Consider the following 115343-nt stretch of genomic DNA (forward strand, 5'->3'; position numbering starts at 1 on the left):
CCAATTTGATGTGCACCACATCACCACCTAGATGCTTCTCCACAAAGCGGTGTACCGGCCGGCGCATATTGCTGTTCAGGATGAAGCCGATCGCCACGACGAGTCCGATCACGATACCAATCAAGAGGTCGGTGAACACAATAGCCGCCACCGTGATCGCGAACGGAATGAATTGGTAACGGCCATCGTTCCACATTTGCTTGATCAAAGCAGGGCTGGCCAGTTTAATGCCGGTCATCAGCAAGATGGCCGCCAGACAAGATAACGGAATAGCATTCAACCATGTGGGTATGAGGGGAACGCTGATCAACAACAACATGCCGTGAAGAAGCGCGGACAGTTTTGTTTTTCCACCGGCGTTGACGTTGACGGATCCGCGGATGACCACGGACGTGACCGGAAGTCCGCCGACCAGTCCGCAAGCCATATTTCCGATGCCTTGAGCCACTAGTTCCTGGCTCGGCGGTGAGGTCCGTTGCTGCGAGTCCAGTCGATCGACTGCCTGCAGATTCAGCAAGGTTTCAAGAGAGGCCACGACGGCAAGGGTAATACCCGCAGTATAGATTGCAGGATTCGCCCACTGCGAGAAGTCCGGCCGCGGAAGGAGCCCGAAGAGTTCGCCCAAGTCGCTCGCCATCGGTACTTGAACCAAATGACTCGCCTTGATGAGCCAGGGATCGCCGAGTTGCTCAAACCACCACGCCACTCCGATCCCGAAGAGGACCACCGCGACGGGAGGGGGAACTAATGACTTCTTCAGCGGCTTCCACTTGTCCCAAAGCACGAGCAGCGCAATGGATCCCAGCCCTATCATGGCGGAGCCCAGCTGAAAATCACCGAACATACGAAAAATCTCAGAAAACGTCGTTTCGAGATTCGGTTGGAAAAAGGCCATTTCTCCTTCAGGGTTTGGATCATGGCCGACGAGATGCGGAATTTGCTTCAAGACAATGATCACACCGATCGCGGCTAGCAACCCTTTGATCACGCTGGACGGAACGAACGCGGCGATGAATCCTCCCTTGGCCGCACCCAGGACGACTTGAAGAAACCCAGCAAAAATCACAGCCATGAGAAAAACGGAAAATGACCCAAGTGATAGGATTTGGGCGGCGACGATTGCCGTCAGACCAGCGGCCGGTCCGCTGACGCTGGTGTGCGATCCGCTGAACATTCCCACCACGATGCCGCCGATAATCCCGGCCAATAACCCGGACACCAGCGGCGCGCCGGAAGCGAGCGCAATCCCCAGGCATAAGGGCAATGCCACAAAAAACACAACGAGGCCCGCTTTGGCGTCAGCTGCGAGAGTACTCAACGATATGCCGTTCATTGCTGACATGGGATGGTCTCTTCCCTTCACCGGATTCGACTTGCAACTCTACCGTTGCCAATATGAGAGCCGGCTCGACATGTATCTGAGTCGGCCCTTTGCGAATGATTCTCCAGCGATCATCAGAATCGGCTGGACCCTCTCGTGTGGAAATGCAACTTCACCAATCGCTTCACAGGCGATTCAAGTGGAGCAACCAGAGTCGGGCAGCCCTTTGCTTGGAGTATATTTCCAAAATGCTCCGGATCGACCTGTTGTTCATTAGACACGTGCCGTGTGATCCAGCCCGAAAAGAATCCAGTGTGCATCTCAAGCTCCCATGTCCCTAGAGAAGTACATTCTCGCGAGCTAATGGTAAAGGTCGTCGGAAGCAAGACGTGCCATATGCCGCGGAGGCTCTCGAAGCTGATGTCAGTGACACGGTAAGAACCAGTTGGAAGCTTCATCACGAATTGACCGTCGATAGGAATATGGGAAATCAGAAAGCGCTTTCCGTGCGTCTCATCTTCAACCCACCATTTCATAATTCCCGGCCACTTCAGCCCGGTTGACTGGTCTTTTCCATTCCGAGTCAGATGAATCGTGCCGAATAATAATCCCTGATTCTCTTCCGCTATCGAAATCTCCGAAGGCGGGACGGGTTTGATAACGGTGGTACAACCGAATAAAAATCCCGTAGATAGGAGAAGGACACTTGCCAGGACGCCCTGACGAAGAATTGAATAACTCATGATAACCCTCCTTTGACTTCTGGGAATGGGGGTGGATCTATGACATCCACCCCCTGGCAAATATCGTTGCGCGATAACATGCTCTGCTGTGAACATCAGTCAGAATAGTTCAGTCCTGAACCCCTATTTTGAAAGGCTAATTTGCTTCTCATAGACGCGTCAAAAAGAACGCCCAACGAAGGACAGTCTCTCGCAGCAAGAGCCTGCTGTAGTTCATCCTGCGTGAGTTCGAGATCCTCAAGGACTTGTCCCGTTATCCATCCCGTGGAAAATCTTGTCTCTCTCTGGAGCTCCCATATCCCCAGCGATGTACATCCTCGTGGCTGGATGTGAAATGTGGTGGGGAGTGCTGCGTGCCATATCCCTATTAGGCTGTCGAAGCTGATACCTTTGACGCGATATGAGCCGGCCGGCAGCTTCAGCACAAATGGGCCATCCGTAGGAAGATCGGCGACCACGACGTGTTTTCCCCTTGTTTCTTCCTCCAACGTCCATCTCATACCCTGCGGTGGCTGGATTCCTTCCGTCCGGCCGGTTCCGAACCACGTCAGTCGCGTGTGTCCGAACAACAATCCGTGGCTCCCATCCGTCGATACAGTGGCTGAATCCGATAAAGGCGCGACGACCGTCGTGCAACCGGATGCGAGCCCGCCCAGAAAAAGAAAGCTGGCCAACATGAGACCATGACGAAAACTTCGGCTGTTCATACAACTCCCTCCCTATTTGACGCACGCGTGAAGATGGCTTTGAGGCGCTTCGCGTCGCATGCAGCAATCAGACTCAGCATTGCTTGGCGGCCCCACACGGGCCTCAAGCGGCATCTCTCTTGATGCAATGACGCCAAGAAGATTGGCTAGATAGCGGGAGGACGAAACACGGAGGTCAGCAAAATCGGAAGTTGAAGTATGTGACGGAATTCGGAAAGCAGGTGCAGGAGACTGGGTCTCACCGGCCTAGGCAACGACGGAAGAATAGAAGGATCTTCAGATACAGACTCCATTAAAGTGTCTGGAGAATCGAGCAGACCCAGGAGCGTGACTGGCATTCCAAGCATCTGCGTGACCACACAGACACACAGAACTAAGACCAAACAGACCAATCCGGACCCAGCGTAAGCGGAATGAAATGTATGTAAGCCTATCTGTCTCATTGGAACAATTTGCTGTCTATTCAGAGGAGATACGGAGGAAAAGGCGCTTCTCCCCCGTATCTCCTGAAAGGTCAACGGTTCATCGGCATCATGTAATCATGTGCAGAGCATTTGTCCATTTCTTTCGGAATTCCATCTAGCCCTGCCATGTGCCAATCCGGCCTCCTCTGATCGCCTGTTACCATTGAACCCGCTAGACAGGCCGATGATGAATCTGCTTCCTCGATCTCCACAATTCTCTGATCGCCTGACACCTCCATGACCACGCCGTTTTTACCTTGGTCGGTCATGAGATCACCGTTCGCAAATGCGGTTGATGCGGCAAGCAACCCGATCGCCGCCGCGATGGACAACAATCCTTTTGTAGACATCGTAATCAGTGTCATGTTTCCCTTCCTTTCCAGAATTGAGCGCGTCGTAACACGCATCAACCGGGTCCGTTCAGAATGTTCCAGGAATCCGGCGCGCCACCTTCCGCACAGTCATCCTCAGCGATGAGGCGGCGAACAGGACGCGCGAAGTCAGTTCGAACGGGTGCTACGCTTGGGGAGGGTGAAAGACCGACGTCACAAAGACAGGTAAATAGATCGAGGCTTGTACATCAGTATGTAGACTCCGTGCGTGTGCCGCTCTGGGTCTGGGCACTGTCGGCGGAAAAGAAAAATCTTCAGATACGGACTCCAGAAATACGTCGGACGATGATGCCATCAGGCTGAATAACGTGACCGGCATCCCGAGCATCTGGGCCAACACACAGACACACAGAAAGAGGATCACGCATGCCGAACCCATCATCCGATGCGCAGCTTTCATTGGATTCCCAGTATTCATAGCTTTGAACATCACAATTTCACTATACCGCGACTTCTAGATGGACGCAAGGTGACGGCATGACTTGCTATGCTCAATGCGATATACCGCGTATACCATTCTCCCAAGTTGTCTTTATCGGCCCACCAACAAAGAGAAGAGTGTCCCTGAATCTCTGGTGAAACAATTCAGGTCATTCGTCGATCAGACCAAGCATAGGCCGCACCAAAACAGAGACCGGCCACCGCCGCCTGAATGAATGCGTCTTCCGCATGAATGGCAATAGACCACCAAAGAATGGCAGCGATGAGACCTGCCACTCCTCCTAGAAGAATCTTGCCGCCAGCAAGTCTGAGCCAATCCGTGAACACTACCCAAGTGGTCATATACACCGCCCCAGCGGCAATCGCGGCCCAAAGATGCATGAGGTCACGCTTGAAAAACCAAACTTGGATCGCTCCGGCGATCGCGCCGAGAATGATGCCTGTGATCGCTCTTTTTACCAACACAGAATAGTGAAACGTGATGTCAGCCAATCCATCCCCACTTTAAAACGTACAGGTCTGTGCGTCGGCAATCATGAAGATTCGCTTGCCGTCTTCAGTCAGGCTGTGTAGCCGGTGGGCAAGTTGTTTGCCTTGTGTCGCGCCCAGGTCCCTTGGTGATTTCAATTCGGGCCACGCCTTTGACATTGGCGCAGAGATCGCCAAGCCCCGGTGTCACGAGCCGAAATGGGCCGCCCTTGGCTTCCGGTAAAGCTGCCCCATCGAGTTCATACACCAACACCCCGTACTCCTTTGCCTGTTGTAGTGTGAGACAGGCCGAGTACTTCCCGTCCGCTGCATGAAACGCCACGTGATCTGCCCCGATGGACAAGGCCGGAATATCGAGCAGCCCGCTCAAACGGATCCCCCGACCCTTCATACCCGGCATGACCGTCGAAATATCCACGTGATGCTCAGCCGATAATGAAGCCATCGTCGCATGATCGAAGGATAGCGGCTGCACAACAGCCCCATCGATGGTCACGATGCCGCTACCGGTCCGCTCCTTGTCGGTCATTGCCTGGATCATTGCCGTGAGGGCCTCATTCACAGGAACCGGAATGCCGAGCTTGCGCCCTTGCTCCACGATAAACCCGTTCAAATACTCAATCTCCGTCGGTCGCCCCGCTTTCCAATCGTCATACATGGAGGTATGGATGTCGCGAATTTCCTGTGATGCCTTCACGACCCGTTCGGCCATATCCGAGGGCAGGGGCACTTTGAGCGTCGCCGCAACGGCCGCTACTTCTCCGACGATCTGCCGGATCACGCCCATCATCTCGGAATGGTCAAGCGCTTTGGCCACTCTGTCGTTCATCAGCACAGTCATGGGATTGAACACGCAATTCCAGCACATCTTCTCCCATTTGGCGCGCCGAATATCCTTCGACAACTGACAGGGAATGCCGGCTGAGGCAAAGAGATCGCGGATTTTGAGAAGCCGACCGCTCTCATATCCCATCAGTTCGCCGATGGCCACCGCCCCTTTCTTATAGTGATCAATGACCCCAGGCGCAGAAATCTTCGAATAGATATAGGCCACTCCCCCGACGACGCCATCACGATTGATTCGAGCAATGAGCCGGTCTTCGGTATCGACACCGTTCTGCAAGGTGAGAATCACCGTGTGTTCGGTGAGCGCAGGCTCAAGTTGCCCCATGACTTCATCAAGATCGTACGCTTTGACGCCGAGGATGATGAGATCGGGACGCGGCAGCTCCCGCACATCCGACGCCGCCGTCGGTCGGACCGTGAACGATGCGTTCGTGCTCCGAATCGTCAATCCGTTTTGGCGGACGGCTGCGAGCGTTTTTGGCCGGAGAAGGAATGCGACATCTGGATTGTTCTTGGCCAAGTGGGCTCCAAAGAACCCTCCCACGGACCCGGCTCCGACGATCAAGATCTGTTTCATTGGCGATCCTCATTCCATTGCATATCAAGCGGGCGTACTATAGCATGCCGCTCCACAGCGACACAGTAACCTTATCCCTCCGTTTACAGACATGTCTGGTGGATCGAATCTCACACTCTTGAAGGAAAAGCTTTCCTCCGCCGGATCGATTACTGTGTTGACCGGCGCGGGCATTTCCGCTGATAGCGGTGTGCCGACCTTTCGCGGCACGGACGGCTTGTGGCGCAACTTTCGAGCCGAGGACCTCGCAACACCGGAAGCTTTTGAGCGTGATCCCCGACTCGTCTGGGAGTGGTACAACTGGCGACGCGAACTGATCGCCGCAAAACTGCCGAATGCGGCTCACAACGCTGTGGTTGAACTCGAGCGGCGCTGCGCGGACTTTTGGCTGATCACTCAGAACGTGGATGGGTTGCATCGCGACGCAGGCTCACAGAAACTCACCGAGATTCATGGCAACATCTGGAAAGTTCGCTGCACTGATTGTGGCACGGTGGACAACAACCACGACGTGCCCATTGCCATCTTGCCTACGTGTCGGCGTTGCGGGTCGTTGCTCCGCCCACACATCGTCTGGTTCGGCGAATCCCTGCTTGCCGAGGACATCGAGCACTGCTCTACGGTGCTCCGAAACTGCGATGTTCTGCTCGTCATTGGGACGTCGGGGGTCGTCTATCCAGCAGCGGGATTCGCATCGATCGCGAAACAGGCCGGCGCGTTCGTCGCCGAAATCAATCTCGATTCCACGCCACAATCAGCGCTGGTCGATCTGTCGCTGCAAGGCCGCGCAAAAGAGATCGTACCGTTATTGCTCGAGCCGCTGTAAGAGTGGAAATAATTCGTCCAGGCTCGCGATGGTCTGAACACCTGATTGCTCCTGCCTTCTTTCACGATCCAATAGGACGGCATGAAGGCCTGCTTTTCGCGCACCCTCCACATCGTCTTTCAGACTGTCCCCGACATGCAGAGCTTCCTCGGGATCGACTGCGTGTTTCTCCAACGCGACATGAAAGATCCGAGGAGCCGGTTTTGCCGCATGAGTCAGGCTTGAGATCGTCACTGTGTCGAACGCCTCGGCAATCCCCAGTCCGCGCATCACGGCAAATAGACGCGAATCAAAATTCGAGATGATTCCGATCTCCAGATCCAGCGCTTTGAGCTTCGCCAGGGCGGAAGGTGTTTCCGGAAACAAGCACCAGGATCGGTGATCTTCAAACGCGCGAAAGACCTGATCGAAGAACTCGTCGAAACGTTCGAACATCCCGACACGATAAAAGACGTTATGAACGACATCGAACCACCAAAGCCGTTCACTGTGCTTGATTTGCGCCGGGTCAGTGGCGGCGAATACCGGCGGTGGGGCTTCGCGGAATGCTCGGCGAAACGCCTGTGTGATCGCTGCCGGAGACTCTGCTTTCTGACGAAACCCAAATTGGACGGCATGTCGAAGATAGATCTCCGCGACAGACCCACGCACATGAAACAGTGTGTCGGCGGCATCAAAAAATACAACTCGTATCGAACGGCTCACAGTCAGTCCACCATGATCTCAGCCAGCACCCTCTTTCGTCCTGAAATACATCGTGAATACAATTACATATCGAGCGTTTTCTTGACAAAGAATACCCCCCTTGCTAGCTTCGAAGAAACTAAAAAAGTAGGGGGAATGTGTCATGCCTTCGCCGATCTTCGTTGTCGACAGCAGCCCCGCGGTCAGACGAATGGTGGAACAGATTTCTGCCCCGGAAGGGTTTGAAGTCGTTGGGTTTCAGGACGGACCGGCTGCCCTCGAAGCGGCTCGGCGAAGCAGCCCTATACTTATCATCGCCGACTACCACCTCGACAACATGACCTTTTCGGGATTCTGCAAAGAGATCAATAAGCTCGACAATCTCACCGAAACGTTCCTTGTGTCGTTGATTAACCCGGCGGATCGTCCTGACGAAAATCATCTCCGTACCTTAGGGGTCAAGGCATTTCTCAAGAAACCTTTTCAATCCGACGACCTGCTGGAAGTCCTCAAATCTCTTCAGCAAAAACCGGTGGGTGCCTCTAACGGCAAAGGGCTCACACGGCGGGCCTGGCCGCCGACGTCAACCTCAACCGACATCGATGATGAGGTCGCGAGCGACAACTTGACGGGTGACGACGGGCAGGAAGAACCTGTTCTGAACGAGCGGGCCGCCTCACCGCTGGCATCAATGGCAGCACCGGCCTCCCATGCCGGGCCGGAAGACGCGATGAAGGGTTTCTTCGATCAGCTCGTGCAATCGATGACCAAACGGAGCGAGCAGACGCTTGCCGATCTGCTGCCCAAAATGATCGACGAGAAACTCGCAACCCATGTTCGGCCTATCGTACAGAGAGAATTGCAGGCTCAGCTCGGAAACATTATTTCTCAGGAATACCTCACGACGATTATTCAACCTCTCGTCTCTCAGGTATTGCCCTCGCTCATTAGAAAAGAACTTGCGGCCAGCGAACCGATCATTCGGCAAGCCGTCTCCGATGTGGCCAAACCTTCCATCGGAGAAAGTGTCGATCGGCTGGTTCGAGAAGGGGTCGAGTCGGGTGTCCGTCTGCACTTGCCCGCCGCTGTGCAGGAACAGATGGGAACGATCAATCAGCTCGTCAAGGATGAGCTACGACAGGCAGTGGAGAAACAGGTCCCATTGCTGGCCGACGACTTGGTGCGAGCCGCCGCCGACCAATCTGTCGAGCGGGCCGTTCAGCGAATCGTGCCTGACGTCGCCGAGCAGCACATCAAGGCGGAACTCAAGCGTCTGATCGATACCGAAGAACCCTCACACCCGTCTAAGCGCTAGCTTTCTTGCCCCGCTTTCCTCGCCGAGCTTTGGCCAGGGCTTTCATCCGCGTGACATTCTTCCGATGTTTCTTTCTTGTTTTTCGATCCTTCTCTCGACCTCGTGGCATGATCCTCCCTACGGATAGGTTAATACCAATTTGCGGGCGACTGTATAGCACATGCCTCACAAGGTCACAAGCTGAGACTCACGCCATTTTCTGTGTGAGATAGACATGCTAAGATGCCGCGCTGACGTTTGGACTCCGATGGAACGATGACAACGCGCCAACTCGACAAAATATACGACCCAAAAGCCGTTGAAGACCGCTGGTCTCAGGAGTGGCTCACACACGGATACTTCCACGCTGCGTTGGAACAACCGGGGCAGCCATATTGCATCGTGATTCCTCCACCCAACGTCACCGGATCACTCCATGTCGGTCACGCGCTCAATCATTCGCTGCAAGATATTCTGATCAGATGGCGGCGTATGCAGGGACGGAACACCCTCTGGCTTCCCGGAACCGATCACGCCGGGATTGCAACCCAAAATGTCGTGGAAAAACAGCTCGCAGCCGAAGGGCTGTCTCGAGAGGCCCTGGGACGGGACCGCTTTATCGAACGGGTTTGGCAATGGAAGGCCACTTCCGGCGACACCATTGTCAGACAACAGAAACGACTCGGCGAATCCTGCGATTGGGCTCGTCAGCGCTTCACGATGGACGAGGGGCTCTCAAAGGCGGTCCTCGAAGTCTTTGTGCGTCTTTACGAGGATGGCTTGATCTATCGCGGCGAGCGCCTCATCAACTGGTGCCCCCGCTGCCTGACCGCGCTCTCGGATATTGAGGTCGAGCATGAGGACGTCAAGGGCAGACTCTATTTGATCGAATATCCGCTCGCCGACGACCCCGGCACCCGACTGACCGTCGCCACCACACGCCCGGAAACCCTGCTTGGCGACACGGCCGTCGCCGTCCATCCTGAAGACGACCGCTACAATCACCTGATCGGTAGACAGATCCACCTGCCGCTTACCGGCAGGACGATTCCGGTCGTCGGTGATGCCATCCTCGTTGACCGCGAGTTCGGCACGGGCGCCGTGAAAATTACGCCGGCTCACGACTTCAACGACTATGAAGCCGGCGAACGCCATCACCTGCCGCGGCTTCCAATCCTCGATCATCAGGCGTTGCTCGATGCCTCCGGAATGCAAAAGGCCGGCGTCGACCGCGCCGTCATCGAGATCCTTCAGGGGCTCCCCGTCGCTAAAGCCCGTCCCAAGGTCGAAGAACTGCTCAAGGAGCGCGGGCTTCTCGCGAAAGTCGAAGACCACAAGCTATCGGTGGGAAAATGCTACCGCTGCAAGACAGTGGTGGAGCCCTATCTGTCGCCGCAGTGGTTCGTGAAGATCAAGCCGCTGGCCATCCCGGCGATCGATGCTGTCGAGACCGGTAAGATTCGGATCATCCCCGAAGGCTGGATCAACAACTATCTTGGCTGGATGCGAGACATCAAAGATTGGTGTATCTCACGGCAGATTTGGTGGGGACATCAGATTCCAGCCTGGTACTGCCTCGCCTGCAACGCACAACATATCGCCCGCACCACCCATCCGTCTCCGCTGTCAGGCCAATCCATTTCACGCACAACGATTCTGCCGAGCGCCTCACCGATCGTCGCGAAGTCTGCACCGGCACGATGTCCGGCCTGCGGAGGATCGGAGTTTCTCCGGGACCCCGATGTCCTGGATACGTGGTTCTCTTCCGGTCTTTGGCCCTTCTCCACACTCGGATGGCCCGAGCAGACACCGGAACTCAAGGCCTATTATCCGACCTCGACCCTGGTGACGAGTTTCGACATTCTGTTTTTCTGGGTCGCCCGCATGATCATGTTCGGACTCAAGTTCATGGGCGATATCCCATTCCGCGACGTCTATATTCATGCTCTGGTGCGCGACGCCGAAGGGCAGAAGATGAGCAAGTCCAAAGGCAACGTCATCGATCCGTTGCATGTCATGGAGCAGTTCGGGACCGATGCGCTCCGATTCACCCTGGCTTCCATGGCCTCACCTGGCCGGGACATCAAACTCGCCGAAGAACGCATCGAGGGGTATCGCAATTTCGCCAATAAGATCTGGAACGCCGCACGGTTCGCCCACATGTATCTCGACGGCCCAAAGGCTTCCTGTTCGCCGACCGATCGTCCGTTTCCCGACCGCTGGATCGTCAGCCGTCTCAACCAGGCGATTCAAACCGTGACGTTCGAACTGGAGGCCTATCGATTCGATCGTGCGGCCAATGCCTTGTACCAATTCATTTGGCACGAATACTGTGATTGGTATCTCGAACTCATAAAGCCGGTCCTGCAAGATCCCGCGCATCCGCTAGGTCCGGTGACCAGACAGACCCTGCAGGACACGCTCGACATTTGGCTTCGTCTGCTCCATCCCTTCATGCCGTTCATCTCGGAAGAGATCTGGCAGACTCTTCCGCACAGCGGCGAGACGATCGTCCTGCAACCCTACCCGTCCGCTCGAGCGTCCCAACATGACGCAGCAGCCGAGGCCGCCTTCGGTCTGCTCGAACAGGGCATCGGTCTCATGCGCACCGCCCGTGTGCTCCTGAATTATCCACCGGGCAAAGAGGTGCGGTTCTTTGTGACGCATGAAGAACCCGCCGCCCTCGCGACACTCGCCTCGATGGAACAAGACCTCGCGCATCTGGGCCGCGGCCAGGTCTTGCTCACACCCGTCCTGCAATGGCCGACGTCAAAGGTGCTCCGGCTCGTTTCCGGCGGCATCACCGTGGGCGTATCCGTCGAAGGCGATGTGGATCTCAAGAAAGCGCTCGACCGCCTCGTGAAACAAGTCGGTGAAGCCGACAAGGAAGCCCAGCGTCTGCAAAGTAAACTGAACAATGCCGACTTCGTCTCCAAGGCTCCTCCAGAAGTGATCGCCGATCACGAAGGTCGTCTACGCGCCCTTGCCCGAGATCGCAGCATGTTGACCAGCAGTGAACAACAATTGCGTCTCATGCTGGAGCCGTGACCCATGGTGCACCTTCCTGCGGCAGAGATTCGCCGTGCCGTGCGTCAAGGACTCGAAGAAGATCTGGCTCATGGAGATGTGACGACATCCGCCATCTTCTCATCGCGGGTTCCGGCTCAGGCCAAAATCATTGCTCAACAGTCTCTGGTTGTAGCAGGGATGGCGGCGGCGGTTCAGACGTTTCTGATGGTCGATCCTTCCCTGCGATTGTCGGTTTCCAAACGTGACGGCGACCGGGCCAAGAATGGAGAGCCACTCCTTCATATCGAGGGAGATGGGCGGTCCATCCTCCAGGCCGAGCGGGTTGCCCTGAACTTTCTTCAACATCTGTCCGGTATTGCCACGTTGACGCAACAGTTTTGCCAAGCCGTGCGCGGCTATTCCGTCAGCATTTTGGATACGAGAAAAACCCTTCCCGGCTGGCGCGCGCTGCAGAAATGGGCCGTCTCGCTCGGCGGAGGGATCAATCACCGACAATCATTGAGCGACGGCATTCTCATAAAAGATAACCACCTCGCTCTTCTGCAGCGCAATCAACGGCCGGTTGAACGAGCATGCCGATTAGCTCAGGCTCATCGGTCAAACGCCCTGCCGATTATCGTCGAAACGGAGTCGCTCTCTGATGTTCGACAAGCACTTGCGGGAAAACCCGATATCATCCTGCTGGACAATATGGCTCCAAGCATGGTGAGACGTGCCGTCGCTTTGATCAAAAAACGGGCGCTTGTGGAAGTATCGGGCGGCATCACCCTCAAGAACGTCCGAGCCATGGCGGCATCCGGTGCCGATCGCATTTCGATCGGAGCGCTCACCCATTCAGCCCCGGCAACGGCAATCAGCCTGGTTTTGACCTTGTCGAAACGATCACCAATCCGACACTCCTAATCAATGTCTTCTTCCACCCCGCTCAGCGTTGACGATATCCGAAGCACCCTCGCGACCCAGTCACTTGGTCATTCCCTGTATGTCCACCAAGACCTCCCCTCGACTAACAAGGAGGCCTATGCTCTCGCTCAGGACGGTGCGGCGCACGGCACTGTTGTGGTCGCAGAGAGTCAATCCGGCGGGTATGGACGACATGGACGGGTCTGGTTTTCTCCGCCAGGACTGAACATCTATTGTTCGGTCATCGTACGTCAAATGGGACAGAACCTCTCCCTTTCGCAATGGCTATCCTGGGTGCCGCTTGTCAGCGCGCTCGCCGTCGCCGAAGCCATTCAACAAGCAGTCGGCGTGTCCCTCGCTCTGAAATGGCCCAACGACCTGCTCTTCCATGAACGCAAAATCGGGGGCATTCTCTGCGAAGGTATCGTCCCTTTGTCCAATGAGCCAGTGGTCATCATCGGAATCGGACTCAACGTGAACTCGCCGCCGGACTCCTTTCCGGAAGCCTTGCGACCGATTGCCGCATCATTGTTCGAAGCTTCCCAGCAGCCGATCGACCGCAATCGCCTCATCGCACAACTGCTGCTGGAACTTGAACAGTGGCTTGGCGAGCTTCGATCCCATGGGCCGGTCCGGCTGCGGCAGGCCTACACCACTCGCTGCACCACACTGGGACGCCAGGTGCGCGTCCTTTTCAGGGACGATCAAGAGATCAGCGGCACCGCAGAAGCAATTTCTGCCGATGGCGCGTTGCAAGTAAGAACCCTGTCACCTCAATCTCGGTCACAACCTATGCCCCTCATCGACGTGCGTGCAGCGGATGTGTTTCATCTGAGAGAGTAGCGAAAGCGGCACCATGCCGAGTAGAATAGGCCCTATGCTATTGGCGATCGACATCGGAAATACCAACATTGTCGGGGGGATTTTTGACGGATCGACTCTGCTGACCCATTGGCGATTGGCGACCGACCCTAAGACCACAGCCGATGAGTACGGCGTCCTCTGCCTCAGCGTCATGGCGCGAAGCGGCCGTGTCCCCGAGCAAATCACCGGCGCCATCATTTCCAGCGTCGTACCTGCCCTCACGGAAACATTCGAATCGATGGTCGAAACATCCTTTCGCTGCACCCCGATCATTGTCTCATCCGAGATGGACACAGGCTTGACGCTGAAGTACTTGAACCCGAAAGAGATCGGAAGCGACCGTATCGTGAACGCGGCCGCGGCCTATCATAAGTTTCGCCGTGATCTCATCATCGTTGATTTCGGCACAGCCACGACGTTTTGTGCCGTCAGTCACCTCGGCGAATATCTCGGAGGCGTAATCGCTCCGGGCCTCTCGATTTCCGCCGATGCCCTTTTCTCCCGGGCTGCAAAACTGAGCAAGGTCGAGCTCGCTCGGCCTAAGACTGTCATCGGCGTCGATACAGCCGGGAGCATTCAAGCGGGGCTCGTATTCGGTTATGCCGGTCTCGTAGATACCCTAGTCCGGCGGATGGAAGAAGAAATGGGACGTACCTCGTATGTGATCGCCACAGGCGGATTGGCTCCGGTGATCGCTCCAGAAGCGAAGTCAATCCAACATATTGAACCCTTCCTGACCTTGAATGGGCTCGAACTTCTCTATCGCCGCGCCCGGGGCGCCAGTTTGACGCAGTGGACCTGATTTTCTTCTCATCCGCATCATTTTATTTTCCTTTTACCCGTTGACTTCCCTGACTCCTATGGATATCTCCAGCGCTGTAGAGGCATCAGAATGAACGACGATCAAGACCAAGAAAAAACAAACGCCAATACAATCGATGGTTTAGAAGATGATTCTTCCGTAAAGGACACGACGAGTTCCTCATTTCAGGACGAGTTGGCCCTTAAGACTGAAGAATGCAAGTCGGCTAATAATAAGTACCTCCGGCTGGCCGCCGAGTTTGAAAACTACAAACGCCTGACACAACGCGACCAGCGTGACCAAATTAGATTCGGGAATGAACAGCTTTTGAAAGAGCTGTTGCCGGTTGTCGACAATATGGAGCGCGCAATCAAGGCGTCTCGGACAAATGGAGGCGATACGGCATTAATCCAAGGCGTGGAACTGACACTCAAGCAGCTATCCGGCGTCCTTGCGAAGTTCGGCGTACAGGCGGTAGAAACAACCGGCCAGGAGTTCGACCCAAGCACACATCAAGCAGTCTCTTACGTGCCGTCTGACGACCTGCCGGCCAATAAAGTGTTGGACGAGTTTCAAAAGGGTTATCGGTTACACGATAGAATTCTGAGGGCTGCAATGGTCAGTGTCTCGTCAGGCCCGGCCCATGCACGCGAACATGACTCAGCGACGAACTGATCTCATTCAGTCGACCTGGTCGAGAAGGAAGGAGTCCACCAATGGGTAAAGTCATCGGTATCGATCTCGGGACCACCAACTCTTGTGTGGCGATTATGAGCGGCGGAGACCCCGTCGTGATCGCCAACGCCGAAGGGAGCCGGACCACTCCTTCCGTCGTGGCCATCACCGACAAGACTGAACGGCTGGTCGGCCAAATCGCAAAACGGCAAGCCATTACCAATCCGGAAAACACCATCTTCTCGGTGAAGCGCCTGATGGGACGTAAGTTTAAGAGCCGTGAAGTTCAAGAGGCCTTGAAACGGCTTCCTTATAAAGTGGTCGAGGCCGATAACGGCGATGCGCACGTGGAATTGCGCGGCAAACGCTATAGCCCACCGGAAATCTCAGCCATGATTCTGCAGAAAATGCGGCAGACGGCCGAAGATTATCTCGGTGAGAAAGTGACCGAAGCCGTTGTCACGGTTCCCGCCTATTTTGACGACAGCCAACGTCAAGCGACAAAAGATGCCGGCCAAATTGCCGGTCTGAACGTTCTCCGCATCATCAACGAACCGACGGCGGCCTCCCTCGCATACGGCCTAGACAAGAAGAAGGATGAACGGATCGCCGTGTACGATTTGGGCGGCGGGACCTTCGACATCTCCGTCCTCGAAATCGGCGAAGGTGTCTTCGAGGTGAAATCTACCAACGGAGATACGTATCTCGGTGGCGATGACTTCGATCAACGCGTGATGGATTGGCTGGTCGACGAGTTCAGGAAAGACCAAGGCATCGATTTGCGGAAAGACCGGATGGCACTCCAACGCCTGAAAGAATCGGCGGAACGGGCTAAAATCGAATTGTCCTCGTCTCAAGAAACGGAAATCAACCTGCCGTTCATCACCGCCGATGCCAGCGGCCCTAAGCATATGGTCACAAAGCTGACTCGGGCAAAACTCGAACAGCTCGTAGATGACTTGGTCCAGCGCACGATCGAACCCTGCCGCAAGGCCTTGTCTGACGCCGGTGTCACCGCCAAGGATATCCAAGAGATCGTGTTGGTCGGCGGCATGACCCGCATGCCCAAGGTGATTCAGGTCGTCAAGGACTTCTTTGGGAAGGAACCGCATCGTGGAGTCAATCCTGACGAGGTCGTTGCCATTGGAGCCGGAATCCAAGGCGGAGTCCTCAAAGGAGAGGTCAAGGACGTTCTGCTCCTTGATGTCACTCCCTTATCATTGGGCATCGAGACCCTAGGCGGCGTGTTCACCAAACTGATCGAGCGCAATACGACCGTTCCAACCAAGAAGAGCCAAGTGTTCTCGACCGCAGCCGATAATCAAACGGCTGTCACCATCCGGGTATTCCAAGGCGAACGGGAAATGGCCAATGACAATAAGCTTCTTGGGCAGTTCGACTTGGTCGGCATTCCACCGGCGCCTCGCGGCATGCCGCAAATTGAAGTGACGTTCGATATCGATGCCAACGGCATCGTGCACGTCTCAGCTAAGGATTTGGCCACTCAAAAGGAACAATCCATCAAGATCACGGCCTCCAGCGGTCTGAGCAAAGAAGAGGTTGAGAACCTCGTTCGGGATGCTCAGTCGCATACGGAAGACGATAAAAAGCGCCGCAAGCTCGCCGAAGCCAAGAACCAAGCGGATAATCTGGTCTATCAAACAGAAAAAAACATCACGGAATACGGCGACAAGGTTTCCGCTGAGGAAAAGACCAAGATCCAGGATGCCATTGCAGCCGTCAAGAAGGCGCTGGAGGGCACCGATGCCGAGGCAATCGAATCGGCAACTCAGTCGCTCATGACTGCCTCGCATAAATTGGCCGAAGAAATGTACAAGAAAGCCGCTGCATCTCCGGGTCCGCAACCGGGTGCGACGGCGGACGGCGGGAGTACCGAGGGGGCAAAGACCGACGAGAAAGTCGTGGATGCAGAATTTGAAGAAGTAGACAAAGACAAGAAATAGCCTAAAATAGCGCATCAGACAGCCCGAGTTCCCGGCACGTTCGGGAACTCGGCCATTCCAGACGCTCAGTACAATGGCACCTGTGTCGAAACGCGATTACTACGAAACTCTCGGTGTTGATCGGAACGTCTCTGAAGACGATCTGAAGAAAGCGTATCGAAAACTCGCCCGCCAGCACCATCCGGATCTCCACACCGACGCTCACCATAAGAAGACCGCTGAAGAAAAATTCAAAGAAATCAACGAAGCCTATGAAACGCTGAGCGATCAGGAGAAGCGAAAACGCTACGACATGTTCGGTCATGCCGGCGCGCAACAGGGTCCGGCCGGCTTCGACGGATTCGATTTCGGGCGCGGAGGATTTGGAGACGTTTTTAACGATATTTTCGAAGACTTTTTCGGCCAAACTCGAGGAGGAGGGGGAACTCGAACTGAGCGTGGCAACGATCTCCAATACAACCTCGAGATTACGTTTGAGGAAGCCGTCTATGGGAAAGAGGCCAAACTCAAAATTCCGCGTTGGGAAATTTGCATCGACTGTAAGGGGACCGGGGCGAAGTCAGCGGCAGCCATCAAGACATGCGCCAGTTGCAAAGGCGCGGGGCAACTTCGGTTTCAGCAGGGGTTCTTCAGCGTCAGCCGGCCATGCGGCCAATGTGAAGGCACCGGTCACTTCGTGACGGAGCCTTGCGTGACATGCCAGGGCCGCCAACGGGTATACAAAGAGCGCACGATCTCCGTGCAAATTCCAGCCGGTATTGAAACCGGTATGCGACTTCGGCTCTCCAATGAAGGAGAGCATGGCCCCAATGGCGGTCCACCCGGCGATCTCTATGTGGCCATAACCGTTAAGCCTCATCAGATCTTTCAACGAAAAGGCCTCGATATCGCCTGCGACGTCCCGATCAGTCTTGTGACGGCCGTCCTTGGTGGGAAAGTGGAAGTTCCGACCCTCAAGGGAGACACCGTCATCAAGGTGCCGGCCGGTACCCAGCACGACAAGGTCCTTCGGATTAAGGGGCTGGGTATTCCCAGCCTGAAGGGCGGCGGGACAGGCGACCAGATCTATACGATCAAGGTCCAGATTCCTTCTAAACTGACTCCCCGGCAGAAGGAGCTGCTGACAGAGTTCGCCAAAGAGAGCGGCATGTCCATGGAAGCCAACGGCGACGGCTTCTTCGACAAGATGAAGACGTTTTTCGAGTAGCCCGGCCTTCCTGATCTTCAGAGTCCCACATGTCTGTGTTTTTCGTTTCCCCCCAGTGCATCGCTCCACCGGCCATAACAGTCACGGATGACTTACTGACCCATCTCAGGAACAGCCTGCGCGTCAGCATCGGCGAATCCCTGTGGTTCGGCAATGGGCTAGGCACCAGATATCGTGCGGAGATCACCGACGTTTCCAAAGGAGCTCTCACCGGGCGCATTCTCGATACGATTCAGGAACCGCCTCGGCGCGTCCCGCGCCTATTCCTCGGTCAATCGCTCCTCAAAGGCGAAAAGATGGATTGGGTGATTCAGAAAGCCGCCGAGCTGGGCGTGGATACACTCATGCCGATTGAAAGCCGGCATAGCGTGGTGCAACTCAAAGCCGACCGTGTGGACCATCAGCTTGCCCGGTGGCAACGCATTGCCCTCGAAGCCGCGCAACAATCCGAACAATGGCGAGTCCCGTCCATCACTCCACCACATTCTCTCATATCACTTCTGAGAAGCCATGTGACCGATACCGTGACACTCATGCTTACCGAACGGCGAGATGGGAACAATTTGCAGACGATCGAACTCCCGCACGATGCGACTGGTTCCATACTGGTTTTAATCGGCCCTGAAGGAGGCTGGAGCAAGGAAGAAATGCTCGCGGCCGAACAGGCGGAAATCCAACCGATTACCCTGGGTCAGCACATCCTGCGGGCAGAGACTGCCGCTATTGCAGCCATCAGCATTGTTCAGTCGCGCCTCGGCAAGTTGGGATAAGCGCACATCCCTTCTGATTTTTGTTGTTGGGCTCTTGAACAGCCCTATTGTCTTCAGGACGATCGCGTACTGGAAATGGCTCTGGGCGCCTGGAGGCGGGTGATACTGTCAGGCCAAAGGGTGGCTGGGTCCTTATCAAAGATGTTGAAGGTGTCCGATGGTAAGACGCCCCACGATCCCTGAAGCATTTCATAGTCGAGCTGCCCCGGTGCCCATCCGGCCAAACCGGCAAAAGCGCGAAAGGTTTCGGACGATTTAGGTTGAGCCATGATGCGTTCGAGAACTCTCGGCGTACCGACATAGACTCCATCAACGATCAATCGCGTATCAGGATACGGGCTCTTCAATCGAAACAACAAGACAAGCTGCGTTCGCTCGACCGGACCGCCGGCAAACAATCGGTAGCGCGTTCCCTTGAGCACGGTGAGGTCCGGCAAAACTTCGGATACCAGTACGTTCGTGGAACGATTCAAAATGAGACCGACTGTGCCTCTTCCTCCGTGTTCGATAATAAGCAGGACGGTTTGATGGAAGTTGGGATCACTCAGCGACGGACTGGCAACCAGGAGGACGCCCTTTTTGATCGACGAAGGCGAAAATTCCCCCTCAGCCACAGCCGGCAGCGTAGGCAGGAGAGACAAAAGCCCCATAAATAACAAGCATCTCAAAATTCTTTTCCCGTCAAACATATACGGAACGTTCCGATGGGAAAACGAATGGCATTTGCGCAACATGACTGCGCACCAGGCTACGACTCTCGATGACTGGTGTCAAATCAGAAAGGGCGTTGTCGAAGAGGTATCGGATTGGCTGGGAACATGGTCCGGAATTCCTATGCTCCCAGCCTTAAAGTATATTAGTAGAAGTGAAACGACAGTCCCGCAACGCTATGGACTGAATTCAGAGTTAGATCAATTGGGGGGCCACCTTGAACTTCTATCGAGTTAGAGGCGTGTATAAACTTTCCTTCTGCAAACGCAGCAAAGTGCTTCGTTAAAAACACTTTCATTCCTCCAACCCCCTGAAATGCCGGCGCCGTGCCCCGACCTTCGTTCGTTATTCCAGGTACTTGAAAAGTGAGTCGAAGCCCTCCTCCACCCACCCCGATGAACGGGAACCATCGTCCGTTTGGAAGTTCCGAGGTAACTCCCATCGGGTAACGGGCCAGAACATTGACACCAAAGTAAATTGCCTGGAAATCAAGTGTTGTTACCAACTGGGCAAGTCCAAGGTTCGACGACACTACTTGTCCGCTGGAGGCATAGGGGCTGAAGTACGTCACGTCGATTTCAGCTCCGACATCTATCCCCAAGGTTTTTCGAGGAGCCGTGCTCCACATCCCAAGCTTCGCACCAAGGGAAGGAGAATTGTCAAGTTCCACATCTCTTAGCGTGAGTCCTGATAATGAGAGGTCTGTCTTGAAGGGAAACGCATAGCCACCGAAACCTGAGAATAGCCATCAACCGGCCTGACCCGAACCTCTTCCTCCGCTCGGACTAACCCCGAATGACCAAACATGCACACCAGAAGAAGAGTTGAGCAAACGAGCACCCTCATATAATCCTCCTAAGTAAATTAAATAGCATACCTAGGCAGTATAAGTGGTGCCGAGAATAGCGCAAGGATGAGATGAAATCCCGATCTCGATCAAGAGCTCTCGCCACCTAGCGTGTGACATGTGCTACAGTAGACTTTGATACTTTGCTGATTGACTGTCGGGAAGGCATCCAGCCAGACTGATCGCAACAAAGGAGATGTCATGACCACCGGCTTACGTTATCTCATCACGTTAGCCATCTTCAGCACACTACCGGGATGTATCGATCCGCCTAAATCACCCTACGTGGATGTGCACGAATCTGTGACACGTATCGATGGGTTTCAGTCTGTGGGGGAGCAAGGAAGTGCCCAGGACCAATACCACCTCGGTTTGCAATACGAGAACGCCTTGCCTCGGGACCACCGAGAAGCCGTTCGGTGGTATCGCATGGCGGCGATGCAGCGGCATCCGGACGCCTTCTACAGACTCTGCGTGCTGTCGGACAAGGGCCTTGGGATGCCGCAGGACTATCAGGAAGCCTTCCGGTGGTGCCGCCTGGCTGCAGATCATGGACATGGAGCTGCGATGTTTCTTATCGCAACCCATTATGAAAAAGCTCGAGGTGTCCCCAAAGATGTCGTACAAGCCTACCAGTGGTATAACCTGGCGGCAGCCAATGGGCATGAGGAGGGTGCGAAGTGGCGAGACCGACTGGCCCGCGATATGACGCCGACTCAAGTCGCCCAGGGACAATTCCTGGCTCGGAATTGGAAACCGAAAGCGCAGGATGCGCCTGAAGAACGATAACCCAAGGATCTCTCCAGTCCAAACACCGCGCCGAAGCGTCTGTCGGAATCCACAATGTGAGGTCTCTCACGTCATTCAACTCCTCCTAGCAGCCAAGGAGCCTGTCCCACGCATCGTGATACCCATAACTTCCCTCCAACACACTTCCTACCCGAAATTCTTTCTTGAACTCACGGCCTTTGGCTGAGTAGGATGGTTTTTTGTGGCCCGCTAGCCGACCAGCAGGTATTAATCTGGTAACAATCGTCAGAATGTTTCACCGGCCGCTGCCCTACCAGTTTGTTGCTCTTGTAGGACTCCTCTTGGTGTCATCTCTCGTCTCAAGCTGCACTGCGCCACCCCCTACTCCACCTCAACCGCTCATTGGCGGATCGGCGGTGAGCGAAATACTCAAACGCGCGCAGAGCGGAAATCCTGATGCCCAAAATCAATTAGGCCTGCTCTATAGCGAAGGACGCGGTCTTCCGCAAAACCATTTCGAAGCCAAGGATTGGTTTAAGAAAGCCGCGGACCAAGGGCATGCCGACGCGCAAGTCAACCTCGGAACACTCTACTCTCTTGGGCAAGGCGCCCCCTTCAGTGATCCCATGGCGCTGTATTGGTTTCAGAAAGCCGCCGAACAACGAAATGCGTTGGCATTTGCAAAGCTGGGGATGATGTATGAGCGAGGACGCGGCGTCCCTCAGAATTTCATCGACGCACACATGTGGTACAACCTCTCGGCCGCATACGGTGAGAAACGAGCGGCCGAAGCGCGCAATGCACTGGCTACGCAGATGACCGCCGAACAGATCGCTGAAGCGGAAACACGAGCGAAGAAATGGACACCGAAGCGCCGGTGAGGAGAGACTGCTCGACCAGAGAACTCCTGAATTCAGGCCAACCTCGTGTTGTTCGCTTTACGATGAGCGCACGCTAGTAGCCGATCGCTCATGGTCGCGCTAGTGCGATCGGTTGATCGGAGTGCTTGTTTCTCCAGGCTGTAACTGCCTGTGCTCCGCAGGGTGCAGATCAATAACACTCCCCACTTCGTTGATTTCCGCCGTTACCGTCGCTCCATCGCGAATAGAGGCCGACAATTCTCGCTTTTCAAGCGGGAACGATTGTTCTCCTTCCGGCGTCTTCAACGTAATGGTTCCTTGTCGAAGTCCCACGGCTACCACATCCCCGGTGATAAACCGATGCTTCGATTCCGTTCCCTTCGGATGAACCTCAAGCACCGCATTGTTTTCATCAAGGACGACGGTCACTTCCTCACCAACTTTGGGCAGCTCATGGCCATGTCGAAGTGCACGGTTCTTATTCAAGGGGTACACCGTGCCGTCAGGTACTTTCACGGCAGGCGAGCCGGCTTTATCAACGATGACGCCTTGGAGACTTCGGTGTAATGTCGAAGAGGTTTGTTCCGACCATCCTTCATTAGGCACCACCCCTATCACGATGAGGAACGCTGCCAGAGCGCACAAAGCATACTTCAGCATTTCAATCCTCCCAGGTGACGATAGTTCATGGATAGAAGAATGAACCGGCTGAGCCTGAGAAGCGACTCGGAAGTCCCCCAGTGAACTTTGTTCGCTCGAGGATTCGTCTTCCCAAGCCCTGGTAATCGACAAGGAAAGACATCAGCTGAACCCTGGTTTAGGGGGGTTAACGTCATCGCGAAATATAACGATCATCATGCCATCTCGTTCTTGACGGACGAAACCGTGAACCGATGAGGTAAGCCGAGACGCTGAGGAAACGCGAGGTGAGAAGCTAGAAGATGCCGGCCTGTTTCTGCAGCCAGCGAACGTATTTCACGATATGATCCACGTCGTCGGGCACGACGGTGGTGATCTTTGGCATGTCTCCGAATTGCCAATGGTGAGACTTCACGCCATTGGCTGCTGCTCGCTGAAAGGCCGCATCACCGTGATGATTGGGCTCATACACTTTGTGGACCAGCGGTGGGCCTTGGGTAGTACCGACTCCCCCGACCCCGTGGCAGATCGAACAGTTGGCGTTGAATTTCTGCTCTCCGTTACGCAATTCGGCGGGAGCGGAAGCGACAGTTCCCGTGACCTTCGGTTCCCCCCCATTCTGGCTGCATGCCGGTGTTGTACCGAGCATCAGCAGAACCGTGCTCACCCATATCATCCGTGACGATTTCATACGACCGGATCAGTTATTCGAGCCATCGCTTCGTCAACATACCGCATAGGGAACCGGATCTACAACTCCTGCTTCCGCAAATCCCCGCCTGCGCACGAGGCAGCTATCGCATCGCCCACACGCAAGCGAACCGACAGGGTCATAGCAGCTATGCGTCAGATGAAAGGGAACGTTTAAAGTCATGCCGAGTTGAATAATCTCGGTCTTGCTCATTCTAAGCAGCGGAGCACGGATTTCAATATGCTTGCCCGTCATACCTGCCTTTGTTCCAGCCTGAATGGCCGCTTCCACAGCCTTGATGAACTCCGGACGGCAATCGGGATATCCGGCATAGTCGATCACATTGGCGCCAAAATAGATGACCGAGGCTCCCAGCACTTCCGCATGGGCGGCCGCCAGCGAGAGAAAGATCAAGTTTCGTCCTGGCACGTAGGTAATGGGAACGTCCTTGCTCCGTTCAGATTCACTCTCGTATTTCGGAACCGGAAGATCGTCGGTGAGGGCTGATCCTCCGATTGTCCGCAAATCGACGTCCACCACCACATGCTGTTGAGCCTGCAGGGCTGTTGCCACCTGTCTCGCCCGCTCAATCTCCACACTATGCCGCTGCCGGTAGGCGATGGTCAACAGATAAAGCGTGTAGCCATCTTGCCGTGCAACGGCCGCTGCGACAGTGGAGTCCAGTCCGCCGCTGGCGAGAACGACCGCTCGTCCGGTGCTAGACCCGTGCATGCGAGGGAGAGAAGGCAATGCAGGATACCGTGAGGAGAACGTCTTCGGAGCTAGTCGCGATCTTCTTCGCGTTCGATTTTCTCCAGCAGTTCCGCGCGCGATTGGCACTCCACGCACAGCTTGGCGAAAGGAACCGCTTGGAGTCGCTTCTCACTGACCTCGACACCGCATTCTGCACAAATGCCATATGTTCCTTCGTGCAGACGCGTGAGCGCTTCGTCGATCGATTGTCGCCGGCGGTTGCGCATCTCCATTAAGGAGATACCCAGTTCGCGCTCAAGATCCATCAAAGCCTGGTCCCCGACGTCACGCGCTGATTCCAAACGCCGCTGCTGGTCCTCGGTCAGAGATTGCCCCAGGCTTTCTTCAATCTCCTTAATGATCTCTTGTCGTTTACCAAGAAGCATTTTATGGAGCACTTCCTGTCGCTGCTCCCTCGCTTCTCGCTCTTTGGCGGTTTCCTTGGGCCGTATGGGCGTCTCTATCTCGACCTCGGTGGCCGTCTTAGCCGCTGAACTCGTACTGGAACCGACCGGTTGCGGCTTCTTGAGGCTGGGTGCTACCGGCTTCGTCTTCACCACATCCTTTTTTTTCGTCTGTGTTTTCGTCGCCATAGAAGGTCCACTCCGAAAATAGATGGTTGGAGGGTCGAAAAGGTCCGGCTTCTATACCACGCCCGGTACCCTTGGAACAAGTGGCGATGAAGAGACCAATGAAACTGCCTAGGGATACGTGATGGTTGAGTGGACGTCATAGCCGGCGAGCTTTTCGCGTCCGTTCAAACTCTTCAGCTCAACCAGAAAATCGAGCCCAACGATCATGCCCCCCAACTGGCGAACGAGGTGGATCGTCGCTTCAGCAGTTCCTCCGGTCGCCAGCAGATCATCGACGATCAATACCTGCTCTCCGATTTCAACCGCGTCACGATGCACCGCGAGGCTGTTGTTTCCATATTCAAGGCTATACTTCACTTCATAGCAATCGGCAGGCAATTTTCCCGGCTTGCGAACGGGGACAAATCCGGCGCCGAGACGCGCCGCGAGGATCCCTCCAAAAATAAACCCCCTGGACTCGATACCGAGGACCTTGGTGATGCCACGACCCTGATACCGCGTCGTCAATTCGTCGGCAAGACTTTGAACGGCGGGAGGACTTTTCAGCAGTGTGGTGATGTCATAGAACAGAATGCCGGGCTTCGGAAAGTCCGGCACTTCACGAATGAGCGCTTGATAGTTGACGGCGGTCACGAGATTAGAGCAGATCTGCTTGTGTCATCGTTTTTCGCTCGATGGTGTTGCGAAGACGAACTAACGCGGCCATCTCGATTTGTCGGACCCGCTCTCGGGTCAACCCCATGGTACGGCCGATTTCCTCCAGCGTCTTCGCTTCGTCTCCATCGAGCCCGAACCGTGACACAATAACAGTTTGCTCTTTCTCAGGCAACTCCCTCACCCAAGCCATCAGCTCCGTTCTTCGACGCACTCCATCTGCAGTCTCGTCGGGTGACAGCCCAACCGGATCTTCAATCACATCGCGCAGGAAGGTGTCGGTGCGGTCGTTGAGCGGGCTGTCGAGCGAACAGGTGGTTCGTATCAACTGCTTCAGGTCCAAGACTTCTTCTTCCGAGGTCTTCATCTTCGCGGCCACTTCCGCCGCCCTCGGATCTCGTCCCAGCTCCTGTACCAATTGTTCGGCACGATTCAGGTACCGATTGAGGCGTTCCACCACGTGTACCGGGAGGCGCACCAGCTTCCCTTGATTGATAATGGCCCGTTCGATGTATTGCCTGATCCACCAGGAGGCATAGGTACTGAACCGGAAGCCCCGCTTGTAATTAAACTTTTCGACCGCTTTGATCAGGCCTAAATTACCTTCTTCGACGATGTCGGAAAACGGAAACCCTCGATGCATGTAGCGCTTTCCGATACTGATCACAAGCCGTAAATTCGATTCGATCATCTGTTGACGGGCTTGCTCATCGCCGGCCATCACCCGTTTCCCGAGCTGCTGTTCTTGCTTAAATGTGAGCAGGGTCGATCGGCGAACCTCCCGGAGGTAACTCTTGAGCGTATCAAGCCCCTCCGATCGACCTGTGTCCCGTTCGCTCTGGGCCGCCGCATTCCCGGGTTCTGAGGCCCCCAGATCGTCGACAGTGTGCCTCCGAGCTTCACTCAACTCGGACTCTTCGTCGTGCTGCCGACCCATGATCCCTCGTTCCCTAATACCAAATGCTGAAATTCAAATGCCGCCCAGTTGCCGCACTCCACTCCGTGTCAATCTTCGTCACCCGCGAGGCGGGAGGCCCGCTTCGCAGTTCACGTATCAGCGCTTCGATCACGGTCTTCTTACCTTCGACTTCCAACTCAACCCGGCCGTCGTCGAGATTACGGACGCCGCCCGACAGCTCAAGTCCTCTCGCTACCCGTGACGCAAACGCCCGAAAACCGACACCCTGCACACGACCATGCACGAGAATGTGTGCCCGAACCGGCGGATCATCGGCCGATGGCATCATCTGGCTTTCCCAAGGATATGGGCGCTACCGGCTATTCACTAGTCCGCCCAGCGGATATTCTCACACCTCTTCAGATGCGTCACGTGTTTTACAATTTCTACGCGTGCATCTTCTCGCCACGGTTGCGTTCAAAGCCATGACGCGGCCACTACGGCGAAACCGCGACACATGCCACCATGGAGAAACGGTAAGGCACGCGATTGGTTCGTCAAAGAGATAAAGGATTTGTAAATTATGCCTCTCCAGTATCTTAATGCGATGCTGCGACGAATAGGCGCTGACTTACACGAAGCGGATTCTTGATCAAAGCGAAACTGGTAGGGGGTTGTCCGCGCCATTAACGATAAAGAGCCGGCGTACGAGCACGCTCTATAGTGGGTGCGAGAAGATTTGACCTTCGACCCGGTGCCTAGGTCACGTGTAGTTTCTATCCCGTCGCCTCAATGGAAGAAATAGGCTACAGGTCGAGCACGAAACGGAATCCCACTGGAGGGAATTATCCGCGTGCGATTGTAACGATACAACGATGAATAGCACGCGGCACGAGCAAGCACGATGGTCGGGGTAAGAAGATTGGACTTTCGATCCAGCGCCTAGGTCACGTGTGGTTTCTATCCCGTCGCCCCAATGGAAGAACTAGGCTCCGGGTCGAGCAAGCTTGGTTTGGTCGGGGCGAGAGGATTTGAACCTCCGACCCCTGCGTCCCGAACGCAGTGCGCTACCGGGCTGCGCTACGCCCCGACATCAATGAATCGTTGGAAACTAAGGGTCTGATTGTCTTACAGGATGGGAGTGAAATGCAACCCATGCGCTTCGGCCACAGCCTGGCAGGTCACTTTCCCATCCATCACATTCACACCACGAGCCAGCCCAGAATCCGAACGGATGGCTCGATCGACACCATCAGAAGCGAAGCGCACTATATAGGGCAGGGTCGCATTGGTCAAGGCAAAGGTCGCCGTTCGGGGAACAATGCCGGGCATGTTCGTCACGCAATAGTGTGTCACACCATCCACCACGTAGACTGGTTCTGAGTGCGTCGTCGGTCGTGTCGTTTCAAAACACCCTCCTTGATCGACTGCAATATCAACGATCACAGCCCCGGGTTGCATCCGTGCAACCAACGCTCGGTCCACTACCTTGGGCGCGCGTGCACCATGCACGAGCACGGCACCGACGACCACGTCCCCTTGCACCACTGTTTCCTCGACGGCGGCCTGCGTTGAGATCCGGGTAATAATTCGGCCTCGATAGAGATCGTCGAGCTCTTGCAGCCGTTGAACATTCAAATCAAGTACGGTCACTTGCGCCCCCATGCCGACGGCAATCCGTACCGCCGACGTGCCGGCGACTCCGGCTCCGAGCACCACAACCTTTCCCGGCTCGACACCAGGCACACCACTCAACAACACCCCTCGGCCTCCGTATGAGCGTTCCAAATACTGTGCTCCGATTTGTACCGCCAGCCGACCGGCAATTTCACTCATCGGCTTCAACATCGGTAAGCTGCCGTCTGCAGCTTCAACCGTCTCACGAGCAATCGCCGTAATTTTCGTTGCCATCAAGACTTTCGTCAGTTCCGGAAGAGACGCCAAATGCAGATAGGTAAACAACACTTGTCCCGGTCGAAAGAGCGAACATTCGGAGAGCAGCGGTTCCTTGACCTTCACAATCATCTCTGCTTTCTCGAATATCTCGTGTTTTGAGCGTGCGATGATCGCCCCGGCCTTACGGTATTCGTCATCACTAAATCCGCTGCCTTGACCGGCGGACGGTTCAACCCACACGTCATGTCCACTCTGGCGCAATGCCGCTGCTCCGTCTGGCGTAAGACTGACGCGATGTTCTTGGTCCTTGATCTCTTTCGGGATGCCGATAATCATAGCGATTCCCCTCTCGACGTTGCGCCAGGTGAGTTCATCGAGTCATTATACCTCGTCACAGGACGATACGCTTCGCCCAGCGCCTTCGGGTAGTGGGGTCATACTGTGTTGCTGACCGCGTGTAATCTATGATGAACCATGGCATACTGCAAACATGCCAAAGAAGAAAGACGAGAACGAAAGCGCATACAGCGCATTACAAGAGTTAATCGCTCGTGATGCCGAGCGTGATGGCACTCCAAGGCCTCTAGCTGGACCGCCAGAGAAGTTATCCTACCGTGTGAAGGCTGGCCGTAAGGGTGGCAAGAAGGGCGGCAAGGCGAGGGCAGAGAAACTCTCCGCTACAGCAAAGACCAAAATAGCCAAGAAAGCCGCTAAGGCACGCTGGAAGTCATAAACCAGTGGGGCTGTGAATATCCCTACCAGCTACGGACATTAGCACCTCTTTCGCTTTTCCAATGATCATGGTACGTCACAGTACTGTTATGTACTGATCCAAAAGCTCTTAGGTCATGGAAGGGATGATCAAGAAGGAGGTCGCTATGCGTATATTGAAATTATTAAATCGTAGCTTCCTTGATGCCGCTCACCCAGCCTGGAAGCCGTAATAAGAAAAACAAAGGGGCCTTCCCTCTACTTTGACCGGCAGGAGGAAGAGCCCCTTGGTGAGCCTAAAACAGTAGTCGTATTATCCCTCAACCCGATTACTTTTGCAACATGGGTTTAGGACGGCAGTTTTCTCATAGCTGCCAAGGGTGAAGTATGCCTGCTTGACATGCTTGATCAAAATATGTATAGTGTGTTGCTAGATGGAGGGAGCGAACATGACCTGCCCAACCTGCAACGCACCAGCAAAGAAATTCGGGAAAGACAGAAAAGGCTTACAGCGGTTTAGATGCCTGGACTGTAAGAAAACGTTCCTTGAACCTCATAAGCGACCGTTAGATGACATGCGTTTGCCTATCGAAAAAGCGATATCCGTGATTCAGCACCTTGTCGAAGGGTGTTCAGTCCGCACCACTGAGCGCATCACGGGCGTTGAAAAGCGCACCATTCTGACGTTGCTAGCACTTGTCGGCGAGCGCTGTGAAGGGCTCATGACTGAGCGTATTCGAGGGATTCAGGTCAAGGATGTGAGCTGTGATGAGATTTGGGGCTATGTCGGAATGAAAGCCAAGACCAAGGCACAGAAGAAGAGCACGAAACAGGGCATTGGCGATGCCTGGTGCTTCATTGGCATGGAGCGGCATACCAAGCTCATTCTTGCCTGGCATCTCGGTCTACGGAACTTCCCTCACACGGTCGCCTTCACAGAGAAACTAGCCCATGCCACTGAGGGCAACTTCCAAATTACGACCGATGGGTTTCCGCTATATGAGGATGCGATTGTCGAAAGTCTGGGCGCTCGGCACGTGGATTTTGCTCAGGTTATTAAGATCTATCGCAGTATTCCTGAGGGGCAGTCCCGCTATTCTCCCAGCACCTGTATTGGCTGTGAAAAGAAGAAGGCATTCGGCAATCCTGATTTGCGCCGAGCCACCACTTCACACGTTGAACGACAAAACCTGACGCTGCGAATGAGCATGCGGAGAATGACCCGTCTCACCAATGCGTTCTCAAAAAAATGGGACAATCTCCGGTGGGCATATGCCCTCCAATTCGCGTATTATAACTTCTGCCGAGTGCACCAGACTTTGCGGGTCACTCCGGCTATGCAATCGAATTTGACTGATCATGTTTGGACAATCTCTGAACTGATCCAAACAACGAAATGAGGCGGTTATATCTTGTGGACCTTATTGGTCTGTTTGATTCTTGCGGGTAGCACCCTGTCATATGGGCAGACACCAACTCCAGGGGAAACGACTGATAAACCAAACCAACAGAGCACCACCCCACATCAAATAGCCACAACCGGCAAGCAATCTGCCAGAGAAACAGCTCCCCATGGCCAAGTATTTATCTCCCCGACGAATACAAAACCATCCACCGATGCAAGCGATTATCACCAATACAACCCGTGGGAATGGTGGGAAGAACATGGAATAGAGCTTCTGCTCGCAGGGGCTACTTTGCTTCTTTGGCTGGCTACTAAAGACCTCGTAAGTGGTGCTGAGGATGCGAGCAGGAGACAACTGAGGGCCTATGTTTCTGCAATACCAGCTAACCTTATCGGGCCTCACGATCTCAAATTTAGATTTTCCATGATTAATCATGGGCAAACTCCCGCTTATGACCTGATTGATAATGGGGTTTTGGATATTTTCCCTTACCCACTCCCGCCATTTTTTGCGTTTCCCGAACTGCCAATCCCGCCCCCCAGTAAAATAAGTCTTTACCAGCACCATAAGGACTGCTTCGGCGTGGCCCAGGCTGTCAGGTATTTTTCTCCCGATGAAGTGGCCAAGGCCATTATAGGCACTGAATTCAGATTCTATCTGTATGGGAGGATCACTTATACCGATATTTTTAGACATCTTCATACGACCAAATTCTGTCATTCTATCCCTCCATCCATGGAACTCAGCCTGTTCATGGCAAATAAGTTGGGCGATAACACTCCCATGCATACCGAATATGCCGATCAGCACAATGAGGCCGATTAGCCAAGCTTTGAGCAACACGCTATCACCCCACTACCCGCCTTCGCGCCCGTGGACAGTCCTGAAAGTCTTGTTGTAAGATGAGACTTTGCGAATCGCCTATGGAGGGTAGACATGGACTCTTGGAACGAATCGTGTCAGGCCTGTGGATCCGCTGGCGGACCGCTTACAAAGTTTTCACTGGGGAAGGATTTTTTCGGCCGCCCCTACGATCGTTTGTCGCCGTCAGCGGATCAAAATCCGAAATGGTATTGTACCCCTTGCTCGATGCACAAAAACCTGCAACGGGACTTTCGCGATATCCGCACCGAATTCGAAAAACTACGCGCCGGCCAAGGGTCGGAGCTTTCACGGGGTGACGAGTTCCGACGGGCCTCGTTACGGTTACAGGAAATTCGAACTATCCTGAGCGCACCCCAACAACAGTCTCCCTTTTTAAGCGGTCACGATGTCACGCTCCTGATGGAACGACTCAATACCCTCACCATGCCGGCATAACCGGCTTCCTTATGCCACCTTTTCAACGACATATCTTCGTCTGTACCAACCAGCGTCCGAAGGACGATCCGCGTGGTTGTTGCGCAAATTTGGGCTCGGAAAAACTTCATGCGCACTTCAAGAACGAAACCAAGCGATTGAATATCAAAGGTCTCGTTCGTGCCAATAAGGCCGGCTGCCTCGACCATTGCGAACTCGGCCCTAGTGTGGTGGTCTATCCCGAGGGAGTGTGGTACTGGGTCGGTACAGAAGCAGATGTCACAGAAATCATGGAACGGCATGTCATGAAGGGGGAAATCGTAACCCGATTGCTCATGCCTGATCACCCGATTCCAGAACAGTTGGCACCACTTAAGAGACTCTAGCACTCTTCTGCTGCACTTCCATGCCCACCGAAGACAAATGGAAGGCCAACATGGAAAAAGTGGCCTTCGCTCAACAGTTTCCCGGGTTGGTGCTGAACTGGAACGCCTGCGAAGGTAAGACCATTCGTGCCGTCATCCCGCTGACAGGCAAACCGGGCGCCGCGGTAGTCGTGTTTACTGATGCCTCCTTCACGATCGTCCCTCCGCTCACACCCGAGCCCTGGGCGGTTGGACAAGCCCTTGTTGATGCTCGTGCCCAACTTGAACCGGCCCACCAAGCGGCTTTTGCAGAGTATGATCAATTAGCCAGGAAGGACAAGGAAGCGCTGAGAACCGCACGGCTGGAAAAGATTTTGGGCGCGATTCAAAATAATCTGGCGCAAATTCCTGAGCTCAAGGATCGGCTCAAAGAACTCGTAAAGGAATGGAAGTGAGCAGTCTACCGAAGAAGAACATGTTCGAGATCTTTTCGCAAGGCCTCTTTGAAGGAGTCAAACCCATGTTGGTCATTCGTGATCACCTTGTCCGCCATCCCGACCGCTGCATTCACCAGGCCGTATGCGTACCGATCTGCCCGACCAGCGCGTGGCTCTCGACGCCGCCCTACAAGTTCGATCCATCGCGCTGTCTAGAAAGTTGCCGGCTTTGCCTCGACGCCTGTCCATCGCAGGCGATCTACGCCGTGTTCAGAAAAGGCGACAAATTGCTGGAGCCGCAGAAGAAGACGGGGTAGGCCGGATACTTCTCGTGCTCGCGCACCCCGCACATCTGACTATTCTGATTTTCTAGGTGGTGAACGATGTGCTCGGTGCATGCGCGCAATTGAGAAGCATCCGACCTCCCCCATGAAGGAAAAGGAGAACGAAGGATAAGATGATGTAACGACCAGTTCCTCTCAATCACACGATCTGTTTTCGCAAATGCCCCCACAACGCGGTTCCGGCGTATCCACACGCCACGGTACCCGTCGTCATCGCCATAATCTGATAGACCTTGCTGCGTGGGATTTTGACTTTGACGGCTGGATCCAATAAATCGGGAGAATTCATGACGAGCTTGAGAGATTCTCCGGCTGAGAGGATCGGCCACATGCATGCCAACCGTAACCTGGTTTCATGGCGCGGAACCGTCATCGTATAGAACCAGCCTTGATCCAGATGCCCGACCGCCAGGCGGACAAGCTTGATCAGGACGGGTCTGAAGCGAGGAAGGTTGTTCCGATCCAATAAATCCGACGGTTTCAGGCCGGCTTCGGCGAGCATCATTTCGGGAATGTAACAACGCCCCTTCTGCAAATCGTGGGCAATGTCCTTCACGATGTTCGTCAATTGCAGCCCTTTTCCGAATCTTACCCCCACTTCGGACATCTGTTGACGATCCCAATGCGCCAGTGCCTTGCGATGGGCACACATCAAAGAGGTCCAGAACTCACCCACACAACCGGCCACATGATAGGTATACCGATCTAAATCATCGAGCGTCTTGAGCGCGGTGAGATCAGCCACAGAAGCTCCAGGGAAGGCGCTCAGATCCATCTCCATTCCTTGTGTCAGCGTCATCATTACCCGCTGGATTCGACGTTGGTCGTCCGGGGAACAGGTCAGGAACAGCCGGAAACATTCGTCCAACCGTTCGAGCAGGATTCGTTCCGCTGAATGTTGTTGGAGAGGCCCCACGGCTTGTTGAATCGTGCGGATCTGATCCCAGTCGGGATGTTCACCGAGAAACTGCTCTCTGAGTCGGTTAAGAAAACTTAATCGGCGCGGTCTGTCGATCAAATCCGTATCGGCGATCGTATCGGCGGCCCGAGCAAAGAGGTACGCCAATCCCACTTGATCACGCACATTTGCCGGCACAACGACCAATGTCGTGTAAAACAGACGCGAGACTTGTTTCAGAAGGTCACGAAGAAGCTCGTTCTTGGAAGTGGTGGTCGCCGTGGAGAGAGTCATTACTTGACTTCCAGTACCCCCTCCATCCCTTTGTCTCGATGGCTGGGCATGGGCCACAATCGTTTGTCGCAATAGAACGGGAAGCGACCAGGCTCCGTCGGAACAAACCTAGCCAGGACAGTCTTCCCAGCTCCGACATCGTACTCGATCGACAAGCCTCCGGCCGAGTTCTTGATAATGAAGTTATGCGGTGTAATCGTTGTGACACTGGTCAGCGTCAACTCGACGGCCTTCCCCCTTTCCACAACCAGATGATTCGGTGAATAGGAATAGCTGTCGAGAATAACCGTAGCCCGTTGAACTCCATCCGGTGAAGTGGGAACCATGATCGGCGGACTGGGGATCGTGGTGTCTGCAGTCTGTCCTATAGAAGGCAGCAGCATCGTTAAGCAGCCCACCATGCCGAGCACCCAGAAAGGTTGTTTGCCGACCCTCATGAGAACTTTCTAACAGGAACCACAGAAAGGGGTCAACATTATCCACGTACTTTCAGAGACTTCGAAAGTCTTGACTTTCCAGAACGCGTCCTTATGTTGGGGTTGAAGGACGGTGGCCGCCGCTTGATGCGGTCACTTCCGGAAGGCAGTTTGTGTATAATAGTGGCTGTTCGATGGCCGGGTCGCGTATACAAGCGAGTAGCTAATCCCGAAGGAGGATTTCCATGAAGTGGCTTAAGGGTATTGGCCTGTTTCTGATCGCAAACTTCCTCATCTATATCACGCTGTCATTCACGGCCAACCTGTTGATAAACGTCGTCCTGCCTGCATTCGGGATCGATGTGCGGGGAGTCTTCAATCAGCAGCTGTTGGTCTGGTCTCTGGTGATCGGATTCGGCGGTGCGTTCATCAGCTTGGCATTCTCCAAGCAGATGGCCCGGGCGATGCTGAGCTGCCAGCAAATTACTCAACCTCGGTCGCATGCCGAGCACGTGATTTACGGCTCCGTCCAGGAGATTGCTCAACGGCTGAACATCACCATGCCGGAAGTCTGGGTGTACGAATCCCCTGATCCCAATGCGTTTGCAACCGGTCCGAGCAAGAACAATTCAATGGTGGCGGTATCCACTGGTCTGCTGCAAAATCTTAAGGAAGATGAAGTGAAGGCGGTGCTCGCCCACGAAATGGGGCACGTCTATAACGGAGACATGTTTACGACGACTGTGCTCGCCGGGTTAATGAACACGTTCGTATACTACATCAGCAACTTCCTGGCACAGATGGTCGGACAACCGCATGGAGACCGGGAAGAAGGCAATGCGGGGAATCCGATCCTGGCCTTTGTTGTCTATATCTTTTTGCAGGTCGTCTTATCCTTTCTCGCCATGCTGGTCATCAGTTGGCATTCCCGTCGCCGAGAATTCGGCGCGGACGCGTTTGCGGCGAAGGTGTATGGCAAGGGCGCAATGATCGCAGCCCTGGAATCGATCAACCGGTGGGTCACCCGCGCGCAGCCTGAGTATGGGACGCAAGATGCGTTGGCGACGTTCAAGATCTCGGGCAAGACGTCCGGATTTATGCACCTCTTCGCCACTCATCCGCCGATGGAGGAACGAATTGCCGCCTTGCAACGTCTGACCGTGTAACGACGTTCGATGGTGGCCGTCGTGCGGCCTCGAGAACGGCAGGTGTCAAGTTTTCCGATAGAACGTGATGTGTCGGCGATATTCTTGGACGGCCGCCCATAAGGCGGCCGATCCGAGAGCGATGTTGGTATCGAGAGCAGCTTCAACACCGGGATCATCAATCTCAACCTCATAGCGGTCTTGGATGTTCGTCCGAATCGGCCCCTGCGCGATTTCACGAGGCAGAAAGATTTCCTTCCAGACTTCTTTCTCGACCAGGCAAACATCCCGAAATCGCTCATAGAGTAACGTCAGTTTTTCCGGATCCGTAATCCTGGCTCCCTCCCCCATAACGCTCCTTTCTTTCTCAACTTATTTGACGGACATCTGTTCAGGCGTCAAGGCAGGTCCGACCTCTGCGACGGTAAAGCGCATCGTGCCGACCTGATTCACGGCATGAAACGGCTGCTGCCCTAACGGCGCGATATAGATCTTCGCCAGATAATTGCCCACCGCCCATCTTGCGCCTGAACGCTTCAACTCGAGATACCCATATCGCTCATGACCCGGCACTTCCAGCACATCCTTGCCCAACGGACTCTCATTCGGCTGGCCGCTCGGCTGCTCGAGCTGCCATTGCACTGCAAACTGTGCCGGATCTTCCAATGGAGCCACTTCAAAAACGATATAGATGGCTGGAATCTCCGGCGTGAATATCCAGCCCGGCTCGATCGGTTTCAGCCGCGGATCCTGGCTATACCACCCTTTTCGTCCAAACGTATCCCATTCCACCTCAAACCCTTTGGCCATTTTGATCCAGGTAAAGAGCGACTGTGGAACGCCCTTTTCCTGATAGTCGAATGAAGGGGTTTGTGTCGTTCCAATCTCCGTGGACTCCTGCTCTTTGGAAGGCAGGAGATCTTTGCCGACCCCCACCTGTTCATAGAAAAGCACGACACACAGAACACCAACGGCAAACCAGCCTTGTGACAGTCTCACGACAGGAACATCAGCAGCCATGGATTCAATCGTACTGAGGCATATCATTGGGGTCAATAACCGCCGCTGATCATCCGATCAATCCTTGTGCCATACCGGTGGTATGGTAGAGTGCTCTTGGCGTTCCTGTATGACTGCCCAACAAGCATCGACATCAACATTACAGTCCGTCGACCCTGCCGCTAGAGAGCCACACGAATCCGGGCGGCGCTTCGGCATTCGGGACGGGCTGTTCCAAGCCGTCGCCCAAGGCGGAGGCGAGCAGTACCTCTCGGCCTTTGCACTGCTGCTCCACGCGACACCATTCCAGTTGAGCATCCTCTCCGCCGTTCCACAACTGTTAGGAACATGGGCGCAGTTGATTTCAGTCAAGGTATCCCACTGGTTCCCCAGCCGAGCCTCTCAAGTCTTCTGGGGGATCATCGGTCAGTCCCTATCCTGGATCCCAATCTTGGCACTACCATTGCTCTGGCCCAACCAAGGGCCTTGGCTCCTCATAGCCGCCGTCGCCGTCTATTTCATCTTCAGCCATTTCACGTCTCCTGCTTGGAACAGTCTCATCACCGACTTGCTGGAACCCAACGAGCGAGGCATGTACTTCGCCAAACGAGCACGGGTGATTGCACTGACCAGTTTTATCGCGCTCTGCCTGGCGGGAGTCCTCTTGAGTTTTTTCGAAGAGCGGCAACTCCTTTGGATCGGTTTCGCGGTCATGTTCCTCACAGCCGGTGTTTGCCGGAGCGCGCCGGCCTTCTTGCTGCGGAACGTCAGCGGCTTACCAACACCTGACCCGAGCACGACGCCAACGGGCTTTCTGGAATTTTTCCGCACCGGCATGTCTGAAAACTTTCGCCATTTTCTGCTGTTTTCAGGTCTCATGCATTCCGCTGTCCTGGTAGCCGGTCCTTTCTTCGTGATCTATCTGCTCCAGGATCTCCACCTGGCTCACTGGCAGTATGGGGCCTGGCTCGCGGCAGGCATCTTCGGTCAATTCCTCACCCTGCCCGGTTGGGGACGGTTCGGTGACCGTTTTGGGAACAAGGCACTGCTCACCTTCACCGGCTTGCTCGTAGCGTTTCTGCCCATGCTGTACATAATCAACACGACATGGTTCTTTCTTGTCGCCGTGAACTTCTTTGGAGGCGTGGTGTGGGCAGGACTTGGACTTGGACTGAACAACTACGTCTTCGACGCAGTGCAGCCAACGGACCGTGCAAAGGCGGTCGCTATTTCAAGCATCGTCAACGCCTTTGGGTGGGCCATGGGAACGGTAATCGGCAGCCTGTTGATCGATATGCTGCCTGCCAGACTGGGGCTTGGAGCCGTAACTCTGGAGCCTGTCTCGAATCTCCCGTTTATATTCTTTATTTCAGGTTTGTTGCGCTTGGTCGTCTCGGTTCTACTACTCAGGACCTTCCACGAACCCCGTCAAGTCGAACGACGAGCCCACAACCGACTGTTCTGGGAACTACCACTGCTGAAGCCTTTACGCGAGTTGTCGCGCCGGCCCACCAGCGCCAATCAGTAAGGGCCCACCCCGGAACCAACCGCACGATTCTTCTCTTCTTGTTTCAGCTTGTCGAACGTCTTATCGCCATGATCACGGACCTGGTCCTGCGTCACCGTCGACGCCGGCTTAGGCGCTTCGCCGGCACACCCACCGATACTCACCAGCACCACTCCCGCTGCAACAATAACCCACCGATGTTTGTGTTCCGTTCCCCCCGTCTTTTCTCCGAACATCTCCATCCTCCTTGGCAATGATGTCTCGATGAATCGAGACCTATCATACCACCCCTTCGTCTGAATACCATTCTCACCCCATGTCGTTGACTCACTGAAACCAGGAGGGTATGCTTCCTCAGTAGCTCCCCCTTAACCCGAGAGATCCTCTATGTCGTTGCACGACCGCCTGACCGAAGACCTCAAGCTCGCGATGAAATCGCGCGATCAACTTCGCATGGATGTGATCCGGATGATCAAAGCTGCGGTCCTGAACAAAGAGGTCGAACTCAAACGGGACCTCGATGACGCGGAAATGAGCCGAGTGATGACCACCCTGGTGAAACAACGACGGGAATCAGTCGAGCACTTTGAAAAAGCCCAGCGGATGGAGCTCGCCGGAAAGGAGCGCAAGGAAATTGAGATCATCGAGTCCTACCTCCCAAAACCGCTTTCCCCGCAAGAGCTTGAAACCGTCGTTGGGTCGGTCATTGCCGAAACTGGGTCCCGCTCGCTGAAGGACATGGGATTGGTCATGAAAGCTGTTATGGCTCGCCTTGGAGGGCAGCCCATCGACGGCAAACAACTCAGCGACTTGGTCAAAAGCAAACTCGCCTGATACCCCACAGTCATTTGCTATACTGGATCTGATCCCATCGTGACTTTAGTTTTGCGGGAGCTCAGCCGTTAAGAACGTTATGCCGCTCCTCATCGTCGACGACTCGCCCGACCAGCATCGCTTGCTTCAGTCTATCCTGGCCAAGGCCGGTCACGACCAGATTGTCGCAGTGGATTCTGCACAGGCGGCGTTTGCAACCTTGAACCTCGATGGTGCTCAATTGTCCGTCAAGGTCGACTTAATTCTAATGGACGTACTAATGCCCGAGATCGACGGCGTGGAGGCATGCCGCCGAATCAAACAGCAGGCGCACCTTCGCGACATTCCCATCATCATGGTAACCGCTAAGAATGATCTCAACAATCTGAAGGAAGCGTTCTCAGCCGGGGCGATGGACTACATCAATAAGCCGGTCAACGAAGTGGAATTGCTTGCGCGGGTCGCTTCAGCCCTGACCTTGAAGAACGAGATGGATCGCCGTAAGGAACGTGAGGCGGAGCTGCACCGCAGCAATCAGGAACTGCAACGCGCCCTCAAGGAAGTCAAGGTGCTTCGTGGCCTGATTCCGATCTGCGCCTCGTGCAAGAAAATCCGCAACGACGGTGGGTTCTGGCAGCAGCTCGAAGAGTATATCGGTGAGCATTCGGAGGCAGAATTCAGCCACGGTCTCTGCCAACCCTGCCTCAAAAAGCTTTATCCTGGCGTTTATCAGGCCTAACTGTTACGATTCCGCCAGTTTCCTTCCTTATCAGACTGTGTGAATTTATGAGCATTCTCATCGTCGACGATTCTGCGGATGACCGCCTGCTGTTGCAAACTATTCTATCCACGGCGGGCTATGAAGACATTCTAGCGGCAGATTCTCCAGCCGCCGCGTTTAAGTATTTGGGCCTCGACGGCGGCAAACACGGCATCGCACGGGTCGATCTGATCCTCATGGATATTCTGATGCCACAAATGAACGGCATCGAAGCCTGCCGCCAAATAAAAGCCGTCGACCGGTTCCGAGACACACCGATCATCATGGTCACGGTCAAGACAGACCCGGTGGATCTGCAGCTGGCATTTGCCGCCGGTGCCATGGATTACGTCGCCAAGCCGGTCAACAAGATCGAGCTCCTGACCAGAGTGCGGTCAGTCCTCCGGCTCGTTCATGAAATCGACCGCCGCCGGGCACGTGAGCAAGAACTCCTCGAGGTCATGCGTCAACTCCAAGAGGCCAATCAGATGCTGCTCCGCCTCTCCTGTTTGGATGGATTGACCGGCATCACCAACCGACGCCAATTCGACGATTTTCTGGACCAGGAATGGCGAAGAGCCGTGCGCGAGTCGACTCCCCTGTCTCTGATCATGTTCGATATCGACCGGTTTAAGACCTACAACGATTCCAAAGGTCACACCGCAGGTGATGAATGTCTGAAACAAGTCTCTGCGGCAGTCTCCAGCTCGGTGAATCGTCCCGGTGATTTGGTCGCCCGCTACGGAGGAGATGAGTTCGTCACGGTATTGCCCGGCACAGGCATTGACGGCGCGGCTCAAGTCGCAGAGAGCCTGCGCCGCCGAGTCGAATCGCTGGGGATTAAGCACTCGGACGGGGAACTCGTGACGATCAGCGTCGGGTACGCCTGCGTGGTTCCCAACAGAAACTCCTCCCCGACCGACCTCATCAAGGCTGCAGATCAGGCGCTTTATCAAGCCAAACAAGAGGGACGCAACCGGGCAAAATCGGCCAGCATTCTGATGTTGGTCCCGGACTCACACGACGACCAGGAACCTCCTCACAACACTCGCTGAGCGTTCACGCGCCCATGTCACGCCGTCCACGGGTAGCCTCTCAAAAACGAGTCTCCGCACCCGGCAAGTCTTCCCAACGCCCTATCCCCGCTGGCCGGACCACTGTTTCCCGTATACCGCCACGCGGCGAGCAGACCCGCTCTTCACTCAAGCCGAACTCAGCTGCACTGTTGGAACAGTACCAGGAAACACTGCATAAGCTGGCACAAAGTGAAGCCATGAACAGCGGCAGCCTTTCACAGGCGTTCCAAGCCATTTCGAAAGCCTGCTGCAGCCTGCTGCAAGTCAAGCGCGCCAGCACATGGCTGCTCTCCAAAGAACGAGATTCCATCAGACTCGTCGACCTGTGTGAAACGGGCCGGGAACACTCCAATCCCGACTTTGTGTTCCAATCCAAGCACTGTCCTGCATATCTTCGGTCCTTGACCCGTGAGCGTCGAGCCATCGCATCCCACCATGCTGGTCACGATCCCCGGACCAAAGAGCTGGCGCCGTCATATTTCGCGCCGTTCAACATCGAGGCCATGCTGAGTGCGCCGATCAGGCAAAAGGGACAGCTCGTCGGAGTCCTTTGCGCCGAGTCAGTGGGGATACCTCGACAATGGAGCCGCCATGAAGAGCACCTCGCCGGTCTCCTCGCAACCATGGCGACGTTGGCACTTGAGGCGGCCGAACGGCGTGAAGTGGAACAGGCCCTCCGCGTCGCCAAGGAGGCCGCCGAGGTGGCCAGTCGAGCAAAGAGCGAGTTCCTGGCCAGCATGAGTCATGAGATCCGTACCCCGATGAATGCGATCATCGGTATGGCCGACCTTCTCTGGGAAACTCCGCTGACACCGGATCAGCGCAAGTACCTGCGCATCTTTCGACGAGCCGGCGGCACACTGTTGAGTCTCATCAACGATATCTTGGACCTCTCCAAAGTCGAAGCGGGACACTTGGAGTTGGAAGCCATCGAGTTCGATTTGAACGAAGTCATCGATAAGGCCATCGATATACTGGCGATGCGGGCCAACGAGAAGGGACTGGAACTCGCCTCGCATGTGGACCGAGAGGTGCCTTGTCATTTGATCGGTGATCCGACGCGGCTGACGCAAATTCTGATCAATCTCATCGGCAACGCTCTCAAATTTACCGAAAAAGGCTCTGTTGAAGTTCGTGTGACCAACGATCCCGACCGACATATTGCCGGCGCTGTTCGATTTTCCGTGAGCGATACCGGAATCGGCATTCCTTCAGATAAGCTCGACTTGATCTTCGACAATTTTACGCAGGCCCACGTGTCAACCACCAGGCAGTTCGGAGGCACAGGTCTCGGCCTTGCAATTACCAAGCGCCTTGCCGAACGGATGAACGGCCGGATCTCGGCAGAGAGTACGGTGGGGAGGGGCAGCACCTTTCACTGCTCGATCCTGCTTCAGGTCCAGACAGAACTCACCCAGAAAGCACAGAAGGCCGCAGCACAGATCGATCTTACAGGAGTCAGAGCCCTGGTGGTGGATGACCATCCGACCAATCGCCTCATACTCCGCGAAACGCTGGGGAGCTGGGGCGCTCAGGTCACGGAAGCGAGCGACGGAAAGACGGCATTGGACACACTCCAACGCGCAGCCGACCAGGGTGAGGCCTACGAACTCCTACTCCTCGACTGCCGTATGCCGGGGATGAACGGATTTCAAGTTGCGGAACAGGTGAGCGCACTATCCGGCGGGCAAGGCCCGACGGTGATCATGTTGACCTCCGACCATTGGGCTGATGATATCGCTCGGACGTATGATCTCGGCCTTGGTGGGTACCTGATTAAGCCTATTCGACGCTCCGACCTCCTGCAAACGATCGGAATCGCCCTGGGCCGGGCAAAAGGAGCTGCGCCAACGACTGTGGAAGTCGCGGAGTCATCGACGGCGACTCCGACGCGGGCCTTGCGGGTACTCTTGGTTGAGGATTCTCCTGACAACCAACTGCTGGTACGGTCGTACCTGAAGCAGACCGACTGCTTCCTCGACGTGGCAGACCATGGCGCGATCGCATTGGATAAATTCAAAAGCGAACATTACGACGTCATCTTGATGGACATGCATATGCCCGTGATGGACGGCTATACCGCAACCAAAGCGATTCGATCATGGGAACGAGACCATGATCTGCCGCCTACACCGATCATCGCCCTTACCGCGTTGGCCCTCAAAGAAGAAGGCACCCGCATCATTGAAGCCGGCTGCAACACTCATCTGACCAAGCCTGTAAAGAAATCCACCTTGTTGGAGGTTCTTCGGGCGCACAAGGAACACATCGTCCGGTGATGAACCCCTTACCTCCCGAATCAAGGGACCGATTACCTGTGGAAATTAGTCGTGACCTTGAGGATATCGTACCGATCTTTTTAGCGAACCGGAAGAAAGATCTCCTGACACTTCGAGTCGCACTGACCGAGCAAGACTTCAGGACGATTCAGAATCTGGGCCATCGCATGAAGGGTGATGGAGGCGGCTTCGGGTTCGACAGGATTAGCGAAATTGGCGCCGCCCTGGAGCTCGCGGCGCAACGCCATGACCGCTCGATCGTCGATCAACATATCGCACAACTGGAGGATTTTTTACACCGGGTTACAATTACCTACCGATAAAAAACCCTGAGATGGCCTGTCGAGGGAATAGGTGCTGGCTCCTCGTCGATACTTTTTTCACCTCACATAAAAAACCACATTTGTCTCACCGTGTAGGCTAAAGGTCCTGGTAGAGACTCGATAGCAGGTTGTGTATAATGCCGATCACGGGTACGCGAGCCTATGTTCCTCCCCGTTCTCCTTCCGCAGCTAAACCCTGCGCGCTGATGCGCAGCGAACCCTGCGGGCTTCAGAGATCGCGTGACCCGTTTCCCACAGGTGGGGGGCTAGCTCAGTTGGGAGAGCACTACGTTCGCAACGTAGGGGTCGCGGGTTCAACTCCCGTGCCCTCCACCAAATTCGTTGGGCACGAATTTACCGCCATCAGTAGGCAATCCAGCGTCCCTGTCGTAGTGAAACGATAGCCCGGTTTCCCCCTTCTCCACATCGGCTCACATAACAGATGGCCGTCCAGCAGCTTCCTGAACATCTGGCGATGGCTGTGGCACAACTCGAGAGAGAGAAGGCTGAGAAGGTACTCTAAGCAGCCGCGAAGGTTCTCAGACTAGGCGCCGTTCTTCTTCCATCGACTTTGGGCAGCCTGTTTAGCGATTCTCGTTCTCTTCGTGGCTGATAGCTTCGCGGCCCTTGCCTTCCCGCCCTTCAGGCCCCCTAACCGACCTAAAGCAACAGCGGCAGGGTTCTTGGTGGGAGTATTGGAGGTCTCTCGCTTGACTGAAGTCGTTCCGACGGGTTCTCCGGCAATAGCCTGAAGCATGTCGTGCGCGATGGCTTTCGGATCGTTGAATGATTGTCTTTTCTTCATAGAGTTACCTTACCCGACGGCTTACGCATCTGCAAATTTGAGAATTCCACTGACCTAAAGATTCTCCTAGTTCTCTGCAATCGGCAATCAGGCAACATTGCGCACACAGTCAAAGGAGGGCGCATGAAATACCAAGTCAGACCATCTCGCTTTGATCGGGAATGGATCGTAGAGGCTTTTAACGAAGATGGGGATGGGGACATTCACATGGCTGCCTTTTCAGGCCCAGAGGCTAAAACACGTGCGTTTGAATACGCGGCGTGGAAAAATAATCAAGACAGGGAACCGATTACGGCTTGACCTTCGCATCAATCTCGTCTACACATGTCTACGGTCGGCTGTGTCTGTGGTCTTTGCGCCATGACATACCGCAACCACAATTCCCCGTAATTTGAAGCCGATCAATGGTACCAACAATGGGTGATATCCGCGCTCTTCACCGACCTCCTTCATGGAGAACATACAAGAGCTGATACTTGCTAAAATAAGCGGAAGTTTCCTACAGTCTTTTGCGGCGGTGTAATCTAACCACAATAAGGGAGGCAAAGATGACCAGCAGATTCTACCGTGGTGCTCTCATTGGTGTTGCACTTGGAATGTTCGTCGGTGCGCCGATACTCCACGCACAGCCGTCCCCAGCCGGTAACGTGAAGGACGCCGTCATGCACACCAAAGAAGCCGTGGAACATGGCAAACAGGGCCATGCCGATGCGGTGGTCACACATGCCGAAAAGGCTCGGAATCACGCTGAGAGGGGAGGCAAAAACCCTCATTTAACCGAAGCGATCAACCATCTGACCGAAGCCATCGAGCATGGTAAGGCGGGCCACGCCGACGCTGCAACGGAACATGCCGAAGCCGCCCTCACGCATCTGAATGAAGTCAAATAAGAGACGACCTACGGCGAACATACGACGGGCAGGGGAAGATACCCCCCTGCCCGTTTCCCTATGAAGAAGTTGCTCGGTAGGCGCCCAATGAAGCTATCCTGCAAGTGTGTCTAGCGAGTAGAACCTGACTTTGGTTTGACGCGCTGCGACGTTCGTCCCTTACCCTCTTCAACCGACATTCGCCTGAGCAATGCTCGCCCCATCCGCGTGCCCATCCCTAACAGCGCCGCTTGCCTGTTTTTGAACTTTGATCGCCGTCCATTGGGCAGGGGATACTGCCGCAATGGACGAAGGTCCATCAAAATGCGCTCGAAGGGAAGAGGCGCGATATACTGTGAATCTTTCCGAGCCATAGCGTGCCTCTCGGGTGTGGAGTGTTCTCCCTACGATAGGAGAACCGTACGTGCTTTTGGACCTGGGAGTAGCCCTAGTTTCTTTAATTCTCCTCCAGTACAATCGTGCACCCATGTCGCCCTCCCCTCTGATTCGATTCGGTACCTCGACGTGGACCTACGAAGGCTGGAAAGGCCAAATCTATCAGCGGCAGTATGCGAAGACGGCGTTTGCCCGTGAATGTTTGGGGGAATATTGCCAGTACCTCCACAACGGTGAACCGCTCTTTCGTACGGTCGGCAACGATTCCACTTTCTACCGACCACCCACAACCAACCAACTCCGTTACTATCTCAACCAGATCCCGGAAGACTTCGAGATGTGTTTCAAGGTCTGGGAGGAGATGACCATCCACACGTTTGCAACCCAGGTTCGTTATGGCTCCAAGGCGGGGCAAGCGAACCCGCGATTCCTTGATGCGAAGCTGTTCAATGAGCTGGTCCTCACGCCCTATCGGGAGGCGAATTTTCAGCCACACATGGGAGTACTCATGTTTGAATTTCAACAACACGGGATGCCCACGGGTGAGTTCTGCTCACGGCTGGACCGGTTCTTCGGACAATTACCGCAAGACCTTCGCTATGCGGTGGAAATCCGGAACGCCGGGCTGCTGGGTCCTGAATACAGAAAGGTCCTCGAGAGCCATGGGGTGGCCCACGTGTACAACCACTGGTCCTATATGCCGGGACTCCTACACCAGCACACACGAATGAATGAGCATTTCACCGCGTCGTTCGCCGTCATACGCCTGCTCACGCCGCTCAACATGAGCCATGACGCAGCCGTCAAACGGGCGGCGCCCTACAACAAGATCGTGGGAGTGTTGCCACAGATGAGGGAAGAAACGGTGGCCCTCATCAAACAGACCGTGGGAGAGAATCGTCGGGCCTATGTGCTGGTGAACAATCGATCGGAGGGCAATGCGCCGTTGACGATACAGGCTTTGAAACATACTCTGGAATTTTCGCTCGCATTGGACAGCCATACCTCATCCATTTGGCAACGATGAAATTGTGGCGTGAGTATGGAGAGTCTATTCAGAGGAACTGATCACGAAGAGCTGATCACAGCCTCCCCGTCCGGCTTGGCGGCATCGATGAAGACACGGCGACCGTCGACGCGCAGTCGGCCTTCGGCAAAGAGCTGTACGGCGCGTGGATAGATCTTGTGCTCTTGCACAAGGATTCTGGCGGCCAGGGTTTCAGGAGTGTCATTGTCCAAGATCGGTACAGCGGCCTGGATGATGATCGGCCCTTCATCCACACCTTCCGTGACGAAATGTACCGTGCATCCCGCCAACTTACAGCCCCAATCGATGGCTTTCTTCTGCACATCCAAACCGGGAAATGAGGGCAATAGCGACGGATGGATATTCATCATCCGGTTGGCATACGCGTCAACCAGCACGGCGGTGACAATTTTCATATAGCCCGCCAATAAGACGAGCTCTACATCATGGTGTCGGAGCACATCCAGCAGCGCCAGGTCATAGGCTTCACGACTGTCCGGTCGTCCCGCAAAGGGTTTGGGATCGACGAACAGATCTTTCAGGTCGTGCTTTCTCGCGCGCTCGAGCGCCACGGCATCCTTCTTGTTGCTAATGACGGCCACAATCTGCGCCTGCGTCCGGCCCGCCTCAATGGCATCGATAATGGCTTGCAAATTCGAGCCGCGACCGGATGCCAGCACAGCGATCCGCAGAGGAGTCGTTCGGCTAATCGACATACTCCACCTCCGGCTCTTCTGCGGTGGAAGACACGATTTCGCCGATTTGCCATCCTCGATCGCCCAGCGCCGCGGTATGGGCAAGTACTCCTGACACCGAAGCGGGCGGCACCACGAGGATCAACCCGATGCCCATATTGAACACCCGGTACATCTCTTCGCGATCGACCTGCCCTAACCGGCTCATCACCTCGAAGATCGCTGGAACGGGCCAGGCATTGCGGCTGATCTTCGCGCGCATCCCTTGTGGGAAAACCCTCGGCAGATTTTCCGTGATCCCTCCGCCGGTAATATGAGCCACGGCTTTGATGGGAAATTCTTGAATGAGAGAGAGAATCTGCTTGGCATAAATTCTGGTCGGTGTGAGCAATACTTCTCCTAGTGGGCGATCGAGTTCCGGCAATCGACTCGCCACCGTCAACTGCTCCTGGTCGAATAACACACGGCGCGCCAGCGAAAAGCCATTGCTATGCAACCCCGTAGACGCCAATCCGAGCACCGCGTCGCCCGGCTCGATGGCTTTCCCATCGACAATTTTCGACTTTTCAACCACACCGACAGCGAATCCGGCCAGATCGTACTCACCGTGGGCGTACAGCGACGGCATCTCCGCCGTCTCTCCCCCGATCAACGCGCACCCGGCTTGACGGCAGCCTTCGGCGATCCCTGAAACTACGGCTTGGGCCTTCGATACGGACAACTTTCCGGTGGCGAAATAGTCCAAAAAGAACAGCGGCTCCGCCCCGCTCACCGCGATATCGTTGACACACATCGCCACCAGGTCGATCCCGACGGTATCATGCTTATCCATCATGAAAGCGATCTTCAATTTGGTGCCCACCCCATCCGTTCCGGAGACAAGCACAGGTTCGTTGTATTTGCCGGCTTGTAAGCCGAACAGCCCTCCAAACCCGCCCAAATCTGCGAGGACTTCCGGACGAAACGTGGATCGGACGAGTGGCCTGATACGGTCGACCAACTCATCTCCTGCGTCGATATCTACACCGGCGTCACGATAGGTTGTCATGAGTGGATCTTCGAAAGCACTAGGTCAATCCGGCATGCGTTACCTTCGGAGGCGCATCTTAACGGAGGGTCCTCCGGAGGTCAACGCGCAAGTCGTTGATCCCTCTCTTCCGCTTTTTTCTTGCCGCTTTGGGAATAAGTCCTATACTGGTGTACGTATCTTCGCGTACAAGCCTATGAAGGAGGGGGTAGTGGCCATTTTGATTGTCGACGACTCTCCCGACGAGCGTCTGCTGCTTCACCATATCCTGAAGAATGCAGGCTATCGGGACTTGATCACCATCTCGTCAGCGCGTGATGCCTTCACCCAGCTGGACCTGGATCATGCCGGCACCAACGGCGTCAAGGTCGATCTGATTCTGATGGACATCAAGATGCCGGATATGGACGGAGTCGAGGCCTGTCGCCGCATCAAGGCGATCGATGCGTTCGCACAGGTCCCCATCATCGTGGTGACGGCACGGAATCAAAAGGACTTCTTACAGGCGGCGTTCGACGCCGGTGCGGCAGACTACGTCAGAAAACCGGTCGAACCGGTCGAGCTCTTGGCCAGAGTCAAATCGGCGATCAAACTCAAACAGGAGACCGAGGCGAGAAAAAGCTGGGAGCAAGAAGTCACCAAAACGATCACCGAACTAGACCACACACTGCGCCACATGGTGGCCTTACAACAATTGATCCCTGTCTGTCCGTCTTGCAGGACATCTCACCCTTCGCAGATTTCTCAAGCCGCACTCGACGAATATGTCCAGACTCACCCCGAGACGAAATTCCGCGACCTCACCTGCCCCGCTTGCGCAGGGACCTGATCATGTGTCTTTCTGCCGTCTAGCTCTCAGGCCGCATTTCCACATCCAGCAACTTGATCTTCCGGTGGAGATGACTTCGCTCGATCTTGAGGTCCTCCGCGGTCCGTGAAATGTTCCAATGATGCTCTCGAAGCTTGCGGCTGATGTACTCCTTTTCAAACGCATTCCGCGCATCCCGGAGTGAGTCAAAGGATTTTGTGAGGAGCGGATTCGCTGCTTGACTGGCGACGGGAACGACACCGGCGGTCCGTCCTTGCAACGACATGGCAACCTGCGAGGCCTCGATCACAAACCCCGGCACCATGATCATCAGCCGCTCAATCAGATTCCTTAATTCACGAATATTGCCGGGCCATTCGTATTGCTGGAACACCGCCATCGCTTCCGGCGAAACTTCTTTCATCCGCAACCCTTGTTCCTCGGCATGTGCTTTCATGAAATGCTGCACCAAAGCCGGAATATCCTCCCGGCGCTCGCGGAGCGGAGGCACAATGATCGGAACAACGTTGAGCCGATAGTACAAATCTTCTCGAAATTGGCCCTTGCCGATTTCTTTTTCCAAGTCCTTATTGGAAGCCGCCAGCACCCGCACATCCACCTTCATCAGCTTGGTGCCGCCGACCCGCGTAAACTGCTGCTCCTGCAAAGCCCGTAACACCTTTGCTTGGGTATTGAGACTCATGTCGCCGATTTCGTCGAGAAACAACGTGCCGCCGTCAGCCTGCTCGAATTGGCCGCGCTTCATCGACGTGGCACCGGTGAAGGATCCTTTTTCGTGTCCGAATAATTCGCTCTCGATCAAGGTCTCCGGAATCGCGGCGCAATTGACGGCCACGAACGGATGATCCGATCTGCTGCTGCGCACATGAATGGCGCGGGCGACCAGTTCTTTTCCGGTCCCGTTCTCGCCTCCGATCAGTACCCGGCTGTTCGTGGGTCCTGCCGTTTCGATGAGTTCACGCAGCCGCTGCATGACCTGGGAGTAGCCGACCAACTCGAACTTTTGCTGGACCTTCGTCCGTAAAGATCGATTCTCCTGCGCCAATCGGTACTGCTCCAGCGCATGCTTGACGCGAAGCGTGACATTCTCCAGCGACAACGGTTTCTCGATATAGTCGTACGCGCCGAGCTTGATTGCTTTCACCGCCGTTTCAATGGACCCATGCCCGGAAATCATCATGACCTGCGTGGTGGGCACAAACTCTTTCACACGGCGCAGCGTCTCCAGTCCGTCCATTACAGGCATCCAAATATCGAGGATCATAAGATCCGGCGGATCAGTACCGCACATCTTCAGCGCTTCCACCCCATTGGCTGCCACGACAACCTCATACCCCTCGTCCTCCAGGATGCTTCGTAAAGACGTCCGAATCGCTTCCTCGTCGTCCACTATCAGAATTGATGCCGCCATCTATCCTCCCTACTGCGTAGACCGCGAGTCTTCTCACCTGACTCTCGACTGATCGTGCCTGCTGTGCCGGTGAAAGATTGCGATCACATTCGCGTTACACCGGCAGATCGAACGTAAATACCGCTCCTTTGGGGTGATTGTTCCCGACCTGGATCTGACCTTCATGGTCTGTGATAATCCGGCGAACGATCGCCAGCCCTAACCCGGTTCCGGTTTTCTTACGGGTGAAGTAGGGCACGAACAGGCGCTCCTGGTCCTCAGGGGCAATTCCAGGTCCTTCATCCGCCACGGTGACCACCGCGCGTCGTCGTTTCGTGTCATATTTCGTGGCGATCCACAACCTCCCCTTTTGATTCATGGCTTGCACCGCGTTGTCGAGGAGATTGACAAACACCCGCCTCAGTTGTTCCCGGTCGAAATTAATGGGCGGCAGATCCTCATCAAGCTCGATCTTCAACTCGATATCTTTCTGTGCCTCGCGATACAACGTGACCACTTCACGCAGTACGTCGTGCAGAGATTGCCGTGTCATCTGCGGAACAGGCAGACGGGCGAATTTCGAGAATTCGTCCAGCATCTCTTTCAGGCTTCCCACTTCATTGATGATGACGTTCGTCGCATCGTCGAACACCCGGTCAAGATCCGGTGACTTTTCGAAGAACTTCTTCCGCAATCGCTGGGCCGACAGTTGAATGGGCGTCAGTGGATTCTTGATTTCATGGGCGACGCGCTTCGCGACTTCCTGCCAGGCGGCGACTTTCTGTGCCTTGATCAACTCCGTCAGATCTTCAAAGACCAACACAAATCCCAGGTCTTTATTCCCCTCATCCCGCATACGGGAACCTTTCAGGCCGATCGTGATCAGCTTCCCCTGAATGTCCAATTGTCCTTCCAAATCCAAGTTGTCGCGCTCATCGGCCAACATACGATCATAGGCAGTCTGGAACAAGTCAAGCCCGAACTCTTTGAATACATCATTGGCCGGGCGCTCTCTGAACCGATCGGCGGCCAACCCAAGAATACGCTCGGCCGATGGATTGAATGTGGTAATCATTCCGCTCCTATCGATTGACAGGAGACCGGCGGCGATCGTATCCACGACCGTTTCAATATAGGCACGGCGGCGATCCAGCTCGACGTTGGTGTTCCGGAGCGTCAGGTTGGCCTCCTCAAGCTTGGATTTACTCCCCTGCAGATCCTGCGTCATCCGGTTAAACGACGCGATGAGCGTCCCGATTTCATCGGTCGCCTTGGCATCGATCTGCACAGTAAGGTCGCCTTGGGCGACAGCTTCCGTTGCTTCCGCCAACCGCTGAATCGGCACGGTAATACCGCGTGCCACATAGAACCCGAACCATGTCGCGCTGAAGAGGATCAAGACCGTCACGACAGCCACGAAAAGATAGGCCCCGGCTTTGATCGGGTTTTTCATCGCCTTGAGCTGCTTATACTCCGCATATTGCCGGCCGATTCCCTCCATCTTGGTCAGCAGCGATTCAGGGACATAGGTCTCAACGACGACGACCCCCTCCAACTCGCCCTGTCGGATTCCGGAGGCCACAGGGATCGCCGCACGCACTAACCTCCCTGTTTGGGCCTCCTGAACTGAGGTAAATTCATGCTTGCCGTTGATCACTTGTAAGACCAGCTGACTGATCGGCAGATCCAGCACCCCGGCCGGAACCTCACTATCGAGCGCCTTTGTGAGTGTCTCCATCTTGCTCGAAAAGACCTCGATCCCTGCGACACCGTATTCCATACGTTTTCGAGCCATCGCGGCAATCAGAAGATCGCGCTGCACCGGGGTCAGCATGTCCTCGCGGAACAATTCCTGCGCAATCGCCCGTGCGCTGTTGACCGCGAGCGCGACATGCCCCGCATGCTGAAGGCGAGCCACCTCATAGGAGTCTTTCATGACCCTCTCGATGTGCTCGCTGAACCACACATCGACCGCTTTGTTCACAAGGCCGCTCGCCACGAATGCCAGTAGTACGGTGGGAATCAATGAGAACCCGATAAATGCCGCGATGAGCTTTGTCCGAAACCCCGACCCGACGAGCTTGTGGCGGCGTTCGAAATAGGCCTTGATGAGGTTCCTCGACAGCAAGAGCGTCAAAACGACGAATCCGATCAGATCCAAATTGAGCAGGAGAAGGACGAAGGCATAACTGGTCGTCGGCAAGAATGAGCCGGTCTCGTCGACACCCGGAACGACAATCCGCCAGTAATACAGCGTGAGCGCCAAGCAGGGGATCAGAAGGATCAGGACGATCCAGACCGGGCGAAGGTGGAGTTTTTTGCGGTCAGGTTGCTTGGGGATGTCAGCCGAAGAATTGCGCGATTTACTGCCGAGAGCCACAGGTTGGACATCACCAGCCGCGTCGGAGACGGGCTCTAACACACGTATGGGACGGTTTGGCTCAGGCATTCGCTCGCCTTCCGCGCATGGTCAACCCGAACAACGGCAGCCCTTACCACTATAGCCGACTCACAGAGCAGTCTCAAAGTCCGCGCAGAGATCGCGGAATTTCGGCGAGTGGGGGAAAGCCCAACAACGGGATGTTACTTCGGCGAGGCCAGCGTCACATACTTCATGCGAAGGGCATAGAGCATATCGCGCAGGACCGCCTGCTCTTCAGGGGTCAGATTGCCCTTGGTCTTGTCTTCCAAGACGGACAACAGATCGATGATTTCTTTGGCTTGGGGGAGGTTGACGGGAATCGGCGCTTGCTGAGGATCCAGTTGCTCGCCCATGAGCATGAGCGACGACGAGCCCAATGAGATCACAAAGGACGAAAACGTGACGGGAAGTGCCGGAGCCGTCTGGGATGGTTCGGTCTGTGCTACAGCGGCAGGTTTCGATTCTTGTGGAGTCGGCGAAGCCTCGGTCCCTCCACTCGCCCGCCGATCCCGAATGATGAACCCCTGCTCCTCCTCAACCATTATGTCCCTCTCGTTGAGCTGCTTCCACACATGTCTGGATGCTGGCGGTACCCTACCATAGGGTCTATTTGGTCGCAAGCCGTCACCGAGATTGAAGAAGCCGCCAGACTCGGTATAGAGTGACAAATCCTCAGCCCGGCGGTAGACGACCGAAAGGGGTGGCTCACTCAATGTCGACACAATTTACCAAAGTGGTTGAGCTCATGGCTGCGTTGCGCGCGCAAGACGGATGCCCCTGGGATCGGAAGCAAACCCATGAGTCACTGAAACCATACCTGCTTGAGGAAACGTACGAAGTCCTGGAGACGATCGATCAACGTGACAAGCAGAAGCTTCGAGAAGAACTTGGGGATGTTCTCTTGCAAGTCATCTTCCACAGCCAGATTGCCGCTGAGGCCGGGACGTTTACCGTTGACGATGTGCTCGACACGCTCGCCACAAAGTTGATCCGCAGACATCCCCATGTCTTCGGTACCAGCGACCAGGGAGGACGCGCGACGAATAGCGAGCAAGTCCTTGCCCAATGGGAGGAAATCAAGCGCGCTGAACGCGAAGCCGCCGGCCATACGACCTCAGCCTTAGCAGGAGTGCCGAAAACCTTGCCGGCATTGTTGCGGGCTTATCAGATTCAGGCCCGAGCGGCCCGAGTCGGCTTCGATTGGCCGCACAGCGATGCGGGTCTGGAACAGATCATTGGAAAAGTTCTCGAGGAAATTGGTGAAGTGCGTGAGGCGCTTGCGTTGAATCGAGCGAGCGTGAACGCGGGTTCCGATCGACAGGACTCCCGTGAGGAGGTTGAGGCTGAGCTGGGGGATCTGCTGTTCTCCCTGGTCAATCTCGCCCGCTTTCTCAAGACGAATCCTGAAGACGCGCTGCGCCGAGCAACGAATCGCTTCATCGATCGCTTCCATCTCGTGGAAGCACAAGCTGAAGCGAAAGGCCGGTTGTTGACGGACATGACATTAGCCGAGATGGATGAGCTCTGGGAGGAAGCCAAGCGCCGGTTGCAGAGCCCACAGCCAGATACCACACCGCAGATCGGCGATCGCACACTATGAGCAAGAACCAAGAACCGTACGAAGAAGGGAAGCGTGCCGGAGCCCATCCGCTGCTGGTGGTATTTGGCATCCTCATCGGATTGTGGTTGTTTGTCGCGCTGATCGTCCCCAGTTCGAGAAACAAACAGGCAACCGGCACCGAAGGTCCCAATGTGTCGGCCATCGAAGACCCCGAAGCCGCTCCCGTCATGTTCAAAGTCCAAACGACCATCCTGGAGATGAACACCGTGGGTCTGGTGGTTCCTGCTCAGGCAACGGATAGTCAAATTGTCGCCCTACTGAAACGCCTCAAGGAAGCGCGACTGAAAGGGACGCTTGGCGAACAGCTCCCCGCCACGACACCCGGTCACAAACTGGGGGACCATGCCATTGCAGACATCTATATCTTTGGGGACAAACAGTTCGCGGAAGCAGAAACGATCCGCACACTGGCACGAGGGGCTCATGCTCCCGGTACATTGTACCCGAATGCTATTCCGTTCGAGGTGGCAATGGAACAAGTCCGTGGCTATTACCGCATCGACCTGAATGATACCGGCAGTCCGGACAAGGGATCGCTTGGGTTTGCGGACGAATCAGGCGTGCACTCAAAACAGTATAGAAGAATCTTTTAACGGATTCGGAGGCGAGGATATTGCGCGTAGGGATCGCTAGATCCCCACACGCCTTTTGACATCCTGCCGAACAGCTGCTTGATCCGATTCAAATAACGTCTCCAGTTTTGGGAACAAATGGGTGAGCGACCCGACAAACGGGGCCAGCAACACATCACGTCGTTCCGCCAACAGTCCCTCCTCCTCAGCGACCCGTATCTTCCAGTCGGCAATCTTCTTGGAAAGAATGTTACTCACCAGCAGCTGCTGACCGGGTGAACCGGTCACCACTCCGAGGAGCCGCTTCTTCACCACCTCCAGCTCATCCGGTATGGAAATCTTCACGCGCACACCATGCGGCGTCGCCCAGGTCGACCGTTGAATCGAGTAGTCGTACGAAAAGACCTGCTCCCTTGGCTCACGAAACGGGCCGCTGACGTCTAAGATGGTAAGGGTGCTCTCGGGTGATCGCATAATTTCGGCGCTTTCCAAAGGGTGAAACACGCACGTTTCAAACCGTACTATAAAAGCTTGCAGTTGGGTAGAACAAGGGGCTATCTATAGAGACGCTGAGACGGCCAACATTATCAGCTTCAATACCGGCCGGGCCTTAACGGAAACCAGAGAGCCTGAGACAGCTTTCTGACACCTTGATATACTTCGATTAAGCGATGTTCTGAGAGGAGGCATGGCCAAGAAAGGCTATCCTGGACTTGTAGTCGTACCTCCCAGCGATCGGTCGATCTTACGACGTCGATTGGTTCGTTGGGGGCTCCTCGTTATCGCTGTGATCTGGATCATCTCGACCGTCACGGTATGGCCACCCACGTACAATAATACGGACTGTGAAAGCGGTCCCGACGGGGAACATTTGGGCAATCTCTCCGAGAAATGTAGCTCTCCGAACCAATCAGCCACAGAAGCAGCGTCTCATCAAGAAGAGTTTAGTCTGACGCAACTATCACAGGCCGAAAGTCTGGCTGGGACACCAAGCTCCACTCCTACGCCAGCTCCAAATTTCGAGAGGTCCACGACGCGGCCCGCTCCCACTCAAGACTCCAAAACCCACTCTTCCGTTCCATCAAGTGCCTCCCCGGATCGGACCATAGCGACTTCAGGCAATCAGAGATCAACGGCAAATCTATCGACCGGAAAATCGGCGCCGAATCCGGATGTTGATGCTCAACTCGCCGAACAGGGCGATGCATTTGCCCAATATCGTCTTGGACGTTTTTACGCGCAACGGCATGGACCGCAAGCACCCGAGTCCGTAACCTGGTACAAGAAAGCTTCTAACGGTCTCCAGCGCTTGGCCGAAACCGGCAACGGACAAGCGATGTACGTTCTTGGCGTCATGTATGCCTACGGACGCGGGGTGGCAAGAAATACGGAACAAGCGCGGCACTGGCTGACCCAGGCTGTTGAACGGAAGATTACCGCGGCTCAGCCGGTCCTCGCGAGTTTAGACGAGGATCAGACTTCTGATCCAAGCCGCAGATGAGCGAAGAAATCCAACCGGTGATAGCGAAATAATCGGTCCGGATGGTGCGCTCCACCACCCAGACCCTTACCGTTAAATCCGGGAAGGTTGTTTTACTCATTGTTGCCTGTGACACACATACCCTCCCCGTTTGATGTTTGACGATTGAAATATTGCCGAAGCATAAACGGCTGCATTCCGGCAGATGAATTCCCAATTCATCGTGCTGTCAGCTCAAGCGCCCTCCGACAAAATACGTCGCCGCCACCATCGTTTGCTTCTTTCCACTTTCCTGTGTTTCGAACCGATGCAGACTCGTACAGCAGCATTGATACCAAACCGACCGCGGCTTGTTGCGTCTATCGATGTGACCCCGTATGATGCGTTCCATCATGGAATCTGTCACCCGGATCAAGACGAAAACGCCGAGTCCGTACAAGCTGACGGCCGTCGAGACCGACACCCATGACACAAAGACCTTCCGATTCGAACTCCCCACCGATGCGACGCTGGATATGCTGCCCGGCGACTTTCTCTACGTCCATGCGACGATCAACGGAAAAGCCGTTAAGCGGCCGTATACGCCGTCCTCGCTGCCCGGTACGACCGGCTTCTTCGAGCTGACCGTCAAGCGTTACGAAACCGGCCTCGTCTCCAAGTTTCTCCATGATCAGGGAATCGGAGACAGCATCCTCATAAGCGGACCGAACCCGGGCGGCCATTGGGTGGACGGCATGGCAAAACGGGTGGGATTCGTGGCCGGAGGCACCGGCATCACGCCGATGATTTCCATCATTCGCTGGATTCTTACCAAGAAGATCGATGCAGAGTTATTCCTACTCTTCGCCAATAAAACAGAATCGGACATTATCTTTCGACGGGAGTGGGAGCGAGCTCTCCGGGACTATCCGAACTTTCATTGCCACCACGTGTTGGAACAGCCCCCGCTCGGATGGTCGGGTAGCACGGGCCGAATTACCCCTGACATCCTGCGCCGACACCTTCCCGCTCCCGATGCCGACACCCGCATTTTCCTCTGCGGTCCCCCTCCGATGGTCGACTCTCTGGAAGCGACACTGAAAGAACTCGGTTATCCCGAGCAGTCCGTGATCCTTCCGTGAATGAGGATGCCATCGGCCAACTGGCTGGCTGAACGTGTATCAGATGCTTGCCAGCCGCCAGGAAGCCGGCGGCCCGACCGAATTCCCGTTGACCAAAACCTGGATCTATCAGTGATGAGGGTGAGGGAGATTGAGAGAGTTAGGCTGAGTCCAGATCCACGGTACGTCGACCATCGCTGCCGATTCCACCGAGTAAATCCCGCATGACCCGCCCGGCTGCGGCCGTCCCGTCGGAGATGCAATCGGGAATGCCGACTCCACGATAACCGGCTCCTGTGAGGACGAGTCCAGGATAGCGGCCCACTGCCGCATCGAGTTGCGCCAATCGGTCGAGGTGGCCAAGCGTGTACTGCGGCATCCCCTTCCACCACCGATTGACTTCTGTGTAACTCGGCTCCGCTCTGATACCGCATATGTCACTGAGTTCGGTACGTACTTTCGCCGTCAAGGCGTTGTCGTCCAGTTGCAGAATATCTTCACGCCCTACCCCGCCGACATAGCAGCGCACCAATAGTTGGTCGGCCGGTGCACGATGGGGCCACTTGCGTGAAGTCCAGGTTGCTGCGATCAAATCCCGCCTTTCGATCCGCGGCACGATAAACCCGAATCCGTCAATCGCTTCAGGCACGGCCTGGGCAGGAAACGCCATGGCAATCGTGGCAGTGGACGCATAGGGAATCATATCGAGCAATCCGCCGGCGATCGGCGTCAACGGACGCAACAGGTCCGCTGACACATACGCCGGTGTCGCGAGAACCACACTTTCCGCGGAAAGTGCTGAGCCATCGTGAAGAATAAGGTCGTACATCCAACGGCCCAATTCATGAGATCTCACCCTGAGGGCCTCGACTCGGCAACCCAAACGAAGCTCCACACCCTGCTGCGCCAACCGTTGCATCAGAGCGTTCACGAGATCTCCCAGTCCATTTTTCAGACTGATGAACATCGTTCGCCGTGGATGGCCTGACGAAGGCAATGAAGAAGTTTTCTTGGTCTCCATCATGCCGCGAACGACACTTCCATGTTGCTGCTCCAGCTCAAAGAACCGAGGGAACGTGGCTCGCAGGCTCATTTGCTCGGCATCTCCGGCATAGATCCCGGACATGAGCGGCTCCAATACTCGCTCAAACGCTTGCGGGCCGAACCGCCGGCGAAGGAAATCCGCCAACGACTCATCGCCTGTGCGCAAACCAGGCGGAACGGCGATCTCAAGGCCCATGCGAATCAACCCCGCCCAAGTGAGCAGTCCACTTTGCAGAAAGACTCCCAATTGTTTTGGAACAAATGAGAGCAGACCCTCCGGTAAATCGTGCAACTGTCCACCCCTCAACACACAAGCCTTCTTGGCCGTCTCATTGGTATTGATGAGCTGATCGGCGAGTCCCAACTTCGTGCACAGTTCAAGACCGGCGTGCTTTTGAGAGAGGAAGGAGTCCGGTCCGGCTTCCGTCACAATCTCGCCGACCCGGTGAGTGACGATTTTTCCGCCCCAGGATGATTCAGATTCGAGGATTGTGCAGCGGATGGGAAGGCCGGCCTTCATCGCCTGCTCTTGCAGTGAAAAAGCAGTGGCCAGGCCGGAAATGCCGCCGCCCACTATCACGACTGTGCGTGGTCGAGTCACGACGGAATGCAGAGAGAAGATTCGTGGGCCGTCAAGATCTCGCGTAACGTCTCGATGAGTGCGGGCGAGTCGTTCAGCATGGCCATGCGCTCGAGATGCATGCCTTTGTTGGCCGCCAATTGCTTCAATTCAATGTCGATATCAAAAAGAGTTTCCACGTGGTCACAGATGAACCCGATGGGCGCAACCAACACATGTCGGTGTCCTGACCGGCAGATCGTGTCGAGCATCTCCTCCACGGTGGGCCCTAGCCACGGTTCTGAAGACCGCCCCTGACTTTGATAGGCGAAGTAGGTCGATTGGCTCCCCAAGAGCCGGGTCACAGATTCGACCGTGCCCTTGACCTCCTCTGGATACGGATCCTTCATCGCCACAATCCGTTCGGGAAGACTATGGGCCGTGAACAGCACCGGTACTGTAGCTCGCACATCCGAAGGAAATGCGAGAAGCCCTTGCCGGATATTGTCCACAATAGCCTCGATCAACCGAGGATGCCGGTGCCAGCTGCCGACATAGGTCACGCCGGTACGATCCTCCCATTCAGCACGAGCCTCTTCGACTTTCCTCCGATACGCTCCGGTGCTCAGGGAGGATTGTTGAGGAGCCATGCACACCCCAATGATCTGCTCCGGCGATGCTTTCAGCAACTCGGCATATGTCTCTCGGATAAAGGGATGCCAATGACGCAAACCGACGTACACGCGGTATCGGCCATCACCCGATCTATTCAGTTGCTGTTCCAGTTTCTTTGCGACCTCTTGGGTGATGCCGACGGCCGGGGATTTTCCACCGGTCACTCGGTACCGTTCACGAATTTCCTCCACCAACTCGGGAGGCGTCGGCCGTCCCCCTCGGACATCCCGCAGAAACGGCTCGACGTTCTCCAGACAATCGGGCCCGCCCATGGCCATGAGCAAAATCGCGGTGTGATGTGTCGTACCTGGCATTGTTCTATGTCGTTCGCAAGACGATGAAGTTCGCTATATCGAGGTACACTTCACGAGGGACGATTCACTTTATTACTCACCGTTGGCTGAGCTTGTGCACCATGTCGATCGTCGCGGCCACATGATCGACAGGTGTCGTGGGTAAGATCCCGTGACCGAGATTGAAGATGTGTCCGGGACGCCCTCCAGCCCGACGCAAAATATCCTCGACCCGGCGTTCGATTTCATGAAGCGGCGCGAACAGCACCAGCGGGTCCAGGTTGCCTTGCACGGCACGATCGTGCCCGACCATCGTCCAGGCTTCGTCCAGATGAATTCGCCAATCGATCCCGATGACATCGCCCCCCGCTTCACGCATCTGCCGAAGAATAGCGGTCGTGCCGGTGCCGAAATGAATCATCGGAACGCCTTCCCGCTTGAGACCCTCGAAAATCCGCTGGACGTGCGGCATCACATACTCGGTATAGTCACCCACCGAGAGACACCCAACCCAGCTATCAAAAAGCTGAATCGCCTGAGCCCCCGCTTTGATCTGTCGTCGGAGATAGCCGGTGAGTACTCGCGCGAATTTGTCCATGAGCCGATGCCATGCGGTGGGATCCCCATACATCATCTGCTTGGTGTGCAGATAGTTGCGAGAGCCTCCGCCTTCAATCGCATAACTCGCGAGCGTAAACGGCGCACCGGCAAAACCGATCAAAGGCACTCGCCCGTTGAGAGCGCGCCGCGCTTGCCGAATGGCTTCGGCAACATAGTCCAGTTCGTCCCCGTCGATGACTTTGAGCTGGTCCACCGCCGTTCGGTCGCGAACCGGATTGTGAATGACCGGCCCCTCCCCAGCGGCAAACTCGAGGCTGAGTCCCATCGGCTCCAACGGAAGAAGAATGTCGGCAAAAATAATGGCGGCATCCAGTGGAAATCGCTCAATCGGCTGAAGGGTGACCTGAGCCGCAAGCTCAGGGGTTTTGCACATCTCGAGGATCGAATGTTTTGCGCGCAACGTCCGATACTCGGCCATGTAGCGTCCGGCCTGACGCATAAACCACACGGGTGTGCAGTCGACGGATTCACGGCGACACGCTTTGAGAAATCGGTCGTTCATCGCAACCGCATTCTAGAGACGCATGAGCAGACCTGTCAAACCTGGGAAACAAGGCTCTCTGGGGCCATTCAGGAACTCCGATAATAAGTAGACAGGGGACCCCATTCCAGTACAATTACACTGGCGGGGGCCATGCAAAAAGTCAGGTTTCACTTTCCTGACATTCCGTGTATAATGCTGACCTGACCTATTCTGCGTGATCCATCAGCTTAATCGGGACCCCGGCTCCCTGTTTCCCACCACAGTGACGTTGCCGATCCCCCCGACGTAGAGGAGAATTGTATGTCCGACGTGCAAACGCTTCGCCCGACTAAAGCCCAGGAATTTTGGTATTCTTTTCTGCGCTGGTTCGACTCCTGGGCGGGCTTGGAACACACAAAAGTCGACGGCCCCCCCAAGGTGGACTGGGTACGTAGTATCCCTTTCATTGCCGTGCATCTGATGTGTTTGGGAGTGCTCTGGGTAGGCTGGAGTTGGACCGCGGTCGCCGTTGCTATCGCATTCTATTACATCCGTATGTTCGCGATCACCGGCTGGTACCACCGATACTTCTCGCATCGCACGTTCAAGACTTCCCGTACGGTCCAGTTCTTATTTGCGTTATTGGGCGGCTCCTGCGCGCAACGCGGTCCCTTGTGGTGGGCCGGACATCATCGCCATCACCACATTGCATCCGACACACCGGATGATGTGCATTCCCCACGTCAAGGGGGATTCCTGTGGTCTCACATGGGCTGGGTGATGTCGCAAACCCATTACGCTCCGCGTCTCAAGGGAATCGCCGACTTTGCAAAGTTTCCGGAGCTGCGGTTTCTGGACCGATTCGATGTCCTCGTTCCCACCATCACCGGGTTCGGAATGTTTGGCTTCGGCCAGTTGTTGGAAGCCTTTGCACCAGGACTTGGCACCAACGGACCCCAGATGTTGATCTGGGGATTTTTTATCTCGACCGTGGCACTGTTTCATGGGACCTGCACCATCAACTCTCTATCACATGTCTACGGGTCACAACGGTACGAGACCGGCGACGACAGCCGAAACAACTTTTTCTTGGCTCTGATTACCATGGGAGAAGGGTGGCACAACAATCATCATTATTACCCGGCTTCCACCAGACAAGGCTTTTACTGGTGGGAAATCGACATGAGCTACTACTGCCTGAAAGGTTTGGAGTGGTTAGGACTCGTCTGGGATGTCCGAGGTGTCCCGGAGTATGTGCGTGAAGGAAAAACCAAGCAAGACTCCGACCGTAGCGTGCTCAAAAAGAAGATTGAAGTGGCGCTTACCGAGGCCACGGAGCTTCCAGCCTCGCAGCCTCAACTCGAGCTAACCCGCTAGATCCAATCGGGTCCATCGTCGGACCTTGGCTGATCAGACGCCCGATCAGCCAAGGTTTCTCGGATTCGACGGCTTTCCCCTTCGATCGACTTTCGTTCTTCCTCGGACAGCACCCATGCGTCACCAGGACTCAGCTCGAAACGATAGTGGTCCTTTCTGAGAGTGAACCACTCGACATAGGGGTGCGGCTCCAGGTTGGGATGCGGATCGAGCGAAATGAGATTCACCGTTCCAATCTGTGGATTCGCCATATCGCCGATCACTTGTCCTGCCATCTCGTCGTCTTCGAACCGACCGTTGCGGAATCGAATCACCTCTCCGGCAATATCAGTCTTGAAGTTTCCGCGTAAATAGAAATCCACCGGACCGATCACGGCAAACACGACCTGTCCAACGACGGTGCCCTCGACTCGGTTGTCCAAAAATCCTTCACAAACCCACCGTCCATTCCCGAACTTCTGTGCCATACGATTCCTCCTTTCGGAACGATCAACCGCCGAACGCTCCGATCACCACTGCCAATAAGATGAGTGCGCTTCCGATCCACCCTTGCACATCCAGCGTCTCTCCGAGAAAGTACCACGAGAGCCAGGCCGCGTAGGCAGGCTCGGATGCAAATAGTAACGCCACCTGCTGAGCGGGAACCAGTTGCTGAGCCCAGATTTGGACGGCAAACGCCAGCGTGGCCAGAACACCGGTGACGCCAAGACCGATCAGCAGGACGGTAGTGGGCTCAAAGGAACTTGATATCGCCCCTTCCCACCACGGAGCGGGAAGAAACAACACTGTCATCGCCACCATCTGCCAGACGAGCAGCGACGGCGCATCAACTTGGCGGGTGAAGCGCTCAAGACAAATGATATGCCCCGCAAACGCGAGGGCGCAGCCCAACGTCATCAGGTCCCCTACGTTCATGGATGTAGTGGGCTTCACCAACAACCATAGTCCAGCGACGGCGATCCCCGTGGCCAGCACGACTCGTCGGTCGATCCGTAGCAGGATCAGCGGGACAAAAATCACGTACAGCGCCGTCAGAAAGGCTGAACTCGATGCGCTCGTATACCGGAGTCCAACAGTTTGCAGCAGGTACCCAAGAAAGAGGAAGACGGTGGTGAGCGCGCTCGCCCCTAATACCGCACGGTCATAATGCAATCGGCGGCGGCTGAACACAAACCAGAGCAGAATGAGCACGGTGCCCACAAAAAATCGGAGCAACAAGAAAGAGAGTGGAGCGATTTGCTCAAGCGCCGCCTTGGTGGCCGGGAATGTGGCTCCCCAAATAACGGTGGTCAGCAGGAGTGCAAGTCGCGGCATGGATTAAAAAGTACCGGGTACCGAGCATGAGGGTTGAGCCAACAATCGGACGACGCGACTCGCACTGAGCGCCGCGGGCTCAGCACGTTATGTGTCTACGGTTTACAGAGCGGGCACAGCCGTTGTCTGTTCACTCCCGCTTGCTCCATGGCGCGGAGCGCCCGTTCTTTATCGGGATAATCGAACCATCCCCCTTCCCAAAAATCGCTGGAGGTCACAGTGGATGGAACCTCTGAACAACGGTCTCGGTGGAGCGTCACGCGGTCGATCGCGCGGGCAATGTGAACCCAGTAGATCATGAGAAATCAGCGATGGGCGAATAGGATGAGGAACAGGAATGATCGGCGCATCGATAGGCGCAGCCATTCCCTGTTCCCTCTGACCCGTACCGACTCAAGGAAGGAGCTGCCACTCATCCTTCTCGATGAAGACCTTCACTCCGGTCTGTAACTTTTTGACATCGTCTTTCTCGAAGAGCCTCATGTAGCGCTCGATTCGATCTTCATCGTCGATCCGTTCTTCCTGCATCATACCGTTGTTGCCTTTGTACCGTCGAATCAGCATGACATCGACACCCTCCTCTGAAGCTGGTAGTTTGACTGAGTAAGTTGTTACAATAAACGGAACGTTGTGAGCCGGTCAAGATCGCTTGCTGAAGGTCAGCTTGTCAAGTCCCGAACGGCTCCACTGGGTGCAAGGTATTCCGTAAAGGAAGAAAGGATAGCCCCTGTGCCATTGTATGAATACCGTTGTGGACAGTGCGAGAAAGAATTCGAAGCCACCCAGTCCGTCCATGCGAGGGTCGAGGACACCGAGTGTCCCCATTGCCATGCACGGCAAGCGACTCGGCTCCTATCTTCTTTCTCGTCCAGTGTCATTGGTGATCGCAAACCCGGGTTTTCTGAGATCAAGGCCAACGCAATGGTCAATGAACGGATGCAGCGATTCTCTATGTTGCCGCCATTAAATGTGAAGCGCAATGTGCCGCCGCCGAATATGTCCTCCGAATCAGACTCCTGTTCGAGCGAGGGGTCCAATCCAGGATCGTAACCATGGATGGCTCTCGTCGCGGCATAGTACCAAGCCGGTCATGGCTTCCCCTGGAATCGGGAAGCTCTATCACGAGAAGACTGTCGGTGTGCCGGCTGTTGATCGGCCTGATCCTCTGTCTATCCCCTGCCATTACCGTTGCCCAAACTGCCGGAAGCCTTGTCATCGCCGGCAATGGACCGGAACAAGCCACCATCGAAACGCTGGCACGCGCGTTTGAGAAAGCTAATCCCCGTGCCTATATCGATATTCTATGGGACGAGGATTCCAAGCCATTGCAGCTGGTCAAGACCGGCCACGCGCAGATTGCCGTGACAGGAGCTGAGGACCCAGCGCTGATGGGCACACAGATCGGCTGGGACGGCATCGGCATTTTGGTCCACTTGTCCAACTTCACCAAAGAAGTCACGAAGCAGCAGGCCGCCGACATCTTTTCTGGGAAAATTAAAGAATGGTCGGAACTGGGTGGGCCGGATACCAGAATCCTTCTGATCGACCGGCCGCATAATCAAAACATCCGCGAGGCGTTCGAGTCTCAACTCGGCATCCCTGGGAAAATTCCTGAAAACGCCAAAGTCATCGGTGGAGATGAGACAGTCGTCAAGACCGTCGTTGGAACCCTTCCCCCCCTATCTGCTGCATCGTATATCTCCTTGAGCACCGGCCTCTCCGTGGTCTCAGACGGTGTCGCCGTTCGGTTACTGCAGATCGATAAAGTCGAGCCTGAAGTACCGACGGTAAAAGATGGGCGGTACAGCCTGCGGCGCCCTCTCCTGCTGCTGGCTAAAAAGGAGCCAAATCCCCTGGTTGAGGCCTTTACCAAATTTGCGTTGTCTCCGCCCGGCCAAGCGATCATTGGAGAAACTTATGTGCCCATGCCGAGCAAGTAAATCCGAAAGGAGGTCCCGATGACTCCCCGATCCCTGCCGTCCCTCATCATGATCTCGTTGCTGGCGATTCTCTTCTCTCCGCCAGGCTCATTCGCCGAAGAGGGGTCTGTCGTCGACGGCGCCGGGTATACGTTGTTCGAGACGGAATCGATCAAGGGGCACGACGAGCAGAAACTCGAGAAGGATCCAGTCTGCGATAGTAGTAGGAAACCCAAGATCGCCACCGTGGAGCCGGACGAAGCCAAGCCTGGACAAATCATCACGATCAAGGGCGAAAACTTCGGCACGAAAGATTGTTTTCGTGGCGTGGCGTTCAGTGCGGCCGGCTCCACAAAGATCGATCATAAATTCGTGAACGACCGGACCATCGAAGCGACGGTTCCCGATATTCAGCCCGGCATGTCGTTCATCGATGTCGTTGCCGCCGGCGGCAACGCCCGTTCGAAAGCGTTTTTGGTACAAGCCAAGTAGCAGCTCGACAAGAGAATGCCTCATTGTGTATCTTATCGATGCACAGTAGGCAGTCTGGTCCGCAAAGAAAGTTCATCTCATGCAACAATTCTGGGTCCAACGAGGTGTCTCGACCGTATTCCTGATCGCAAGCCTTTCTGCATCGTTGCCGGCTGCGGCGAATCCGCCTACTAAGGAGCGACTGCCCCTCATGCTCAGCGGCGCCGGCTGCGGCAGCAAAGAAGCTGAAATGAACACCGTCTTGCAGGCCATTCCAGGCGTGACCGGCGTCTATTTCAACCGCGTCCCTGATCATGTGCTCGTGGACATTACCGTCGGCACCGTTAAGGCAGCGGATGTGGTCAACCGCGTCAACGATGCGGCGACCTCATGGCAATGCCGCGTCGAACTCATGCAATCATGCATCACCGCGGACATGCCATCCGCCTCGGCCGCCCCTCACCATACTGAGCAATAGTTAGGAATTACGACCTCCCTCTGTTTGCAAAGATCCCTCACAAATAGCCCAATTGAGCTGTTTTTAGCTTTCCTCTGTTCATCGGCATGTCCCGGGTCAATCTTGCCCCTCACGCGTGCGGATCAGATCCTCGAATATGGTGTAGTGATCGCACTCAGAGCAGCACAAAAACAGGAAAAACTATCGATACATTTTCATTTCAGGTACATCTTCTTGTAACAGCCTGTTCAGACCGGGTCGTACAGTGTGCGAGCACTGCTTCAGAATTGGTCAGAACGTTGGTTCGAGGTTCGGTCACCAAAGATTCGGGTTGTAACCCCACAAACACCAAGTACCAATCGGCAACGGAATTTGCGCTAGGGATCCAGTTCACATGCGGCCCTCTCACACATTCACAAAAATAACAACAATGATCGGCATCTCGGCGATTGTACTGCTGGCCGTCGAGATCTTATTGAGAATCGCTCAGTATCCACCACCTATTCCATCAGGATGGGGATGGGACGGGTCGCCGAGGAGAGGACTGGCTGCTACGAATGACTCAGTTCAAAATGAATTGGGGCTGCGCGGAAATCCATTCTCGTACGGCACTGATGATATCGTTGTCCTGCTGGTAGGCGACAGCAATGTGGAAGCCGCAACCAGTGGACTCGACAGGATGCCAGAGCGCTTGCTTGAACGCCACCTCTCTACCCTTCTCCCCTCTCGAACATTTAAGGTCTTCTCCCTCGCCGCTTCCGGGTGGGGGCAAGATCAGCAGCTATTGGCTCTCGAACGGTATTTTCAAGCATATCGAGCCGATCTGGTCCTGGTGTGGGCACAGCCCGTGAATGATTTTTGGGAGAATACGTTCCCCGACCGGAATGAGCATATCAAGCCGACGTTTTGGTTTGACGGACAGTCGCTTCAGGGACCTTTTTTCCATGACGGCGTTCATCTGAGCCGGTTCCGAATATGGGATCTCGCCATACGGGCTAAGCTGCAATTCAGGCATCGAAGCGTGGCACAACATATCCTTCACGAATGGGTACCACGCCTTCCATCTGACGCGAGGGCCCCGAGCGAATCGCGGCCACCTCGTTGCACGAACCTGCCCGTCATTAATCAACAAGACCTTGCAAAAGATATCTTTTCCCTATCGGACGAACGAAGGGTAGTGGTTCGAACCACTGAGGACGTTCAACACAGCCGAAGCCACTTTTCGCCATACATCCGACCACGTTCCCCCAAGGACAACTATTTGATCGATATCACCCGCGCACTCGTGGCTAGAATCAAGACAACAGCCGAGAAACACAAGGCAGCCTTCAGCGTATTCTATCCGATCAGACCGGACTTCGATAATTCAGGCAAACGTGGGGTGCGGTGCGTTGAAACGAGCACGGGCCAACTGTTCGAAGCACAGTTGGATATGCCGGAACTTCTCCGAAGCCTGGTTGCTCAACCCGATTTGATCGAAATCACGTTGCAAGGAAGGGAGGAAATATCCGTCAGCCCGACAGACCGCCACTTCAGCACTATCGGAAACGACCAGGCCATGCAGCTCTTAGCTCAAGAAGTGCTTCGACGACACCTCATTCGGCAGTGACCAACTGGCCCCACAGGGCCGCTTTGATACTCTCCAGAGACAAACCCTAGAGTGGGATGCTCCGAGACGACTTCACAGAACCCTCGTAATATCGTGAACACACCGCAACGCCTGCTATCACTGCAATAGGTACGTTCGATGCACAGAACCTTTGATGCATCGTTTCTTCCCGAGCAGAAGCTCAAACCGTTCAGCGGCAACTCGCCGCTATGTAGCCAGGCACTGAATCGCCCTGTGAGGCGATCCCCCACTTTCCAAGAGATGGCCTGCTCCAATTAGCAATTCCCTCCAAAGAGGGGCAACACCCCTCCTCCTCCCTCTCCTATCCCCGCATTTAGGGGAACGCCAGTTACTAGCCACCCTGATAGATTCAGCCCACTCATTAGGAGGAACACCACAATGAGTTCTGACGTTATCGACAACCTGCCACGGCGTGAACTCCCGATCATCGCAATCGACGCTCCCGAAAACAATACCCACAATTCGTGCAAGGTCGGAAGTCATGTCGATCAGCAACCCACGAAACGGTACAAATATAGAATGATAGCACTGGCGTCGGTGCATGCCTATATCACGTTTCATCTCATCTCATGGCATGTGTTCGACTTTCAGATTTGGGGCAAGACCGCAATGATGGGCGTCCCTTCTCTTGCCAAGGGAACCATTAATGCCGCGTCGATTATGGTGGCGTTAATATTGATTTCCATACTGATCTGGGGACGTGCTTTTTGTGGTTGGGTCTGCCACATGCGAGGAGCAATTGAATTCGCTGACTGGATTTTGCGCAAGCTAAAAGTACGGCAATACCTCAACCTGCGCGAGAAGAATGTCCTTATCAACACGCCTCATCGTTGGCTCTTGCGGATCGGGGCACTATTTGTCCTGCTCTTGCCAGTCATCATATTGATCCTCAAGGCCGGATTTACTCCACAAGTCAACGTTATGTCACCTCCTCCCATAGCCGATCTGCCCGGTTATGAAGGTAAGGCTTTCGCTCAAAGCGCCCCTTTAAATTTTGATATCAAACCAACCTGGAATGATTTCTTGTTGGCATTCGGCTTGGCGGTGTTTATCCAGTTTACAATGAGTATCGTGCTGAATTTGCGGTATGGACAAGGGGCATTTTGTAGAATTCTTTGTCCGTATGCCCCAATGATGGCGCCTCTTATGAACATCTCTCCTGTCCAATCTAAAATAACACGCGTTGCGCAATGTACAGGCTGCCGCGATTGCAGTAACGCATGTCCACAAGGAATTGATGTCAGTCGAGAGATTTTCCATTTCAACGGTAAAGTGATCAACCGAGAATGTATCAAGTGTTACGCCTGTATCGATGCATGCGACGACCACGTCCTAAAAGACACGGCGGCCCCAGGTGTTCCTCAAACCGACAAATTGAAACCGTATGAGAAACGCCCTTGGCAGCAAGAGCTGCTCAGAAAAGATGGATATCGAACTAATGCAAGGCACATGCAAGTGTACGAACCGCTCGGACCAGTAACCGATTTTCTGTCGCTCTTGGTCGCATTGATCGGTGGGGCTGTTACCTCAAAATTCGGCGGATTCTGGTTTTATCCCGGAGCAATCTTCGCATTTATTCTTTTTAGGCAGGTGTGTGTAGTAGGTACCAGATGGATGGAGGCTGCGAAAGCCCAGCGAGCGAAATGCGCTTGAGCAGCAATACCGTGTGAATATGGTAACGTTTTGAATTGTTCACAAGGAGGCATCGATGAGCGAATCACAGAGAGTCAATACCGCGAATGATATAGGAAGGATCCAAGAACTCATCATGTTTGTGCAGGAGAGAAAGTCATATTGGTTGGCGCCGGTCGTGTTCGTGTTACTGTTGCTGGCAACACTGATTTACTATGTTGAAGGCGCTGCCGTTGCGCCATTTATCTATTCGATATTTTAGATAAGTCTTGAGCACTCCGTCGCAAAACTGACTTGGGATTTGGTGCCATGCTCCACGATACTGGAGCACGAGCCCGGTCTCGTGACTGAGCCCGTGATCCAGTATCCAGATCCCACTCACAATCTCTTGCCGCTTGGCGTCATTGCGTTCTCTGTCCTCTCCGTTCCATCGATTATCTCCGCGCGGCTCGGCGCATTCGTTGGAAGCCAACGTGCAACATAACCGACCGCCCGATTCGTTCATCCATCCGTGATACACTACCGCCGATCCACGTTCGCAAGGGAATCTGATGGATTTCGTCTCACACGGTCTCTGGGGTTCGATTGCGTTCGGTCGTAAGAGTCGATCGAGTTTCGGCCTGGCCTTCGCCATCGGGATGGCGCCCGATTTGTTTTCATTCGGGGTGCTGTATGGCGCGGCCACGCTCGGCTTGTCGCCGAGGCCTGATTTCAGTCGTGGCACTCCCCTGGAATCCACGATTCCTGAGTACGTCCATCACCTCTACAATTACACCCATAGTTTCATCGTATTTCTCGCCGTCTTTCTCCTCGTGTGGCTTATCCTAAAGCGACCGGTCTGGGAACTCGGAGCATGGGGACTACATGTCTTGGCCGACGTGCCCTTGCACTCCTACGCATTTTTTCCGACTCCCGTGCTGTGGCCCTTGTCTAACTGGAAATTCGACGGCTGGCAGTGGATGACACCGGGTATTCTCATTATCAACTTCTCGTTGCTGTCCCTGCTCTACGCGTGGTTCATCCGTCATCTCTATCTGACCAGGAAGAAAGAGAAGCCATGGCAAGGAGTTGCTACTCGACCATCCGCTCTTGAAAAACAGCCGGACTAGCGCTGCGAACAGTGATTCTTCGGTTTCTTCATCCCTCTCCTCCACATGACCGCCTGTTCTTATTGTGCCAACCTTGCAGCCATTTTCTGCTCAGACCCTAAAATGTTTGTGCTGCATCGAGATATGAACAGGATTCTCAAGAAAACTTTACGGAAACCTGAGAATTCACTGACCGACCAGTAACGGCATTCCAACAGAATCTCACAGTAGTGAATAGGGGCGAACCGGGGACTGCAGCCTCGATTCATTCCAATTCTTCTAGACAGAGATGCTCTTCAGCAGAGCCGCTCATAGTGATGGAGAAAACACATGAACAATCTCGATGATGACAAGGGGTGTAATACCTCGAGCAACGAAAGCTCCCAGGAAGTCCTTGAAGCACGCATGTCGAGGCGCAATTTACTGAAAAACGGCATCGCGACCGCCGTATTTCTGTCCCTCGGTGGAGTAGATGCGCTCTTGCGAGCTGTGCCGACTTCGGCCCAATCACACGGCTCCACTCTACTCGGGTTTCAGAGCATTCCGGTGTCGGATGCCGACACCGTCGTGGTCCCGACTGGTTACACGGCGGACGTGCTGATTTCTTGGGGTGATCCTGTCTCCAATGGCCCGGCGTTCAAGCAGGACGGCACTAACAGTGCCGCGGAGCAAGCCCGGCAATGGGGCATGCACAACGATGGGATCGTCTATTTCCCAATCATCGGCTCTCAGCGAGGTCTCATATGTCAGAACAACGAATATACGGACGATGGATTGCTCTTCAGCGATGGAATCACGAACTGGGATCAGGAAAAAACCAATAAGTGTCTCAATGCCCACGGTGTCTCGATCATCGAGGTGACCAAGCGAACCGGCTTTCCCTGGGACCCCAGGCGTCGCAAGGGCGAGTGGGATGTCGTACGTCCCTCCCCATTCGCTCGCCGGATCACTGGCATGACTCCAATGAACATCGCGGGTCCCGCCGCCGGCGATCCGCGACTCCGAACAACCGCCGACACGACCGGGACAAGGGTCCTCGGCACTTTGAACAACTGCGCGATGGGATTTACACCGTGGCACACGTACCTTACGTGTGAGGAAAACTTTAACGGCTTCTTCATGACCAAAAGTCGGCCCACCCGACGTGAGAAGCAATCTCGAGAAGCGATACGGTATCGCCCCATTCAGTAGCGGGTTTCGGCTGCATACCACGGATTTTAGGTTCAATGCCGACGCCGAACCTAACGAGCCGAACCGCTTTGGCTGGGTTGTGGAAATCGACCCGTTCCGACCCAACTCTACACAAGTAAAACGCACGGCCCTGGGGCGGTTAAAGCACGAGGGCGCATGGGTCCAAGAGACAAAGGACGGCAAGATCGTCGTCTACATGGGTGACGACGAGCGCAACGAATATATTTACCGCTATGTTTCAAATAAACGTTGGCGGGTGGCTCGATTGCTCGGGGAAAGTCCCCTGGATGACGGGATTCTTTACGTAGCCAAATTCCATGCTGACGGAACCGGCGAATGGCTGCCGTTAACACCGAACAACCCGGCGTTGGCAGGATGGTCATTACCCGATATCCTCATCAATACTCGCGCCGCGGCAGACGCAGTCGGCGCCACCATGATGGATCGCCCGGAATGGATCGACACGTTCCCCGAATCGTTGACCGTTGTCGCCACACTTACGAACAACAATCGGCGAGGCAGCGCTCCGGCGTCGTCCAACGCACCGGACGGCAGCACGGTAGCCGGTACCGCCAGACCCTCGGTGGATGCGGCGAACCCTCGCTCGGTTAACAACTACGGACACATCCTCCGCTGGTACTATGCGAAGGATTTCTCGGAACCGAACTTCGGATGGGATATCTTTGCTCTGTGCGGTGATCCTGCCAATCCGGCACATGGATCCACGATTATCGGCGACAAGTATGGATCACCCGATGGAATCTACTTTACCCCGAGCGGGCGTCTTTGGATCCAAACGGACGTGTCGACGTCCACGATCAACAGCGGTGTGTACGCCGGTTTCGGTAACAACCAGATGCTCTGCGCGGACCCGACCACACGTGAGACCCGACGTTTCCTTGTGGGACCTAAGCAATGCGAGATCACCGGTGTGTTTGTGACCCCGGATGAAAAGACCATGTTCGTCGGTATACAACATCCCGGTGAGACACCCAACGATCCCCTTAATCCCAAGGCGTTCAGTTCCTGGCCGGACGGTGCGGCCGGTGGACGACCTCGTTCGTCCTGTATTGTCATTACCAAGGACGACGGGGGACAGATCGGCAGTTAGCGCAGTCGGATGAAGGGGCGTGCCCCAGGCGGTGCGCGCCCCTTCATCCATATTACCGCTCCACCCCTGCGCCCACGGCTCCACTCTCGCCATCTCGCGAGCCAGTCATTTGACAGGTATCATGGTTGAGAGTGGATCGAAGGATTTTCTCTGTTTTCCGGGGTCTTGGTCGATCAGTTTCAACGCTTCCAGTTGTGACTCCAACTCTTCAATCCGTCTGTTCTTCTCACGGATTTGTTTCTGCAGCGACTGCATCTTGCCTGATTGATCGGCAACATACATCCGCTTATGCTTCATGGGGCTGGTGGGAACTGTTGCGCACGCGCTCAGGAGAACGAAAATGGTCAGCGCACTACCCAAGACAGTCCAGCGGTTTCTGTTCTGTTGCTTCATACGATGCGACTCCTGCTCGAAAACTTTCCCTTTGAGAAAATAGGCGCATGTCATGATGCCGGCAAGTCGGCGGCAGATTTCGACCATCGGTCATAGATGAAGTTCCAGACTCGCAGGGCATCGACAGTCAAGGTCGCGCCATAGGTGGGACCGAAGTCTCGCTCGGAGATGTTTCCCATACTATCGTTCCAGGTTTCGAGGCGCACCGGACCGGCGGAGAACGCGATCGCCCACGCGAACTGTTCCTGGCTTCTTCCTACGGTATTGACAAAAATTCCGGAATCCCACATGAGCGCAAACTCGATTTCCCACGTCGGGATCGTTTCACCACTTTCGGTCGTCTGATACTGACCAAGAGCCACAGAAGGCTGTACCAGCGCTGCAGTATGTCTAATCGAGTGAAGAACTGCCCCGTTGTCCTGATAGCTGATCCGTCCCAACGCAGAGACCCGGACACTCACATCCCCCCACTTTTCATGATGATAGATGGTCGGGGTGATCGGCATCCGCCTAATGCCGGCTCGAAGAAACCCTTGTTGATAGATGGTCCCGACGGAGAACCCGCCGCCTACAAACATGATCTTTGGACGAAACAAGGGGAACCATCTGGTCAGAGAGCCATCAATCATCACATCGGTCTCGCGGCGAGGGTCCACGGTCGGAACTGACGGAAGTTGACGAAGTTGATGCACAACTTTGTTCTGAAAGAACTGGGTGGGTTCATCACCCGTGGTGCTGATCCCAGCCGTGAGATTGGTGCTCCAACCCTGCCACTTCCCACCCCAATGTTGGGTCCAACTCATCGTGATCAAGTTGAAACCAAGCGTATTGCCCACCGTGGAATCGTACTTGTTCCCTAAGCCATCCGTCGGGGTGAACCGGTTGAGGGTCAGCCCTCCAGTGGCGGTAGAATACTGATCGGGGAAGGCCATCGCCCCCCAATGGACGGATGGAGCAGGACTTTCACTCCATGCGGGCGATGAGACCAGTCCTATGAGGGACAGGACGCCCACAATCAGCTTCCATGCTAATCGCCCCCACCAGTACCTCTGTGTCGTACAAAAGGCTTCGGCCATCGGAAAAGAACCTTTCTTCGTCAATGTCTGGGGACAATCGCCGGTCTGTTAGGCGGGCGACTGTGTGATCCCAGGACAAAAGACCTTGGCATTTTACATAAGAAGAACGGAGGTGGCGACCCGATTGTTCGACAACCGACGGCGCACAACAATCTTTCGTTTTTGATGAGCAATTCTGACTGCCTTGCGATGCTTCACCCTCGACAGACCTCCTGATCCTATGCTAGCTTACGCGTTCATTTTCCTGGTCATATACCGTCCCACGCGAAAACCATGTTTAAGAAAATATTGATCGCCAATCGCGGTGAAATTGCCATGCGGATCATCCGTGCCTGCCGCGAATTGAACATCGCCACTGCCGCGATCTATTCCGAAGCCGATTCGACCGGAATCTACGTGAAGAAGGCTGACGAGTCCTACCTGGTCGGGCCGGGTCCGGTGAAGGGGTTTCTCGACAGCAAACAGATCGTCGACCTCGCTAAACGGATCGGTGCCGACGCCATCCATCCAGGATATGGATTTCTCTCTGAAAACGCTGAGTTTGCTGAGCTCTGTCAGACTTCTGGCATCACATTCATCGGCCCTTCGACCCATGCCATTACCCTGATGGGCAGCAAGGTCAAGGCGCGAGAACTTGCCCAACAGGTCGGTGTCCCCACCGTACCCGGCACAAAAGGCGATCTCACCGACGTGAAGGAGGCGCTGGCCTTCGCCAAGAAGACCGGCTACCCGATCATGATCAAGGCAAGCGCCGGAGGGGGAGGCCGTGGACTGCGTGTGGTCCGGTCCGATGAGGAGCTCCGAGAAAACATGGAAGTCGCCTCGCGTGAAGCCCAGGCGTCGTTCGGAGACGGACGGGTGTTCCTCGAAAAATGTATCGAGCGCCCCCACCATATCGAATTTCAGATATTGGGTGATCGCCACGGCAATATTATTCACTTAAATGAGCGTGATTGCTCAATCCAAAGACGTCATCAGAAGTTGATTGAAATCGCCCCGTCTTTGATTCTGACTCCGAAGTTGCGGGAGGAGATGGGCACTGCTGCTGTGACCATCGCACGGGCGGTGAATTACGACAACGCAGGGACGGTGGAGTTTCTGCTCGATCAAGACGGCCAGTTTTACTTCATCGAGATGAATCCGCGGCTTCAGGTCGAGCATACCGTGACGGAACAGATCACCGCGATCGACATCGTCCGGCATCAGATCTCCATTGCAGCGGGACGGCCCCTCGACATTCAGCAAAAGGACGTCATACTCCAAGGGCACGCGATCCAGTGTCGGATCAACGCCGAAGATCCCAAGAATAACTTTCTCCCCTGCACCGGCACCGTTACAGCCTACCTTTCTCCGGGAGGAATCGGCGTCCGTATCGACGGTGCGGTCTACAAAGATTACACCGTGTCGCCCTACTATGACGCCCTGCTGGCTAAGTTGACGGTTCGGGGCCGCACGTGGGAAGAAGCCGTGAGCCGGATGAGACGGTCGCTCGAAGAGTATGTGCTCCGTGGAGTTAAAACGACGATCCCTTTCATGGAAGCGATCATGCAGGAGCCGGACTTTATTGCCGGACGTTTCGACACATCCTATCTGGACACCCATCCTGAGTTGTACTCGTATCACGAATTCGAGCAGCCGGAAGATTTGGTGCTGGCCTTATCTGCCGCAATTGCCGCCTACGAAGGATTGTAACCCGGACAATACCCCGCACTGATTCCGAAAGAGATGCACGAGACGTCATGGCGAAACGACGACCAACAGCAAAAAAACAGCAGAAAACATCCCGACCGTCCGCTCCGCTGGTCAAGACTCCAAAAAGCGCCAAGCCGCGCTCCAGTGAATTTACGATCCAACCGGCAGTCGGCAGACCGGTCCTGATCACTGACGTCGCGTTGCGAGACGGTCACCAATCGTTGCTGGCTACACGGATGCGCACAGAGGATATGCTGCCCATTGCCCAAAAACTCGATGCCGTCGGCTATTGGTCGTTGGAGGTATGGGGCGGCGCCACCTTCGACACCTGTCTGCGATTTTTAAAGGAAGATCCCTGGGAACGACTCCGCGCATTGCGGGCTGCGATGCCCAACACCAAGCTCCAAATGCTGCTACGAGGACAAAACCTCGTCGGCTACCGACATTACGCGGACGACGTGGTGGAACGATTCATCGAACGTTCGGCCGCCAACGGGATCGATGTCTTCCGCATTTTCGACGCGCTCAATGACGTGCGGAATGTCGACCGGGCCGTGAGTGAAGTGAAGGCCTGCGGGAAACATGCCGAGGCCACCATCTGCTATACCGTCAGCCCGGTCCATAGCATCGATCGGTTCGTGGATCTCGCGAAAAAATTAGAAGATCTAGGGACAGATACCATTTGTATCAAAGATATGGCCGGCCTCCTGGCGCCGCTTGAGGCCTATCATCTGGTGCGTCGGTTGAAAGCTGCCGTCAAGGTTCCGCTCCATCTCCATTCGCATTACACGTCCGGGATGGCTTCCATGGCTTCCCTGATGGCGATACTTGGAGGCCTGGACATGCTCGACACCGCCATGTCACCGCTGGCAGGCGGAACGTCCCACCCGGCAACGGAAACGTTGGTCGCAGCGCTCCAGAATACTCCCTACGATACCGGGCTGGAACTCGCGTCCTTCCCGCCGATTACCGAACACTTTCGCTCCGTTCGCCGCAAATACCGTCAGTTCGAAAGCGACTTTACCGGTGTCGATGCCGAAATTCTCACGTCGCAGATTCCGGGCGGAATGTTGTCGAACCTGGCGGCTCAGTTGACGGAACAGAATGCCTTAGACCGGATGAAAGAGGTACTCGACGAGGTCCCGCGCGTGCGAAAAGAGATGGGCTATCCCCCGCTTGTCACCCCGACCAGTCAGATCGTCGGGACCCAGGCCACACTGAACGTGCTGACCGGAGAGCGTTACAAGGTCATCACGACGGAGACCAAGAACTATTTCTTGGGCTTGTATGGGCGCGCGCCGGGTCAAGTCGACCTCGATGTGATGGCACGCGCCACCGGCGACGAAACTCCGATCAAGACCAGACCGGCCGATCGACTGGAGCCCGAATTGGAGACCGTCAAGAACGAGCTGCCCGATTCAGCCCAGAGCATTGACGACCAGCTGTCGTTCGCGCTGTTTCCCACCATCGCGCGTGACTTTTTCGAGGCTCGCGAAAAAGGCGATTTAACCCCGGAACCGCTCGAATTGGGCTCGACCAAAGGCCCTGCGACCGCTCATGAACTGCATCTGGCTCCCGTGGAATTCAATGTGACGGTGCATGGTGAGACCTATCATGTAAAGGTGTCTGGTTCAGGCCGAAAGGTTGATGGGCGCAAGCCATACTACATCCGTGTCAACGACAAGCTCGAGGAAGTCTCCCTAGAAACCATCCAGGAGGTCTTGGCCGGCGTGCCGGAGTCGCAGGGGACCGATTCGGGAGGAAAACCGAAACGTCCCAGGCCGTCGAAGCCGGGTGATGTGGCTCCCCCCATGCCCGGCCGCGTAGTGAAAGTGCTGGTTGCGGTAGACGATCATGTGAAAGTCGGGGATCCCCTGTTGATCATCGAAGCGATGAAGATGGAAAGTCGGGTGCCGGCGCCGATCGATGGAAGAGTCGCCGCGATCCTAACCGCCGAGGGTGACAATGTGAAGACAGATGAAACGGTCATTCAACTGGAGTAATTCCAGCGCCGGCTCGACCTCACACCCGTACAGACCTGAACGGCTTGCGCTGTGCATCCTGTGCCTCATATCGTACCTCATGAGCTCCTGTGCCACGCCCTTACAGATCCCACCCTATTTTGAAACCTTAGAACGTACCCCGATAGAACGCATCCCAATCAAGACCGTCCTCGTCCGCGATCAAAGGATCGCGTATCTCGATATCGGTACCGGCCCACCAGTCATCTTGATTCACGGCTTCGGCGGATCCATGTGGCAATGGGAACATCAGCAACATGCCTTGGCTCAACATTTCCGTACCCTGACGCTTGACCTACCTGGTTCCGGATTGTCCGACAAACCTGACATCGATTACCTGCCGGACCAGATGTTGGACTTCTGTATTGGATTCATGGATGCCCTGCAGATCCAGAAAGCCACCCTGGTCGGCAACTCCATGGGCGCCGGGTTGGTCATAGGAATGACATTGACCCATCCAACCCGTGTCGACAAACTCGTGCTCATCAGCGGGCTACCGTCTCATGTCATAGCCAAGCTCACCAGTCGGTCATTCAGGCAAGCCCTGGAATCTCGAGCCCCTACCTGGCTGGTCTCCCTCGGCAACTGGCTGTTCGGCGGGCTGGTCACCGAAACAGTCCTGAAGGAAATCGTCCATGATCACAACCTCCTCACCCCAGCGGTTATCGAACGGTCCAACCACAATCGTCGGCGCCCTGGTATCATAAAACCCATCATGGCCGTGAGAAACGCCATCCCTTCCTGGGAAACCGATTTTGCTCCACGCCTCAGCTCCATCGCACACCCAACGATGATCATCTGGGGTCAATACGACCGGATATTTCCCATGGCCGTGGGCGAAGAACTTCACCATAGAATCCGTGGATCAGAGTTCGTCAGAATTCCCGATGCCGGCCACATGCCTCAGTGGGAACGCCCTGATCTGGTCAACCGATCTCTGATCACGTATATTGAACCATCACCCTGAACAGATCGTCCTCATGAGACCGATGATCCCCTGTTTCCTCACCAAGGAGCACATGATGCGGACACGATTCTATGGGTCCATCGGCGCAGTACTGCTCATTTCGCTTGGCTTCGTTGGATGTCAGACGACCGGAGGATCATCCGGCGGCACTTTTGTGTACAAAAGTATTCCGGTGGCAGACGGAAGCGCCGTCGCAGGAGAGGGCAACAATGTCATATTCAAGGGCAGCCCGCTTCCGCTGGCCGGCAACGGCGTGAAAGTCGGCGACACACTGCGCGATGTGAACGTGGTGCAGAACGATCTCTCGCTCGTCAACATCGTGGAGACCAAGGGTGCGGGAAAGGTCCGGATCATCAGCACGGTCCCGTCGCTCGATACCCCGGTGTGTGAACAACAGACTCATCTTCTGAGCGAACGGAATAAAGGCCTCGATAAAATGGTGGAACTCATCACCGTCAGCGTCGATACTCCCTTTGCCCAGAAACGATTTGCGGAGGATGCGAACATCGCCAATGTGACATTTCTGTCCGACTACCGAGGAGGCGAGTTTGGTAAAGCACATGGTCTCTTTTTGGAAGGTCCGCATGTGCTGACGAGAGCTGTCATCGTCGTCGACAAGACGAACACTATTCGCTACCTCCAAATCACTCCGCAACTCTCCCAGCTGCCGGACTTGGAAGAAGCCTTCCAGTTCGCCAGGCGATTGATCACGGAGAGCTAAGGGGACGGTACGTGGAGCTGAAACGACGGGCGAGCAGATAGTCGTTCGTTAGGCTCACCCACCTCTTTGTTGTCCGAAGGCTCTGATGGCTTATTACGACTTACTCGTCATCGGTACGGGACCGGCCGGCCAAAAGGCCGCGGTACAGGCAGCCAAGCTGGGCAAAAAGGTCGCCATCATCGAGCGAAAGATGGTCGTCGGTGGTGTCTGCATCAACACCGGTACGATTCCAAGCAAGTCACTCCGCGAAGCGGTCCTCTATCTCTCAGGATTCCGGCAGCGTAGCGTCTACGGTGCCACCTACCGTTTGAAGAAGACCATCGCGATCGAAGATCTTGCGTTTCGGGCGAATCATGTCATCAAGAACGAGATTCAGATCGTGCAAAATCAGATGGGCCGGAATCGAGTCGACATGTTTTACGGTTCAGCCAGCTTCGTCGATCCTCACCGCCTGCGTATACAAACGACCCGCGGTGCGCTTGAACTGACGTCAGACTTCATCGTCATTGCGGTAGGGACGGAACCGGCCCGGCCATCGAATATTCCGTTCGACGGCAGGACGATCATTGATACGGATGGGCTCCTGACGCTCAAGCGTATTCCCGACTCCATCGTCATTGTCGGAGGTGGTGTGATTGGGACGGAATATGCTTCGATGCTTGCCGCTCTGGGGGTCCCCGTCACCCTCATCGATAAACGCCCACGGCTGCTGGAGTTCGTCGACGCCGAGATCATTGAAATACTCCAGCAACAGATGAAAGAAATCGGAGTCACTCTATATCACGATGAAGAAGCCGTGGCCATCAAGAGGGCACGGGACAATTCCATCCAGGTCACCCTACGCCACAGCCGACCGATTCACACGTCGACGTTGATGTATGCGATCGGGCGAATCGGGGCGACACAATCGCTCGATTTGGACGCCATAGGATTGAAACCGGACGATCGTGGGCGCTTGCCCGTCAACGAACACTTCCAAACGGCAATTCCACACATCTACGCCGCAGGCGACGTCATCGGCTTTCCCGCCTTGGCCTCGACGTCCATGCAACAAGGCCGTCACGCAGCCTGTCATGCGTTCGGCCATCCGGATCGGCTCGACAACTCGCTCCTCCCCTACGGCATCTACGCCATTCCGGAAATTTCCATGGTGGGCCTGAATGAGGAAGAGCTCAAGCGTGCAGAAATCCCCTACGGCATCGGCATCGCCCGCTACAAAGAGATCGCGCGCGGACAGCTCATCGGCGACGAAATGGGCATGCTGAAACTGTTGTTTCATCGCCATACCAGACATCTGCTTGGCGTTCATGCCATCGGAGAAGGAGCAACCGAACTGATTCACATCGGGCAGGCGGTCATGGCCTTTCACGGCAAGATCGATTATTTCATCGATACGGTCTTCAACTATCCAACTCTGGCCGAATGTTACAAAGTGGCCGCGTTGGACGGCATGAATCGCTTGCCGAGACCATGGGTGCCCTACCTGTGACGCCGAAACATGTCCTGACACTTCGGCGGTATTGAGCCGGAACATCCTCCACGAGCTGCGAAAGGCCCCCCAGAAAGGAAGAGATGCATGTCATTCTCAAATCACCTACGAAAGCTTGCCAACTCAATCTGGAATGCCCAGTTGAGCCATCCCTTTGTCGTCGCACTAGGGAACGGCACACTGCCTGAACAGAAATTCCAGTACTACATTCTGCAAGACGCCAGGTTCCTGGGTGATCTAGCCCGCGTCTTTTCTGCCGCCGCGCAAAAGGCACCGGATTCCGACTCGAGCCTGCGGTTCAACAAGCTGGCGGAAGAGACCATCGTCGTAGAGCGGAGTCTGCATGAGAGCTACGGTAAGAAATGGGCGCTGACGGCGAAACAGATGACGTCGGTTCCGATGGCGCCGACAAATCACGCTTATACAAGACACATGCTGGCCGTGGCCGCTTCGGGAACTGCGACGGAAATTACCGTCGTCGCCCTGCCCTGCGCCTGGGTCTATTGTGTGGTCGGACAGCATTTATTGAGGAAAGGCCCCCCTGCCAAGAATCACCCCTACCGTGACTGGCTCATGCTCTACGCCTCGCCGGAATTCGCCGAAGTCCAACTATGGATGCGGAAGAAAGTCGATCAGTGGGCCAAGACGGCCGGCAAAGAGGAACTGCGGCGGATGGAAGAATCCTTCATCATCAGCTCGCGGTATGAATGGATGTTTTGGGACATGGCATGGAACGAGGAAAAGTGGCCGGTGTAACTGCGGGTAGGTGTCTCAACGCCTATCGGCTCCCGCACTCCGGCTCGACCGCGCTAGGCCTCACTCACGCTCGACTGCGCAACTCGCTGCATTCCATGGTTCACATGAATGCAGCGTCGGACAGTGCTCGCCGTCCGCTGCGCGGATCGCTTTGTTCGGCAAGTGCGATAGCCCGAGCCTCCGTGCAGGTCGCCAGACAGGCGCTGAGACCCCACTACTTGAAAGGCACACCAGCCACGAGGGTAGAAAGGAAAGAGAAGAGAAATCGAGAGTGGCTCACGGACAGACGCTTGCTCAAGGCCACCCGTCGATAACGTGGCTAGCAGATCGGACCGCAATGTGCTCTATTGGAAGTTCGTTACAAATTTTTCCGGGCCTTGGCCAATGCGAGCGCCATCGCACCGATCGGCTGGGGCATTCGTGCCGCTTGATCGGATGCCGATGGCCCACGCCCACGCGAGTCACGTGCTGACGCGTTTCCAGACTGTGTCGGTACAGATGGGCGGCTCGCAGTCTCCTCAAGGCGCATGGTCAGCGAAATACGCTGGCGCTTCAGATCGACGTCAAGCACCTTCACCCTGACGACCTGACCGGGCTTGACCACTTCATGCGGATCTCTGACAAACTTGTTCGCCAACGCCGATACGTGCACGAGCCCATCCTGATGGACTCCGATATCGATGAACGCACCGAATGCCGCCACATTCGTGACCACTCCCTCCAACACCATTCCGGGTTGCAGATCACTCAAGGATTCAACTCCCTCTCGGAAGGTGGCCGTCTTGAATTCTGGACGCGGGTCGCGCCCTGGTTTTTCCAGCTCGATGAGGATATCCCGCACCGTCGGCACTCCAAACTTCTCATCGGTAAAGTCCTTCGGCGACAACTCTCTTAAGACAGTCGGCCGTCGCATCACTTCGGCGATTCCGGTTCCTAGGCGTGTCAGAATCCGTTCGACCACCGGATAGGCTTCCGGGTGAACGGCAGAACGATCTAAAGGATTGTCTCCATCGGGAATGCGGAGAAAGCCTGCCGCCTGCTCGAAGGTTTTTTCACCAAGACGCGGGACATTACGGATCGCCGTTCGATTCGCAAACGGCCCGTTCGTATCCCGATAGTTCACAATATTCTTGGCCAGCGCCTTGTTCAGACCCGACACCCTTTCCAATAAGGGCGCCGATGCCGTATTGACGTTTACGCCGACTGCATTCACGCAATCTTCAACCGCGGCATCGAGCGACCGCGCCAATGCCCGCTGGTCGACGTCGTGCTGGTATTGACCGACCCCGATCGCCTTCGGCTCAATCTTCACCAGCTCGGCCAGTGGATCCTGTACACGCCGGGCAATGGAGACCGCGCCCCGCAAACTGACATCCAACTCAGGGAATTCCGCCGCAGCGAACGCCGACGCGGAATAGACCGACGCGCCTGCTTCACTGACCACAATTTTGGCCACCTTCTGTTCAGGCTTCTGGGCAGCGACCAGCTTGATCACCTCGATTGCCAGCTTGTCCGTCTCTCGGCTTGCTGTTCCGTTACCGATTGAAATCAACTCCACACCATGTTGAATGACGAGACGTAGGAGCGTCTCCAATGCTCCCTGCCAGTCCTTGCGAGGTTGATGCGGATAGATCGTGGCCGTTTCCAACAATTTTCCCGTCGTATCTACCACCGCCACTTTACAGCCTGTGCGAATGCCTGGATCCAGGCCGAGAACGGCCTTTGGACCGGCAGGCGCCGCCAATAATAGTTCGTGGAGGTTTCTGGCAAAAATCTTGATCGCCTCCGCTTCTGCCGCTTCACGTAACTGCACCAGCAGTTCGACGCTGAGCTGTAGATGGATTTTCACACGCCAGGCCCAGTCACAGACATCAGCCAGCCACTTATCGGCAGCCCTGCCGCGATCTTCAATACCGGCGTGAGCCGCAATCATTGAAACACAAGGATGCGGAACGACTGCGTCAAGCACCTCTCCCAAGCCCAATTCCAACTTCAGCACGCCGAAGGCACGGCCTCGGAACAACGCGAGCGCCCGATGCGAGGGGACAGTCTTGATCGACTCGGTATAGGCATAGTAATCGCGGAACTTCTCGTCTTCGGCCATCTCCTTGTCCTTCATCACCGTCGAGGTCAAGACGCCCTGTTCCCACAGACGCATGCGCAACGCAGCCAGCAAGCCGGCCGTTTCGGCAAACCGCTCGGTCAGAATATCCCGCGCTCCTTCCAGCGCCGCTTTGGCATCCGGTACATTGATGGCTTCCACCCCTTCAGCGGCAGGGACCACACGGATGTATGTGAGCGCTTCCTGCTCGGGAGTCAGCACCGGATCAGTCAACAAGGCGTCCGCCAACGGCTCCAGCCCTGCTTCGCGCGCAATCTGTGCGCGCGTGCGCCGCTTGGGTTTAAAGGGCAGATAGAGATCCTCCACGGCTTGCTTCGTCGCCGCCGCCTCAATGCTCGCTCGCAACGCGTCCGTCAGCTTCCCCTGTTCTTCGATCGACGTCAGAATCGCGGCACGCCGCACCTCCAACTCACGCAGATAGAGCAGGCGCTCTTCCAGCGTGCGTAGCTGCGTATCATTCAGATTGCCGGTCGCTTCTTTGCGGTAGCGCGCAATGAATGGGACCGTTGCTCCTTCATCAAGTAGCGTCACCGCCGCTGCGACCTGATGAGTCCCAACGCCGAGTTCCTTGGCGATGAGGGGAACAATCTTGAGCTGAACTGTGTCGGATGAGATCTGAGGTGCGACAACTGTCATCTGCAATGGTAACCGATCTTTCCGAACGCGTGAGAGGTTCGCGTTCTCTTAGAATATGATGAAGTCAATGATTGTCGTTGATTGATTGTATCGGGGTTACGTAATCGAACTCCGCCCACTGAACGAGAGAGGAGAAAAGGGTTTTATGCGAGCGGATAACTTGCCCAATTTCAGCTGTCCAGGCTGTGAAACGAGAAATGTCCCCGTTCGATCATACGCCAAGGATCAATGGGCAAGAGTCCCAAAAGCGGCAAACAGGCGCCCTGCGAGGTAATGGGTGCCCCGGATATCGCTCGACTCTTTACGCCGCATGAAGTCGTTCAGAACTCGTCCGTCTGTAGTCTTGTGGATGTCAGGCTGTTGGAGGTTCATCCGATAGCGAACAATCCCTCCTGACATCCAACTCACGAAGATCACCGTTCCATCCCGTTCCACCTGCTCGACCACGCCGACATGCGTGAGTGGATCATTCGGCAAGCCATCCCGATTGAAATCCCACGTATTGTGGAAAAAGACCAGGTCTCCCGGATGCACGGTCGGGCCATAATGAATTCGTCCGTGTTCCATGACATGGGTGTAGATACGCCCGACACCGTTTCCTCCATCGAGTTCACCCAACCCGCCGTACAAGTCGACCCGCTGTGTCGCGTATACCCCTCGGACGAAACCGGAACAGTCCGGAGCATAGTGCCGGCCACTCACTTCGATACGCGACCGGCCAAGGAATCTCACGGCTGTCTGCGCCAGCGCTTGCTGCCGCGGAACTCCCTTGGCCATGGAGCAGCAGTGCCCGCTGCGTGTTCCCATGGTAGGAATCACGTCATCTTGCGTCGGCTGAGGTCCTGCCGTCGCACAACCGTACAGTATCCCTGCGGATACGATGGCTAGAAGTCCAGTCGCTAACGAACGCCCGTGCTCGGCTGACTTCGTCATGCCTCAGTATACCGTTAAGCTGCTGCAAAGCCATACCGGAAAACAGTTCAACTACCCGCCTGCACTGCCCACTGGTCCGCCCGGTTCGGTCATGCGCCAGGGATCGAGGAGTTCGGCCAATCGCTTGTCGGGTAAGACTTTCTGTTCCTTCGCCATCTGTCTCACCGTCTTGCCTGACTTATAAGCTTCTTTGGCCAATTTTGCCGCCGCTTCATAGCCGATTTCCGGTGCCAGGGCCGTACACATGGCCAAGCTCTCTTCAATGAGGCTCTTACATCGTTCCTCATTCGCCTTGATCCCTTCGATGCATTTCATCGCAAAGTTGTTGGAGGCGGTCGCCAGCAGCTCGATGGACTGAAGCAGGTTGTAGGCCATGACGGGCATCATCACGATGAGCTCGAAATTGGCCGCCTGGCCGCCGACGGTCACCGTGACGTCATTACCGATCACCTGCGCGCAGACCATCGTGACGGACTCGGCGATGACTGGATTGACCTTCCCCGGCATGATCGAGGAACCAGGTTGCGTCTCTGGCAAATTGATCTCACCAAGGCCGCAGCGCGGCCCTGACCCTAGCCACCGAATATCATTGGCAATCTTCATGAGGCTCACGGCCAGAGTCCTCAATTGCCCGCTGGCTTCAACCAATGAGTCCTGCGCCGATTGTGCTTCAAAGTGATTCTTGGCCTCTTTGAACGAACAGCCGGTCTCCTTTGAGATGATAGCCATCACCTTGGCAGAAAATTTCGGATGACAGTTCAGGCCGGTGCCGACGGCAGTGCCTCCCAAGGCCACCTCGCTTAAGGCCCCTTGTGCTTGCTTGACCCTCTGGATACCAAGTTCGATCTGCCTGGCGTAGCCCCCGAATTCCTGACCGAGGCGAACCGGCGTGGCGTCCTGCAAATGGGTACGACCGATCTTGACGATCGTGTCGAATTCCTTGGCCTTGCCCTTCAACCCCTTCTGCAACCGAGTCAGCGCCGGCAAGAGCTGGTGCTGCATCAATTCTGAGGCGGCAATGTGAATGGCCGTTGGAATGACGTCGTTGCTCGATTGGCCGAGATTCACGTGATCGTTCGGATGGACGAGCTTGCTGCCACGCGCACCGCCGAGCAGTTCGGTCGCACGATTGGAGATCACTTCGTTCGTGTTCATATTGGTAGACGTCCCGGACCCGGTCTGAAAAATGTCCACGGGAAACTCGGCGTCCAGTTTTCCATCGACCACTTCAGTCGCCGCCTGCCGAATCGCATCCGCAGGCTTCTTCTCCAAGAGACCAAGGGAGTGGTTGACGGCAGCTGCGGCCCGCTTGATCATACCCATTGCCCGAATAACCGCCCGCGGCATCCGGAGGGAACTGATCGGGAAGTTCTCGATGGCGCGGGCAGTCTGCACGCCATAGTAGGCCTCAGCGGGAACAGCCAGTTCACCCATTGTGTCCCGCTCGATTCGGGTCGACGCTGATAGATTATTCTGATTCGTTTTCATTCGCTGTACTCCATGTCTAAGGGGGTTCTCGTACCTTGCGGGCGCCATGATAAACTTACCGCGCCGGCTTTCACAAGAGCATGCCGTCATGACTCCTGGCATTACGGGCGAAGCTCATGCAGGTTATCAGCGAGACCTCGATAAAGGGGTGTGAGAGTTGGTGATGCAGAAACGGGCGAGTGAGAAGTGAAAATCCTGCCTGACAAGGCGGGCTGTGCGGCTACCGGTTAAACCAAACGCTCGTCCCTTACCAGCCCCGGATAGAAGGACTACGTGACATCTTCCTATTTACGTCATCAAATTCGAGTGATTTCCCTTTCGACTTCTTTCGCAGTATCCGCCTCTGGTGTATACAGGTAGGCCGCTTCGCGTTTGGCCATTTTGAACGCATGCATCATGTCTGTTCCCATCCCTGCCAATGCGAGACACCATCCGCCTACTATCATCCACCAGACCAACGAAAATAGATCCGATGGCTGGTCGAAGTTGAAGACTGCCACTATCCCTGCCAGAACCAGCACAAATCCGACTGTCATCAGCGAATAGGTTAAAGTTTTCATCTTCGCCTCATCAAACATGTTAGGTGCCTGAACAAGTTCGACAACTAGGCGGAGTGTCTACACGCCTTCTTATTTACGCATGACAGCTATCACCACCTCCTCAATTATTGATCGTAGCAATCTCTTGCTTTGCGGATTTGCCCCTACCGATTTTGGGCGGACTTTACTCGTTTTCGTCAAATACACAATCCCTCAAGATGACCCTAACCGGTAGATCCAATTGGGCCATCATGTTCCATGGACGAAGGGCCTGGTAAGTGACGTGCGATCGGCGTCGGACGTGGAAGCAATCCAATGAAAAGGCCCGCCTGACTCAGGCGGGCCTTCGCTCAGAACATCTACTGCAAGAGAGGCTTATGCAACCTTGACTTCGATGGCTCTTGGTTTTGCCTTCTCCGACTTCGGCAGATGGAGATTCAGCACTCCATCCTTGAACTCCGCCTTGACCTTGGCATCGTCAATGACATCGGGGAGTGAAAAGGTCCGGACGAAACTGCCATAGGATCGTTCGATTCGATGATACTTCGTCCCCTTGTCTTCCTTCTCCTGCTTACGCTGCCCCTGAATCGTAAGCACTCCATCTTCCAACGTGACCTTGACGTCCTCCTTTTTTACATCCGGAATTTCAGCCTTAATCTGGTATTCCACATCAGTTTCACTGATGTCGACAGACGGAGTCCAATCGGCTACGATCATGGTCTCTTTCCCGGTGGTTCTGGACACTGCAGGGCGCGCGAACATGCGATTCAGCCGATCGGAAACTTCCTCCAGTTCACGAAATGGATCCCAACGTACGAGTGTCATAGTGAACCTCCTCATTGTCGATCTTATGTGGATTCAGGTTATCTGCGCTGGCGCGGCGCCGATTCAACTGCATGGTTCTTAGATAAATCGACCCATGGAGAAGTCAAGGGGCTGGACCGACTTGAAAATACGGGGGTTATCGATGCTCGATGGGCACGTAGGGCCGGTTATGTTCTCCGGAGTAGATTTGATCGGGCCTGAACAGCTTGTTTTCTCGCAACTGTTCCAGCCAATGCGCAAGCCAGCCCGACACGCGCGCCATCGCAAAGAGCGGAGTGAAGAGGTCCACATCGATGCCCATCTTGTCGTAAATAATGCCTGAGTAAAAATCGACGTTGGGATAGATGCCCTTACTATTCAGTAATTCCCCGGCTGCCGCTTCCACTTCCAATGCGATTTCATACAGAGGTGAGCTTCCGCATTCCTTGAACAAGCGCCGACAGAGTTCCTGCAGCACCGTTGCGCGAGGATCCTTGACCTTATAGACACGATGCCCGAATCCCATCAGTTTTTTCTTGTTTTGCAAAGCTCGCTCAACGTACCGCCGTGCCTTATCGGCCGTGCCGATCTCTCTGAGCATGACCACCACTTCTTCATTTGCGCCGCCGTGCAAGGGTCCCTTTAAGGCTCCGATCGATGAAGCCACGACGGTATAGGGATCGGCCAGGGTTGATGCCGTCACCAATCCTGTAAAGGTGGACGCGTTCATCGTGTGTTCGGCATGGAGGATCAGACAGTCATCAAATACTTCGGCCCATACTGGAGGGGCCACGGATTCCGTCAACATGTAGAAGAAATTCTCGCTGAACCCGAGATCGTCCCGCGGGGTAATGGGAGCATCGCCATGGCGAAGCCTCGCCCAGGCCGCCACGATCGTCGGTAATTTCGCGACCAGGCGTACCGCGCTCCAGTAGTTATTCTCGACGTCCTTGACGTTTCGGCCTGGGTAGAACATTCCGAGCGCGGCCACCGCCGCCTGGAGGGCATCCATGGGATGGCCTTGCTCAGGCAAGCACTTTAGCAAGTCAAGGATACGAAATTTGATGCGCCGATGGTGGGTGACGTCAGTGATCCATTGTTGGAACTCGGTCGCTGAAGGAAGGTGCCCAAAGAGGAGCAGATACGCCGTTTCCAAGTATGATGAGCCCGCGCAGAGAGCTTCGACTCGAATGCCGCGGTACTCGAGAATGCCGCGTTGGCCGTCGACATCGCTGATCGAAGAAGTGGCAGCCGGCACACCGGCCAAGCCCGGCATGAAATCATGAGGCATAATTCACTCTCCTGGGAAAAGTGTACTCTTCTGCCTACCCTACCACGGCTGCGTGGCGTTCTTGCAATGGAAAATCGTGCTTGGCATACTTCATATTGAGGATAATATCGGGTGATGAACAGAGACGCGAATGATTCGATCAGCCGCCATCATGTGCTCCTTCCTGATCGCACTAACGGGCCTCATGACTGTTTCATCCGTCACGGCAGACGAAGAAACGATCGCGTTCGCCGTCGTCAGCGAACCTCCCAAGGATAAGACACGGATTCCGGCAAAGGTCGCGATCGAGGGGACGGTCACGGACATGAAGCTGCTCGCATCCGACCAGATTCTGTCCAATTTAGCCTGGAAGACACTAGAGATCTGTCATGCGCTCAAGCTTGAGGGACAGAAGTCTCCGGAGGGATTCCGCGTGCTCTCGGTGCGCGCGATCGACGCAGCCATGTTACCGATGGTGTTGCAGGGCGTTGCGGGAGATTGCCTGCTGAAAAAAGCCTTGGAAGTAGCTCCCCTCGTCGATTAACATCTGACAGGATGTTGCAAAATTCTTCCAGCCCAATAGGCTAAATGATTTTTCGACAGGGTGCTGAAGACCAGGCACATCAGGCCGAACAGTCAGGGCATTGCTGCGGCTCATGGTCCGAATCACTTTCCTCCATGGTAAGGGGAAAGAGCATGTCGCAGGATCGGCACGACCGGACCTCAAAATAGGGAACACCGTGCTCATCAATTTCGGTAGGAAGAAGGAGCTCAGAAGGATCATACCCCACGAAGCCTCCATCGCTGAACTTCACCACCGCGAGCCGATCGTTGAAGGCTTCGAAGGTCGCTTCTTGCCCCTTGCGAGCGAGCACGTGGCCAAGCACACAGACCGGCTGGCCCTTCCGTTTGATGCGGAGATCCTTCAGTGTTCGCTGGAATGCAGTGGCGCAAGCAAACTGACCGGCAGAACTGGTTCCGACCCACGGCATAATTGCCCCTCTCATGCGACGACTACTAATTGGGATCTAACATAGGCTGAAAAAAATCGTCAAGACGCGTCTTCTCACCAAGGAGATACTATGGCCGACATCACGATCTATCACAAACCGACCTGCACCACGTGTCGTCAGGCGGTACAGTTGCTCAAAGACAGCGGAACACCCTTCACGGCGATCAACTATTATGAGCGCTCATTCACCAAGGCGCAGTTGAAAGCACTCCTGAAGAAGGCCGGGCTTTCTCCCAAAGACGTGCTTCGAACCAAGGAAGACCTCTATCAGGAACTTGGCTTGGGGAAGAAGCAGCTTTCGGACGATGAATTACTCGACTTGATGGTCAAACATCCGGATCTCATTCAACGGCCACTCGTCGAGAAGGGTGACCAGGCAATTCTGGCGAGACCCGCCGAGTCGATCAAGACACTCCTGTAGGTGGTCACAAATCCCCCATTCACTGGGGGTGGCAGCAGCCTATGAACCGGCTGTGTGCTCGGAGGGCGATTGTCGAATGGTCCGTGTTTTGGGATCGACCGTAAAGGCGAGCTTCCCGTCCAATGCATCCAGCAGAATGTTTCCCACCAGTATTCGTCGCCATCCTTTCAGGAGTGGAAGATCCAGAGCCGATCGATTCGCCTTGGCATCCACCAATTCCTGCAGATCGGCTGTGGTCGCCAACAGGGTCGGCGCAATCTCTTCGTCCATGGCCCGAGCCTTGACGATCGCCTGAAGCAACTCGACAAATCCGTTCGATTCCGGATCGGGTTTCCGCTCCTTCGGAAGGACCGGCCAGGCCGACGGAGGAAGCGCGAGCGACGCCTGAATCGTGGCCAGAAGTGTCTCGCCATTGCGATCAGCCTCCGAGGTGTGGAGGCCTCTCACTTTGCGCAGTTCGTCCGTATGCCTCGGCGGATGTCTCGCGAGTTGGAGAAGGACTTCGTCCCGAACGACGCGACTCCGGGGGACATTTCTCCGTTTCGCTTCTCCTTCCCGCCAGGCCGCAAGTTCCCGAAGGACCGCAGCCGATTTCGGTTTGAGCTGATCCCACCCCCGTATGCGTTGAAAACGTTCCTGTGGTTCGCGGCGGGTTTCGCCGACGACGCCTTCAAGACGGGAGAACTCTTCGTGAGCCCACTGCAACCGGCCGAGCTTTGACAGTCGTGTATGAAGATGATCATGAATCGCCAGGAGAAAGGTCACGTCCTCCAGCGCATAGGCCAATTGATCATGAGACAGCGGGCGGGCGCTCCAATTTGTAAAGGTATGCGCCTTGTCCAGCCTTCTCCCATGCACCCGTTGAACGAGGTTGGCATACGCGACTTGGGGACCGAAGCCGACCATCGCCGCGGCAATCTGAGTGTCGAAAAACGGTTTTGGGATCTGGCCGGCATGAACTGCAAAAAGGTCTAAGTCTTGCCGACCCGCATGCACGACTTTCTCGACCGCCGGATCGCACACTATCTCCCAAAACACATCAAGCGCCCCGCCGGATAGGACAGCCGGAAAATCGATGACGGCTGCGGTGGTTTCAGTGGCAACTTGAATGAGTTCCAGCCTCGGCACAAAACTCTCTTCGCCGACAAATTCGGTATCCAGCGCGAGGCGTGGGCTGTCTTTCAATCGCTCGCACAACTCACTGAGTCCGGTCGCGCTCGTAATGTACTGCTGTGGGGTGGACATTGTCACAATGTATGTCACTCAGAAGGGCTGTAGGGTCGACCCGGAGGCTGCATTGGCTCAGTGTTGCTGAGACTGAGATATTCTTTCAGAAATTGATAGGCTTCCAACATGCGGCGGAGTTCCGGCTCAGAACTACGATCGCCATTGTTGGCATCGGGATGGAGCTGCTTGGCCTTGGTTCGGAAGGCTGCGGTGACATCCGCCAGAGTGCTACCGAACTCCACGCCCATGATGGCATAGGCATCCATCGCAGTATTGACACCGTTCGGGTTCTCTGAGAGCGCCCCGCTGCCGCCGCTGGCCGCTTTCAACATATCGGCAAGACTGATTTTCTTGCGCCGGCGCCTTGGCCGTTCACGGATCTCGCTGTCAAACTCATCCCAACGATCTTCCACGAATTCCAACCGAGATTCGAGGCGCATCGCGCCGGAGAGATCGTGAATCGACTCCAATTCCTCTTCAATCTCAAGCAGCGAACGGATGATCTCTTCAAGGCCCTGTTCGACACGGAAAAACCCATCCACCCGTTCTTCCATCATGCTGTCGACGGCGACGTCCAAACTGTCTTCCGTTTTGAAGCGAAGCGCGCCGATGCGTTTCTGCATGCCGGTGCGGAACTTCAGATATTTGGCGGTCGAGAACGGCATGGATGCCCTCCCACGGCATGGAAGGGGTATTGTACCACAGGCAGAGTAGCGGACTCACCAGAGCAGAATACGGGTGAGGATGATGAAGTGTGGCGAGGCGAACTCAAATTCTCGAACAAGGGTCTACATTGGCACTGGGAAATTGTGGTACAGGTGGGAAGTGTGCAACCGCTTGATCTGAGAATGCGTCCGAGAAGAATTACCCTCCTGACTTTGATCCCAATTCCTTCGACCAGAACAAGAACATACCGTGGCCACCTCTTGTGGGTGAGCCTCCATCCGAATCGCGGAAGATTCCAAAATTATAGGTATAGTTCAGTTCAATTTGTGACCGCCAGGGGGCACCGGATACAACACCGACCCCCACGGTTGGCATCGAATCCGTCGACTGTGTGATCCGACCATCCGACGTAAAGCGCGGACGATCAAGGAACGCCCAGCCCGCTTCCACATAAGGATACAGAAAGAAAAGGGCTTCATACCGATACTGCACATTCGCAATTGCGTAGTGCTTGGGAAAGAGTTCATTGAATGCCACCCCATGAATCATCGGCAATGACACGGCGTCCCATTCATAGCCAGTCGGGCGTCCCGGAAGTCGGAAGGCCGTAAACCGGTCAAGATCTTTCCCAATCCCTGCGTGAAAGCTCGAAACCAGACGGTGCTTCTCACTGTCGACGAACGGCAGCCCGGACGCAGCCATCAAGTATCCGCTCATGGCCAGATAGATGCGCTCTTGCTTGAAATCGGGTGTGTCGAACGGCGGGCCTCCCCATGCAGTCCACTTGGCGCGATGTCCTTGAATCACATCGCCACCCATCGTCACACCTTCATGGGGCAATTCCATGAGATTACGGGTCATGGCATCGATACGAACCTTGAGGTGAATCCGGCCTTCATAGGTGTCGCTCGGAACGCCATACTGGGGTGAGGTATGCCCGGTCCCCTTGAACCAGCGGAATCCCGGCTCATACGTCACAAAAAGATTGACGGCACTATCTTGTCTGAACGGACGAATCGGAAGACGGTACCCTAACCCGATACCACCGAACACGTAACTCCACTCAATTTCGGTGTCACGGATCCGCTGTCCCTCAACATTCTCAGATCGTCCCAGCGGTGCGATGAAATTGTTCAGAGTAAAGAGCAAGGTCCAATTGGGAAATGTCCGGAGTCCGATCGAGTAATTCAGGTCGTTCACGACCCCTGTAATGGTTCCACGGAATCGTCGATTGTCGTCATCCCAATTTCGCCACACATAAAGCGCTCCGAAGGGAAGTACTTCGAGCTGGGCGGGGCCGTCCGGGATCCATTGCAACCCGAAACTCGCGGCGGTGACGGACCGGCGATCTCTCGGCGCGACATAAATCTCCTCTCCAAACAGCTTGGTGCGAAATTCTCGCCCGGCATGCGGAGTGGGTTCCTCTATTGGAGTGGGTTCTTGTGGCGAGGATTCAGCGTGACTCACTCCGGACATGACGAGTGCGAGGGCAAACCCTAGAACTGAACGCGAGAGAGCACGAAGGATTGGGCGTGTAGGGAATCGCACTTCCGTTCCCTCTAATCGCGTCCGACCATAGGTCGTCCATCGCATTCCTGCTGCATGTGACCGCATATAACGAGAAGCTGTAGTCATGAAACACGTGATGGGATGATCAAGCGGGATTTCGCTGGAGACCGCAGGGCCCTCGGCAGCTCTCTGACCTGGTTGAGTATCGGAGGGAATTCGATCGTCTCATCGAGACATTCCAGCCAAAAAGAAAAGAAGGCACGTAATTGTCAGTCTCCACCATGACTAAACACGACTAGGTGCACTAGATACAGCTATGGAACTCCCTAGTGGGCCAGAAGCGGATAAGGAGTTATTGTAACTTGTATGGAGCGTACGCTCTGAACTGCAAGCACATTGATAACCATCCATAAAGGAGGCACAGATGAATGCAGACCAATTCAAGGGCAAGTGGACTCAGTTTAAAGGAGAACTCAAAAAGAAATGGGGAGAGTTGACCGATGATGACCTGACGCAGGCCGAAGGGGATTACGACAAATTCATCGGGCGCGTCCAGGAACGATATGGCGATAAGAAGGAAGAAGTGATTCGATGGACGAAGGATTGGTATGAGAAAGAGCGGCCTTCCCTGGCCGCAAAACCCTGACGCTCCCCCTATAAACGTGCTCCTGTCAGGCCTGCGGTCGGAAGACTGCCTTGTTCATGGGCCGTAAGGGAAGGACGCGTTTACTCACGCAGAGATGGATGGGTTGATTTCGTCCGTCTTCTGGCGACTCCGGTAGCGCGTGCCGCGGCGGCGACGGCACGTGCCACCCGAGGGACGACTTCTTTATCAAAGACACTCGGAATAATGTAATCCTCGCTCAAGGTATTCTCCGGAATCACGCGAGCGATAGCCTCGGCTGCGGCCAACTTCATGGCTTCATTGATCTCGCTGGCTTGGCTATCGAGCGCACCGCGGAAAATTCCTGGAAACGCAAGCGCATTGTTGATCTGATTCGGATAATCCGATCGTCCGGTGGCAAAGATCGAGCTGTGAGAGACTCCCACTTCCGGGGGAATTTCCGGGTCTGGGTTGGCTAACGCAAATACGATTCGATCCGGGGTCATCAGATCGAGATCTTCGGCAGTCATAACGTTGCCGACTGAAAGCCCGATGAAGACATCGGCACCTTTCAATGCATCCCTCAACGTCCCTTTCGGCTTATCTCGAGTCAAACAAGCACGAAGGTCGGTACGGCATGCTCGGAGTTGATCAGCTTCTCCGTACAGGATGATCCCTTCCTTATCGCATCCCAACAGATGAGTCGCTCCCGCAGCCAGCAATATTCGACAGCAGGCCGTGCCTGCGGCACCAAGACCATTGACGACGATACGAACGTGCTCCAGTCGTTTCCCTGTGACTCTGAGTGCATTCGTCAATGCCGCCAATAGAACCACTGCGGTGCCGTGTTGATCGTCATGCATCACGGGAATATCGAGTGATTGTTTCAGTTTCTTCTCGATCTCAAAGCAGCGCGGCGCACTGATGTCTTCCAAATTGATCCCGCCGAATCCGGGCGCAATGCCTTGTACGATCCGCACGATCTCGTCCGGGTCTTGCGTACTCACACAAATGGGCCACGCGTCGATGCCGGCCAGCTCTCTCAAGAGCATCACCTTGCCTTCCATGACGGGAAGAGCCGCTTCCGGACCGAGATTGCCCAACCCCAGCACAGCCGAACCATCGGAAACAATGGCGACGGTGTTGCTCTTGCTGGTAAATGTATAGACTTTAGATTTGTCCTTGGCGATCGCCTGAGCGACACGACCGACGCCCGGGGTATACACCATCGACAGCACATTTCTAGTACTGATCGGAAACTTACTCGCCACCCGAATTTTTCCACCAAGATGGAGGAGAAAAATACGATCGGAAGCCGAGAGCACAGTCACATCGGGCAACTTGCCCAAACGGGCGAGAACTTTCTCGCCGTGTTCCTCACTCTGCACATCAAAGGTAATATCTCGAACCATGCGGGTCTTCGTCGCCGAGACGAGATCGACAGCTCCAAGATTCGCCTGCTCTTCTGCCAAGAGCCCCGCCACTCTGGCAAAGATGCCGGGTTTGTTCGCGAGTTCCAGGCGAACCGTCAACCGATAGTTGGAGTATGGACCTATCTCTCTCATTTGTGTCCTGCCCCATCTAGACTATCACAACTTGCATTCACAGCAAGATTGGGGATTCTCGACATACTGAACCGGACCGCGACTTGCCTGGATGCCGTTGACGCTGTTCCAGTCACGATGCTAGGTTGATTGAATGTCTTCATCTCCAAACAAGCGATCTCCCAACCGCCTCATCCATGAGACCAGTCCTTACTTGCTGCAACATGCCTACAATCCCGTAGACTGGCATCCCTGGGGACCGGACGCGCTGCAGCTCGCGAAGCAGAGGAATCGCCCTATCTTGCTCTCAATCGGCTATTCCGCCTGCCACTGGTGCCATGTCATGGAACGGGAATCCTTCGAGAATGAGGCGATCGCCGAGCTCATGAATCAATGGTTTGTCTGCATTAAGGTAGACCGGGAAGAACGGCCTGATCTCGATGAGATCTATATGGCCGCTACGGTCACGATGAATCAAGGTCAGGGTGGATGGCCGATGACGGTCTTCCTGACACCGGAGCAAGAACCATTTTTCGCGGGAACGTATTTCCCTCCCGAAGATCGATGGGGCAGACCGGGTTTCGGTTCCGTCTTGAAGAAGATCGCCGATTACTGGGAGACACGGCCATCGGAAGTCCGGATTCAGGCCAAAGAACTGACGGAGCAACTACAAGGAGCGAGACAGGTCCCCTCCCCCATCTCCATCAGCGAATCGGTGATCGACGACGCCGTCGCTCAATATAGAGAGGATTTCGACGGCACTCATGGCGGCTTTGGAACGGCACCGAAGTTTCCACCGGCTACGGGATTGTCCTTCTTGCTCCGGAGTCACCGACGCTCACGCGATCTCCATACGCTCACTATGGTCACGAGGACTCTGGACATGATGGCGGCGGGCGGAATCTATGACCACATCGGCGGCGGCTTTGCGCGCTACTCGACCGACGCGCGATGGCTAGTCCCTCATTTCGAAAAGATGCTCTATGACAATGCGCTCCTGGCCCGTGTGTATGTCGAAGCGTACCAAGTCACCAGGAAGCCGCTCTATCGGCAAGTGGTGACCGAGATTCTCGATTATATACGCCGGGAAATGACCGGACCTGAAGGCGGCATCTATTCATCGACGGATGCCGACTCTGAAGGGGTCGAGGGGAAGTTCTTTGTCTGGAACCCTGCACAGGTACAAGACGTACTCAAGGATGATGAGGACACGCGACGGTTTTGCGCACTGTACGATATTACCGCATCAGGCAATTGGGAACAGAAGAGCATTCCCAACCGCTTACGACCAATCGAGGACGTGGCCAGACAGCTGGATCTGACGACCGATGAGTTGGTGGAGACCGCATCCCGAGTGAAGCCGCTCCTGTATGAGGCGCGACGACAACGCGTCCCGCCCGGTCTCGATGATAAAGTGATTACCGCGTGGAATGGGATGATGCTGTCGGCCATGGCCGAGGCAGCGCGAGTCTTCGGAGAGCCGGACTATCTCGAACACGCCAAACGAACCGCCGATTTTCTGCTGCGGAGTCATTCCAAGCCGGACGGACGGCTCTTACGTACATCACGAGCCGATCGCGCGCACCTCGATGCCTATCTTGAAGACTACGCCTATCTTGCCGAAGGACTGCTGGACCTCTATGAAGCCGGAGCCGAGGAATCGTATCTCCAGGCAGCGGCACGACTGGCGGACTACCTGATCACGGACTTTATGGATCATGAGCAAGGCGGCTTCTTCACAACTGCCAAACACCATGAATCTCTTATCCTCAGACACCGGGAAGGGACGGACGGGGCTATCCCGAGTGCGAATGCCGTCGCCGCTTCAGCCCTTGCCCGACTGTCTTTCCATTTCGATCGCGAAGATTGGCGACGTGCCGCAACCTCCGCAGTGCGAGCCTACGGCCGGCAAATGAGCCGCTACCCTCGAGCCTTCGCCAAGAGTCTGGCGGTGGTGGACTTTCTGACTGAGGGGCCAGTGGAGCTGGCATTCGTTGGAGCAGAGTCGCAAGACGAGCTTCGCGCACTCCGTGAAGCGGTGGCACACTATTATCTTCCCAATCGCATCGTGGCGACAAAATCTTCCTTGGACCCGTCAATGCTCCCACTCTTGCAAGGCAAGGAGCAGGTTTCGGGAAGAGCTACCCTGTACATCTGTCGCAACTTCACCTGTCAACGACCGATCACCGATCATCGCGCCATCCCAGATGCGTTACAGACCGACCAAACGACGTCAATGGCCCATCAAGACGAGCCGCGGCTGCTGCAAGGCACCAGCCTCTCGGGGTGCGCAACTGTTCAAGGCACTGCAGCCTATGCCTCCCGAATTATGGCGCGTGACGGCGAAATCGGTTTGGCCAACGGCTTCACGACACTCGGAACGACCGGCTTGACCACGACACGGCTGGGATTCGGCACCTACCGCGTCGATATGCAGAATGCCGAATTTCGCGAAGCGTTGAAAAAAGCATTGCGGACGTCCTGCAATCTCATCGACACGTCGACGAATTACATGGACGGCGACAGCGAGCGGTTGGTGGGATCTGTGCTGACGGAACTCGTTTCGTCGGGAGAAGTTCGGCGCGACGAAATCATCGTCGTCTCCAAAATCGGCTACGTGCAGGGACAGAATCTGAAACTTGCCGAGGCCAAAGAAAAGACCGGCCATCCCTATTCTGAAGTCGTCAAGTATGGGGATGGGATCTGGCACTGCATCCATCCGGAATTCCTGGCGGATCAATTGACGCTGTCGCTGGATCGTCTGGGACTGACGACACTGGATATTTGCCTGCTGCACAATCCCGAATATTTCTTTTCAGAAGCGGCGCACCATGGCAAAACAGATCTGGAAACACTACGTGCAGAATTCTATGCTCGACTCGAACGTGCATTTGTCTATTTTGAAACCCAGGTCTCGGCAGGGCGACTTCGATATTATGGTGTGTCCTCCAACACGGTTACATCTCCCGCTGAAAACCCGGAAGCGACCTCACTGGCACTCATGATCCAAGCAGCTGAATCCGCAGCCCGATCCGTTGGAATCTCGACCCATCACTTTCAGGTCCTTCAATGTCCAATGAATCTCTTCGAGTCCGGAGCCGCCTTCACGGCAAATACAGGACCATCGCACTCCCAGACCGTCCTTGAATATGCGCGGCAGAACAACATATCGATTTTGGTGAATCGGCCCTTAAATGCCATGGTGGCCCAGAACAAGATGCAGCGCCTCGCGGACTTCCCGCTCGAAGACACCCCTATCGATCTCGACCGCCAGCTGGTCACGCTCGGCAATCTCGAGCAGGAATACCGAAATTCCATCGCGCCGAGCATCAAACTGGCCGCGCAAGGGATGAATCCGGCCGAATTCTTCAATTGGTCGGTAGAACTGCAGCGCATACATCCGCAGATTCAAGGACTGGAACATTGGGAACAGATCGAACACCGCACGATTGCGCCGCACGTCAACCAAGTCTTTCAGTTGCTCTCACGCCAGCTTTCCGGAGCTGCGGCGGAACAATGGGAGGACTGGCGTCAACGGTATGTTCCGGAGCTGCTGACTCTGCTGCGCGGCCTCCGGCACGAAGCCACCATGCGGAGTCGAGCCCAAACCGAGCGGGTCGCACAGGCGATCGACCCCCTCTTGCCCGCATCCCACCGCTCAGCCTCGCTCTCACAAAAAGTGCTCTGGATCCTGAGCAGTACACCGGGAGTGACCTGTGTGTTGAACGGCATGCGGTTGACGAGGTACGTTGACGATACACTCGCGGTCTTGAAGTGGGAGCCGCTCAAAGATACTCGGCCGATCTATGAACGAACAGCGACGCTTGTTCAGTGACCATGCAATTATTCTTTACTCAGAGGAGGATTTATGAGGCAGGTGTGTAGCGTCACTCTAGTGGGCTTGTCCTTTCTCGCCGTGCTCCTTGCGCAGGGTTGCGCCACGAAATCCGGATCGGGGACCGGCCAAACGGGGCGCGCACAGGAGGAGCGGATCAACGAACCAACCATCACAGAGATTTCTCCAGACGACAGCCAACCGGCCGACCCGCGAAGAAGCCCGGCCATGCAATCAGAGCTCGCATCCCGCAATGCGACAGGCATGGCTGCCGGAATGCTGAGCGATATCTTGTTTGATTTTGACCGAGATTCGATCCGCATGGAGTCGATGCGCGTCTTGGAGGCCAATGCGAAGCAATTACAGAATGGCAGAGCGACACGCCTCCTGCTGGAAGGACGTGGCGATGAGATAGGCACATCGGCGTACAATCTCGTCCTCGGCGAGCGTCGGGCTCGGAACGTGAAGTCCTATCTCCAACAACTCGGCCTGTCCCTCGACGTGAACACGACGAGTTACGGAAAAGACCGCCCGCTTTGTTTCGAGCACAACGGCGACTGCAGACAAAAAAACCGGAGCGTTCATTTCACCGTCAAATAATACACGGAGCTCGCGTCATCGCCATGCGCGCCGTGTATTTGTAACACACAGTTAACAGTCTGCTCCTTGACACACCCCCCGTTCGTTCATTAAGGTCCATAAACTCTCGATTCATAGGGGGTTTCCGTGTCCAAGCTCGCCGTTATCGATATCGGGACCAATTCCATTCATATGGTACTGGCTGAGATTCTGCCGGATGCCAGTTTTAAGATACTCGACCGTTTCAAAGACATCACCAGGCTGGGGAACGGCGTCTTTGCCACAAAGCGGCTGTCCGACGAAGCCATGGCTCGCGCGTTGGAAGTCCTCAAGACATTGGTGACACTCGCCCGCAACAAAGGGTTCGACCGCATCGTCGCGGTCGCGACCAGCGCCGTCCGTGAAGCACAAAACGGCGGCGATTTCGTCGCTTTGATCATGGAACAGACGGGGCTGAGAGTGCGGGTGATCAGCGGGACCGAAGAAGCCCGACTGATTTTCCTGGGCGTGAAGAACAGCATCGCCCTCCCGGACGGACCGACGTTGGTCATCGACATCGGCGGCGGCTCCGTAGAATTGATCGTGGGTAACCGGGACGGGCTGATCCACGGCAAGAGCCTCAAACTCGGCGCGATCCGCTTAGCCGAACAATTCCTTCCCAAGACTCCGCCGTCGGAGTCGATGATGCACACCTTGGAACAGGCTGTCCTCACTCACCTTCGCGACGCTCTCGGATCGTTCAAGATGAAAAAGTTTCATTCGCTGGTGGCCACCTCCGGAATGGCCGGGAACGTCGCCGAGGTCGTCCATCTTCGTCAGACGGGACGACCGTTGCCGCAGCACAATCTTGCGAAGGTCCAGTTGAAAGATATCCGTGTCCTTGAAGCGGAGCTGGCCCAGTCATCGGTGAAGGCGCGCCTGGCGATTCCCGGCCTAGACCCGAAGCGTGTCGATACTCTGCTGCCGACCACTGTCGTCCTCCGATGTCTGACCGAGCTATCGGACCTCAATGAGGTTACGCTTTGCGACAAGGCTATCCGCGAGGGGGTGATCTACGATTTTATCGTCCGCCATCGTGAAGGCCTGAAGGCCGAGAATGACATTCCCGACGTCCGCCGTCGCAACGTAATCGGTCTTGCCCGCCGCTGTCACGCTCCTGAGGCTCATTCCCTGCACGTGGCCAACCTGGCCTTGCGCCTGTTCGATCAAACCAAGCGGGAACATCATTTAGGGCTGCAGGAGCGCACCTGGCTCGAATACGCGGCCATCCTGCACGATGTGGGCTACCACATCAATCCGAGACAACATCACAAGCACGCCTACTACCTGATCAAGCATAGCGACTTGGGCGGATTGACAGCCGAAGAGATCGATGTGGTTGCGAACATCGCTCGCTATCACCGGCGAGCCCTGCCGGCCCTGAAGCATGAAGAGTTCGACTGCTTGCCTCCCCGCTTGCAACGTGTGGTCAAGATCCTTGCATCGTTGCTACGGATCGCCGACGGACTCGATCGAACCCATTTTTCCCTTGTCCAAGCCGTGAACGTCAAGTTTGGGAAGCAGGTCACAATCGAGGTCCACGTGACGGGCGACGCAGAGATGGAGCTGTGGGCAGCGACAAGCCGAGCCGACTTGTTCGAACAAGTATTCCGCCGACGCGTCCAGTTCTCCGGAGTGCTGGTGGAAACCGACAAATCATGACCGAATCTCACACCATCAAGACCGCACCTCATCCTCACCCGGGGAAACTGATCATCGTCGAAGGCATCGATGGGTCAGGCAAGAGCACCCAACTGCAACTGCTTCACAAGTGGCTTGAGTCCAAAGGCCACAAGGTGTTCTTTACCGAGTGGAATTCATCGGAGCTCGTGAAAGAAACCACGAAACGAGGAAAAAAATCGAAAAGCCTCACCCCGACCACGTTCAGCTTGCTGCATGCCACGGACTTTGCCAGCCGGCTCTATCACCAGATTCTCCCTCCTTTGAAGGCCGGAATGATCGTCCTTGCCGATCGCTACATGTATACGGCCTTTGCGCGCGACGTCGTGCGCGGCGTGCCCAATGAGTGGGTTCGAAAACTCTATGCGTTTGCGATCAAGCCCGATATGGCGTTTTACTTCAAAGTCCCGATTGAAGTGGCCATTTCCAGACTCGTGCGAGGAACGCGTGGCCAGTTCAAGTATTATGAAGCCGGCATGGACATGAATCTGAGCGCCGACGTCACCGAGAGTTTCCGAATCTTTCAATCACAGATTCTTACGGAATACGACAAGATCGTCGATGAATTCGGTCTCTTGACGATGGATGCGACCCAAGACATCGAGACGCAGCAGGAACACATGCGGGCGTTGGTGGCGGACGCACTCCATGGCTATAAACCCAGACGAGGCATCTATGGCCGACGCACGCTTTTTTGGCGACGGTTTGAAGTACCTAAATCCGAGTGAGCTTAAAGGGAAGCTGATCGCCGTCGAAGGGACCGACGGGGTCGGCCGATCGACTCACATCGAGATGTTGCAGGAATGGCTGGAGGTGCAGGGCTATGGAGTGATCACGACGGGATGGACTCGCTCCAACCTCATGTCCAAAGCGATCGAAGCGGCGAAGGCCGGGAATATCCTCGACCGTTGGTCGCTCAGTCTTCTCTATGCCACGGATTTCGCCGATCGTCTCGAGCATCAGATCGTTCCGGCTCTCCGATCCGGATTCGTCGTCTTGGCCGATCGCTACATCTATACGGCGTTTGCCCGGGACTTTGTGCGCAGCGCCGACCGCAAATGGATCCGTGACGTGTTCGGGTTCGCGCTGATCCCGGATCTGGTGTGCTATCTGCGAATCGATGTCGAAACACTGGCGCTTCGAGTCATCGAGACCACCGGAATGAATTACTGGGAATCCGGCATGGATCTTCGGCTTGGAGCCGATCTCTACGACAGTTTCAAAAAATACCAATCGCTGTTGATCGAAGAGTTCGACAAGATGGCGGTGGAATTTCGGTTCAACGTCGTCGACGCGAGAAAATCTCCAGAAGAAATCCAGGATGAACTCCGTGGATATATTCTCCCGGTGTTACAGAACCACAAGCCTGTGGTCGAGGCCGGAACGGCCCCTGCCTAAGGCTGGGCAACCCGTTTCTTGGTGTGCGATCGTTTCCCCATTGCCCGCAGCTGCATCGGCTCAAGCCAGCAGCACAAGCGTCCTTGTCCCGATTTCACAACTCCCTGTACCTCGATCCAAGCGGTCCCGGCCTTCTTGAGATGAAAGCCGGAAACGGCTCTCCCGCAGAGCAGCAGACCCGCGACTTCACCAAGCAGAGGCTCATGCCCCACACACACCACGACCGAATCCGACGGGAGCGTATGGAGAAAAGCAATCAGTTGCTCCGGTTTGGCCCCGACAGCCAACTCTTCCCGCGTCTCGACCTTCAATGTCGGACAGACGGCCGCACGCAACAGCCTCGCCGTATCATAGGCTCGCACGAACGGGCTCGTAAACAGATGGGTCGGCTTACAGTCAAGCGCCGCAAGCCCTTCAGCGGCCTGTCTTGTCCGCCTCTTTCCCTTCTCCGTGAGAGGACGATTCTCTTCCGCTCCTTCCCATTCCTCGGGTTCGACAGCGATGCCATGACGAAACAGCACACAATCCATGCTCCCTCCTATATCTGATGAAGATGAGCCTACCACACAGGAACGGTACATTTAACAGAAGTTTTACGCGAGAGTCATAGTTCTGCAACTCTTGCTTAGTACCCTCACAGTACGACAAAAGAAACCGCAAATGCCCAAGCGAAGGAGGAATCATGATCACTGTGGGGCAACTGATGAAGCGAACGCTGGCCACCGTGCCCGCGAGAGTGAACGCCGTCGATGCGGCAAAACTGATGTCGAATTGCAAGATTGTGAGCGTCTTTGAGGAAGATGACAATCACATTATCGGTCTCGTGACGGAGCCCGACAGTATCCGAACAATGGCGGAGATCGATCAGGAACCGCCTCTTCTCTCGGTTGATGCCATCATGAGCAAGCCGATCGCGGGGATCGATGAACGGCGTCCCATCACAGAAGCGGCTGACCTCATGCACCAGCACGGTATACGGCATTTAATGGTGTTCAAGGCGGAGACGGTCGTCGGAGTACTCGCGGTTCGCGATCTCCTTCGTCCGGTATTGATCGATGAGTTCTAGTACGTTCTGGAACACGCCTGGACAGATTCTCCTGGCGGGGGGCGCCACGGCGTGGGATCGGTTGCGCCGCCTCGATCCGATGGAGGTCTGGACCTGGGGAATCAAAGGAGTGCTCAGTCTGATGATGATCACCATCTTGACTGCACTCACCGGCGGGATCCTGAAAACATTCCTGGATCTGTTGACCCTCACCCACCAGCCAACCGAAGTCGTGTTACGACAGGTCATCATCAACACCCTCATCTTACTGGCAATCGTCGAAGTGTTTACGACCACCCTCACCTATTTCAGCGAAGGTCGTGTCAAGGTGACCTTTATCGTCGACACCATCCTTGTGGTGATGCTGACGGAAGTGATCTCTGAATGGTTCAGAGGAGGCGATTGGAGGGCGTTGGTGGCGTTGGGTGGAATCCTGCTCACATTAGGAACTATTCGCGTGATAGTCGTTCGGTGGAGTCCAACGCAGGCGGGACGGCCGGTCTATGCGCCTATAACTCATGGTGATGGAGGAGGTCACACATGAATGCTATTGCCGGGCAAGCCGAAGCAAAGATCTTGATCATCGTTCAGGAGCAACGACATATTTTGCTCGAACAACTTCTTTCTCGTCTTCCAGAACTCACCTGGAATCAAGTATTCACGATTGTGGATGAACTGAGTCGACGGGACTTGATCCGTTTACGGCGCCGGGGATTCGAGTACGAATTGCAGGCCTGCTTCGCCGCTTAGCGGCCCTCTCTGTCCGCGGGCCGTTAGCGACAGATCATGACCGGGAAAGGCTCAGATGGGCACTATACCTTTTTCGCAGCCAGGGCCGGGCGACGGGAGCTCAGCCGCTCAATACGTTCAGCGACATCTCGATAGGCCGCATCCTCCCGCCTGATCCAGCGATAAGATTCCATGGCTTCCGCGACACGGCCCAACGATTCCAGCGTGCGACCGAGAAGATAGAGAATTTGAACGGTTTCCTTGGAGGACCCCGGTGTGAATTTGAGTGCTTTCTGAAATGCCGGGACGGCCTCCTCATAGCGGCCGGATAGCTTATAACACAGGCCCATCTGAGCATACGCCTTGACCGCGAACGATGGATCGACTGCAGCCATTTCAAGCTGATCGATTGCAGCCTTGTGCATTCCTGCATTCTTCAGCGCAAGCCCGCGTTCATAGCGTTCCGCCGGGCTCACGACTGGTTCTGACACCTGATCGATTGGATCCGACATGACGCTCCCGACCTCGCGCACCTAACACTGGTTCATGTCAATGAAACCAGAAATCGTCCCGTTTGGCACGTAAGAAATAGAAAACTTACTTAAGACGGATGGAAGCACCACTCCTGCCATTCATCGAAGCCTACTTCTGGCTCCCGATCAGGAATCGTTGAAAATTATCGATAACGCTGCTGAACCACGAGTCTTTTCCCATTGCCGTCTCTCGTCCTTTAGCCGATTGCTTTAAAATAATCCTCAATTCCCTTGTCCGATTCGCAACGTCTCGGAAGGTTGGTGCCGCTTGCTCAATTTGCTGGTAGACTTCAAACGCCTCGCCGGCCTGCCCGACCGATTCGAGGCTACGCCCTAAGAAATAGAGCGCATCGATGGTATCCCCCGGCGACGCCTTCTCATCCTTCAGGGCCGTACGAAACGCTTGTATCGCGGCGTGCGGCTCCTTCATCTTGACATAGCAAAGCCCGATTTGAGCATAGGCCTTGAGCCACATTGATTTATCCTTCGCCGCCACATGAAACAGGTCTATGGCCTCCTTCAATCGCTCTTCATCCTTCAGCATCAGGCCCTGCGAGTAGGCTCTTTCAGGAGAACCCATGAAACGGCCTGCGGCCGATTCCTCGTTCCCTGGCGATCGGAGGTGTGGAATAGAGACTTCCACTTCGCTCGCATCTTCCGGAGCCGCCGCCAGTCCAACCAACTCTTCTTTAGCTGCCAGAGGCAGGATCCCTCCCCTGCATCGATCTAGGGCCGCTTGGGCGACCAATTTAGATGTAATGACTTTCGCTTGCTCGGCATACCCATAGGTCAAGGCCACATCGCATACCTGATTGATCAGGCGCGGGGTTCCTCGGCTCAAACGATGCACCAGCGCGCATGCTTTTTGGGTAAAAAGGGAAGGCCGTCCACCAGCGACTTGGATTCGATGGCGAATGCACCTGGCCGTGTCGGCTTCAGACAGCGGCTTCAGATGATAGTCAACGACGATCCGCTGCGCAAATTGAGTCATATCGATTCGCTGGAGCAAGGTATGGAGATCCGGTTGGCCGGATAGGATGATCTGCAACTTCAATGTCTGACCATCGTTCATATTGGACAAGAGCCGCAGTTCTTCGAGCAACTCGGCTCCCAGACTTTGGGCTTCATCTACGATGAGGATGACCCGTCGTGAACGTTTCGATTCCTGAGCCAGGAATTCCGAAAACATGTGATAGGCTTCGATCGGATCAAGCCGCTTGGTGCTCAATCCGAGAGACAATAAAATCCAAGGCAAGAGATGCTCGATGTCGTAACGGGCGTTGGTCACCAGCCCAATCTTGTGTTTGTTTCCGTGTTCGGCAATCAGCTTCTGGAGAAGGGATGTCTTGCCCATACCGGGCTCGCCGGTGAGCACCATAAACGGAGCCTGGCTGAGGAGGCCATATTCGAGCAAGCTGTAGGCAGCCTGGTGTTCCGAACCGGAATAGAGAAAACTGCTGTCCGGCAAGAGCGCGAACGGTTTGGTCTTCAAGTGATAGAAGGATTCGTACATGATTGCTCCGATCCGCTCTCCGTGTCGTCTCCTATTGGGACAACATCGCCTTCATGTCGGCCAGCGTCAGAGATGATCGTCCTGCTTTATTTAAGACCGTTCCCAAAACGGGGCGGGAATTCTTGACCAACCCTAAAGCCCGCTGCAGCTCATCTGCGGTCGTTCTCCCCTCCTCCACCACCATGAGAAGGGCATCTGTGTAAGGTGCAAATGCCAGCACATCCGCCGTGTGAAGCAACGGAGGAAGATCGAAGATGACGACTCGTGAGGGATATCGATGTTTGAGTTCTTCGACTAACGCCACCATCTTCGGAGAGGTCAAGATCTCGGTGGAGTTCGAGATGGCTCGTCCTCCAGGCAACAGCACGAATCGTCCGATTCCCGGATGAAGTAGCAGATCCTCGACGGGCTGGTCGTCCAGCAAGTAATCCGCAAGCCCGAGACAGTCCTGCAAACCAAACACCTTGTGCACGCTTGGATCCTGAAGATCCGAGTCCACCAGGAGCACCGTCTGCGTCGTCTCCATGGCGAGACTGACGGCCAAGTTCACGGCCGTCAACGTCTTGCCCTCACCGTACCCTGGGCTGGTGACACCCAACACATTCCACCCGTTCTCTCGAAGCCGATGCGTAACTTGCGTTCTCAATATTTTGTAAGCATCGACAAATGGTCCCTTCTGATAGGAGGCCATCACCCGATGACCGCGCAGCACGGAAACTGGAATGTGGAGTGATCTGGTTCGCGTATACGTGATCGGAGGTGGGACAGAGTGAGATGCAGTCCGCTTCGTCCCTTCCCCACGAGAGGAGGTGGAGGAGGTGTCTTTTAAATCTTTATATAGCTTGAGTGCGGTTCGAATACGATCCATGTTCTTTCTGTGTCCCTATTCCATGCCAAATCGTCTCAATGCAGTAAACCACAGCACATCTAACGGCACCACGAAGACATGCAAGAAGAGAAGAATCGTCGCCACCGCGCCTATCCCGGCACTCTGAAAGATACGTCGCCGCAACCTCACCCGAGAGAAATCTCCTTCATTCGGCATAAAGGGAACGACCGCCAACGGGAAATGTTGTGTCAACGCAACGATCTGTTCCGGCGTACGGATCGAATGATCGAGTGATTCCGCCGTTGCCCCGGCGCCGATTCCGCCACCAACCGCGAGGATGAATCCAAGGAGCACAATAGCCAGCCGATTCGGTTTGAACGGCTTTTCAGGAAGACTGGGTGGGTCGATCAAAGAAAACCGTTCGCCTTTTCGCTGCACTTCCAGACCTTCCGACACCTTCGCTTCCAACAACCGAGACCGAATGTCTTGATACTTCTGCCCCGACGTATCCCGATCTCGAGTCAGCACAAGATACTCCGGTTCGATCTCGGGAGCCCGTTCCAGCCGTGTCGCGTATTCCTGAAGTCTGCGTTTCAAGTCCACTCTGGTTTTTCGAAGCGCCTCCAGGGAAGCGGTTGCGGAATTCAGTTGAGCTTGGAGATTGATGTAGGCAGGATTCTCCGGTCGCAGCTCAGTTTTCCGACTCGGCCCAGCTTTGACGCGCTGTACTTCTTCTTCGAGCCCAGCAACCTTCCGCCGTAACTGTATGATATCGGGATGCTCCTGCCCCAATCGCTCCAAATCCGCCGCTAACACGGCACGCGCATCGGTGAGCCGTTTTATGGTTTCTGCCTCATCGGGGAGCTGACCCGTCTCCTTCTCAAGCGCGTCCATCTCCTGCTTCATCTTGATGATATCCGGATGATCGGACGAGAGATTGGCCGCAGCACCCGCATACTCGGCGCGCAGCGCGCGCAGGCGATCCGCTGAATCCAAAATGCGCTCTCCCGTGACGGACACAATCGGAGTGTTTGGCTTGATCGTCGCCAATTCTCCCTCAAGATAGGTTTTCCGCTCCTCGAGGCTTCGCATCTGCTGATCGACGTCCATCAGCTCACGTTCAGCTTGGTTCATCAATTGTTGATTCAAGGGCGTCAACTCCGGGAGCGCCCCGCTGGCCCGTTGTTTGAACGACGCGATCTTTTCATCGATCTCACCGATATGCCGGGCCAGATTATCCGCTTCCTGCTGAAGGAACGACGAGGCTTCCTGCGCTTGGCGCTCGCGACTCTTCAAATTTTCACCCAAGAAGAGACTGGTGAGCTCGTTCGCCACCTTCTGCGCCAGTTCAGGAGACCGGTTTTGATACGCCACGGTAAAGGCAATAGTAGCTTTGGTCGCATGTTGAGTGCGTTTATCCACGACATCCGCGCTGATCACTTCCACTTCTATGTCCTTGACGAAACGCCTCACGATCTCCTCTGCCGGACTATTCCTCCGGAGATCCTCATACAGATTGAATTGCTCCACCACCTTCCACAGGGTGGTGCGGCTCATCACTTGCTGCTTGATGATCTCGATGCGCTGGTCGGCATAACTTGTGATGGTCGATCGCACAAGATCGGATGGAATCTCCTGTTCCTCGATCAGAATGGTCGCCGTGGATTTGTAGGTCGGAGGCCACAGAAAGGCCAGTGCAAGGGTGACGCTCAATAGTCCGACACTTGTCGAGACCATGAGCTTTCGGCGTCGGTGAAAGGACGCGACATAGTCTTTGAGACTTTTAGCCTGCTCCGAAGCCTGTGCTGGGATGTGTGTAGAAGCCATCGCTTTTCAGTTAGCAAATGCCCATTTGGGGGGAGAATAGGTCACCATGAACATTGTGGCATGGGATTGCGCTGTATCTGCGGAAGTATCGATATCCCGCCATCGGTACATATAGGACACCTCCGCTTGCCACCACTCGAAAATTCTCCATGACAATTTTGGTGCGACGCTGACGTAGCTGCTGTCCGGAAACACTCCGCCGACGGCCGCCCTCGTCTTTCCTGACGTGAGCATTCCGACCACATTGAGGGAACAGGCAACGGTTTCTGAGATTTCGTATGAACCCGACACTTCGCCTCGGTTGGTCTGGATAAGTAATCCAAAACCGCTGGGAACGAGATCCCGAGCGAAGGATGCTTGCAGCGAAGCCCTCTCGAAATTCTTCGTCACACTCGCCCCGGCCAACCACACCGTCTCTCGAGCCGTGATATCGCCGATCGGCGTCTGTGAACTGGACGACAAGAATCTGGGCCCGCCGTAGATGGTTCCCTTAAGCGATTCTGCAAAGGCATGCGTCAGGCTCATATTGATCCCGGGGAAATGCGCTTGAAATAGAGAAGGAGAGTTGGTGGTTCGGAAATCAACATACGACCCGGACAGTTGAATCTGATCTCGTTCAGTGAGTTGATAGAGAAACCCTCCGGATCCCCCCATCAACCGGTAGTCAGCCAATCTCTCACTTTCATACGTCGTGTCTGAAAACTGCACACCTGATTGAACAGAAAGTTTTTCCGTCAACCTTCTGGTCCACGTAGGATTTGCGGTCCACTGATTGCGCTGCGTGAACTGCAGAACGACTCCCGTCGCCTGTAACTCGCTGAGCAGCGTATTGTCACGAGTGAACCCACCGGTGAAAGCGATGAGGTCCTGTTCGGTCCGATACTGCAACGACAACGGCGCATAGACATTGGTAAACTGTCGGCTCTCTCCGCCAAAGTACCCGACGAAATCCGCTGCAACGCGGCTGCTGACGTCCAGGCGCTCGGTTTTTCCGGCAAACTCTGTGGCTGGTGTGACCCAGTATCCATAGGTGTCATCGTGAGGCAATGGGGTCAACAGTAAGTTGCTGTTATAGACCCCTTTGACGCCGACAGATGGCGAGAGCGACCATTCGGCCGCTTGGCCCCCCGGTACCAAGCCAGATGAAACGATCGCTGCCACAAGGATGACTCGAGCAGTCTCCCTGCGACTCCAAACGCGACTTCTCCCCTTGCAGTGCGGTTGCATGGACACTGCGATTGTCAGGGCACCATGACAACGTCACCGCGCTGGAGCATGATATTTTGCTCCAGGTCCTTGCCTTTGCGAAGATCGCCGTAGCGGAAGGGAATGGCGTGTTGCTCTCCTCGTACCCGGCGCATGACCCGAATGTCGTTTTCCGCGGCAAACGGAGTTAATCCACCGGCAAGGCTTAACGCCTGAAGCACGTCGGTATAATGGCCGATCAAGTATTCGCCCGGCTTATTGACTCGCCCGACAACGTAGACCTTGTAACTGACGACCTTCGTGACCGCCACGGACACATTCGGATTCGGGATATACTTCGTCAACCGCCTCACCAGGTCGCCACGGATGTCATCGACCGTCCGATCTTCGGCCTGGATATCACCGACGAGAGGAAACGAAAACATCCCGTCAGGGCGGACGACGACTTCTCGTGTCAGCTGTTCATCCTTCCACACCGACACCAGCATGACATCCTCGGCACCTAGGCGGTATCCCGGATCAACCTGCGATGTCGGTGAAGCTGTGATCGCATCACCGGCTCGAGCTTGACCCGGTAACCAGGCTACGATTACGGCTGCTGCCACGAAACACCCACTTACCACCAATCGCATAAAGCGAGACATGGATTCTCCTTACCCTCTTATCTGCGCGAGGATCTGTTCCGCCTCTCGCCGTCCTTCGAATTGATCCGGACTCTTGAGAGCTTTCGATAGGTAGGTACGGGCTTCCGCCTGCTTCCCGGACTGAAAGAATGCTATCCCAAGATGATAATTCAGGACAGAGATTTCCGGAGATTTGGCAACAGCCTGCTTCATCAATCGAATCGCTTCTTCCTGTTGTCCCATTTTAAATCGCACCCAACCAAGCGTATCGATAAACAGCGGATGTGGTGCTTCCTTCTCAAAATCGCGGCTCAACGCGAAGGCTCTGTGGAGACTTGATGGATCGCCTTTTCGCTCAACGAGCAAAACAGCCAGGTTATTGGCTGCAAGCACATTGCGGGGATTCGCACGTAGCGCTGACTCATACGCGGCCATGGCGGAGTCAGTCTGTCCTTTGTCCGAATGAGCGGAGGCCAACAGCATGTACAACTCTTCACTGTCGGGATTAGCTTTCAGACCGTTTTCGAGAACCTGCACAGCCACATCAGGCATTTTCTGCGCCAAGGCCAATGAGGCCCAGCTCAGCCATGGTGATATCCACTTCGGATTCAATCGCACGGCTTCGCGAAACTGAGCGGCCGCAGCTTCCTGCTCTCTCGTGATGGACAAGACCTCTCCGAGTAACCCATGGGCGAATGGATGGTTTGGACGTGAAGCCAGAATCGATTCCAAGCGAGCTCTCGCTTGGACGGTCTGACCTTGAGCCACTTCAAGCTTCACAAGAGACAGCAGCGGTTCTGGATCGTTTGGTGCCGCCACCACAGCACGTTCATAGGCGCTCCGAGCTTCCTCCACACGGCGTTGCCCCTCATAAAATCGCCCTTCAGCCATCGACGCCACGGAATTGCCGGCCGGTATCTGACGGATCCGCACCAAGGTCTGTTCAGCTCCCTGCCAGTTCTTCGTCGCCAAATCCAGCGTCATCAGCATGTCAAGAGCGGCCACATCATCCGGTCGCTGTTTCAGCAGTTCGTCGAGCCGGGCACGAGCCTGTTGGTAGCGCCCGCTTTTGCTTTCCAACACGGCAAGGGACCGTTTCGCATCCACCTGGTCGGGATACAACGCAACTGCCCGCTCAAAACTTTCCTTTGCAAGGTTGGTTTCACCGGTCAGCTGATAGGCCTGACCAAGCAGATACTGAACCGTTGCCAGCTCGGGCTGATCGTGCAAGACCGTGCGAAATGCCTGTACGGCATCCTTCCCATTCCGTCTGGCCAAAGCCATTCGACCTGATAGGATCAGCCCATCGGAAGAACGAGGATTGGCTTTTAACACTTCCTCCACTTGACGCTCAGCTTCGACTTCCCTCCCCGCGAGGAGATCCATCTCGGCCAACCTCACCTTGGCTTCCAGACTGACAGGCTTCCCCTTATATTCCTCAACCAACGCGGAATAGCGCTCCCGTGCTTTTGCGTCTTGCCCGCTCCTCTTATAGAGGGTCGCGAGTCCGAATTGAATGTGGCTTGAATACGGCAGATGTGCGGCAGCCTCGAGAAGTACCCGCTCGGCGGAAGGAACATCCCTTCGATTCATAAAAAAGTCGGCCAACATAAGGCGGCATTGCTCGCTGTCCGGATCCAGGGTTACCGCCTCGCGCAGGACCGATTCCGCTTTCTCGTATGCGCCCTGACCCACATTGAAGCGGACAAGCCTTAGTCGATGATCCAAAGACTTAGGTTCAGCCTCGATCATCCGACGAATGGCCGCCTCGGCACCAACCCAATCTTTCGCTCCCGTCAACACGGCGTTCAAATTGTTCAGAAGATCCAGATTTCTTGGCTGCGCTTCCAGGGCTCTTCTGAGTGTGTTCTCCGCATCACGATACCGCCGCTGCTGACCGTATAACGTAGCCAGCAAGATGGCGACGTCCGGTTCTGTCGGAAACTCCCTCGCCAGCGCTTCCGCCTTTGGAATGGCCGGGGGAATGGCTTCTTCTGTCACAGCCTGTGCGGCGATCTTGAGCGCATTGGCCTGCGGCTGGTGCGGATCGGTTTTCAGCACCGTGTCGGCCACTTCCACCACGTGATCAGTCAGACGGGCTTCGAGATAGTATTTGCCGAGCGTGATCAGCGCAGCGGAGTGATCGGGGACCAATCTGACGGCTTCCTGATAGAGT

At 55.3% G+C, this 115343-nt stretch carries 118 protein-coding genes, 2 tRNA genes and 1 pseudogene (2 of these 121 cut by a window edge); 62 read left to right on the forward strand and 59 right to left on the reverse strand.

Annotation, left to right across the window (positions count from 1 at the left end):
• The 6 genes from H8K03_03010 to H8K03_03035 form a co-directional block, all read right to left on the reverse strand.
• Positions 1 to 1342: the 5' portion of a bifunctional SulP family inorganic anion transporter/carbonic anhydrase gene (locus H8K03_03010; GenBank protein ID UVT20903.1), read on the reverse strand. It extends 950 nt beyond the left edge of the window; the window shows 1342 of its 2292 coding nt (coding positions 1–1342); the start codon lies at positions 1340 to 1342; the stop codon falls past the left edge of the window.
• Positions 1343 to 1455: 113 nt separating this feature from the next.
• On the reverse strand, positions 1456 to 2064 hold the full coding sequence (locus H8K03_03015; protein ID UVT20904.1) for a hypothetical protein: 609 nt from the start codon (positions 2062 to 2064) through the stop codon (positions 1456 to 1458).
• A gap of 95 nt (positions 2065 to 2159) precedes the next feature.
• Positions 2160 to 2771, reverse strand: coding sequence for a hypothetical protein (locus H8K03_03020; protein UVT20905.1), 612 nt, complete (start codon positions 2769 to 2771; stop codon positions 2160 to 2162).
• A 514-nt stretch (positions 2772 to 3285) separates the two neighbouring features.
• Positions 3286 to 3600 (reverse strand): hypothetical protein, encoded by a 315-nt coding sequence (locus H8K03_03025; protein ID UVT20906.1) that lies wholly within the window; start codon positions 3598 to 3600, stop codon positions 3286 to 3288.
• A gap of 612 nt (positions 3601 to 4212) precedes the next feature.
• The gene (locus H8K03_03030; protein ID UVT20907.1) at positions 4213 to 4560 is read right to left on the reverse strand and encodes a hypothetical protein; all 348 of its coding nucleotides are present in this window, start codon (positions 4558 to 4560) and stop codon (positions 4213 to 4215) included.
• Positions 4561 to 4624: 64 nt separating this feature from the next.
• Positions 4625 to 5980, reverse strand: a complete 1356-nt coding sequence (locus H8K03_03035) for a 2-dehydropantoate 2-reductase (GenBank protein ID UVT20908.1) — start codon at positions 5978 to 5980, stop codon at positions 4625 to 4627.
• A gap of 91 nt (positions 5981 to 6071) precedes the next feature.
• Here H8K03_03035 and H8K03_03040 point away from each other — a divergent pair, with 91 nt between their 5' ends.
• A complete protein-coding gene (locus H8K03_03040) occupies positions 6072 to 6806 on the forward strand; it encodes an NAD-dependent deacylase (protein ID UVT20909.1) in 735 nt (244 codons plus the stop codon).
• Here the strand turns inward: H8K03_03040 and H8K03_03045 are convergent.
• Entirely contained in the window at positions 6786 to 7511 is a 726-nt protein-coding gene (locus H8K03_03045; GenBank protein UVT20910.1) for an HAD-IA family hydrolase, read from the reverse strand. The two genes, H8K03_03040 and H8K03_03045, sit on opposite strands and share 21 nt — an antisense overlap.
• A gap of 142 nt (positions 7512 to 7653) precedes the next feature.
• On the opposite strand from H8K03_03045, the gene H8K03_03050 reads away from it, so the two are divergent.
• From H8K03_03050 to H8K03_03090, 9 genes are all read left to right on the forward strand, one after another.
• Entirely contained in the window at positions 7654 to 8805 is a 1152-nt protein-coding gene (locus H8K03_03050) for a response regulator (protein ID UVT20911.1), read from the forward strand.
• 255 nt (positions 8806 to 9060) lie between these two features.
• Positions 9061 to 11832, forward strand: a complete 2772-nt coding sequence (locus H8K03_03055; protein ID UVT20912.1) for a valine--tRNA ligase — start codon at positions 9061 to 9063, stop codon at positions 11830 to 11832.
• Between the two features lie 6 nt (positions 11833 to 11838).
• Positions 11839 to 12717, forward strand: coding sequence for a carboxylating nicotinate-nucleotide diphosphorylase (gene nadC / locus H8K03_03060; GenBank protein UVT22362.1), 879 nt, complete (start codon positions 11839 to 11841; stop codon positions 12715 to 12717).
• A 3-nt stretch (positions 12718 to 12720) separates the two neighbouring features.
• Positions 12721 to 13560 (forward strand): biotin--[acetyl-CoA-carboxylase] ligase, encoded by an 840-nt coding sequence (locus H8K03_03065; GenBank protein UVT20913.1) that lies wholly within the window; start codon positions 12721 to 12723, stop codon positions 13558 to 13560.
• Between the two features lie 34 nt (positions 13561 to 13594).
• Entirely contained in the window at positions 13595 to 14383 is a 789-nt protein-coding gene (locus tag H8K03_03070; protein ID UVT22363.1) for a type III pantothenate kinase, read from the forward strand.
• 90 nt (positions 14384 to 14473) lie between these two features.
• Entirely contained in the window at positions 14474 to 15058 is a 585-nt protein-coding gene (gene grpE / locus H8K03_03075; GenBank protein UVT20914.1) for a nucleotide exchange factor GrpE, read from the forward strand.
• 41 nt (positions 15059 to 15099) lie between these two features.
• Positions 15100 to 17022, forward strand: coding sequence for a molecular chaperone DnaK (gene dnaK / locus H8K03_03080; protein UVT20915.1), 1923 nt, complete (start codon positions 15100 to 15102; stop codon positions 17020 to 17022).
• Positions 17023 to 17095: 73 nt separating this feature from the next.
• On the forward strand, positions 17096 to 18229 hold the full coding sequence (dnaJ, locus tag H8K03_03085; GenBank protein ID UVT20916.1) for a molecular chaperone DnaJ: 1134 nt from the start codon (positions 17096 to 17098) through the stop codon (positions 18227 to 18229).
• Positions 18230 to 18258: 29 nt separating this feature from the next.
• Positions 18259 to 18999, forward strand: a complete 741-nt coding sequence (locus tag H8K03_03090) for a 16S rRNA (uracil(1498)-N(3))-methyltransferase (GenBank protein UVT20917.1) — start codon at positions 18259 to 18261, stop codon at positions 18997 to 18999.
• A gap of 53 nt (positions 19000 to 19052) precedes the next feature.
• On the opposite strand, the gene H8K03_03095 is transcribed toward H8K03_03090, so the two are convergent.
• Both H8K03_03095 and H8K03_03100 read right to left on the reverse strand, forming a co-directional pair.
• Positions 19053 to 19649: a YqgE/AlgH family protein gene (locus tag H8K03_03095; GenBank protein UVT20918.1), complete on the reverse strand. Its 597-nt coding sequence runs from the start codon at positions 19647 to 19649 to the stop codon at positions 19053 to 19055.
• Positions 19650 to 19855: 206 nt separating this feature from the next.
• The gene (locus H8K03_03100) at positions 19856 to 20380 is read right to left on the reverse strand and encodes a hypothetical protein (protein ID UVT20919.1); all 525 of its coding nucleotides are present in this window, start codon (positions 20378 to 20380) and stop codon (positions 19856 to 19858) included.
• A 378-nt stretch (positions 20381 to 20758) separates the two neighbouring features.
• Between H8K03_03100 and H8K03_03105 the strand changes: the two genes are divergently transcribed.
• Both H8K03_03105 and H8K03_03110 read left to right on the forward strand, forming a co-directional pair.
• Positions 20759 to 21346, forward strand: coding sequence for a sel1 repeat family protein (locus H8K03_03105; protein ID UVT20920.1), 588 nt, complete (start codon positions 20759 to 20761; stop codon positions 21344 to 21346).
• A 377-nt stretch (positions 21347 to 21723) separates the two neighbouring features.
• Positions 21724 to 22188 carry a sel1 repeat family protein gene (locus H8K03_03110; protein UVT20921.1) on the forward strand — a complete coding sequence of 155 codons (465 nt, stop codon included), beginning with the start codon at positions 21724 to 21726 and terminating at the stop codon, positions 22186 to 22188.
• A gap of 99 nt (positions 22189 to 22287) precedes the next feature.
• Here the strand turns inward: H8K03_03110 and H8K03_03115 are convergent, their stop codons facing one another.
• The 9 genes from H8K03_03115 to ald form a co-directional block, all read right to left on the reverse strand.
• Positions 22288 to 22827: a hypothetical protein gene (locus tag H8K03_03115; protein UVT20922.1), complete on the reverse strand. Its 540-nt coding sequence runs from the start codon at positions 22825 to 22827 to the stop codon at positions 22288 to 22290.
• A gap of 274 nt (positions 22828 to 23101) precedes the next feature.
• Positions 23102 to 23497 carry a cytochrome c gene (locus tag H8K03_03120; protein UVT20923.1) on the reverse strand — a complete coding sequence of 132 codons (396 nt, stop codon included), beginning with the start codon at positions 23495 to 23497 and terminating at the stop codon, positions 23102 to 23104.
• A 33-nt stretch (positions 23498 to 23530) separates the two neighbouring features.
• Positions 23531 to 24229 (reverse strand): 7-cyano-7-deazaguanine synthase QueC, encoded by a 699-nt coding sequence (gene queC / locus H8K03_03125; protein ID UVT20924.1) that lies wholly within the window; start codon positions 24227 to 24229, stop codon positions 23531 to 23533.
• Between the two features lie 50 nt (positions 24230 to 24279).
• Positions 24280 to 24843, reverse strand: a complete 564-nt coding sequence (locus tag H8K03_03130) for a TraR/DksA C4-type zinc finger protein (protein UVT20925.1) — start codon at positions 24841 to 24843, stop codon at positions 24280 to 24282.
• A gap of 108 nt (positions 24844 to 24951) precedes the next feature.
• On the reverse strand, positions 24952 to 25476 hold the full coding sequence (locus tag H8K03_03135) for an adenine phosphoribosyltransferase (protein UVT20926.1): 525 nt from the start codon (positions 25474 to 25476) through the stop codon (positions 24952 to 24954).
• A 4-nt stretch (positions 25477 to 25480) separates the two neighbouring features.
• A complete protein-coding gene (locus H8K03_03140; GenBank protein UVT20927.1) occupies positions 25481 to 26434 on the reverse strand; it encodes a sigma-70 family RNA polymerase sigma factor in 954 nt (317 codons plus the stop codon).
• A gap of 13 nt (positions 26435 to 26447) precedes the next feature.
• Positions 26448 to 26741: an acylphosphatase gene (locus tag H8K03_03145; GenBank protein UVT22364.1), complete on the reverse strand. Its 294-nt coding sequence runs from the start codon at positions 26739 to 26741 to the stop codon at positions 26448 to 26450.
• Positions 26742 to 27408: 667 nt separating this feature from the next.
• Positions 27409 to 27485 (reverse strand) — tRNA-Pro (locus H8K03_03150).
• 38 nt (positions 27486 to 27523) lie between these two features.
• A complete protein-coding gene (gene ald / locus H8K03_03155) occupies positions 27524 to 28627 on the reverse strand; it encodes an alanine dehydrogenase (GenBank protein UVT20928.1) in 1104 nt (367 codons plus the stop codon).
• A 154-nt stretch (positions 28628 to 28781) separates the two neighbouring features.
• Here ald and H8K03_03160 point away from each other — a divergent pair, with 154 nt between their 5' ends.
• The 7 genes from H8K03_03160 (at position 28782) to H8K03_03190 (ending at position 32826) form a co-directional block, all read left to right on the forward strand.
• A complete protein-coding gene (locus H8K03_03160; GenBank protein UVT22575.1) occupies positions 28782 to 29024 on the forward strand; it encodes a histone H1 in 243 nt (80 codons plus the stop codon).
• 553 nt (positions 29025 to 29577) lie between these two features.
• Positions 29578 to 30402 (forward strand): IS1 family transposase, encoded by an 825-nt coding sequence (locus H8K03_03165; protein UVT20929.1) that lies wholly within the window; start codon positions 29578 to 29580, stop codon positions 30400 to 30402.
• 12 nt (positions 30403 to 30414) lie between these two features.
• Positions 30415 to 31233 carry a hypothetical protein gene (locus H8K03_03170; GenBank protein UVT20930.1) on the forward strand — a complete coding sequence of 273 codons (819 nt, stop codon included), beginning with the start codon at positions 30415 to 30417 and terminating at the stop codon, positions 31231 to 31233.
• A gap of 111 nt (positions 31234 to 31344) precedes the next feature.
• The gene (locus H8K03_03175; protein UVT20931.1) at positions 31345 to 31728 is read left to right on the forward strand and encodes a hypothetical protein; all 384 of its coding nucleotides are present in this window, start codon (positions 31345 to 31347) and stop codon (positions 31726 to 31728) included.
• A gap of 11 nt (positions 31729 to 31739) precedes the next feature.
• On the forward strand, positions 31740 to 32093 hold the full coding sequence (locus tag H8K03_03180; GenBank protein ID UVT20932.1) for a (2Fe-2S) ferredoxin domain-containing protein: 354 nt from the start codon (positions 31740 to 31742) through the stop codon (positions 32091 to 32093).
• A 50-nt stretch (positions 32094 to 32143) separates the two neighbouring features.
• Positions 32144 to 32527 (forward strand): hypothetical protein, encoded by a 384-nt coding sequence (locus tag H8K03_03185; GenBank protein UVT20933.1) that lies wholly within the window; start codon positions 32144 to 32146, stop codon positions 32525 to 32527.
• Positions 32524 to 32826 (forward strand): hypothetical protein, encoded by a 303-nt coding sequence (locus H8K03_03190; GenBank protein ID UVT20934.1) that lies wholly within the window; start codon positions 32524 to 32526, stop codon positions 32824 to 32826. Before H8K03_03185 ends, H8K03_03190 begins: the two co-directional genes overlap by 4 nt.
• Before the next feature lie 166 nt (positions 32827 to 32992).
• Here H8K03_03190 and H8K03_03195 read toward each other — a convergent pair whose 3' ends face one another.
• On the reverse strand, positions 32993 to 34045 hold the full coding sequence (locus tag H8K03_03195; GenBank protein ID UVT20935.1) for a squalene/phytoene synthase family protein: 1053 nt from the start codon (positions 34043 to 34045) through the stop codon (positions 32993 to 32995).
• A complete protein-coding gene (locus H8K03_03200; protein ID UVT20936.1) occupies positions 34045 to 34482 on the reverse strand; it encodes a cupredoxin domain-containing protein in 438 nt (145 codons plus the stop codon). Before H8K03_03200 ends, H8K03_03195 begins: the two co-directional genes overlap by 1 nt.
• A gap of 224 nt (positions 34483 to 34706) precedes the next feature.
• On the opposite strand from H8K03_03200, the gene htpX reads away from it, so the two are divergent.
• Complete coding sequence (gene htpX, locus H8K03_03205) at positions 34707 to 35627, forward strand: protease HtpX (GenBank protein UVT20937.1); 921 nt, start codon at positions 34707 to 34709, stop codon at positions 35625 to 35627.
• Between the two features lie 45 nt (positions 35628 to 35672).
• On the opposite strand, the gene H8K03_03210 is transcribed toward htpX, so the two are convergent.
• Both H8K03_03210 and H8K03_03215 read right to left on the reverse strand, forming a co-directional pair.
• Positions 35673 to 35957 (reverse strand): hypothetical protein, encoded by a 285-nt coding sequence (locus H8K03_03210; GenBank protein UVT20938.1) that lies wholly within the window; start codon positions 35955 to 35957, stop codon positions 35673 to 35675.
• Between the two features lie 21 nt (positions 35958 to 35978).
• The gene (locus H8K03_03215; protein UVT20939.1) at positions 35979 to 36626 is read right to left on the reverse strand and encodes a hypothetical protein; all 648 of its coding nucleotides are present in this window, start codon (positions 36624 to 36626) and stop codon (positions 35979 to 35981) included.
• Between the two features lie 109 nt (positions 36627 to 36735).
• On the opposite strand from H8K03_03215, the gene H8K03_03220 reads away from it, so the two are divergent.
• The gene (locus H8K03_03220; protein UVT20940.1) at positions 36736 to 38133 is read left to right on the forward strand and encodes an MFS transporter; all 1398 of its coding nucleotides are present in this window, start codon (positions 36736 to 36738) and stop codon (positions 38131 to 38133) included.
• Here the strand turns inward: H8K03_03220 and H8K03_03225 are convergent.
• Complete coding sequence (locus H8K03_03225) at positions 38127 to 38348, reverse strand: hypothetical protein (protein UVT20941.1); 222 nt, start codon at positions 38346 to 38348, stop codon at positions 38127 to 38129. The genes H8K03_03220 and H8K03_03225 overlap by 7 nt on opposite strands.
• 151 nt (positions 38349 to 38499) lie before the next feature.
• Here H8K03_03225 and H8K03_03230 point away from each other — a divergent pair, with 151 nt between their 5' ends.
• The 6 genes from H8K03_03230 (at position 38500) to H8K03_03255 (ending at position 43699) form a co-directional block, all read left to right on the forward strand.
• Positions 38500 to 38946 carry a GatB/YqeY domain-containing protein gene (locus tag H8K03_03230; GenBank protein UVT20942.1) on the forward strand — a complete coding sequence of 149 codons (447 nt, stop codon included), beginning with the start codon at positions 38500 to 38502 and terminating at the stop codon, positions 38944 to 38946.
• A 79-nt stretch (positions 38947 to 39025) separates the two neighbouring features.
• The gene (locus tag H8K03_03235; protein UVT20943.1) at positions 39026 to 39664 is read left to right on the forward strand and encodes a response regulator; all 639 of its coding nucleotides are present in this window, start codon (positions 39026 to 39028) and stop codon (positions 39662 to 39664) included.
• A 47-nt stretch (positions 39665 to 39711) separates the two neighbouring features.
• Positions 39712 to 40740, forward strand: coding sequence for a diguanylate cyclase (locus H8K03_03240; protein ID UVT20944.1), 1029 nt, complete (start codon positions 39712 to 39714; stop codon positions 40738 to 40740).
• A gap of 14 nt (positions 40741 to 40754) precedes the next feature.
• Entirely contained in the window at positions 40755 to 43040 is a 2286-nt protein-coding gene (locus H8K03_03245) for a response regulator (GenBank protein UVT20945.1), read from the forward strand.
• Positions 43040 to 43363, forward strand: coding sequence for an Hpt domain-containing protein (locus H8K03_03250; protein UVT20946.1), 324 nt, complete (start codon positions 43040 to 43042; stop codon positions 43361 to 43363). Before H8K03_03245 ends, H8K03_03250 begins: the two co-directional genes overlap by 1 nt.
• A gap of 260 nt (positions 43364 to 43623) precedes the next feature.
• Positions 43624 to 43699 (forward strand) — tRNA-Ala (locus tag H8K03_03255).
• Between the two features lie 208 nt (positions 43700 to 43907).
• Here the strand turns inward: H8K03_03255 and H8K03_03260 are convergent.
• Positions 43908 to 44168 carry a hypothetical protein gene (locus H8K03_03260; protein ID UVT22576.1) on the reverse strand — a complete coding sequence of 87 codons (261 nt, stop codon included), beginning with the start codon at positions 44166 to 44168 and terminating at the stop codon, positions 43908 to 43910.
• Between the two features lie 123 nt (positions 44169 to 44291).
• Here H8K03_03260 and H8K03_03265 point away from each other — a divergent pair, with 123 nt between their 5' ends.
• Positions 44292 to 44468 carry a hypothetical protein gene (locus tag H8K03_03265; protein ID UVT20947.1) on the forward strand — a complete coding sequence of 59 codons (177 nt, stop codon included), beginning with the start codon at positions 44292 to 44294 and terminating at the stop codon, positions 44466 to 44468.
• Between the two features lie 248 nt (positions 44469 to 44716).
• Complete coding sequence (locus H8K03_03270; protein ID UVT20948.1) at positions 44717 to 45058, forward strand: metal-binding protein SmbP; 342 nt, start codon at positions 44717 to 44719, stop codon at positions 45056 to 45058.
• Positions 45059 to 45168: 110 nt separating this feature from the next.
• Here H8K03_03270 and H8K03_03275 read toward each other — a convergent pair whose 3' ends face one another.
• Positions 45169 to 45411 carry a hypothetical protein gene (locus H8K03_03275; GenBank protein UVT20949.1) on the reverse strand — a complete coding sequence of 81 codons (243 nt, stop codon included), beginning with the start codon at positions 45409 to 45411 and terminating at the stop codon, positions 45169 to 45171.
• Between the two features lie 113 nt (positions 45412 to 45524).
• Between H8K03_03275 and H8K03_03280 the strand changes: the two genes are divergently transcribed.
• Positions 45525 to 46460: a DUF72 domain-containing protein gene (locus H8K03_03280; protein ID UVT20950.1), complete on the forward strand. Its 936-nt coding sequence runs from the start codon at positions 45525 to 45527 to the stop codon at positions 46458 to 46460.
• A gap of 41 nt (positions 46461 to 46501) precedes the next feature.
• On the opposite strand, the gene H8K03_03285 is transcribed toward H8K03_03280, so the two are convergent.
• Both H8K03_03285 and H8K03_03290 read right to left on the reverse strand, forming a co-directional pair.
• Positions 46502 to 47176 carry a phosphoribosylglycinamide formyltransferase gene (locus H8K03_03285; GenBank protein ID UVT20951.1) on the reverse strand — a complete coding sequence of 225 codons (675 nt, stop codon included), beginning with the start codon at positions 47174 to 47176 and terminating at the stop codon, positions 46502 to 46504.
• Positions 47166 to 48203, reverse strand: a complete 1038-nt coding sequence (locus tag H8K03_03290; protein ID UVT20952.1) for a phosphoribosylformylglycinamidine cyclo-ligase — start codon at positions 48201 to 48203, stop codon at positions 47166 to 47168. The genes H8K03_03285 and H8K03_03290 overlap by 11 nt, the downstream gene beginning before the upstream one ends.
• Positions 48204 to 48393: 190 nt before the next feature.
• Here H8K03_03290 and H8K03_03295 point away from each other — a divergent pair, with 190 nt between their 5' ends.
• Positions 48394 to 49011, forward strand: coding sequence for a response regulator (locus H8K03_03295; protein ID UVT20953.1), 618 nt, complete (start codon positions 48394 to 48396; stop codon positions 49009 to 49011).
• Between the two features lie 19 nt (positions 49012 to 49030).
• On the opposite strand, the gene H8K03_03300 is transcribed toward H8K03_03295, so the two are convergent.
• The 3 genes from H8K03_03300 to H8K03_03310 all read right to left on the reverse strand — a co-directional run bounded on the left by H8K03_03300 (position 49031) and on the right by H8K03_03310 (position 53365).
• Entirely contained in the window at positions 49031 to 50422 is a 1392-nt protein-coding gene (locus tag H8K03_03300; GenBank protein ID UVT20954.1) for a sigma-54-dependent Fis family transcriptional regulator, read from the reverse strand.
• 94 nt (positions 50423 to 50516) lie between these two features.
• A complete protein-coding gene (locus H8K03_03305) occupies positions 50517 to 52850 on the reverse strand; it encodes a HAMP domain-containing protein (protein ID UVT20955.1) in 2334 nt (777 codons plus the stop codon).
• A gap of 134 nt (positions 52851 to 52984) precedes the next feature.
• The gene (locus H8K03_03310) at positions 52985 to 53365 is read right to left on the reverse strand and encodes a DUF1844 domain-containing protein (GenBank protein UVT20956.1); all 381 of its coding nucleotides are present in this window, start codon (positions 53363 to 53365) and stop codon (positions 52985 to 52987) included.
• Positions 53366 to 53535: 170 nt separating this feature from the next.
• Here H8K03_03310 and mazG point away from each other — a divergent pair, with 170 nt between their 5' ends.
• Together mazG and H8K03_03320 are read left to right on the forward strand one after the other, a co-directional pair.
• Positions 53536 to 54423 carry a nucleoside triphosphate pyrophosphohydrolase gene (gene mazG, locus H8K03_03315; GenBank protein ID UVT20957.1) on the forward strand — a complete coding sequence of 296 codons (888 nt, stop codon included), beginning with the start codon at positions 53536 to 53538 and terminating at the stop codon, positions 54421 to 54423.
• Positions 54420 to 55037, forward strand: a complete 618-nt coding sequence (locus tag H8K03_03320) for a hypothetical protein (GenBank protein ID UVT20958.1) — start codon at positions 54420 to 54422, stop codon at positions 55035 to 55037. The genes mazG and H8K03_03320 overlap by 4 nt, the downstream gene beginning before the upstream one ends.
• Positions 55038 to 55073: 36 nt before the next feature.
• Here H8K03_03320 and H8K03_03325 read toward each other — a convergent pair whose 3' ends face one another.
• A complete protein-coding gene (locus tag H8K03_03325; GenBank protein ID UVT20959.1) occupies positions 55074 to 55490 on the reverse strand; it encodes a hypothetical protein in 417 nt (138 codons plus the stop codon).
• A 214-nt stretch (positions 55491 to 55704) separates the two neighbouring features.
• Between H8K03_03325 and H8K03_03330 the strand changes: the two genes are divergently transcribed.
• Complete coding sequence (locus H8K03_03330) at positions 55705 to 56517, forward strand: SEL1-like repeat protein (protein ID UVT20960.1); 813 nt, start codon at positions 55705 to 55707, stop codon at positions 56515 to 56517.
• Between the two features lie 371 nt (positions 56518 to 56888).
• Positions 56889 to 57617 carry a cytochrome-b5 reductase gene (locus H8K03_03335; protein ID UVT20961.1) on the forward strand — a complete coding sequence of 243 codons (729 nt, stop codon included), beginning with the start codon at positions 56889 to 56891 and terminating at the stop codon, positions 57615 to 57617.
• Positions 57618 to 57756: 139 nt separating this feature from the next.
• Here the strand turns inward: H8K03_03335 and hemG are convergent, their stop codons facing one another.
• The 3 genes from hemG to hemE all read right to left on the reverse strand — a co-directional run bounded on the left by hemG (position 57757) and on the right by hemE (position 61290).
• The gene (hemG, locus tag H8K03_03340) at positions 57757 to 59241 is read right to left on the reverse strand and encodes a protoporphyrinogen oxidase (protein ID UVT20962.1); all 1485 of its coding nucleotides are present in this window, start codon (positions 59239 to 59241) and stop codon (positions 57757 to 57759) included.
• Complete coding sequence (locus H8K03_03345) at positions 59238 to 60188, reverse strand: ferrochelatase (protein ID UVT20963.1); 951 nt, start codon at positions 60186 to 60188, stop codon at positions 59238 to 59240. The genes hemG and H8K03_03345 overlap by 4 nt, the downstream gene beginning before the upstream one ends.
• Before the next feature lie 76 nt (positions 60189 to 60264).
• The gene (hemE, locus tag H8K03_03350; GenBank protein UVT20964.1) at positions 60265 to 61290 is read right to left on the reverse strand and encodes a uroporphyrinogen decarboxylase; all 1026 of its coding nucleotides are present in this window, start codon (positions 61288 to 61290) and stop codon (positions 60265 to 60267) included.
• A 282-nt stretch (positions 61291 to 61572) separates the two neighbouring features.
• Here hemE and H8K03_03355 point away from each other — a divergent pair, with 282 nt between their 5' ends.
• Complete coding sequence (locus tag H8K03_03355) at positions 61573 to 62628, forward strand: acyl-CoA desaturase (GenBank protein ID UVT20965.1); 1056 nt, start codon at positions 61573 to 61575, stop codon at positions 62626 to 62628.
• Here the strand turns inward: H8K03_03355 and H8K03_03360 are convergent.
• The 4 genes from H8K03_03360 to H8K03_03375 all read right to left on the reverse strand — a co-directional run bounded on the left by H8K03_03360 (position 62625) and on the right by H8K03_03375 (position 64506).
• Complete coding sequence (locus H8K03_03360; protein UVT20966.1) at positions 62625 to 63095, reverse strand: hypothetical protein; 471 nt, start codon at positions 63093 to 63095, stop codon at positions 62625 to 62627. The two genes, H8K03_03355 and H8K03_03360, sit on opposite strands and share 4 nt — an antisense overlap.
• A 22-nt stretch (positions 63096 to 63117) precedes the next feature.
• The gene (locus H8K03_03365) at positions 63118 to 63942 is read right to left on the reverse strand and encodes a DMT family transporter (protein UVT20967.1); all 825 of its coding nucleotides are present in this window, start codon (positions 63940 to 63942) and stop codon (positions 63118 to 63120) included.
• Between the two features lie 95 nt (positions 63943 to 64037).
• Entirely contained in the window at positions 64038 to 64241 is a 204-nt protein-coding gene (locus H8K03_03370; GenBank protein ID UVT20968.1) for a hypothetical protein, read from the reverse strand.
• A gap of 94 nt (positions 64242 to 64335) precedes the next feature.
• Positions 64336 to 64506: a hypothetical protein gene (locus tag H8K03_03375; protein ID UVT20969.1), complete on the reverse strand. Its 171-nt coding sequence runs from the start codon at positions 64504 to 64506 to the stop codon at positions 64336 to 64338.
• Positions 64507 to 64671: 165 nt separating this feature from the next.
• Here H8K03_03375 and H8K03_03380 point away from each other — a divergent pair, with 165 nt between their 5' ends.
• The 9 genes and pseudogenes from H8K03_03380 to H8K03_03420 all read left to right on the forward strand — a co-directional run bounded on the left by H8K03_03380 (position 64672) and on the right by H8K03_03420 (position 73441).
• The gene (locus H8K03_03380) at positions 64672 to 64992 is read left to right on the forward strand and encodes a zinc ribbon domain-containing protein (GenBank protein ID UVT20970.1); all 321 of its coding nucleotides are present in this window, start codon (positions 64672 to 64674) and stop codon (positions 64990 to 64992) included.
• A gap of 2 nt (positions 64993 to 64994) precedes the next feature.
• The gene (locus H8K03_03385) at positions 64995 to 65882 is read left to right on the forward strand and encodes a substrate-binding domain-containing protein (GenBank protein UVT20971.1); all 888 of its coding nucleotides are present in this window, start codon (positions 64995 to 64997) and stop codon (positions 65880 to 65882) included.
• An 18-nt stretch (positions 65883 to 65900) separates the two neighbouring features.
• Positions 65901 to 66353 (forward strand): IPT/TIG domain-containing protein, encoded by a 453-nt coding sequence (locus tag H8K03_03390; GenBank protein ID UVT20972.1) that lies wholly within the window; start codon positions 65901 to 65903, stop codon positions 66351 to 66353.
• A gap of 79 nt (positions 66354 to 66432) precedes the next feature.
• Positions 66433 to 66810, forward strand: a complete 378-nt coding sequence (locus H8K03_03395; GenBank protein UVT20973.1) for a hypothetical protein — start codon at positions 66433 to 66435, stop codon at positions 66808 to 66810.
• A gap of 373 nt (positions 66811 to 67183) precedes the next feature.
• A complete protein-coding gene (locus H8K03_03400; GenBank protein ID UVT20974.1) occupies positions 67184 to 68398 on the forward strand; it encodes a hypothetical protein in 1215 nt (404 codons plus the stop codon).
• A gap of 399 nt (positions 68399 to 68797) precedes the next feature.
• Positions 68798 to 70072 carry a 4Fe-4S binding protein gene (locus H8K03_03405; GenBank protein UVT20975.1) on the forward strand — a complete coding sequence of 425 codons (1275 nt, stop codon included), beginning with the start codon at positions 68798 to 68800 and terminating at the stop codon, positions 70070 to 70072.
• A gap of 55 nt (positions 70073 to 70127) precedes the next feature.
• The gene (locus tag H8K03_03410; GenBank protein UVT22577.1) at positions 70128 to 70313 is read left to right on the forward strand and encodes a hypothetical protein; all 186 of its coding nucleotides are present in this window, start codon (positions 70128 to 70130) and stop codon (positions 70311 to 70313) included.
• Between the two features lie 289 nt (positions 70314 to 70602).
• On the forward strand, positions 70603 to 71160 hold the full coding sequence (locus tag H8K03_03415; GenBank protein UVT20976.1) for a hypothetical protein: 558 nt from the start codon (positions 70603 to 70605) through the stop codon (positions 71158 to 71160).
• Positions 71161 to 71469: 309 nt separating this feature from the next.
• Positions 71470 to 73441, forward strand: a pseudogene (locus H8K03_03420) (PhoX family phosphatase).
• Between the two features lie 105 nt (positions 73442 to 73546).
• Here H8K03_03420 and H8K03_03425 read toward each other — a convergent pair.
• The gene (locus H8K03_03425; GenBank protein ID UVT20977.1) at positions 73547 to 73834 is read right to left on the reverse strand and encodes a hypothetical protein; all 288 of its coding nucleotides are present in this window, start codon (positions 73832 to 73834) and stop codon (positions 73547 to 73549) included.
• A 50-nt stretch (positions 73835 to 73884) separates the two neighbouring features.
• Entirely contained in the window at positions 73885 to 74910 is a 1026-nt protein-coding gene (locus tag H8K03_03430; GenBank protein ID UVT20978.1) for a hypothetical protein, read from the reverse strand.
• 273 nt (positions 74911 to 75183) lie between these two features.
• On the opposite strand from H8K03_03430, the gene accC reads away from it, so the two are divergent.
• The 6 genes from accC to tenA all read left to right on the forward strand — a co-directional run bounded on the left by accC (position 75184) and on the right by tenA (position 82556).
• Positions 75184 to 76602, forward strand: a complete 1419-nt coding sequence (gene accC / locus H8K03_03435) for an acetyl-CoA carboxylase biotin carboxylase subunit (protein ID UVT20979.1) — start codon at positions 75184 to 75186, stop codon at positions 76600 to 76602.
• Positions 76603 to 76649: 47 nt separating this feature from the next.
• On the forward strand, positions 76650 to 78605 hold the full coding sequence (oadA, locus tag H8K03_03440) for a sodium-extruding oxaloacetate decarboxylase subunit alpha (GenBank protein ID UVT20980.1): 1956 nt from the start codon (positions 76650 to 76652) through the stop codon (positions 78603 to 78605).
• Entirely contained in the window at positions 78580 to 79590 is a 1011-nt protein-coding gene (locus tag H8K03_03445) for an alpha/beta fold hydrolase (protein ID UVT20981.1), read from the forward strand. Before oadA ends, H8K03_03445 begins: the two co-directional genes overlap by 26 nt.
• A 52-nt stretch (positions 79591 to 79642) precedes the next feature.
• Positions 79643 to 80311 (forward strand): thiol peroxidase, encoded by a 669-nt coding sequence (tpx, locus tag H8K03_03450; protein UVT20982.1) that lies wholly within the window; start codon positions 79643 to 79645, stop codon positions 80309 to 80311.
• Between the two features lie 85 nt (positions 80312 to 80396).
• The gene (gene sthA, locus H8K03_03455) at positions 80397 to 81800 is read left to right on the forward strand and encodes a Si-specific NAD(P)(+) transhydrogenase (GenBank protein ID UVT20983.1); all 1404 of its coding nucleotides are present in this window, start codon (positions 80397 to 80399) and stop codon (positions 81798 to 81800) included.
• A gap of 87 nt (positions 81801 to 81887) precedes the next feature.
• Positions 81888 to 82556, forward strand: a complete 669-nt coding sequence (tenA, locus tag H8K03_03460) for a thiaminase II (protein ID UVT20984.1) — start codon at positions 81888 to 81890, stop codon at positions 82554 to 82556.
• A 358-nt stretch (positions 82557 to 82914) separates the two neighbouring features.
• Here tenA and H8K03_03465 read toward each other — a convergent pair whose 3' ends face one another.
• From H8K03_03465 to H8K03_03490, 6 genes are all read right to left on the reverse strand, one after another.
• A complete protein-coding gene (locus H8K03_03465; protein ID UVT20985.1) occupies positions 82915 to 85314 on the reverse strand; it encodes an RNA-binding transcriptional accessory protein in 2400 nt (799 codons plus the stop codon).
• A 225-nt stretch (positions 85315 to 85539) separates the two neighbouring features.
• Positions 85540 to 86247: a hypothetical protein gene (locus H8K03_03470; GenBank protein ID UVT20986.1), complete on the reverse strand. Its 708-nt coding sequence runs from the start codon at positions 86245 to 86247 to the stop codon at positions 85540 to 85542.
• Between the two features lie 51 nt (positions 86248 to 86298).
• Positions 86299 to 87735, reverse strand: a complete 1437-nt coding sequence (locus tag H8K03_03475) for a class II fumarate hydratase (GenBank protein UVT20987.1) — start codon at positions 87733 to 87735, stop codon at positions 86299 to 86301.
• A gap of 296 nt (positions 87736 to 88031) precedes the next feature.
• Positions 88032 to 88295, reverse strand: coding sequence for a hypothetical protein (locus tag H8K03_03480; protein UVT20988.1), 264 nt, complete (start codon positions 88293 to 88295; stop codon positions 88032 to 88034).
• A 354-nt stretch (positions 88296 to 88649) separates the two neighbouring features.
• Positions 88650 to 89099, reverse strand: coding sequence for an Hsp20/alpha crystallin family protein (locus H8K03_03485; GenBank protein ID UVT20989.1), 450 nt, complete (start codon positions 89097 to 89099; stop codon positions 88650 to 88652).
• Between the two features lie 136 nt (positions 89100 to 89235).
• Positions 89236 to 90369, reverse strand: a complete 1134-nt coding sequence (locus H8K03_03490) for a citrate synthase (protein ID UVT20990.1) — start codon at positions 90367 to 90369, stop codon at positions 89236 to 89238.
• Positions 90370 to 90499: 130 nt separating this feature from the next.
• Between H8K03_03490 and H8K03_03495 the strand changes: the two genes are divergently transcribed.
• The gene (locus tag H8K03_03495) at positions 90500 to 90892 is read left to right on the forward strand and encodes a hypothetical protein (GenBank protein ID UVT20991.1); all 393 of its coding nucleotides are present in this window, start codon (positions 90500 to 90502) and stop codon (positions 90890 to 90892) included.
• A gap of 79 nt (positions 90893 to 90971) precedes the next feature.
• On the opposite strand, the gene H8K03_03500 is transcribed toward H8K03_03495, so the two are convergent.
• Entirely contained in the window at positions 90972 to 91355 is a 384-nt protein-coding gene (locus tag H8K03_03500; GenBank protein UVT20992.1) for a hypothetical protein, read from the reverse strand.
• Positions 91356 to 91430: 75 nt separating this feature from the next.
• On the opposite strand from H8K03_03500, the gene arsC reads away from it, so the two are divergent.
• Positions 91431 to 91781: an arsenate reductase (glutaredoxin) gene (gene arsC, locus H8K03_03505; GenBank protein UVT20993.1), complete on the forward strand. Its 351-nt coding sequence runs from the start codon at positions 91431 to 91433 to the stop codon at positions 91779 to 91781.
• Positions 91782 to 91820: 39 nt separating this feature from the next.
• Here the strand turns inward: arsC and rnd are convergent, their stop codons facing one another.
• From rnd to H8K03_03520, 3 genes are all read right to left on the reverse strand, one after another.
• Positions 91821 to 93032 (reverse strand): ribonuclease D, encoded by a 1212-nt coding sequence (gene rnd, locus H8K03_03510; GenBank protein ID UVT20994.1) that lies wholly within the window; start codon positions 93030 to 93032, stop codon positions 91821 to 91823.
• Between the two features lie 8 nt (positions 93033 to 93040).
• A complete protein-coding gene (locus H8K03_03515) occupies positions 93041 to 93673 on the reverse strand; it encodes a J domain-containing protein (GenBank protein ID UVT20995.1) in 633 nt (210 codons plus the stop codon).
• 199 nt (positions 93674 to 93872) lie between these two features.
• Positions 93873 to 95267, reverse strand: coding sequence for a hypothetical protein (locus H8K03_03520; protein UVT20996.1), 1395 nt, complete (start codon positions 95265 to 95267; stop codon positions 93873 to 93875).
• Positions 95268 to 95607: 340 nt separating this feature from the next.
• On the opposite strand from H8K03_03520, the gene H8K03_03525 reads away from it, so the two are divergent.
• Positions 95608 to 95829, forward strand: a complete 222-nt coding sequence (locus tag H8K03_03525) for a CsbD family protein (protein ID UVT20997.1) — start codon at positions 95608 to 95610, stop codon at positions 95827 to 95829.
• Positions 95830 to 95909: 80 nt separating this feature from the next.
• Here H8K03_03525 and H8K03_03530 read toward each other — a convergent pair whose 3' ends face one another.
• The gene (locus tag H8K03_03530; protein UVT20998.1) at positions 95910 to 97352 is read right to left on the reverse strand and encodes an NAD-dependent malic enzyme; all 1443 of its coding nucleotides are present in this window, start codon (positions 97350 to 97352) and stop codon (positions 95910 to 95912) included.
• Between the two features lie 133 nt (positions 97353 to 97485).
• Here H8K03_03530 and H8K03_03535 point away from each other — a divergent pair, with 133 nt between their 5' ends.
• The 5 genes from H8K03_03535 (at position 97486) to H8K03_03555 (ending at position 104862) form a co-directional block, all read left to right on the forward strand.
• Positions 97486 to 101166, forward strand: coding sequence for a DUF255 domain-containing protein (locus H8K03_03535; protein UVT20999.1), 3681 nt, complete (start codon positions 97486 to 97488; stop codon positions 101164 to 101166).
• A 33-nt stretch (positions 101167 to 101199) separates the two neighbouring features.
• Complete coding sequence (locus tag H8K03_03540; protein UVT21000.1) at positions 101200 to 101766, forward strand: OmpA family protein; 567 nt, start codon at positions 101200 to 101202, stop codon at positions 101764 to 101766.
• A gap of 126 nt (positions 101767 to 101892) precedes the next feature.
• Positions 101893 to 103446 carry a Ppx/GppA family phosphatase gene (locus H8K03_03545; GenBank protein ID UVT21001.1) on the forward strand — a complete coding sequence of 518 codons (1554 nt, stop codon included), beginning with the start codon at positions 101893 to 101895 and terminating at the stop codon, positions 103444 to 103446.
• Positions 103443 to 104192, forward strand: a complete 750-nt coding sequence (gene tmk / locus H8K03_03550; GenBank protein ID UVT21002.1) for a dTMP kinase — start codon at positions 103443 to 103445, stop codon at positions 104190 to 104192. The genes H8K03_03545 and tmk overlap by 4 nt, the downstream gene beginning before the upstream one ends.
• A complete protein-coding gene (locus H8K03_03555) occupies positions 104140 to 104862 on the forward strand; it encodes a thymidylate kinase (GenBank protein ID UVT21003.1) in 723 nt (240 codons plus the stop codon). Before tmk ends, H8K03_03555 begins: the two co-directional genes overlap by 53 nt.
• On the opposite strand, the gene H8K03_03560 is transcribed toward H8K03_03555, so the two are convergent.
• Positions 104859 to 105392, reverse strand: a complete 534-nt coding sequence (locus H8K03_03560) for a histidine phosphatase family protein (GenBank protein UVT21004.1) — start codon at positions 105390 to 105392, stop codon at positions 104859 to 104861. The two genes, H8K03_03555 and H8K03_03560, sit on opposite strands and share 4 nt — an antisense overlap.
• A gap of 152 nt (positions 105393 to 105544) precedes the next feature.
• Here H8K03_03560 and H8K03_03565 point away from each other — a divergent pair, with 152 nt between their 5' ends.
• The 3 genes from H8K03_03565 to H8K03_03575 are packed head-to-tail and all read left to right on the forward strand — an operon-like array spanning position 105545 to position 106657.
• Complete coding sequence (locus H8K03_03565) at positions 105545 to 105928, forward strand: CBS domain-containing protein (GenBank protein ID UVT21005.1); 384 nt, start codon at positions 105545 to 105547, stop codon at positions 105926 to 105928.
• On the forward strand, positions 105918 to 106451 hold the full coding sequence (locus H8K03_03570) for a phosphate-starvation-inducible PsiE family protein (GenBank protein ID UVT21006.1): 534 nt from the start codon (positions 105918 to 105920) through the stop codon (positions 106449 to 106451). The genes H8K03_03565 and H8K03_03570 overlap by 11 nt, the downstream gene beginning before the upstream one ends.
• Complete coding sequence (locus tag H8K03_03575) at positions 106448 to 106657, forward strand: hypothetical protein (protein UVT21007.1); 210 nt, start codon at positions 106448 to 106450, stop codon at positions 106655 to 106657. Before H8K03_03570 ends, H8K03_03575 begins: the two co-directional genes overlap by 4 nt.
• Before the next feature lie 62 nt (positions 106658 to 106719).
• Here the strand turns inward: H8K03_03575 and H8K03_03580 are convergent, their stop codons facing one another.
• From H8K03_03580 to H8K03_03610, 7 genes are all read right to left on the reverse strand, one after another.
• The gene (locus H8K03_03580; protein ID UVT21008.1) at positions 106720 to 107148 is read right to left on the reverse strand and encodes a tetratricopeptide repeat protein; all 429 of its coding nucleotides are present in this window, start codon (positions 107146 to 107148) and stop codon (positions 106720 to 106722) included.
• 130 nt (positions 107149 to 107278) lie between these two features.
• On the reverse strand, positions 107279 to 108682 hold the full coding sequence (locus H8K03_03585) for an AAA family ATPase (GenBank protein ID UVT21009.1): 1404 nt from the start codon (positions 108680 to 108682) through the stop codon (positions 107279 to 107281).
• A gap of 31 nt (positions 108683 to 108713) precedes the next feature.
• Entirely contained in the window at positions 108714 to 109550 is an 837-nt protein-coding gene (locus H8K03_03590; protein UVT21010.1) for a CpsD/CapB family tyrosine-protein kinase, read from the reverse strand.
• A gap of 15 nt (positions 109551 to 109565) precedes the next feature.
• The gene (locus tag H8K03_03595; protein ID UVT21011.1) at positions 109566 to 111338 is read right to left on the reverse strand and encodes a lipopolysaccharide biosynthesis protein; all 1773 of its coding nucleotides are present in this window, start codon (positions 111336 to 111338) and stop codon (positions 109566 to 109568) included.
• Between the two features lie 6 nt (positions 111339 to 111344).
• Positions 111345 to 112499: a hypothetical protein gene (locus H8K03_03600; protein UVT21012.1), complete on the reverse strand. Its 1155-nt coding sequence runs from the start codon at positions 112497 to 112499 to the stop codon at positions 111345 to 111347.
• Between the two features lie 80 nt (positions 112500 to 112579).
• A complete protein-coding gene (locus H8K03_03605; GenBank protein UVT21013.1) occupies positions 112580 to 113188 on the reverse strand; it encodes a polysaccharide biosynthesis/export family protein in 609 nt (202 codons plus the stop codon).
• A gap of 9 nt (positions 113189 to 113197) precedes the next feature.
• On the reverse strand, positions 113198 to 115343 hold the 3' portion of the coding sequence (locus H8K03_03610) for a tetratricopeptide repeat protein (GenBank protein ID UVT21014.1). Its footprint extends 239 nt past the window's final position; 2146 of the gene's 2385 nt are visible here — the last part of the coding sequence; the start codon falls outside the window, past its right edge; the stop codon is at positions 113198 to 113200.

The organism is Nitrospira sp., assembly GCA_024760545.1.
Lineage (GTDB): Bacteria > Nitrospirota > Nitrospiria > Nitrospirales > Nitrospiraceae > Nitrospira_D.

Bases quoted from the DNA above. Each gene is read 5' to 3' on its own strand.
- H8K03_03090 (UVT20917.1), top strand. From the start codon at position 18,259: ATGTCTGTGTTTTTCGTTTCCCCCCAGTGCATCGCTCCACCGGCCATA.
- H8K03_03105 (UVT20920.1), top strand. From the start codon at position 20,759: ATGACCACCGGCTTACGTTATCTCATCACGTTAGCCATCTTCAGCACA.
- H8K03_03200 (UVT20936.1), bottom strand. From the start codon at position 34,482: ATGAGGGTCGGCAAACAACCTTTCTGGGTGCTCGGCATGGTGGGCTGC.
- H8K03_03465 (UVT20985.1), bottom strand. From the start codon at position 85,314: ATGACAGTTGTCGCACCTCAGATCTCATCCGACACAGTTCAGCTCAAG.
- H8K03_03015 (UVT20904.1), bottom strand. From the start codon at position 2,064: ATGAGTTATTCAATTCTTCGTCAGGGCGTCCTGGCAAGTGTCCTTCTC.
- H8K03_03445 (UVT20981.1), top strand. From the start codon at position 78,580: ATGAAACGGTCATTCAACTGGAGTAATTCCAGCGCCGGCTCGACCTCA.
- H8K03_03515 (UVT20995.1), bottom strand. From the start codon at position 93,673: ATGCCGTTCTCGACCGCCAAATATCTGAAGTTCCGCACCGGCATGCAG.
- H8K03_03525 (UVT20997.1), top strand. From the start codon at position 95,608: ATGAATGCAGACCAATTCAAGGGCAAGTGGACTCAGTTTAAAGGAGAA.
- H8K03_03530 (UVT20998.1), bottom strand. From the start codon at position 97,352: ATGAGAGAGATAGGTCCATACTCCAACTATCGGTTGACGGTTCGCCTG.
- H8K03_03310 (UVT20956.1), bottom strand. From the start codon at position 53,365: ATGGTTGAGGAGGAGCAGGGGTTCATCATTCGGGATCGGCGGGCGAGT.
- H8K03_03570 (UVT21006.1), top strand. From the start codon at position 105,918: ATGAGTTCTAGTACGTTCTGGAACACGCCTGGACAGATTCTCCTGGCG.
- H8K03_03215 (UVT20939.1), bottom strand. From the start codon at position 36,626: ATGGCTGCTGATGTTCCTGTCGTGAGACTGTCACAAGGCTGGTTTGCC.
- H8K03_03130 (UVT20925.1), bottom strand. From the start codon at position 24,843: ATGGCGACGAAAACACAGACGAAAAAAAAGGATGTGGTGAAGACGAAG.
- H8K03_03425 (UVT20977.1), bottom strand. From the start codon at position 73,834: ATGAAGCAACAGAACAGAAACCGCTGGACTGTCTTGGGTAGTGCGCTG.
- oadA (UVT20980.1), top strand. From the start codon at position 76,650: ATGGCGAAACGACGACCAACAGCAAAAAAACAGCAGAAAACATCCCGA.
- H8K03_03475 (UVT20987.1), bottom strand. From the start codon at position 87,735: ATGAAAACGAATCAGAATAATCTATCAGCGTCGACCCGAATCGAGCGG.
- H8K03_03210 (UVT20938.1), bottom strand. From the start codon at position 35,957: ATGGGGGAGGGAGCCAGGATTACGGATCCGGAAAAACTGACGTTACTC.
- H8K03_03320 (UVT20958.1), top strand. From the start codon at position 54,420: ATGAGCAAGAACCAAGAACCGTACGAAGAAGGGAAGCGTGCCGGAGCC.
- accC (UVT20979.1), top strand. From the start codon at position 75,184: ATGTTTAAGAAAATATTGATCGCCAATCGCGGTGAAATTGCCATGCGG.
- H8K03_03050 (UVT20911.1), top strand. From the start codon at position 7,654: ATGCCTTCGCCGATCTTCGTTGTCGACAGCAGCCCCGCGGTCAGACGA.
- H8K03_03375 (UVT20969.1), bottom strand. From the start codon at position 64,506: ATGCTGATTCGACGGTACAAAGGCAACAACGGTATGATGCAGGAAGAA.
- H8K03_03395 (UVT20973.1), top strand. From the start codon at position 66,433: ATGCAACAATTCTGGGTCCAACGAGGTGTCTCGACCGTATTCCTGATC.
- sthA (UVT20983.1), top strand. From the start codon at position 80,397: ATGGCTTATTACGACTTACTCGTCATCGGTACGGGACCGGCCGGCCAA.
- H8K03_03275 (UVT20949.1), bottom strand. From the start codon at position 45,411: ATGGCTCGGAAAGATTCACAGTATATCGCGCCTCTTCCCTTCGAGCGC.
- H8K03_03270 (UVT20948.1), top strand. From the start codon at position 44,717: ATGACCAGCAGATTCTACCGTGGTGCTCTCATTGGTGTTGCACTTGGA.
- H8K03_03040 (UVT20909.1), top strand. From the start codon at position 6,072: ATGTCTGGTGGATCGAATCTCACACTCTTGAAGGAAAAGCTTTCCTCC.
- H8K03_03405 (UVT20975.1), top strand. From the start codon at position 68,798: ATGAGTTCTGACGTTATCGACAACCTGCCACGGCGTGAACTCCCGATC.
- H8K03_03250 (UVT20946.1), top strand. From the start codon at position 43,040: ATGAACCCCTTACCTCCCGAATCAAGGGACCGATTACCTGTGGAAATT.
- H8K03_03195 (UVT20935.1), bottom strand. From the start codon at position 34,045: ATGACTCTCTCCACGGCGACCACCACTTCCAAGAACGAGCTTCTTCGT.
- H8K03_03490 (UVT20990.1), bottom strand. From the start codon at position 90,369: ATGCCTCATGATTTCATGCCGGGCTTGGCCGGTGTGCCGGCTGCCACT.
- H8K03_03055 (UVT20912.1), top strand. From the start codon at position 9,061: ATGACAACGCGCCAACTCGACAAAATATACGACCCAAAAGCCGTTGAA.
- H8K03_03065 (UVT20913.1), top strand. From the start codon at position 12,721: ATGTCTTCTTCCACCCCGCTCAGCGTTGACGATATCCGAAGCACCCTC.
- H8K03_03260 (UVT22576.1), bottom strand. From the start codon at position 44,168: ATGAAGAAAAGACAATCATTCAACGATCCGAAAGCCATCGCGCACGAC.
- H8K03_03280 (UVT20950.1), top strand. From the start codon at position 45,525: ATGTCGCCCTCCCCTCTGATTCGATTCGGTACCTCGACGTGGACCTAC.
- H8K03_03035 (UVT20908.1), bottom strand. From the start codon at position 5,980: ATGAAACAGATCTTGATCGTCGGAGCCGGGTCCGTGGGAGGGTTCTTT.
- H8K03_03390 (UVT20972.1), top strand. From the start codon at position 65,901: ATGACTCCCCGATCCCTGCCGTCCCTCATCATGATCTCGTTGCTGGCG.
- H8K03_03330 (UVT20960.1), top strand. From the start codon at position 55,705: ATGGCCAAGAAAGGCTATCCTGGACTTGTAGTCGTACCTCCCAGCGAT.
- H8K03_03185 (UVT20933.1), top strand. From the start codon at position 32,144: ATGGAAAAAGTGGCCTTCGCTCAACAGTTTCCCGGGTTGGTGCTGAAC.
- H8K03_03470 (UVT20986.1), bottom strand. From the start codon at position 86,247: ATGACGAAGTCAGCCGAGCACGGGCGTTCGTTAGCGACTGGACTTCTA.
- H8K03_03025 (UVT20906.1), bottom strand. From the start codon at position 3,600: ATGACACTGATTACGATGTCTACAAAAGGATTGTTGTCCATCGCGGCG.
- H8K03_03165 (UVT20929.1), top strand. From the start codon at position 29,578: ATGCGTTTGCCTATCGAAAAAGCGATATCCGTGATTCAGCACCTTGTC.
- H8K03_03560 (UVT21004.1), bottom strand. From the start codon at position 105,392: ATGGATTGTGTGCTGTTTCGTCATGGCATCGCTGTCGAACCCGAGGAA.
- H8K03_03240 (UVT20944.1), top strand. From the start codon at position 39,712: ATGAGCATTCTCATCGTCGACGATTCTGCGGATGACCGCCTGCTGTTG.
- H8K03_03345 (UVT20963.1), bottom strand. From the start codon at position 60,188: ATGCCAGGTACGACACATCACACCGCGATTTTGCTCATGGCCATGGGC.
- H8K03_03385 (UVT20971.1), top strand. From the start codon at position 64,995: ATGGATGGCTCTCGTCGCGGCATAGTACCAAGCCGGTCATGGCTTCCC.
- H8K03_03175 (UVT20931.1), top strand. From the start codon at position 31,345: ATGGACTCTTGGAACGAATCGTGTCAGGCCTGTGGATCCGCTGGCGGA.
- H8K03_03400 (UVT20974.1), top strand. From the start codon at position 67,184: ATGCGGCCCTCTCACACATTCACAAAAATAACAACAATGATCGGCATC.
- H8K03_03265 (UVT20947.1), top strand. From the start codon at position 44,292: ATGAAATACCAAGTCAGACCATCTCGCTTTGATCGGGAATGGATCGTA.
- H8K03_03500 (UVT20992.1), bottom strand. From the start codon at position 91,355: ATGAGAGGGGCAATTATGCCGTGGGTCGGAACCAGTTCTGCCGGTCAG.
- H8K03_03180 (UVT20932.1), top strand. From the start codon at position 31,740: ATGCCACCTTTTCAACGACATATCTTCGTCTGTACCAACCAGCGTCCG.
- H8K03_03430 (UVT20978.1), bottom strand. From the start codon at position 74,910: ATGGCCGAAGCCTTTTGTACGACACAGAGGTACTGGTGGGGGCGATTA.
- mazG (UVT20957.1), top strand. From the start codon at position 53,536: ATGTCGACACAATTTACCAAAGTGGTTGAGCTCATGGCTGCGTTGCGC.
- H8K03_03495 (UVT20991.1), top strand. From the start codon at position 90,500: ATGATTCGATCAGCCGCCATCATGTGCTCCTTCCTGATCGCACTAACG.
- H8K03_03555 (UVT21003.1), top strand. From the start codon at position 104,140: ATGGCCGACGCACGCTTTTTTGGCGACGGTTTGAAGTACCTAAATCCG.
- H8K03_03370 (UVT20968.1), bottom strand. From the start codon at position 64,241: ATGATCTACTGGGTTCACATTGCCCGCGCGATCGACCGCGTGACGCTC.
- htpX (UVT20937.1), top strand. From the start codon at position 34,707: ATGAAGTGGCTTAAGGGTATTGGCCTGTTTCTGATCGCAAACTTCCTC.
- H8K03_03605 (UVT21013.1), bottom strand. From the start codon at position 113,188: ATGTCTCGCTTTATGCGATTGGTGGTAAGTGGGTGTTTCGTGGCAGCA.
- H8K03_03095 (UVT20918.1), bottom strand. From the start codon at position 19,649: ATGGGGCTTTTGTCTCTCCTGCCTACGCTGCCGGCTGTGGCTGAGGGG.
- dnaJ (UVT20916.1), top strand. From the start codon at position 17,096: ATGGCACCTGTGTCGAAACGCGATTACTACGAAACTCTCGGTGTTGAT.
- H8K03_03335 (UVT20961.1), top strand. From the start codon at position 56,889: ATGGAATCTGTCACCCGGATCAAGACGAAAACGCCGAGTCCGTACAAG.
- H8K03_03225 (UVT20941.1), bottom strand. From the start codon at position 38,348: ATGTTCGGAGAAAAGACGGGGGGAACGGAACACAAACATCGGTGGGTT.
- H8K03_03300 (UVT20954.1), bottom strand. From the start codon at position 50,422: ATGGCGGCATCAATTCTGATAGTGGACGACGAGGAAGCGATTCGGACG.
- H8K03_03160 (UVT22575.1), top strand. From the start codon at position 28,782: ATGCCAAAGAAGAAAGACGAGAACGAAAGCGCATACAGCGCATTACAA.
- H8K03_03325 (UVT20959.1), bottom strand. From the start codon at position 55,490: ATGCGATCACCCGAGAGCACCCTTACCATCTTAGACGTCAGCGGCCCG.
- H8K03_03595 (UVT21011.1), bottom strand. From the start codon at position 111,338: ATGGCTTCTACACACATCCCAGCACAGGCTTCGGAGCAGGCTAAAAGT.
- tmk (UVT21002.1), top strand. From the start codon at position 103,443: ATGACCGAATCTCACACCATCAAGACCGCACCTCATCCTCACCCGGGG.
- H8K03_03305 (UVT20955.1), bottom strand. From the start codon at position 52,850: ATGCCTGAGCCAAACCGTCCCATACGTGTGTTAGAGCCCGTCTCCGAC.
- H8K03_03290 (UVT20952.1), bottom strand. From the start codon at position 48,203: ATGACAACCTATCGTGACGCCGGTGTAGATATCGACGCAGGAGATGAG.
- H8K03_03365 (UVT20967.1), bottom strand. From the start codon at position 63,942: ATGCCGCGACTTGCACTCCTGCTGACCACCGTTATTTGGGGAGCCACA.
- hemE (UVT20964.1), bottom strand. From the start codon at position 61,290: ATGAACGACCGATTTCTCAAAGCGTGTCGCCGTGAATCCGTCGACTGC.
- H8K03_03485 (UVT20989.1), bottom strand. From the start codon at position 89,099: ATGACACTCGTACGTTGGGATCCATTTCGTGAACTGGAGGAAGTTTCC.
- H8K03_03020 (UVT20905.1), bottom strand. From the start codon at position 2,771: ATGAACAGCCGAAGTTTTCGTCATGGTCTCATGTTGGCCAGCTTTCTT.
- H8K03_03410 (UVT22577.1), top strand. From the start codon at position 70,128: ATGAGCGAATCACAGAGAGTCAATACCGCGAATGATATAGGAAGGATC.
- H8K03_03285 (UVT20951.1), bottom strand. From the start codon at position 47,176: ATGTCGATTAGCCGAACGACTCCTCTGCGGATCGCTGTGCTGGCATCC.
- H8K03_03575 (UVT21007.1), top strand. From the start codon at position 106,448: ATGAATGCTATTGCCGGGCAAGCCGAAGCAAAGATCTTGATCATCGTT.
- H8K03_03590 (UVT21010.1), bottom strand. From the start codon at position 109,550: ATGGATCGTATTCGAACCGCACTCAAGCTATATAAAGATTTAAAAGAC.
- tpx (UVT20982.1), top strand. From the start codon at position 79,643: ATGATGCGGACACGATTCTATGGGTCCATCGGCGCAGTACTGCTCATT.
- H8K03_03140 (UVT20927.1), bottom strand. From the start codon at position 26,434: ATGGGTCGGCAGCACGACGAAGAGTCCGAGTTGAGTGAAGCTCGGAGG.
- H8K03_03355 (UVT20965.1), top strand. From the start codon at position 61,573: ATGTCCGACGTGCAAACGCTTCGCCCGACTAAAGCCCAGGAATTTTGG.
- H8K03_03540 (UVT21000.1), top strand. From the start codon at position 101,200: ATGAGGCAGGTGTGTAGCGTCACTCTAGTGGGCTTGTCCTTTCTCGCC.
- H8K03_03070 (UVT22363.1), top strand. From the start codon at position 13,595: ATGCTATTGGCGATCGACATCGGAAATACCAACATTGTCGGGGGGATT.
- H8K03_03520 (UVT20996.1), bottom strand. From the start codon at position 95,267: ATGCGATGGACGACCTATGGTCGGACGCGATTAGAGGGAACGGAAGTG.
- ald (UVT20928.1), bottom strand. From the start codon at position 28,627: ATGATTATCGGCATCCCGAAAGAGATCAAGGACCAAGAACATCGCGTC.
- H8K03_03235 (UVT20943.1), top strand. From the start codon at position 39,026: ATGCCGCTCCTCATCGTCGACGACTCGCCCGACCAGCATCGCTTGCTT.
- dnaK (UVT20915.1), top strand. From the start codon at position 15,100: ATGGGTAAAGTCATCGGTATCGATCTCGGGACCACCAACTCTTGTGTG.
- H8K03_03360 (UVT20966.1), bottom strand. From the start codon at position 63,095: ATGGCACAGAAGTTCGGGAATGGACGGTGGGTTTGTGAAGGATTTTTG.
- H8K03_03580 (UVT21008.1), bottom strand. From the start codon at position 107,148: ATGTCGGATCCAATCGATCAGGTGTCAGAACCAGTCGTGAGCCCGGCG.
- H8K03_03145 (UVT22364.1), bottom strand. From the start codon at position 26,741: ATGCCATCGGCCGATGATCCGCCGGTTCGGGCACACATTCTCGTGCAT.
- H8K03_03480 (UVT20988.1), bottom strand. From the start codon at position 88,295: ATGAAAACTTTAACCTATTCGCTGATGACAGTCGGATTTGTGCTGGTT.
- H8K03_03220 (UVT20940.1), top strand. From the start codon at position 36,736: ATGACTGCCCAACAAGCATCGACATCAACATTACAGTCCGTCGACCCT.
- arsC (UVT20993.1), top strand. From the start codon at position 91,431: ATGGCCGACATCACGATCTATCACAAACCGACCTGCACCACGTGTCGT.
- H8K03_03585 (UVT21009.1), bottom strand. From the start codon at position 108,682: ATGTACGAATCCTTCTATCACTTGAAGACCAAACCGTTCGCGCTCTTG.
- H8K03_03115 (UVT20922.1), bottom strand. From the start codon at position 22,827: ATGCTGAAGTATGCTTTGTGCGCTCTGGCAGCGTTCCTCATCGTGATA.
- H8K03_03245 (UVT20945.1), top strand. From the start codon at position 40,755: ATGTCACGCCGTCCACGGGTAGCCTCTCAAAAACGAGTCTCCGCACCC.
- queC (UVT20924.1), bottom strand. From the start codon at position 24,229: ATGCACGGGTCTAGCACCGGACGAGCGGTCGTTCTCGCCAGCGGCGGA.
- H8K03_03415 (UVT20976.1), top strand. From the start codon at position 70,603: ATGGATTTCGTCTCACACGGTCTCTGGGGTTCGATTGCGTTCGGTCGT.
- tenA (UVT20984.1), top strand. From the start codon at position 81,888: ATGTCATTCTCAAATCACCTACGAAAGCTTGCCAACTCAATCTGGAAT.
- H8K03_03565 (UVT21005.1), top strand. From the start codon at position 105,545: ATGATCACTGTGGGGCAACTGATGAAGCGAACGCTGGCCACCGTGCCC.
- H8K03_03230 (UVT20942.1), top strand. From the start codon at position 38,500: ATGTCGTTGCACGACCGCCTGACCGAAGACCTCAAGCTCGCGATGAAA.
- H8K03_03535 (UVT20999.1), top strand. From the start codon at position 97,486: ATGTCTTCATCTCCAAACAAGCGATCTCCCAACCGCCTCATCCATGAG.
- H8K03_03120 (UVT20923.1), bottom strand. From the start codon at position 23,497: ATGAAATCGTCACGGATGATATGGGTGAGCACGGTTCTGCTGATGCTC.
- grpE (UVT20914.1), top strand. From the start codon at position 14,474: ATGAACGACGATCAAGACCAAGAAAAAACAAACGCCAATACAATCGAT.